The 114,654-nt window shown below is 71.7% G+C and carries 96 protein-coding genes, 1 tRNA gene and 2 pseudogenes (1 of these 99 running past the window's edge); 41 read left to right on the plus strand and 58 right to left on the minus strand.

The features are described from left to right. Positions 1-256: 256 nt before the first annotated feature. From ACIQM4_RS21130 to ACIQM4_RS21140, 3 genes are all read right to left on the minus strand, one after another. Positions 257-1,258 (minus strand): DUF3068 domain-containing protein, encoded by a 1,002-nt coding sequence (locus tag ACIQM4_RS21130; protein ID WP_401593642.1) that lies wholly within the window; start codon positions 1,256-1,258, stop codon positions 257-259. Between the two features lie 12 nt (positions 1,259-1,270). Further along, positions 1,271-1,408 carry an SPW_0924 family protein gene (locus ACIQM4_RS21135; RefSeq protein WP_401593644.1) on the minus strand — a complete coding sequence of 46 codons (138 nt, stop codon included), beginning with the start codon at positions 1,406-1,408 and terminating at the stop codon, positions 1,271-1,273. A gap of 188 nt (positions 1,409-1,596) precedes the next feature. Further along, a complete protein-coding gene (locus ACIQM4_RS21140) occupies positions 1,597-3,393 on the minus strand; it encodes a lytic murein transglycosylase (RefSeq protein ID WP_401593647.1) in 1,797 nt (598 codons plus the stop codon). Positions 3,394-3,612: 219 nt separating this feature from the next. On the opposite strand from ACIQM4_RS21140, the gene ACIQM4_RS21145 reads away from it, so the two are divergent. Continuing rightward, entirely contained in the window at positions 3,613-4,572 is a 960-nt protein-coding gene (locus tag ACIQM4_RS21145) for a DUF4184 family protein (RefSeq protein WP_401593649.1), read from the plus strand. Positions 4,573-4,623: 51 nt separating this feature from the next. On the opposite strand, the gene polA is transcribed toward ACIQM4_RS21145, so the two are convergent. Continuing rightward, positions 4,624-7,389, minus strand: a complete 2,766-nt coding sequence (polA, locus tag ACIQM4_RS21150) for a DNA polymerase I (RefSeq protein WP_401593651.1) — start codon at positions 7,387-7,389, stop codon at positions 4,624-4,626. A 146-nt stretch (positions 7,390-7,535) separates the two neighbouring features. Here polA and ACIQM4_RS21155 point away from each other — a divergent pair, with 146 nt between their 5' ends. Together ACIQM4_RS21155 and ACIQM4_RS21160 are read left to right on the plus strand one after the other, a co-directional pair. Further along, a complete protein-coding gene (locus ACIQM4_RS21155; RefSeq protein WP_401593653.1) occupies positions 7,536-9,815 on the plus strand; it encodes an FdhF/YdeP family oxidoreductase in 2,280 nt (759 codons plus the stop codon). Positions 9,816-9,879: 64 nt separating this feature from the next. Then, a complete protein-coding gene (locus ACIQM4_RS21160; RefSeq protein ID WP_401593656.1) occupies positions 9,880-10,353 on the plus strand; it encodes a PaaI family thioesterase in 474 nt (157 codons plus the stop codon). Here the strand turns inward: ACIQM4_RS21160 and ACIQM4_RS21165 are convergent. Beyond that, the gene (locus ACIQM4_RS21165) at positions 10,343-12,280 is read right to left on the minus strand and encodes a Xaa-Pro dipeptidyl-peptidase (protein WP_401593658.1); all 1,938 of its coding nucleotides are present in this window, start codon (positions 12,278-12,280) and stop codon (positions 10,343-10,345) included. The two genes, ACIQM4_RS21160 and ACIQM4_RS21165, sit on opposite strands and share 11 nt — an antisense overlap. Before the next feature lie 661 nt (positions 12,281-12,941). On the opposite strand from ACIQM4_RS21165, the gene ACIQM4_RS21170 reads away from it, so the two are divergent. The 5 genes from ACIQM4_RS21170 (at position 12,942) to ACIQM4_RS21190 (ending at position 18,824) form a co-directional block, all read left to right on the plus strand. Next, positions 12,942-14,159, plus strand: a complete 1,218-nt coding sequence (locus ACIQM4_RS21170) for a branched-chain amino acid ABC transporter substrate-binding protein (RefSeq protein WP_401594154.1) — start codon at positions 12,942-12,944, stop codon at positions 14,157-14,159. A gap of 99 nt (positions 14,160-14,258) precedes the next feature. Then, on the plus strand, positions 14,259-15,188 hold the full coding sequence (locus tag ACIQM4_RS21175) for a branched-chain amino acid ABC transporter permease (protein ID WP_401593661.1): 930 nt from the start codon (positions 14,259-14,261) through the stop codon (positions 15,186-15,188). Positions 15,189-15,193: 5 nt separating this feature from the next. After that, a complete protein-coding gene (locus ACIQM4_RS21180) occupies positions 15,194-17,026 on the plus strand; it encodes a branched-chain amino acid ABC transporter permease (protein WP_401594157.1) in 1,833 nt (610 codons plus the stop codon). Between the two features lie 5 nt (positions 17,027-17,031). After that, a complete protein-coding gene (locus ACIQM4_RS21185; RefSeq protein ID WP_401594160.1) occupies positions 17,032-18,111 on the plus strand; it encodes an ABC transporter ATP-binding protein in 1,080 nt (359 codons plus the stop codon). Continuing rightward, positions 18,108-18,824 carry an ABC transporter ATP-binding protein gene (locus ACIQM4_RS21190; RefSeq protein WP_401593663.1) on the plus strand — a complete coding sequence of 239 codons (717 nt, stop codon included), beginning with the start codon at positions 18,108-18,110 and terminating at the stop codon, positions 18,822-18,824. The genes ACIQM4_RS21185 and ACIQM4_RS21190 overlap by 4 nt, the downstream gene beginning before the upstream one ends. 88 nt (positions 18,825-18,912) lie before the next feature. On the opposite strand, the gene ACIQM4_RS21195 is transcribed toward ACIQM4_RS21190, so the two are convergent. Then, the gene (locus ACIQM4_RS21195; protein ID WP_401593666.1) at positions 18,913-19,572 is read right to left on the minus strand and encodes an ANTAR domain-containing response regulator; all 660 of its coding nucleotides are present in this window, start codon (positions 19,570-19,572) and stop codon (positions 18,913-18,915) included. An 85-nt stretch (positions 19,573-19,657) separates the two neighbouring features. On the opposite strand from ACIQM4_RS21195, the gene ACIQM4_RS21200 reads away from it, so the two are divergent. Next, positions 19,658-19,740: transfer RNA gene (locus tag ACIQM4_RS21200), tRNA-Leu, on the plus strand. Positions 19,741-19,827: 87 nt separating this feature from the next. Then, positions 19,828-20,446 (plus strand): annotated as a pseudogene (locus ACIQM4_RS21205) (helix-turn-helix domain-containing protein). A gap of 10 nt (positions 20,447-20,456) precedes the next feature. Here ACIQM4_RS21205 and pyk read toward each other — a convergent pair. Both pyk and ACIQM4_RS21215 read right to left on the minus strand, forming a co-directional pair. Then, a complete protein-coding gene (gene pyk / locus ACIQM4_RS21210) occupies positions 20,457-21,890 on the minus strand; it encodes a pyruvate kinase (protein ID WP_401593669.1) in 1,434 nt (477 codons plus the stop codon). Between the two features lie 133 nt (positions 21,891-22,023). Continuing rightward, complete coding sequence (locus ACIQM4_RS21215; protein WP_401593670.1) at positions 22,024-22,731, minus strand: SIMPL domain-containing protein; 708 nt, start codon at positions 22,729-22,731, stop codon at positions 22,024-22,026. A 180-nt stretch (positions 22,732-22,911) separates the two neighbouring features. Between ACIQM4_RS21215 and ACIQM4_RS21220 the strand changes: the two genes are divergently transcribed. Then, the gene (locus tag ACIQM4_RS21220) at positions 22,912-24,729 is read left to right on the plus strand and encodes a bifunctional metallophosphatase/5'-nucleotidase (protein ID WP_401593672.1); all 1,818 of its coding nucleotides are present in this window, start codon (positions 22,912-22,914) and stop codon (positions 24,727-24,729) included. A gap of 154 nt (positions 24,730-24,883) precedes the next feature. Here the strand turns inward: ACIQM4_RS21220 and ACIQM4_RS21225 are convergent, their stop codons facing one another. The 9 genes from ACIQM4_RS21225 to ACIQM4_RS21265 all read right to left on the minus strand — a co-directional run bounded on the left by ACIQM4_RS21225 (position 24,884) and on the right by ACIQM4_RS21265 (position 37,656). After that, positions 24,884-25,330, minus strand: coding sequence for a hypothetical protein (locus ACIQM4_RS21225; protein ID WP_401593675.1), 447 nt, complete (start codon positions 25,328-25,330; stop codon positions 24,884-24,886). 89 nt (positions 25,331-25,419) lie between these two features. Continuing rightward, on the minus strand, positions 25,420-27,390 hold the full coding sequence (locus ACIQM4_RS21230; RefSeq protein ID WP_401593677.1) for an alpha/beta hydrolase: 1,971 nt from the start codon (positions 27,388-27,390) through the stop codon (positions 25,420-25,422). Next, positions 27,332-27,727 (minus strand): hypothetical protein, encoded by a 396-nt coding sequence (locus ACIQM4_RS21235; protein WP_401593679.1) that lies wholly within the window; start codon positions 27,725-27,727, stop codon positions 27,332-27,334. The genes ACIQM4_RS21230 and ACIQM4_RS21235 overlap by 59 nt, the downstream gene beginning before the upstream one ends. Positions 27,728-27,972: 245 nt before the next feature. Further along, the gene (locus ACIQM4_RS21240; protein ID WP_401593681.1) at positions 27,973-29,397 is read right to left on the minus strand and encodes a lysine N(6)-hydroxylase/L-ornithine N(5)-oxygenase family protein; all 1,425 of its coding nucleotides are present in this window, start codon (positions 29,395-29,397) and stop codon (positions 27,973-27,975) included. 269 nt (positions 29,398-29,666) lie between these two features. Continuing rightward, positions 29,667-31,028, minus strand: coding sequence for a pyridoxal phosphate-dependent decarboxylase family protein (locus ACIQM4_RS21245; protein WP_401594162.1), 1,362 nt, complete (start codon positions 31,026-31,028; stop codon positions 29,667-29,669). Between the two features lie 1,205 nt (positions 31,029-32,233). Then, a complete protein-coding gene (gene pepN / locus ACIQM4_RS21250) occupies positions 32,234-34,954 on the minus strand; it encodes an aminopeptidase N (protein ID WP_401593682.1) in 2,721 nt (906 codons plus the stop codon). Between the two features lie 279 nt (positions 34,955-35,233). Next, positions 35,234-36,022, minus strand: a complete 789-nt coding sequence (locus ACIQM4_RS21255) for an N-acetylmuramoyl-L-alanine amidase (protein WP_401593684.1) — start codon at positions 36,020-36,022, stop codon at positions 35,234-35,236. A 366-nt stretch (positions 36,023-36,388) separates the two neighbouring features. After that, positions 36,389-36,757 carry a chorismate mutase gene (locus ACIQM4_RS21260; RefSeq protein ID WP_401593686.1) on the minus strand — a complete coding sequence of 123 codons (369 nt, stop codon included), beginning with the start codon at positions 36,755-36,757 and terminating at the stop codon, positions 36,389-36,391. Positions 36,758-36,777: 20 nt separating this feature from the next. Then, positions 36,778-37,656, minus strand: a complete 879-nt coding sequence (locus ACIQM4_RS21265) for a helix-turn-helix domain-containing protein (protein ID WP_401593688.1) — start codon at positions 37,654-37,656, stop codon at positions 36,778-36,780. Positions 37,657-37,794: 138 nt separating this feature from the next. Between ACIQM4_RS21265 and ACIQM4_RS21270 the strand changes: the two genes are divergently transcribed. Further along, entirely contained in the window at positions 37,795-39,546 is a 1,752-nt protein-coding gene (locus tag ACIQM4_RS21270) for a glycoside hydrolase family 35 protein (RefSeq protein WP_401593691.1), read from the plus strand. Between the two features lie 716 nt (positions 39,547-40,262). Here the strand turns inward: ACIQM4_RS21270 and ACIQM4_RS21275 are convergent. After that, positions 40,263-41,051 carry a S1 family peptidase gene (locus ACIQM4_RS21275; RefSeq protein WP_401593693.1) on the minus strand — a complete coding sequence of 263 codons (789 nt, stop codon included), beginning with the start codon at positions 41,049-41,051 and terminating at the stop codon, positions 40,263-40,265. Positions 41,052-41,255: 204 nt separating this feature from the next. On the opposite strand from ACIQM4_RS21275, the gene ACIQM4_RS21280 reads away from it, so the two are divergent. Beyond that, on the plus strand, positions 41,256-42,152 hold the full coding sequence (locus tag ACIQM4_RS21280; protein WP_401593695.1) for a hypothetical protein: 897 nt from the start codon (positions 41,256-41,258) through the stop codon (positions 42,150-42,152). Positions 42,153-42,256: 104 nt separating this feature from the next. After that, a complete protein-coding gene (locus tag ACIQM4_RS21285) occupies positions 42,257-43,771 on the plus strand; it encodes an ankyrin repeat domain-containing protein (RefSeq protein WP_401593698.1) in 1,515 nt (504 codons plus the stop codon). A gap of 45 nt (positions 43,772-43,816) precedes the next feature. Here the strand turns inward: ACIQM4_RS21285 and ACIQM4_RS21290 are convergent, their stop codons facing one another. After that, positions 43,817-44,257 (minus strand): ribonuclease domain-containing protein, encoded by a 441-nt coding sequence (locus ACIQM4_RS21290; protein WP_401593700.1) that lies wholly within the window; start codon positions 44,255-44,257, stop codon positions 43,817-43,819. Between the two features lie 203 nt (positions 44,258-44,460). On the opposite strand from ACIQM4_RS21290, the gene ACIQM4_RS21295 reads away from it, so the two are divergent. Beyond that, on the plus strand, positions 44,461-45,711 hold the full coding sequence (locus tag ACIQM4_RS21295) for an NAD(P)/FAD-dependent oxidoreductase (protein ID WP_401593703.1): 1,251 nt from the start codon (positions 44,461-44,463) through the stop codon (positions 45,709-45,711). A gap of 94 nt (positions 45,712-45,805) precedes the next feature. Here ACIQM4_RS21295 and ACIQM4_RS21300 read toward each other — a convergent pair whose 3' ends face one another. Both ACIQM4_RS21300 and ACIQM4_RS21305 read right to left on the minus strand, forming a co-directional pair. Beyond that, positions 45,806-46,726 carry an SDR family oxidoreductase gene (locus ACIQM4_RS21300; protein WP_401593706.1) on the minus strand — a complete coding sequence of 307 codons (921 nt, stop codon included), beginning with the start codon at positions 46,724-46,726 and terminating at the stop codon, positions 45,806-45,808. 1 nt (position 46,727) lies between these two features. Then, positions 46,728-47,606: an SDR family oxidoreductase gene (locus tag ACIQM4_RS21305; RefSeq protein ID WP_401593708.1), complete on the minus strand. Its 879-nt coding sequence runs from the start codon at positions 47,604-47,606 to the stop codon at positions 46,728-46,730. Positions 47,607-47,673: 67 nt separating this feature from the next. Here ACIQM4_RS21305 and ACIQM4_RS21310 point away from each other — a divergent pair, with 67 nt between their 5' ends. The 5 genes from ACIQM4_RS21310 to ACIQM4_RS21330 are packed head-to-tail and all read left to right on the plus strand — an operon-like array spanning position 47,674 to position 52,263. After that, the gene (locus ACIQM4_RS21310; protein ID WP_401593711.1) at positions 47,674-48,504 is read left to right on the plus strand and encodes an enoyl-CoA hydratase family protein; all 831 of its coding nucleotides are present in this window, start codon (positions 47,674-47,676) and stop codon (positions 48,502-48,504) included. Next, positions 48,501-49,409: a CoA transferase subunit A gene (locus tag ACIQM4_RS21315; protein ID WP_401593714.1), complete on the plus strand. Its 909-nt coding sequence runs from the start codon at positions 48,501-48,503 to the stop codon at positions 49,407-49,409. The genes ACIQM4_RS21310 and ACIQM4_RS21315 overlap by 4 nt, the downstream gene beginning before the upstream one ends. Then, positions 49,406-50,161 carry a CoA-transferase subunit beta gene (locus tag ACIQM4_RS21320; RefSeq protein WP_401593717.1) on the plus strand — a complete coding sequence of 252 codons (756 nt, stop codon included), beginning with the start codon at positions 49,406-49,408 and terminating at the stop codon, positions 50,159-50,161. The genes ACIQM4_RS21315 and ACIQM4_RS21320 overlap by 4 nt, the downstream gene beginning before the upstream one ends. Before the next feature lie 23 nt (positions 50,162-50,184). Continuing rightward, positions 50,185-51,252 carry an NAD(P)H-dependent flavin oxidoreductase gene (locus ACIQM4_RS21325; protein WP_401594165.1) on the plus strand — a complete coding sequence of 356 codons (1,068 nt, stop codon included), beginning with the start codon at positions 50,185-50,187 and terminating at the stop codon, positions 51,250-51,252. A 30-nt stretch (positions 51,253-51,282) separates the two neighbouring features. Continuing rightward, positions 51,283-52,263 carry a tyrosine-protein phosphatase gene (locus ACIQM4_RS21330; protein WP_401593719.1) on the plus strand — a complete coding sequence of 327 codons (981 nt, stop codon included), beginning with the start codon at positions 51,283-51,285 and terminating at the stop codon, positions 52,261-52,263. 26 nt (positions 52,264-52,289) lie between these two features. Here the strand turns inward: ACIQM4_RS21330 and ACIQM4_RS21335 are convergent, their stop codons facing one another. From ACIQM4_RS21335 to ACIQM4_RS21355, 5 genes are all read right to left on the minus strand, one after another. Then, complete coding sequence (locus ACIQM4_RS21335) at positions 52,290-53,996, minus strand: DEAD/DEAH box helicase (protein ID WP_401593721.1); 1,707 nt, start codon at positions 53,994-53,996, stop codon at positions 52,290-52,292. Positions 53,997-54,152: 156 nt separating this feature from the next. Beyond that, positions 54,153-54,356, minus strand: coding sequence for a cold-shock protein (locus ACIQM4_RS21340; RefSeq protein WP_003969786.1), 204 nt, complete (start codon positions 54,354-54,356; stop codon positions 54,153-54,155). A 242-nt stretch (positions 54,357-54,598) separates the two neighbouring features. Continuing rightward, positions 54,599-55,756, minus strand: coding sequence for an acetyl-CoA C-acetyltransferase (locus tag ACIQM4_RS21345; protein ID WP_401593724.1), 1,158 nt, complete (start codon positions 55,754-55,756; stop codon positions 54,599-54,601). A gap of 25 nt (positions 55,757-55,781) precedes the next feature. Further along, positions 55,782-56,396: a TetR/AcrR family transcriptional regulator gene (locus ACIQM4_RS21350; RefSeq protein WP_401593727.1), complete on the minus strand. Its 615-nt coding sequence runs from the start codon at positions 56,394-56,396 to the stop codon at positions 55,782-55,784. Between the two features lie 36 nt (positions 56,397-56,432). After that, on the minus strand, positions 56,433-57,218 hold the full coding sequence (locus tag ACIQM4_RS21355; RefSeq protein ID WP_401593730.1) for an SDR family oxidoreductase: 786 nt from the start codon (positions 57,216-57,218) through the stop codon (positions 56,433-56,435). 108 nt (positions 57,219-57,326) lie between these two features. Here ACIQM4_RS21355 and ACIQM4_RS21360 point away from each other — a divergent pair, with 108 nt between their 5' ends. From ACIQM4_RS21360 to ACIQM4_RS21385, 6 genes are all read left to right on the plus strand, one after another. After that, positions 57,327-58,250 (plus strand): enoyl-CoA hydratase, encoded by a 924-nt coding sequence (locus ACIQM4_RS21360; RefSeq protein WP_401593733.1) that lies wholly within the window; start codon positions 57,327-57,329, stop codon positions 58,248-58,250. Positions 58,251-58,254: 4 nt separating this feature from the next. After that, positions 58,255-59,400, plus strand: a complete 1,146-nt coding sequence (locus ACIQM4_RS21365) for an acyl-CoA dehydrogenase family protein (RefSeq protein ID WP_401593735.1) — start codon at positions 58,255-58,257, stop codon at positions 59,398-59,400. Then, entirely contained in the window at positions 59,400-60,341 is a 942-nt protein-coding gene (locus ACIQM4_RS21370) for an acyl-CoA dehydrogenase family protein (RefSeq protein WP_401593737.1), read from the plus strand. Before ACIQM4_RS21365 ends, ACIQM4_RS21370 begins: the two co-directional genes overlap by 1 nt. Before the next feature lie 255 nt (positions 60,342-60,596). Further along, entirely contained in the window at positions 60,597-61,289 is a 693-nt protein-coding gene (locus ACIQM4_RS21375; protein WP_401593740.1) for a phosphatase PAP2 family protein, read from the plus strand. Positions 61,290-61,377: 88 nt separating this feature from the next. Further along, complete coding sequence (locus ACIQM4_RS21380) at positions 61,378-61,755, plus strand: VOC family protein (protein WP_401593743.1); 378 nt, start codon at positions 61,378-61,380, stop codon at positions 61,753-61,755. 48 nt (positions 61,756-61,803) lie between these two features. Beyond that, positions 61,804-62,028: a hypothetical protein gene (locus ACIQM4_RS21385; protein WP_401593746.1), complete on the plus strand. Its 225-nt coding sequence runs from the start codon at positions 61,804-61,806 to the stop codon at positions 62,026-62,028. 144 nt (positions 62,029-62,172) lie between these two features. On the opposite strand, the gene ACIQM4_RS21390 is transcribed toward ACIQM4_RS21385, so the two are convergent. After that, the gene (locus ACIQM4_RS21390; protein ID WP_401593748.1) at positions 62,173-62,754 is read right to left on the minus strand and encodes a HutD family protein; all 582 of its coding nucleotides are present in this window, start codon (positions 62,752-62,754) and stop codon (positions 62,173-62,175) included. Between the two features lie 242 nt (positions 62,755-62,996). Here ACIQM4_RS21390 and ACIQM4_RS21395 point away from each other — a divergent pair, with 242 nt between their 5' ends. The 3 genes from ACIQM4_RS21395 to ACIQM4_RS21405 all read left to right on the plus strand — a co-directional run bounded on the left by ACIQM4_RS21395 (position 62,997) and on the right by ACIQM4_RS21405 (position 66,699). After that, positions 62,997-63,770: an SDR family NAD(P)-dependent oxidoreductase gene (locus ACIQM4_RS21395; RefSeq protein ID WP_401594168.1), complete on the plus strand. Its 774-nt coding sequence runs from the start codon at positions 62,997-62,999 to the stop codon at positions 63,768-63,770. Positions 63,771-63,804: 34 nt separating this feature from the next. Next, positions 63,805-65,424 (plus strand): MFS transporter, encoded by a 1,620-nt coding sequence (locus ACIQM4_RS21400; protein ID WP_401593751.1) that lies wholly within the window; start codon positions 63,805-63,807, stop codon positions 65,422-65,424. 84 nt (positions 65,425-65,508) lie between these two features. Then, the gene (locus ACIQM4_RS21405) at positions 65,509-66,699 is read left to right on the plus strand and encodes an SLC13 family permease (RefSeq protein ID WP_401594171.1); all 1,191 of its coding nucleotides are present in this window, start codon (positions 65,509-65,511) and stop codon (positions 66,697-66,699) included. Positions 66,700-66,933: 234 nt separating this feature from the next. Here the strand turns inward: ACIQM4_RS21405 and ACIQM4_RS21410 are convergent, their stop codons facing one another. The 3 genes from ACIQM4_RS21410 to ACIQM4_RS21420 form a co-directional block, all read right to left on the minus strand. Beyond that, positions 66,934-68,394 (minus strand): glutamate synthase subunit beta, encoded by a 1,461-nt coding sequence (locus tag ACIQM4_RS21410; RefSeq protein WP_401593753.1) that lies wholly within the window; start codon positions 68,392-68,394, stop codon positions 66,934-66,936. Further along, the gene (gene gltB / locus ACIQM4_RS21415) at positions 68,387-72,952 is read right to left on the minus strand and encodes a glutamate synthase large subunit (RefSeq protein WP_401593756.1); all 4,566 of its coding nucleotides are present in this window, start codon (positions 72,950-72,952) and stop codon (positions 68,387-68,389) included. The genes ACIQM4_RS21410 and gltB overlap by 8 nt, the downstream gene beginning before the upstream one ends. A 374-nt stretch (positions 72,953-73,326) precedes the next feature. Further along, positions 73,327-74,055 carry a VIT1/CCC1 transporter family protein gene (locus tag ACIQM4_RS21420; protein WP_401593758.1) on the minus strand — a complete coding sequence of 243 codons (729 nt, stop codon included), beginning with the start codon at positions 74,053-74,055 and terminating at the stop codon, positions 73,327-73,329. 397 nt (positions 74,056-74,452) lie between these two features. Here ACIQM4_RS21420 and ACIQM4_RS21425 point away from each other — a divergent pair, with 397 nt between their 5' ends. Next, the gene (locus tag ACIQM4_RS21425; RefSeq protein WP_401593761.1) at positions 74,453-75,349 is read left to right on the plus strand and encodes a ribokinase; all 897 of its coding nucleotides are present in this window, start codon (positions 74,453-74,455) and stop codon (positions 75,347-75,349) included. Between the two features lie 109 nt (positions 75,350-75,458). Here the strand turns inward: ACIQM4_RS21425 and lgt are convergent, their stop codons facing one another. From lgt to hisI, 11 genes and pseudogenes are all read right to left on the minus strand, one after another. After that, positions 75,459-76,448 carry a prolipoprotein diacylglyceryl transferase gene (gene lgt / locus ACIQM4_RS21430; protein WP_401593764.1) on the minus strand — a complete coding sequence of 330 codons (990 nt, stop codon included), beginning with the start codon at positions 76,446-76,448 and terminating at the stop codon, positions 75,459-75,461. Between the two features lie 174 nt (positions 76,449-76,622). Then, complete coding sequence (locus ACIQM4_RS21435) at positions 76,623-77,609, minus strand: DsbA family protein (protein WP_401593767.1); 987 nt, start codon at positions 77,607-77,609, stop codon at positions 76,623-76,625. 140 nt (positions 77,610-77,749) lie between these two features. Further along, positions 77,750-78,562 (minus strand): tryptophan synthase subunit alpha, encoded by an 813-nt coding sequence (trpA, locus tag ACIQM4_RS21440; RefSeq protein WP_401593769.1) that lies wholly within the window; start codon positions 78,560-78,562, stop codon positions 77,750-77,752. Next, complete coding sequence (gene trpB / locus ACIQM4_RS21445; RefSeq protein WP_401593772.1) at positions 78,559-79,842, minus strand: tryptophan synthase subunit beta; 1,284 nt, start codon at positions 79,840-79,842, stop codon at positions 78,559-78,561. The genes trpA and trpB overlap by 4 nt, the downstream gene beginning before the upstream one ends. Positions 79,843-79,917: 75 nt before the next feature. Then, the gene (gene trpM, locus ACIQM4_RS21450) at positions 79,918-80,061 is read right to left on the minus strand and encodes a tryptophan biosynthesis modulator TrpM (protein WP_373312432.1); all 144 of its coding nucleotides are present in this window, start codon (positions 80,059-80,061) and stop codon (positions 79,918-79,920) included. An 11-nt stretch (positions 80,062-80,072) separates the two neighbouring features. Continuing rightward, on the minus strand, positions 80,073-80,882 hold the full coding sequence (trpC, locus tag ACIQM4_RS21455) for an indole-3-glycerol phosphate synthase TrpC (protein WP_401593774.1): 810 nt from the start codon (positions 80,880-80,882) through the stop codon (positions 80,073-80,075). Between the two features lie 116 nt (positions 80,883-80,998). Then, on the minus strand, positions 80,999-81,454 hold the full coding sequence (locus ACIQM4_RS21460) for a DUF2752 domain-containing protein (protein ID WP_401593777.1): 456 nt from the start codon (positions 81,452-81,454) through the stop codon (positions 80,999-81,001). A 206-nt stretch (positions 81,455-81,660) separates the two neighbouring features. Next, positions 81,661-81,912, minus strand: coding sequence for an HGxxPAAW family protein (locus tag ACIQM4_RS21465; protein WP_401593779.1), 252 nt, complete (start codon positions 81,910-81,912; stop codon positions 81,661-81,663). Positions 81,913-82,123: 211 nt separating this feature from the next. Beyond that, a pseudogene (locus ACIQM4_RS21470) lies at positions 82,124-82,768 on the minus strand (TIGR02234 family membrane protein); the annotation flags it as partial. A gap of 25 nt (positions 82,769-82,793) precedes the next feature. Beyond that, on the minus strand, positions 82,794-84,278 hold the full coding sequence (locus ACIQM4_RS21475) for an anthranilate synthase component I (protein WP_401593782.1): 1,485 nt from the start codon (positions 84,276-84,278) through the stop codon (positions 82,794-82,796). 11 nt (positions 84,279-84,289) lie between these two features. After that, a complete protein-coding gene (gene hisI / locus ACIQM4_RS21480) occupies positions 84,290-84,670 on the minus strand; it encodes a phosphoribosyl-AMP cyclohydrolase (protein WP_401593784.1) in 381 nt (126 codons plus the stop codon). Positions 84,671-84,753: 83 nt separating this feature from the next. On the opposite strand from hisI, the gene ACIQM4_RS21485 reads away from it, so the two are divergent. Then, the gene (locus tag ACIQM4_RS21485; RefSeq protein ID WP_401593787.1) at positions 84,754-85,386 is read left to right on the plus strand and encodes a TIGR03085 family metal-binding protein; all 633 of its coding nucleotides are present in this window, start codon (positions 84,754-84,756) and stop codon (positions 85,384-85,386) included. A gap of 100 nt (positions 85,387-85,486) precedes the next feature. On the opposite strand, the gene ACIQM4_RS21490 is transcribed toward ACIQM4_RS21485, so the two are convergent. From ACIQM4_RS21490 to hisD, 9 genes are all read right to left on the minus strand, one after another. Then, positions 85,487-86,698, minus strand: coding sequence for a cytochrome P450 (locus ACIQM4_RS21490; RefSeq protein WP_401593790.1), 1,212 nt, complete (start codon positions 86,696-86,698; stop codon positions 85,487-85,489). Positions 86,699-86,791: 93 nt separating this feature from the next. After that, a complete protein-coding gene (gene hisF, locus ACIQM4_RS21495) occupies positions 86,792-87,553 on the minus strand; it encodes an imidazole glycerol phosphate synthase subunit HisF (RefSeq protein WP_401593793.1) in 762 nt (253 codons plus the stop codon). After that, a complete protein-coding gene (locus tag ACIQM4_RS21500) occupies positions 87,550-87,948 on the minus strand; it encodes a RidA family protein (RefSeq protein WP_401593796.1) in 399 nt (132 codons plus the stop codon). The genes hisF and ACIQM4_RS21500 overlap by 4 nt, the downstream gene beginning before the upstream one ends. Then, entirely contained in the window at positions 87,945-88,670 is a 726-nt protein-coding gene (gene priA, locus ACIQM4_RS21505; protein WP_401594174.1) for a bifunctional 1-(5-phosphoribosyl)-5-((5-phosphoribosylamino)methylideneamino)imidazole-4-carboxamide isomerase/phosphoribosylanthranilate isomerase PriA, read from the minus strand. The genes ACIQM4_RS21500 and priA overlap by 4 nt, the downstream gene beginning before the upstream one ends. Before the next feature lie 14 nt (positions 88,671-88,684). Beyond that, positions 88,685-89,326 (minus strand): imidazole glycerol phosphate synthase subunit HisH, encoded by a 642-nt coding sequence (gene hisH / locus ACIQM4_RS21510; protein ID WP_401593798.1) that lies wholly within the window; start codon positions 89,324-89,326, stop codon positions 88,685-88,687. Beyond that, on the minus strand, positions 89,323-89,490 hold the full coding sequence (locus ACIQM4_RS21515; RefSeq protein WP_401593801.1) for a hypothetical protein: 168 nt from the start codon (positions 89,488-89,490) through the stop codon (positions 89,323-89,325). Before ACIQM4_RS21515 ends, hisH begins: the two co-directional genes overlap by 4 nt. Before the next feature lie 4 nt (positions 89,491-89,494). Next, the gene (hisB, locus tag ACIQM4_RS21520; protein ID WP_401593804.1) at positions 89,495-90,088 is read right to left on the minus strand and encodes an imidazoleglycerol-phosphate dehydratase HisB; all 594 of its coding nucleotides are present in this window, start codon (positions 90,086-90,088) and stop codon (positions 89,495-89,497) included. After that, the gene (locus ACIQM4_RS21525; protein WP_401593807.1) at positions 90,085-91,191 is read right to left on the minus strand and encodes a histidinol-phosphate transaminase; all 1,107 of its coding nucleotides are present in this window, start codon (positions 91,189-91,191) and stop codon (positions 90,085-90,087) included. Before ACIQM4_RS21525 ends, hisB begins: the two co-directional genes overlap by 4 nt. Continuing rightward, positions 91,188-92,510, minus strand: coding sequence for a histidinol dehydrogenase (gene hisD, locus ACIQM4_RS21530; RefSeq protein WP_401593810.1), 1,323 nt, complete (start codon positions 92,508-92,510; stop codon positions 91,188-91,190). The genes ACIQM4_RS21525 and hisD overlap by 4 nt, the downstream gene beginning before the upstream one ends. A gap of 200 nt (positions 92,511-92,710) precedes the next feature. On the opposite strand from hisD, the gene ACIQM4_RS21535 reads away from it, so the two are divergent. The 4 genes from ACIQM4_RS21535 (at position 92,711) to ybaK (ending at position 97,179) form a co-directional block, all read left to right on the plus strand. Next, complete coding sequence (locus ACIQM4_RS21535; RefSeq protein WP_401594177.1) at positions 92,711-94,258, plus strand: oxidoreductase; 1,548 nt, start codon at positions 92,711-92,713, stop codon at positions 94,256-94,258. A gap of 526 nt (positions 94,259-94,784) precedes the next feature. Further along, entirely contained in the window at positions 94,785-95,882 is a 1,098-nt protein-coding gene (locus ACIQM4_RS21540; RefSeq protein WP_401593813.1) for a hypothetical protein, read from the plus strand. Positions 95,883-95,887: 5 nt separating this feature from the next. Next, a complete protein-coding gene (locus tag ACIQM4_RS21545; RefSeq protein WP_401593815.1) occupies positions 95,888-96,661 on the plus strand; it encodes an LON peptidase substrate-binding domain-containing protein in 774 nt (257 codons plus the stop codon). Positions 96,662-96,678: 17 nt separating this feature from the next. Next, positions 96,679-97,179 (plus strand): Cys-tRNA(Pro) deacylase, encoded by a 501-nt coding sequence (ybaK, locus tag ACIQM4_RS21550; RefSeq protein WP_401593817.1) that lies wholly within the window; start codon positions 96,679-96,681, stop codon positions 97,177-97,179. Between the two features lie 83 nt (positions 97,180-97,262). Here ybaK and ACIQM4_RS21555 read toward each other — a convergent pair whose 3' ends face one another. The 4 genes from ACIQM4_RS21555 to ACIQM4_RS21570 form a co-directional block, all read right to left on the minus strand. Further along, positions 97,263-98,153 carry an ABC transporter permease gene (locus tag ACIQM4_RS21555; protein WP_401593820.1) on the minus strand — a complete coding sequence of 297 codons (891 nt, stop codon included), beginning with the start codon at positions 98,151-98,153 and terminating at the stop codon, positions 97,263-97,265. A gap of 34 nt (positions 98,154-98,187) precedes the next feature. Continuing rightward, positions 98,188-99,018 (minus strand): ABC transporter permease, encoded by an 831-nt coding sequence (locus ACIQM4_RS21560; protein ID WP_401593823.1) that lies wholly within the window; start codon positions 99,016-99,018, stop codon positions 98,188-98,190. Next, positions 99,015-100,043: an ABC transporter ATP-binding protein gene (locus ACIQM4_RS21565; protein ID WP_401594180.1), complete on the minus strand. Its 1,029-nt coding sequence runs from the start codon at positions 100,041-100,043 to the stop codon at positions 99,015-99,017. Before ACIQM4_RS21565 ends, ACIQM4_RS21560 begins: the two co-directional genes overlap by 4 nt. 151 nt (positions 100,044-100,194) lie before the next feature. Beyond that, positions 100,195-101,502, minus strand: coding sequence for an NYN domain-containing protein (locus tag ACIQM4_RS21570; RefSeq protein WP_401593826.1), 1,308 nt, complete (start codon positions 101,500-101,502; stop codon positions 100,195-100,197). A gap of 304 nt (positions 101,503-101,806) precedes the next feature. Between ACIQM4_RS21570 and ACIQM4_RS21575 the strand changes: the two genes are divergently transcribed. Then, entirely contained in the window at positions 101,807-101,977 is a 171-nt protein-coding gene (locus ACIQM4_RS21575) for a hypothetical protein (RefSeq protein WP_401593829.1), read from the plus strand. Between the two features lie 147 nt (positions 101,978-102,124). Here ACIQM4_RS21575 and dnaE read toward each other — a convergent pair whose 3' ends face one another. Next, entirely contained in the window at positions 102,125-105,661 is a 3,537-nt protein-coding gene (dnaE, locus tag ACIQM4_RS21580; protein ID WP_401593832.1) for a DNA polymerase III subunit alpha, read from the minus strand. A gap of 179 nt (positions 105,662-105,840) precedes the next feature. Between dnaE and ACIQM4_RS21585 the strand changes: the two genes are divergently transcribed. The 4 genes from ACIQM4_RS21585 (at position 105,841) to ACIQM4_RS21600 (ending at position 110,784) form a co-directional block, all read left to right on the plus strand. Further along, positions 105,841-107,166, plus strand: a complete 1,326-nt coding sequence (locus tag ACIQM4_RS21585) for a DUF2252 domain-containing protein (RefSeq protein WP_401593835.1) — start codon at positions 105,841-105,843, stop codon at positions 107,164-107,166. A 44-nt stretch (positions 107,167-107,210) separates the two neighbouring features. Continuing rightward, the gene (locus tag ACIQM4_RS21590) at positions 107,211-107,909 is read left to right on the plus strand and encodes a hypothetical protein (RefSeq protein ID WP_401593838.1); all 699 of its coding nucleotides are present in this window, start codon (positions 107,211-107,213) and stop codon (positions 107,907-107,909) included. Positions 107,910-107,979: 70 nt separating this feature from the next. Continuing rightward, the gene (locus ACIQM4_RS21595) at positions 107,980-108,792 is read left to right on the plus strand and encodes a thioredoxin domain-containing protein (protein WP_401593841.1); all 813 of its coding nucleotides are present in this window, start codon (positions 107,980-107,982) and stop codon (positions 108,790-108,792) included. A 216-nt stretch (positions 108,793-109,008) separates the two neighbouring features. Beyond that, positions 109,009-110,784: a serine/threonine-protein kinase gene (locus ACIQM4_RS21600; protein ID WP_401593844.1), complete on the plus strand. Its 1,776-nt coding sequence runs from the start codon at positions 109,009-109,011 to the stop codon at positions 110,782-110,784. 4 nt (positions 110,785-110,788) lie between these two features. Here ACIQM4_RS21600 and ACIQM4_RS21605 read toward each other — a convergent pair whose 3' ends face one another. After that, complete coding sequence (locus ACIQM4_RS21605) at positions 110,789-111,358, minus strand: dienelactone hydrolase family protein (protein ID WP_401593847.1); 570 nt, start codon at positions 111,356-111,358, stop codon at positions 110,789-110,791. A 37-nt stretch (positions 111,359-111,395) separates the two neighbouring features. Here ACIQM4_RS21605 and ACIQM4_RS21610 point away from each other — a divergent pair, with 37 nt between their 5' ends. Beyond that, a complete protein-coding gene (locus tag ACIQM4_RS21610; RefSeq protein WP_401593849.1) occupies positions 111,396-112,577 on the plus strand; it encodes a mechanosensitive ion channel family protein in 1,182 nt (393 codons plus the stop codon). A 27-nt stretch (positions 112,578-112,604) separates the two neighbouring features. Here the strand turns inward: ACIQM4_RS21610 and ACIQM4_RS21615 are convergent, their stop codons facing one another. Beyond that, positions 112,605-114,191, minus strand: a complete 1,587-nt coding sequence (locus ACIQM4_RS21615) for a Na+/H+ antiporter (RefSeq protein WP_401594183.1) — start codon at positions 114,189-114,191, stop codon at positions 112,605-112,607. 310 nt (positions 114,192-114,501) lie between these two features. Then, positions 114,502-114,654, minus strand: partial view of a GNAT family N-acetyltransferase gene (locus ACIQM4_RS21620; RefSeq protein ID WP_401593852.1) — the end only. 318 nt of this gene lie beyond the right edge of the window; 153 of the gene's 471 nt are visible here — the last part of the coding sequence; the start codon falls outside the window, past its right edge; the stop codon is at positions 114,502-114,504.

Consider the following 114,654-nt stretch of genomic DNA (forward strand, 5'->3'; position numbering starts at 1 on the left):
CGGGCAGAGGCCCGGGAGCGGGCAGAGGCCCGGGAGCGGGCAGAGGCCCGGGAGCGGGCAGAGGCCCGGGAGCGGGCAGAGGCCCGGGAGCGGGCAGAGGCCCGGGAGCGGGCAGAGGCCCGGGAGCGGACCGCCCCCGACCCGCTCGGGGCCCGCGGGAGGGGCGGTGGCCGGGGTGGGGCCGCGACCCGGGACGGGCCGTAACCCCTCGCCCGCGCGTGGAGAAGGCGGTCCGTGGCCGGCGACCGGCGCGTGGCTAGGCGGTGGGGGTGGGGGCCGGTGAAGGAAGGTGTCGGTCTGTGCTCGGTGGGGCCGGTCGCCGCCCGCGGGCCTCCCACCAGAGCGCCAGTCCCAGCAGGGCCAGTCCCAGGGCCAGGAAGCCCCACGGGAGGTAAGACGTGAGCAGCAGCACCAGGGTGCGGTTGGACTTGACGAGGGCGACCGTCGAGTCGACGTAGTCGGGGCGCATCTTGACGTGCCCCGCGAACGCCGTGACCTTGTCCCGGCCGCCGAGCAGGCTGCCGCCCCGCATCTCCTCCTGGTGGATCTCCTCGCCGTTGACGGGGGCCCCGGTGACCGGGTCGACCCAGAACATCCGCTTCGTCGTGTACCACATGCTCGTGCCGGTCTGCTTCTCCAGCTTGGTGGAGTCGATGCCCGGCATCGGCATCTTCTTGGGGTAGGGCACCTTCGTCCACGGGACGGTCTGTTCGAAGTAGTAGACCTCCATGCCCCGGAACTCCCGCGTGCCCCGGTAGTGGATGGGGGCGGTGCTGCGGGCCCGCGCGTCGTAGTACTCGTAGTCGCGCTTCTCGGTCAGAAAGGGCCACTTGAACTCGATGCCGCGGCGCTGCACCGCGTCCCCGTCGACCATCTCGCCGGTGGCGTGCACGGGGTCCTGCGAGTGCGCGTCGAAGATGTAGCGCTCGGGGATGGTGGAGACCATCTTCCCGTCGGGGCCCGCGACGAAGGTCAGGGCGTCCCAGACGACGACGTCGCGGTCCGCGGTCGCCTCGATCTTCTCGGACTCCTCGACGTTTCCCTTGAGAGTCTGCACGATGGTCAGCTTCTCGACCTTCTTCGGCTGCATCGTGCCGTAGTCGACGAGGGTCGCCGGTTTCGCCTCCAGGACCACTTCCTGGTACTGGCTGGGCGGGATCTTGGCGAGGCGCGGGAAGGCGTACCAGCGCAGGAGCGGCGAGAGGGCGGTGAAGAACACCGCGAGGGCGAGCAGGACCAGGCCGGCTTTGCTTCGCATCGTCCTCCCCCGCTACTTCGTCGGGCCGGGGACGGTGGTCAGCAACGGCTTCGGCGAGGTCTCGCCGGCCGGGGCGCCGACCGCGGTGACGGCGAGGACCAGGGCGAACGCGGCGGCCAGTCCTACGGCGGCGGCGATGAGGGCACGCATGGCCCGCCTCCCTCCCGGTTAGGGTTTCTGACGTTCCGTCAGGAGCGTCGGGGAGGGGGCACCGTAGCAACGGGCGCGCAAGAGGGGAACAGGCCGGACCGGGCGTTCTGCGCGAACCGACGCAAGAGAGGGCCGGCGGCTGCCGGCCCTCTCCTGACTCCGGTCCGCTTCCCCGGCTACGGCTACCGCTACGGCTTGGGCGTACCCGTGCCCGACGGGGTTCCCGCAGGCGAGCTCGGGGTCGACGTCGGAGGGGTGGTCGTGGGCGGTGTCGTCGGAGGCGTCGTGGGCGGTGTCGTCGGCGCCGCGGTGACCGTCAGCCGGACGTTCAGCGTGACTCCGTCGGCGATGATCCTCAGCATGTACGTGCCCGCCGTGTCGCCCGCGTACAGCTTCGGCAGGGTCACCGTGCCGTCGGCGCCCGTCACGAGGCCGGCCACGGACCGCACGGCCTTGCCGTCCGCGGCCTTGAAGTACGGGCCCTTGGCGCTGGTGACCACGGCGGACACCTTGACGCCCGCGAGCGCCTTGCCGTCGTCGGAGGCCTTCACCTCGACCGCGGTGGCGAACGCTCCGCCGGACTCGGCCTTGAGCGCGACCGTGGAGGTGCGGGCGAGCTTGTCTGCCTTCGGCGCGGGGGCGGGCGCGGCCTTGACCGTCGCCCAGAACTCGGCCGCCTGCGCTCCCGCCACGGATGCGCGGACCACGAACGAGCCCGCCTGCCGGCCCGCCGCGAGTACCGGCGCGGTGGCGGTGCCGTCCTTGCCGGTGGTGACGGTGGTACGCAGCGCGTTACCCGGGAAGCGGGCACCGGTGGCGCCGATGACGGTGAAGTCGACCTTGGCACCCGCCACCGGCTTGCCCGCCGCGTTCAGCGCGCGCACGGCGGGGCGGGTGGCGAAGTTCTCCCCCGCGACCGCCGCCAGCTTCTGGCCACCGGTCGCCTGAAGCTTGACCGGGCCCGCCGGAGTGGTGGGCGGGGTGGTCGTGGGCGGCTTGGTGGTCGGCGGGGTGGTGGTGGGCGGCTTCGGCGGGGTGGTGGTTCCGCCGCCGGCCGGAGGCTTCGTGGCGCCCGGCGCGGGGGTCGGGGAGGTGGGAGCCGTCGGCGGCCTGGTGCCGTTGCTCACCGAGGAGCCGCGGTGGCTGTCGGGCCCGGGAGCCGTCGGCTGCACGCCGGTGCCGTCCGGGACCTCGTGGGTGCCGCGCTGGTAGTACTCGAACCAGGAAAGGACGGTCCGCACGTACTCCCGCGAGGGGTTGTAGCTGAGGATCGCCTTGTCGAGGTCCGCCGGGTCCGTCATGTCACGGGAGCCGGCGCACAGGTAGTGCCCCGTGGCGAGCGCCGCGTCGTAGATGTTGTTGGGGTCCTTGCGGCCGTCCCCGTTGCCGTCCTTGCCGTTGCGCGCCCAGGTGGACGGGATGAACTGCATCGGGCCGATCGCCCGGTCGTACGTCGCGTCCCCGTCGAACTGGCCCTTGTCGGTGTCCCGGATGTTCGCGAAGCCGATGCCGTTGAGGACGGGGCCCCGGATCGGCTTGGTGGTGTTGCCCTGGGCGTCGACCTGTCCGCCGCGCGCCTGCCCGGACTCCACCTTGCCTATGGCGGCCAGGAGTTGCCACGGCAGACGGCAGGACGGGTCGGCCGCCTCGACGGCCGCCTGCGCCTTCTTGTAGGCGTCCAGCACGGTCGCCGGGAGACCCGCCTCGGCCTGTCCGGCCGGGGAGGTGGAACCCCCGGCGCCCGGCATGCCGATGCTCGCCTCCGGCGCTCCGGGCGTGGTCAGCGGCGGGAGGTCCGTGTAGTACGGGGAGTTGCCGGTGGCGGCGCTCTCGGGCGCCGGCTTCGCGCCCGCCGTCTGCCCGTCGAACGGCGGGGTTCCCGCGACCCCGGGAGCCTGCGACGCGGACAGGGCGGCCACGGCTATCGCCGCGACCGCTGTGGTGGTCGCCCCCTTGCGCAAACGACGACCGAACTGTGCTGCCATGCGAGTGGTCCCTCCCCATCGGCGGCAGACGCGCTCCCCAGCGCGACGACCCACGTGACACTACGACAACTCTTGGCCCGGGAACACAGGCTTCTGAGCGTTTTTCACCAGTTCGACACCTTCGGATCTCCCGGCGGGCGCCCGGCGACCGTCCCGCATACTGGACGCCACTGATCAGAAGCGGTCGAGGCCCGGCAGGGGCCTTCCAGGAGGACACCGGTGCCGTTCACGCTCAGCCACGCCGCCGCCGTACTGCCCGGCATCCGCCGCGCGGGCACGGGCCGGGGCCCCTTCCTGGCGTCCGCGCTGGTCGCCGGGTCCTTCGCCCCCGACCTCACGTACTACGCGGCGTCCGTCGTCCCGGGCGGCATGGCGTTCGGCGACCTCACCCACTCCCTCGCGGGGATCGTCACCGTGGACGTCCTGTTCACCGCCGCGCTGGTGGGGCTGTGGCTGTTGGTGCGCGAACCGGTGACGGCGCTCCTGCCGCGTACCTGGCAGCCGCGGGTGTACGGACTGCTGCGCGGCGAGCGCTGGACCGCCGTGTCGCCGGCCCTGGCAGGGAAGTTCGTACTGTCGGCGGTGGCCGGGGCGCTCACCCATGTCGTCTGGGACCTCTTCACCCACCCCGGCCGGCTCGGCACCGAGCTGCTGCCGGTGCTCGGCCGGAGCTTCGGCGGGCTGCCCCTCTACACCTGGGCGCAGTACGGCACTTCGGCACTCGCTGCCGTCGGCGTCGGCTGGTTCCTGGTGACGGCCCTGCGGCAGCAGCAGGGCGACACCGAACTCACCGGCGTACCCCGGTTGGACACCCGGCGGCGGACCGCCGGACTCTGCGTGCTTCTCGGGTGCGCGGTGCTGGGCGCCGTCCTGCGGTGCCTGCGGTGGGCGGCCCACCAGAGCGTTCCGCTGCGCCCCATCGACTACGTGCCGACCGTCTGTTTCGGCGCCGGTGCGGGACTGCTCGTGGGACTGGTGCTGTACGCGGCACTGGCGCGCCGGTGGCGGGGCACACCGGCGACAGCGCCCGGAGCCGCGGCGCCGGACAGCGCGACACCCGCAGTCCCCGTACCGGACAACACAGCGGCCGGAGCCCCGGCGCCGGACACCCACGAGGCCGCCGACGTCCCCGCCCTCGACGACATGGCAAGGGCCCGCCCCCGTACCCGGTCGCACTGACCGCGTACGGGGGCGGGCCCCGGCGGAACACACTCCGCGGGTCCCGCGGGGTCAGTGCGCCGCCGACTCCCAGTCCGCGCCGACGCCCACCGACACGTCCAGCGGCGCCCGCAGTTCGACCGCCCCCGCCATCTCGCGGCGGACGATCTCCTCTGCCTGCTCCCGCTCGCCCTTCGCGATCTCCAGCACGATTTCGTCGTGCACCTGGAGCAGCATCCGAGAGGTGAGCCCGGCCTTCTCCAGGGCCGCGTCCACGTTCAGCATCGCGACCTTCACGATGTCGGCGGCGGTGCCCTGGATCGGGGCGTTGAGCGCCATCCGCTCGGCCATCTCGCGGCGCTGGCGGTTGTCGCTGTTGAGGTCGGGGAGGTAGCGGCGACGGCCCAGCATCGTCTCGGTGTAACCCGTGGCGCGGGCCTCCTCGACGGCGCGCTGGAGGTAGTCCTGCACCCCGCCGAACCGCTCGAAGAACGTGTTCATCAGGCCGCGCGCCTCACCCGCGTCGATGTTCAGCTGCTGGGAGAGGCCGAAGGCGGAGAGCCCGTACGCCAGGCCGTACGACATCGCCTTGATCTTGCGGCGCATCTCCGGGTCGACCGCGGAGCGCTCCACCGCGAACACCTGGGAGGCGACGGTGGTGTGCAGGTCCTCGCCGGTCCTGAACGCCTCGATGAGGCCCTCGTCCTCCGACAGGTGGGCCATCACCCGCAGCTCGATCTGGCTGTAGTCGGCCGTCATCAGGCATTCGTACCCCTCGCCGACGACGAAGCCGCGGCGGATCGCCCGGCCCTCGTCGGTACGCACCGGGATGTTCTGCAGATTGGGCTCGGTGGACGAGAGCCTGCCGGTCGCCGCCACCGTCTGGTTGAAGGTGGTGTGGATGCGGCCGTCACCGGCGATCGTCTTGATCAGGCCCTCGACGGTGACCCGCAGCTTGGCCTGCTCCCGGTGGCGCAGCATGATCACCGGCAGCTCGTGCTCGGTCTGCGCCGCCAGCCACGCCAGGGCGTCCGCGTCCGTGGTGTAACCGGTCTTGGTCTTCTTCGTCTTCGGCAGCGCCAGCTCACCGAAGAGGATCTCCTGGAGCTGCTTGGGCGAACCCAGGTTGAACTCGCGGCCCGCCGCGCCGTGCGCCTCCCCCACGGCGTGCTGCACCGCTGCCGCGAACTGCTGCTCCATGGCGGTCAGATGGTCCCGGTCGGCGGCGATGCCGTGCCGCTCCAGGCGGGCCAGCAGCAGCGAGGTGGGCAGCTCCACGTCGTGCAGCAGCTCGGCGGCGCCCACCTCCTTGAGCTTCCCGCCGAACGCCTCGCCCAGATCGAGGATCGCGCGCGCCTGCGTCATCAGCGCGTCGGCCTCGGCCCGGTCGTCCTCCTCGGAACCGAAGGCCAGCTGCCCGTCGGCGACCGCCGCCGGAGCCAGCTCACGGCCCAGGTACTCCACCGACAGGGCGTCCAGCGCGAACGACCGGCGGCCCGGCTTCACCAGGTAGGCGGCGAGCGCGGTGTCCATGGCGACCCCCGCGACCCGCCAGCCGTGCTCGGGGAAGACCCGCATGACGCCCTTGGCGTTGTGCAGCACCTTGGGCCGGTCCGCGTCGGCGATCCACGCGGCGAACGCCTGCTCGTCGCTCTCGGACAGCTCGGCCGGGTCGAACCAGGCGGCGGCCCCGTCCGCCGCGGCCAGCGCGACCTCCGCGACATTGCCCGTACCCAGCGCCCACGCGTCCACCGTGGCCATGCCCAGCGGCTGCGCCCCGTGCGTCTGGAGCCAGGGGGCCAGCTCGTCCGCACCGATCACCGTGCCGTCCAGCTCGATCCCGGCGGCCGGGGCGGGGCCCTGCTCCTCGGCGGCGCCCGGGTCCACGGCCAGCAGCCGCTCGCGCAGCGACGGGTTGCGGATCTCCAGCACGTCAAGGACGCCGGCCAGGGCCTGGCGGTCGTACGCGGCGCGCTCCAGGTCCGCCGGCTCCTTGGCCAGCTCCACGTCGCGCACCATCTCGGTGAGCTTGCGGTTCAGCTTCACCGAGTCCAGGTGGTCCCGGAAATTCTGCCCGGCCTTGCCCTTGACCTCATCCGCGCGCTCCACCAGCTCCGCGAACGAACCGAACTGGTTGATCCACTTCGCCGCGGTCTTCTCGCCGACGCCCGGAATGCCCGGCAGGTTGTCCGACGGGTCCCCGCGCAGCGCAGCGAAGTCCGGGTACTGCTGCGGCGTCAACCCGTACTTCTCCTCGACCTTCTCCGGGGTGAAGCGGGTCAGCTCGGAGACGCCCTTCGTCGGGTACAGCACCGTCACGTGCTCGGTGATCAACTGGAAGGAGTCCCGGTCGCCCGTGACGATCAGCACGTCGAAGCCGGCCGCCTCGGCCTGCGTCGCCAGCGTCGCGATCACGTCGTCCGCCTCGAACCCGTCGATCGCGAACCGCTCGACGTGCATCGCGTCGAGGACCTCGCCGATCAGCTCGACCTGGCCCTTGAACTCGTCGGGGGTCTTGGAGCGGTTCGCCTTGTACTCCGGGAACTCCTCGGAGCGCCACGTCTTGCGGGACACGTCGAACGCCACCGCGAAATGAGTCGGCGCCTCGTCACGCAGCGTGTTCGCCAGCATCGACGCGAAGCCGTAGACGGCATTCGTCGGCTGGCCGCTCGCGGTCGTGAAGTTCTCCGCGGGCAGCGCGAAGAACGCCCGGTACGCCAGGGAGTGCCCGTCCATGAGGAGCAGGCGGGGACGCCCGCCCGACACACCGGCGTTCTTGCCGCCCCCGGCGGCGGGGGAGCTCTTGTCTGCGGTCTTCTTCGCTGCTGTCTTTGCCACGCCCCCGATCCTAGGCGGCGCCACCGACAACCAGACCCGCCAGACGTGGTCACCCCTCCCTGGCGTACTCACTGTCAGTACTCCGTGACAGGATCGAAGACGTACCGAAGCAAGCCCAGAGGTTCGACCGCTCGAAGGGGAGCGCCATGGCAGCCAAGCCGCCCGCAGGGGACCCGGTCCAGGACGCACCGCAGGTCGCGGCCCCCCAGCACGCCGCCGCCGGCCTGCCCGCCATCGCCCACACGCTGCGCATCGCCCAGCAGCAGATGGGCACGGTCCGCACCGCCCGCACCCTCCTCAAGGTCAACCAGAAGGACGGCTTCGACTGCCCCGGCTGCGCCTGGCCCGAGGAGGACAAACGGCACACCGCCGAGTTCTGTGAGAACGGCGCGAAGGCCGTCGCCGAGGAAGCCACCGTGCGCCGCGTCACCCCCGCCTTCTTCGCCGCGCACCCGGTGTCCGACCTCACGCAGCGCAGCGGCTACTGGCTGGGCCAGCAGGGCCGTCTCACCGAACCGATGTTCCTCGACGAGGGCTCCGACCAGTACCGGCCGGTGACCTGGGAGCACGCCTTCGACCTCGTCGCCGCCGAACTGAAGGCGCTCGACTCCCCCGACGAGGCCGTCTTCTACACCTCGGGCCGCACCAGCAACGAAGCAGCCTTCCTGCTCCAGCTCCTCGCTCGCGAATTCGGTACGAACAACCTGCCCGACTGCTCCAACATGTGCCACGAGTCCTCCGGCTCCGCACTCACGGAGACCATCGGCATCGGCAAGGGCAGCGTCTCCCTCGAAGACCTCCACCAGGCCGACCTGATCATCGTCGCCGGGCAGAACCCCGGCACCAACCACCCCCGGATGCTCACCGCCCTGGAGAAGGCCAAGCACGCCGGCGCGCGGATCATCTCCGTGAACCCCCTGCCCGAAGCGGGCCTCGAACGGTTCAAGAACCCGCAGACCCCGCAGGGCATGCTCAAGGGCACCGCCCTCACCGACCTCTTCCTGCAGATCCGCCTCGGCGGCGACCAGGCCCTCTTCCGCCTCCTCAACAAGCTGATCCTGGAGACCGAAGGAGCGGTCGACGAACTCTTCGTCCGCGAACACACCCACGGCTACGAGGAATTCGCCACCGCCGCCAGGTCCGCCGACTGGGCGCAGACCCTGGCCGCCACCGGCCTGGAGCGCGCCGACATCGAACGCGCACTGCGCATGGTGCTCGCCTCCAAGCGGGTCATCGTCTGCTGGGCGATGGGCCTCACCCAGCACAAGCACTCCGTGCCGACCATCCGCGAAGTCGTCAACTTCCTCCTGCTGCGCGGCAACATCGGCCGCACCGGCGCCGGGGTCTGCCCCGTCCGCGGCCACTCCAACGTCCAGGGCGACCGCACCATGGGCATCTTCGAGCGCCCCTCCGGCGCCTTCCTCGACGCCCTCGACAAGGAATTCGGCATCACCTCGCCCCGCCACCACGGATACGACGTGGTCCGCGCCGTCCAGGCGCTGCGGGACGGCGACGCCAAGGTGTTCTTCGCGATGGGCGGCAACTTCGTCGCCGCCACCCCCGACACGCACGTCACCGAGGCCGCCATGCGCAAGGCCCGCCTCACCGTCCACGTGTCGACCAAGCTCAACCGCTCGCACGTCGTCACCGGTACCCGCGCCCTGATCCTGCCCACCCTCGGCCGCACCGACAAGGACGTGCAGCGGAGCGGCAAACAGTTCGTGACCGTCGAGGACTCCATGAGCATGGTGCACGCCTCCCGCGGCAACCTCCCGCCCGCGAGCCCGCACCTGCTGTCCGAACCCGCCATCGTCGCCCGCCTGGCACGCGCCGTCCTCGGCAAGGAATCGGCCACCCCCTGGGAGGAGTTCGAGGCGGACTACGCCACCATCCGCGACCGCATCTCCCGCGTCGTCCCCGGCTTCGAGGACTTCAACGCCCGCGTCGCCGCGCCCGGCGGCTTCACCCTCCCGCACGGCCCGCGCGACGAGCGCCGCTTCCCCACCGCCACCGGCAAGGCCAACTTCACCGCCGCCCCCGTCGAACACCCCGAACTCCCCGCCGGGCGGCTGCTGCTGCAGACCCTGCGCTCGCACGACCAGTACAACACCACCATCTACGGCCTCGACGACCGCTACCGCGGAATCAAGGACGGCCGCCGCGTCGTCCTGGTGAACCCGCAGGACGCCCAGGAGCTCGGCCTCGCCGACGGCTCGTACACCGACCTGGTCAGCGAGTGGAAGGACGGCGTCGAGCGCCGCGCCCCCGGCTTCCGCGTCGTCCACTACCCGACCGCACGGGGCTGCGCCGCCGCCTACTACCCCGAGACCAACGTCCTGGTGCCGCTCGACGCGACCGCGGACACCAGCAACACCCCCGCCAGCAAGTCCGTGGTCGTCCGTCTGGAACAATCACCGACCAACTGAGCGTTCGCTTAGCAGGCGCACGCCTGACGGACACGACGCACGAACATCGATCGGAGCCTGGCCCATGGGTGAGCAGTCCACCGGGAAGTTCCCGCAGCAGGTCATCGAGGATTACGCCGCGCTCGGCGTCGACCTGGAGGCGATGTTCTCCGCCGGGCACCTCGGCACCCGCATGGGCGTCCAGATCGTCGAGGCGTCCGCCGACCGCGTCGTCGGCACCATGCCCGTCGAGGGCAACACCCAGCCGTACGGACTGCTGCACGGCGGCGCCTCCGCGGTGCTCGCCGAGACCCTCGGCTCGGTCGGCGCCATGCTGCACGGCGGCAGCGCGAAGCTCGCCGTCGGCGTCGACCTCAACTGCACCCACCACCGGGGTGCCCGCAGCGGACTGGTGACCGGTGTCGCCACCCCCGTCCACCGCGGACGCTCCACCGCCACCTACGAGATCGTCATCACCGACGAGGCGGACAAGCGGGTCTGCACGGCCCGCCTGACCTGCATGCTCCGCGAGGTCGACGCCAAGGCGGTCAAGGGCTGACCGGCAGCGTCACACTGCTCACCCCGGCCCGGACCGACATCCTCGTCCCGGCCGGGTACCGCAGCGTGTAGTCGAAATCCGTCGACATCAGCACCACGCCCAGCCGGTGCCCCTTCTTGAAGACGTACTCCTGCGGCTGCATGTCCCACCTCAGCGCGTACTCCCGGCCCTCCACCACCCTGTCCTGCCGGGAGAAGGAGTTCCGGTTCCGCACGTCCAGCCACCCCCGCGACACGATCTTGAAGTCGGCGCTCTCCGTACGGTGGTTGCTGCGGTACGCGCACCCGGTGTCCCCCGGGACACCCTGCCCGTAGCAGACAGCGGGCCGCGAGGTGTCCGAGACCGTACCGGCCGTCGCCCTGGTGTCCTGCCCGTAGTCCACCAGCAGCGCCGTCACGTACGGCGAGGTCCCCCTCAGCGAGGCCAGCACCGACATCTTCGGCACCCCGTTGACCCGTAGGTCCTTCCCCAGCGCACCCGTCGTGTACGCCAGCCGGTTCGCACTCTGCGCATCCGGCGACGCCACCAGCTGCTCCGCGCGCACCGTGCGCCCCGCGTCGGTCAGCGCCTCCTTCACCGGCAGCCCCGGCCACGACGACAGCCGCCCGCCCGGGTTCAGCCGCAGGGTCTGCTCCCGCGTCCCGCGCGCCGGCCACTGCGACTGGCGCTTCCAGCTGAAGTCCGCCTGCTCCACGTCCACCCTCGGCTCGTCGAGCGCGCCGTTGCGCAGTCCGTACAGCCAGAAGTCGAACCACTGGTGCGTCTGGCGCAGCCACTCCTCCATTCGCAGCGGCATCGGATTGCTGTGCCCCGCCTGGTGCAGCCACATCTTGCGCGGCACACCGTGCTTCTCCAGCGCGTCCCACAGCTGGACCGACTGCTTGGTCTTCACGTTCCAGTCGTTGAAGCCGTGCACGACGAAGACCCCGGCCTTGATCCTCCCGACGTCCGGCAGGTAGTCCCGCTCCCGCCAGAACGGTCCGTGGTCCCCGCTCTCCCGGTCCTGCCGCGCGGTCAGCGCGTCGTGCACCGGGGCGCACACCTCGGGGCGGGTCCTGCTGTTGACACCCTTCGCGAGGACGTCGGTGTCCTCGCCCTGATAGCCGCCCGGCGCGACGACACCGCCACCGGCCCGGTAGTAGTCGTACCAGGAGGAGATCCCCGAGACCGGCACGATCGCCTTGAGGCCCTCGACCCTCGTCGAGGCCACCGCGGTGGGCAGCGTCCCGTTGTACGAGATGCCCATCATCGCCGAGTCACCCGTCGACCAGGTCGCCCCGACCGGCCTGCCCTGCGGGTCCCAGCCGCGGGCCCGCCCCGCCAGCCAGTCGACGGCCGCCTTCGCACCCAGGGTCTCGTTGCGCCCCCCGGACGTCGAACAGCCGGTCGCCGCGCCCGTACCGACGTTGTCGACCTCGGCGACCGCGTAACCGCGCGGCAGGTAGTAGTTGTCGTAGTACCCGCCGTACGTCACCGGGCCCGCGGCGGCGAGCGACGGCCGGCGCGGATCACCGGCGGGCCGCCTCCCGCCGAACGGCAGCCCGTCCCCGTCCACGTCGACGTCGTGGAACGGAACGTCGGGCCCGCCGCCCCAGTACGGGCTGGCCTCGATGATCGTGGCGACCTTCAGCCCGGCGTCGGTCTCCCTGGGCCGCAGGATCCGCATCCGGATCGTGTCCCGCTTCCCGTCGCGGTCGCTGTCCACCTCGGTCTCGACGTCGACCTGCTGCGAGACGGCGTCCGCACGCGAGAAGACGGGCTCCGTGCGGTTGTTGACGATCTTCAGTCCGGGGGGCGGGTCCTGCGCGGGCGGGTCCTGCGCGGACGCGGGGGCGGGCAGAGCCGTGAGGAGGGCGGCGGCGAGCGCCGCCACGCCCCACTTCCGTACCGCTCCGGTACGCGTACGCGCTGCGTTCGGACTCACCATCGTGCCTGCCTCCTGGGACGCGGGGATACGGGGATCTGGGGTACGGGGATTGGGACACGGGACACGGGGATGCGACGTTCACACGCTGAGCGCGCACACATTCCACCGCTCGGGCCCCGCAAGCACCAGAGGGCCTCCCGGAGCGGCGGGCGTGTCGCCCCGCCACCTGCCCGGAACCGCCCGGAACCGCCGGACAGTGACCGTATTCCGGGTTCCGCCGTCCGAATGGCGCGAAAATGTTACACAGCGTAACACCGGTGAAAAGTGGAAGCACCTCCTCCAACACCCCCCGGAACGCCGTGCGGACCTCCCCTTCACCAAGTGTCCGCATATCGGACTGTCAGCACCATGAACACCCCAAGCCCCTTAACTCAGCTGGGAATTCCCGGTATTCGAGATTCCACCGGCATACGGAAAGGCCCGAAAAGCCCCACCTGTTCCGCCCACCCCTGGCCATGGCATAACAAGAGCGTCACATCCTGCGCACGCCGCTCCCAGCCGCCTCCACCTGCGCCTAGAGTCACGGCCAGTCACCGCGCCGCCGGGCGCGTCGCAGCAGCACCGCACTCAGCAACGCCCAAGTACGGCCCGGCGATCGACACGGCACCTCACGTCGAGGAAGCCGCGCCAGGGAAAGGACCCCTTCGTGCGACACCGTTCTTTGCTCATACTCACCACAGTGCTCACCACCGGCGCACTGACCCTCACCGCCTGCGGCTCCCGGGACGACAAGGGCGGCAGCAGCAGCGGCGGAGAAAGCAAGACCACCGTCGTGATCGGCGTCGACGCCCCCCTGAGCGGCGACCTCTCCGCGCTCGGGCTCGGCATCCGCAACTCCGCCGACCTCGCGGTCAAGACCGCCAACAAGCAGAACCTGGTCCCCGGCGTCACCTTCAAGGCAGAGCCCCTGGACGACCAGGCACAGCCCTCCGTCGGCCTGCAGAACGCCACCAAGTTCATCAGCAACAAGGCCGTCGCAGGCGTCGTCGGCCCGCTGAACTCCAGCGTCTCGCAGTCGATGCAGAAGCCGCTCAACGACGCCAAGCTGACCCAGGTCTCCCCGGCCAACACCGGCACCGAACTGACCCAGGGCGACGGCTGGAAGACCGGCGAGAAGAAGCGGCCCTTCGCCTCCTTCTTCCGCACCGCCACCACCGACCAGGTCCAGGGCGCCTTCGCGGCGAAGTACCTCTACACCACCGCGAAGATCGACAAGGTCTATCTGATGGACGACCAGAAGACCTACGGCGCCGGTCTCGCCGCGTCCTTCAAGGACCAGTTCACCAAGCTCGGCGGCAAGATCGTCGGCACCGACCACATCAACCCCGAGGACCGCGACTTCAACGCGGTCGTCACCAAGGTCAAGACCTCCGGCGCCAAGGCCCTCTACTACGGCGGCGAGTACCCGGCGGCCGGCCCGCTGAGCCAGCAGCTCAAGGACAGCGGCACCAAGATCCCGCTGATGGGCGGCGACGGCATCTACAGCGCCGAGTTCCCCAAGCTCAACAAGAAGGCCGAGGGTGACCTCGCCACCTCCGTCGGCAAGCCGGTCGAGCAGCTCGAGTCCGCGAAGAAGTTCATCGCCGACTACAAGAACGGCGGCTACAAGGAGTCCTACGAGGCCTACGGCGGCGGCACCTACGACGCCACCTGGTCCATCATCGAGGCCGTCAAGCTCGCCGTCGCCGACAACGGCGGCAAGGTCCCCGACGACCTGCGCCCCAAGACCCTCGAAGCCATGGCGAAGGTCAAGTTCGAAGGCGTCACCGGCCCCGTCTCCTACGACGAGTTCGGCGACACCACCAACACCATGATGACCGCCTACCAGGTCGAGGGCAGCGCCTGGAAGCCGAAGTTCAGCGAGGCCTACAAGCCGTAACCCGGCACCCGCACCACGCGACACACCCCAGACCGCGCGGGCGCGCCAACAGCGCTCCCGCGCGGTGCCATATTCCGAACCACTGACGGAGGCCCTGCGGTGCACGAACTGCCGCAACAGCTGGCCAATGGACTCATCCTCGGCGCGATGTACGGTCTCATCGCGATCGGCTACACGATGGTCTACGGCATTGTCCAGCTCATCAACTTCGCCCACGGCGAGATATTCATGGTCGGCGGCTTCGGCGCCCTGACCGTCTACCTGATACTGCCCGCCGGGTTCTCCCTCGGCGCCGCAATCCCGCTCATGATCCTCGGCGGAATCGTCGTCTCCGTCGCCGTGGCAACGACCGCGGAACGCTTCGCGTACCGGCCCCTGCGAGGCGCACCACGGCTGGCACCCCTGATCACCGCGATCGGGCTCTCCATCGTCCTGCAGCAACTCGTCTGGCAGTTCTACCCCGACGCCAAGAAGGACCACCCCTTCCCGCGCTTCGAAGGCGAGTCCCTCGATTTCCTCGGCGCCCACATCCAGCCCAGCGACCTCTTCCTGATCATCGCGGCCCCCGTCTGCATGATCGTCCTCGGGATCTTCGTCAACAAGACCCGCACCGGCCGCGGCATGCAGGCCACCGCGCAGGACCCCGACACCGCCAAGCTCATGGGCATCAACACCGATCGCATCATCGTGACCGCCTTCGCGATCGGCGCCGCCTTCGCCGCCGTCGCCGCCGTCGGATACGGCCTCCACAACGGCCAGGTCGGCTTCCGCATGGGCTTCATCCTCGGCCTCAAGGCCTTCACCGCGGCCGTACTCGGCGGCATCGGCAACATCTACGGAGCCATGCTCGGCGGACTCGTCCTCGGCGTCGCCGAAGCACTCGCCACCGGCTACATGGCCGAGATCCCCGGCATGGAGCTCTTCGGCGGCGGCAGCTGGAAGGACGTGTGGGCCTTCAGCCTCCTTATCATCGTCCTCCTCGTCAGGCCCCAGGGCCTGCTCGGCGAGCGCGTCGCGGATCGGGCGTGACCACCATGACCAACACCACGCAGACCACCGGCACAGGCACCGGCACAGGCGCCGGCAGCAGCACCGCCGCGCCCAACGGCGCCCCGCTCGTCCCGCTGCCCACCGCCACCGCCCGCGCCCTCACCACCGCCGGCTCCGCCATCGCCCTCGCCGGCACCTTCCTCGCCTGGACCTGGAGCGAGGAATTCCCCGGCAACCTGACCGTCACCGGCTACCCCGGCGGCCTCCAGACCCTCACCCTCACCGTCGCCGTCCTCACCCTCCTGTTCGCCCTCTCCGGCTACGGGATCAAAGGACTGCGCTGGCTCACCCCGGGCGGCACCAACAGCCCCGTACGCCTCCTGGCACTCGCCGTACTGGGCACCACCGGCTTCACCATGGGCGCGATCTCCGTCGTACTGGGCGGCCTCGTCAACCTCGACCCCGGCGCCTGGGTCTCCGGCATCGGCGCACTCATCGCCACCGTCGGCGCCTTCGCACTCCCCCACGACACCCACGACCCGGAGCTCGACAACACCTTCACCGGCCGCCTGCGCCACAGCTTCAAGGCGCCCGCGCCCGCCGCCGCGAAGAAGCTCCCGGGCTGGGGCGAGATCCTCGTCATCACCGCCGTCTTCGCCGCGGGCCTCTTCGTCTTCGCCTACGGCATCGACATCGAGTACCCCGAACTCTTCATCGGGTTCCTCGTCGCCGTGGGGTTCGGCTTCGCCGGCATCAACAAGGCCGGTCTGTTCCGCCGCGTCAGCCAGGTCGCGGGCAAGCACCGCAAGGTCGCCATGCTCGCCGCCCTCGTCGCCGCGATCTGCTTCCCCTTCACCCAGACCAACGACCAGTACGCCCTCATCGGCGCCCAGGTCCTGATCTTCGCCACCGTCGCCCTCGGCCTCAACGTCGTCGTCGGCCTCGCCGGACTCCTCGACCTCGGATACGTCGCCTTCCTCGGCGTCGGCGCCTACACCGCCGCCCTGGTCTCCGGAACCGCCAGCTCCGCCTTCGACGTCGAGTTCCCCTTCTGGGCAGCCGCACTGGCCGGAGCAGCGGCCTCGCTCCTGTTCGGCGTCATCATCGGCGCACCGACCCTGCGGCTGCGCGGCGACTACCTCGCCATCGTCACCCTCGGCTTCGGTGAGATCTTCCGCATCACCGTCCAGAACCTCAACGGCACCACCGGCCCCGACGTCACCAACGGCGCCAACGGCATCACCAACATCCCCGACCTCTCGGTCTTCGGGTACGACCTCGGCACCCAGCACGACATCCTCGGCTTCAGCCTCACCAGGTCCTCCAACTACTTCCTGCTGATGCTGCTGTTCACCGTCATCGTCGTCCTCGTCTTCCGCCGCTCCGCCGAGTCCCGCATCGGACGCGCCTGGGTCGCCATCCGCGAGGACGAGACCGCCGCCACCGCCATGGGCATCAACGGCTTCCGCCTCAAGCTCCTGGCCTTCGCGCTCGGCGCCTGCCTCGCCGGCTTCGCCGGCTCCGTACAGGCCCACCTCGGCTACAACGTCACCCCCGAGCAGTACCAGTTCGCCGGATCCGTGGCACCCAACTCCGCCTTCCTGCTCGCCGCCGTCATCCTCGGCGGCATGGGCACCATCGCGGGACCCCTCATCGGCGCCGCACTCCTCTACCTCATCCCGGCCAAACTCGCCTTCATGGCGGACTACCAACTGGTCCTCTTCGGCCTCGCGCTCATTCTCCTGATGCGCTTCCGCCCCGAGGGCCTCGTCGCCGACCGGCGGAAAAAACTCGAATTCCACGAAACAGACGAACTGGACACACCGGACGACGCGTTGTCCGGCACGACCACCGGCGTCACCAAGGCGGGGGCGTGACCACCATGACGACAGCCACGGCCGGCACGGCCACCACCGTTCTCGACGCCAGCGGCGTCACCATGCGCTTCGGCGGCCTCACCGCCGTCCGCGACGTCAGCCTCCAGGTCAACACCGGCGAAATCGTCGGCCTCATCGGCCCCAACGGCGCCGGCAAGACCACCTTCTTCAACTGCCTCACCGGGCTGTACGTCCCCACCGAAGGCAAGGTCAGCTACAAAGGCACCGTCCTGCCGCCCAAACCCCACCTCGTCACCAAGGCCGGCATCGCACGCACCTTCCAGAACATCCGGCTCTTCGCCAACATGACCGTCCTGGAAAACGTCCTCGTCGGCCGCCACACCCGCACCAAGGAAGGCCTCTTCTCCGCCCTCCTGCGCGGCCCCGGCTTCAAGAAGGCCGAGAAGGCGTCCCACGAACGCGCCATGGAACTCCTGGAGTTCATCGGCCTCGCCCACAAGGCCGACCACCTCTCCCGCAACCTCCCCTACGGCGAACAGCGCAAGCTCGAAATAGCCCGCGCCCTCGCCAGCGAACCCGGCCTGCTCCTCCTCGACGAGCCCACCGCCGGCATGAATCCGCAGGAAACCCGCGCCGCCGAAGAACTCATCTTCGCCATCCGGGACCAGGGAATCGCCGTCCTCGTCATCGAGCACGACATGCGGTTCATCTTCAACCTCTGCGACCGCGTCGCCTGCCTCGTCCAGGGCGAGAAGCTCGTCGAAGGCACCCCCGACACCGTCCAGAGCGACGAACGCGTCGTCGCCGCCTACCTCGGCACACCCTTCGAAGGCGCCCCAGGGGCCGAGGAGGCCGCCGAGGTCGCCGCCGCGGAAGCACAGGCCGGAACACACACGGCCACACCCAAACCCGCCTCGGGCACGGGCACCAGCACGGGTACGGGCATGGGCGCGGGTGCCGACAACGACACGGGCACCAGCTCGGACACCGGCCGCACAGGCACCAGCTCGGACACCGGCCGCACAGGTACCGGCACAGGTACAGGTGCCGGTACCGGCACCGGCACCGGCACCGGCACCGAAAGCACCACCCGCACGGACCGCACCGAAGGAGACACCCAGTGACCGCCCTCCTGGAGGTCGAGGACCTCCGCGTCTCCTACGGCAAGATCGAGGCCGTCAAGGGCATCTCCTTCAGCGTCGAAGAAGGCCAGGTCGTCACCCTCATCGGCACCAACGGCGCCGGCAAGACCACCACCCTGCGCACCCTCTCCGGACTCCTCAAGCCGACCTCCGGAAAGATCCTCTTCGACGGACAACCCCTCGCCGGAGTCCCCGCACACAAGATCGTCGCCCTCGGCCTCGCCCACTCCCCCGAAGGCCGGCACATCTTCCCGCGCCTCACCATCACCGAAAACCTCCAGCTCGGCGCGTTCCTACGCTCCGACAAGGACGGCATCGCCACAGACATCCAGCGCGCCTACGACCTCTTCCCCATCCTCGGAGAACGCAGAAAACAAGCCGCAGGCACCCTCTCCGGCGGCGAACAGCAAATGCTCGCCATGGGCCGCGCCATGATGTCCCGCCCCAAACTGCTCATGCTCGACGAACCCTCCATGGGCCTCTCCCCGATCATGATGCAGAAGATCATGGAGACCATCGTCGAGCTGCGCTCCACCGGCACGACGATCCTCCTCGTCGAGCAGAACGCCCAGGCCGCGCTCTCGCTCGCCGACCAGGGCCACGTCATGGAGATCGGCAAGATCGTCCTCTCCGGAACGGGCCAGCACCTCCTCCACGACGAGTCCGTCCGCAAGGCGTACCTCGGCGAGGACTGACCGCGCCAGGTCGTACGAGAAAGCCGTACGAGAAAGAGGCCCGGCCCGCATGCACTGCGGACCGGGCCTCTTCTCGTACGCGTACGCGCTACTGCTCCTTCGCCGCCGCCTTCTTCTCCTCGGCGTCCTCGATGACCGCCTCCGCGACCTGCTGCATGGACAGCCGACGGTCCATCGACGTCTTCTGGATCCACCGGAACGCGGCCGGCTCGCTCAGCCCGTACTGCGTCTGCAGGATCGACTTCGCCCGGTCCACCAGCTTGCGCGTCTCCAGCCGCAGGGTGAGGTCGGCGACCTCGTTCTCCAGCGTCTTCAGCTCGGCGAAGCGCGAGACGGCCATCTCGATGGCCGGCACGACGTCACTCTTGCTGAACGGCTTCACCAGGTACGCCATGGCCCCGGCGTCCCGCGCCCGCTCGACGAGGTCACGCTGCGAGAACGCGGTCAGCATGAGTACGGGGGCGATGGACTCGGCGGCGATCTGCTCGGCGGCGGAGATGCCGTCCAGGACGGGCATCTTCACATCGAGGATCACGAGGTCCGGCTTGTGCTCCCGAGCCAGCTCCACGGCCTTCGCCCCGTCCCCGGCCTCGCCGACGACCGAGTAGCCCTCTTCCTCCAGCATCTCCTTGAGGTCGAGCCGGATGAGGGCTTCGTCCTCGGCGATGACGACACGGGTCGTCAGCGGCGGAACGTGCGACTTGTCGTCGTCGGCGACGGGCGGCTGGGGCGACTCGGGGGTGGTCACGGGGCTCCTTGATACGGGGCAGGGTGCTGGTAAGAGCGTACCTAGCTGCGATCGCCCACGGTGACCCGGTACACTTCCCGAGCGCGCCCGGTTGGAGGAACTGGTCATACTCGCGGTGCTCAAACCACCGTGCCTTCGGGCATGTGGGTTCGAATCCCACACCGGGCACTTGCTGTGCGGGAAGCGGATGTTCACGTTCTCGTGAACATCCGCTTTTTTCATGCGCCAGAGGCCCGAGCCGCCGAATGTGATCTCATGCACTTTCACGGCATCGCCGTACGCCAGAAGGCGCTCGACCTCCTGCGTGCGGGTACGAAGAACTCCGCAGTCGCCCAGACTCTCAACGTGCCACTCGGCACCGTCTCGTACTGGCTCCACATGGACCGCGACAAACGAGGCGAGCTGCCCGCACCGCGCGGCCGCGAGTGGCCGAGATGCGACGGGGTCGAGATACCGGCGGGTGCAGCGCAAAGGGTGCAGCGACATCAAGGTCTACCCGCACCACCTCCCCTGCTTGTTCCCGCAGGCCGGACGGGGTAGGAAGCACGAGCGGCCCATCGTCCTGGAAGAGTGGCAGCAGGACATGGTCGATGAGCAGCCCTGGCCATTCATCCGGGGGCTCATCCACTCCGACGGCTGCCGGAACATGAACTGGACAACCCGCCTCGTGGGCGGTGAGCGTAAGCGGTACGAGTATCCGCGGTACTGGTTCACCAACGTCTCGGACGACATCCGCAAGCTCTACACGGACACCCTCGACCAGCTGGGCGTGGAATGGAAAGACTGCACCCGCCACGGTCAGCCGTACAACATCTCCGTGGCCCGACGCGCGTCCGTAGCCCTCATGGACGCCCACGTCGGGCCCAAGTACTAGCCGCACACGCCTACTTCGGAGAATCGTCCTCGCCGATGTGGTGGATCCGCACCAGGTTCGTCGAGCCGGCGATTCCCGGTGGGGAGCCGGCCGTGATGACGACCACGTCGCCCTTCTGGCAGCGGCCGATCCGCAGGAGCTGTTCGTCGACCTGGGCGACCATCTCGTCCGTCGAGTCCACCTTGGGGCCGAGGAAGGTCTCCACGCCCCAGGTGAGGTTGAGCTGGGAGCGGGTGGCAGGTTCCGGGGTGAAGGCGAGGAGGGGGATCGGCGAGCGGTAGCGGGAGAGGCGCTTGACCGTGTCGCCGGATTGGGTGAAGGCGACGAGGAACTTCGCGCCGAGGAAGTCGCCCATCTCGGCGGCTGCGCGGGCGACCGCGCCGCCCTGGGTGCGGGGCTTGTTGCGGTCGGTGAGGGGCGGGAGGCCCTTGGCGAGGATGTCTTCCTCGGCTGCTTCGACGATGCGGCCCATGGTGCGGACCGTTTCGATGGGGTACTTGCCGACGCTGGTCTCACCGGAGAGCATCACCGCGTCCGTGCCGTCGATGACGGCGTTGGCGACGTCGGAGGCCTCGGCGCGGGTGGGACGGGAGTTCTCGATCATCGAGTCGAGCATCTGGGTGGCGACGATGACCGGCTTCGCGTTGCGCTTGGCGAGTTTGATGGCACGCTTCTGGACGATCGGGACCTGTTCGAGCGGCATTTCGACGCCGAGGTCGCCGCGGGCGACCATGATGCCGTCGAAGGCGGCGACGATGTCGTCGATGTTCTCGACCGCCTGGGGCTTCTCGACCTTGGCGATGACGGGCAGGCGCCGGTTCTCCTCGTCCATGATGCGGTGGACGTCTTCGATGTCGCGGCCGCTGCGGACGAAGGAGAGGGCGATGATGTCGGCGCCGGTGCGCAGGGCCCAGCGGAGGTCGTCGATGTCCTTCTCGGAGAGGGCGGGGACGGAGACGGCGACGCCGGGGAGGTTGAGGCCCTTGTGGTCGGAGACCATGCCGCCTTCGATGACGGTGGTGTGGACGCGGGGGCCTTCGACGGAGGTCACTTCGAGGGTGACTTTGCCGTCGTCGACGAGGATGCGTTCGCCGGTGGTGACGTCGGCGTTCAGTCCGTCGTAGGTGGTGCCGCAGGTGTGGCGGTCGCCTTCCATGGGTTCGACGGTGATGGTGAAGTCGTCGCCGCGTTCAAGGAGTACGGGGCCTTCGCGGAAGCGTCCGAGGCGGATCTTCGGACCTTGAAGGTCGGCGAGGATGCCGACGCTGCGGCCGGTTTCCTCGGCGGCCTTGCGTACGCGGTGGTAACGCTCCTCGTGTTCGGCGTAGGTGCCGTGGCTGAGGTTGAGGCGGGCGATGTCCATTCCGGCTTCGACCAGTGCCTTGATCTGGTCGTATGTGTCGGTGGCTGGGCCCAGGGTGCAGACGATCTTTGCTCGGCGCATACCTCCGAGCCTAGGCCTTACCGACGGGTAGGTAATTGGCGTTGCGTGACTACTCAACAACCTTTGCATGAAAGGTTATTGACAAGTGTTGAATTGTGCACGGGGGTGCTCTGATGAGCAATTCCGGGTGGGTTCAGAGTTGCGGCGGGGCCATCGTGAAGCGTGCGTTGACGTGTGCGTGGACGGTCTGGCGCTGGGGTTCGAGGTCGAGGGCAGGGGCGGCCTCGGCGACGACGCTGCGGGTCATCCCGCCGCCGTAGCCGACGGCGATGGGGTGGTCGTAGGAGGAGGTGTTCTCGCTGCCGTCGTCGGCCAGTTCGAGGAGGGCGACGAGGTGGGTACCAAGGGCTTCGGCGTATTCGCGGGCGCGGACGACGGCTTCGCGGACCGCCTGGGTGCGGGCCTGGCCGTAGACGGGTGAGGCGGGGCGCAGGGACCACCAGGGGCCGTCGACGCGGGTGAGTTCGAGGTCGGAGAGGCGGGAGGTGAGTTCGCCGAGGGCGGTGAAGTCGGTGAGTTCGGCGGTGAGGTTGACGCGGCCGTGGTAGGCGCGGATGTGTTCGGCGCGGCCTTTGCGGGTGAGTTCGGGGTTGATGGAGAAGGCGCCGGTTTCGAGTTTCTCGACGGCTTCGCCGTAGGTCTTGACTAGGTCGAGGACGGCGGTGTTGCGGCGGGTGAGGTCTTCGAGTGCGGTGCGGCGGTCGGTGCCGCGGGCGCTGACGGTGATGGAGATGCTGGCGATCTCGGGGTCGACCTCCAGCCGTGCTTCGCCGCGGACGGCGACGCGGGGTGCGTCGGGGGTGCCGTAGGGGGCGGCAGGTGTGTGGGGCTCTGTGGTCATGGGGGGGGCTCCCTCTGCTGGGTGACGGCTGTGGGTGTCGTGGTCACTGACCACTGTGGCATCCGGCTGTGACATCGGGGAGTCATCGGATCGAAACCTGTAGGGGGTGTCGTGGTGGGCGGGTCTGGGTCAGAATCTACGCGCGTTGTGCATGGGCAGCGCGTGGACGAAGGAGTTCAAATGCCGCTGGATCGACGGAAGTTTCTGGGGCAGGCCGCTGCGACGGGTGCCGGTGCGGTGCTGGTGGGCGGGGTCGCGGGGTCCGCGGAGGCCGCCGAGGACGGCCGCGGGGGCGGGCACGGTCACGGCCGGCCGCCGAAGCGGTACTCCTTCACGGTACTGGGGACCACCGATCTGCACGGGAACGCCCTGAACTGGGACTACTTCACGGATAAGGAGTTCGACGACAAGGACCACAACGACGTGGGCCTGGCGAAGATCTCGACACTGGTGACGGCGATCCGGGAGGAGAAGGGCCGCCGGAACACCCTGTTGATCGATGCGGGTGACACGATCCAGGGCACCCAGTTGTCGTACTACTACGCGAAGGTCGACCCGATCACCGCGAGGCGCGGTCCGGTGCATCCGATGGCGCAGGCGATGAACAAGATCGGTTATGACGCCGCGGCGCTGGGCAACCACGAGTTCAATTACGGGATCGAGGTTCTGCGGAAGTTCGAGGAGCAGTGTGATTTCCCGCTGCTCGGGGCGAACGCGCTGGACGCGAAGACGCTGCGGCCTGCCTTCCGCCCGTACAGCATGCACCGTCTGCGTACGCCGCACGGCCGTGATGTGCGGGTGGCGGTGCTGGGGCTGACGAATCCGGGCATCGCAATCTGGGACAAGCAGAACGTGCAAGGGAAGATGGTGTTCCCGGGTCTGGAGGAGCAGGCGGCGAAGTGGGTGCCGAAGCTGCGGTCGATGGGCGCGGACGTGGTGATCGTGTCGGCGCACTCGGGTTCGTCGGGGACTTCTTCGTACGGTGACCAGTTGCCGTACGTGGAGAACGCGGCGGGTCTGGTGGCTGAGCAGGTGCCGGGGATCGACGCGATCCTGGTCGGTCACGCGCACACGGAGATTCCGGAGTACTTCGTCGAGAACAAGGCGACCGGCAAGAAGGTCGTGCTGTCGGAGCCGTTGAAGTGGGGGCAGCGCCTGACCGTCTTCGACTTCGACCTGGTGTGGGAGAAGGGCCGCTGGAGCGTCGCGAAGGTGGGCGCGAAGGTGCTCAACTCCAACACGGTGGCGGAGGACCCGCGGATCACCGGGATGCTGGGCGACGAGCACAAGAAGGTCGTCGCGTACGTGAACCAGGTGATAGGTACGTCGACGGCGGCGATGACGACGGCGGAGGCGGCCTGGAAGGACGAGCCGCTGATCGACCTGATCAACCTGGTGCAGGTGGAGACGGTGAAGGCGGCTCTGGCGGGTGGCGAGTACGCGGCGCTGCCGGTGCTGTCGCAGGCGTCGTGCTTCTCGCGGACGGCTTCGGTGCCGGCCGGGGAGATCACCATCAAGGACGCGGCGGGCCTGTATCCGTTCGAGAACACCCTTGAGGCGCGGCTGCTGACCGGCGCGCAGATCAAGGAGTATCTGGAGTTCTCGGCGAAGTACTACGTGCAGACGGCGGCGGGCGGTCCGGTGGACACGTCAAAGCTGACGAACGCGGAGAACACCCCTGACTACAACTACGACGTGGTGTCGGGGCTGACGTACGAGATCGACATCGCGAAGCCGAAGGGGTCGCGGATCGTGAATCTGGCGTTCGGGGGGAAGCCGCTGGATGCGAAGGCGCAGTTCGTGTTCGCGGTCAACAACTACCGGGCGAGCGGCGGTGGCGCGTTCCCGCACATCGCGGGGGCGAAGCAGCTGTGGGCGAACTCGGAGGAGATCCGGAACACGATCATCTCGTGGGTGAAGGCGAAGGGGACGGTTGATCCGAAGGCGTTCGCTTCGGTGGAGTGGAAGCTGACGCGGGACGGGACGCCGGTGTTCTAGCGCGTATCCCGGTGTTCCCGTACGTCCCGGTGTTGTGGTGCGTGTGCAGGAGCTCCGGTACGTCCCGGTGCTCCGGTACGTGTGCCGGGAGGGGCGGCGGCCCGTGACCCCTGTTCGGGGTTACGGGCCGCCGCCCTCTCTGCTCTGTCGGGGTTCAGCTCGCGGACCAGAAGTCCGAGCGCACATTGGGGAGCGGCAGCGGAAACTCGTCGGAGTAGTCGGGGCCGACGGTCTTCGACCTGGGCGGCGCTACCTCGGAATGCTCGACGCAGGGGGTCGCCACCTCGAAGGACGCGTGACCTTGGAGGCCGACGAGAAGCCGGACACGGAAGCCGTCCTGGGTCTCGAAGTAGGTGGCCGGGATCTTGCTGTTGTTGGAGGACAGATGCCGGTATCCCTGGTCCTTCCAGTGGCGTTCCACGACGCCGAAGAAGCTGCCCCTGCGTTCGGGCGAGATGATGGTCATCACTTGCCTGCGTCGTGAGACGTCGCAGCTCCCCTCGGTGCTCTGCCCGTGCGTCCAGTTAACCGGCGGTTTGATCGCGGCGAAGGTCTCGTCGAGGATGGAGTCCGCGCGTTCTGCGGCTTGTTGCATGTTCATGGTGGGCTTTTCCTCCTTCGGCCCTTCGGAAGTGTCGCAGCTGGTGAGCAGCATTCCCGCGGCGATGGTGAGTATGGCTGCGGAGTGCCTCATCGCGGTTGCTGCCGGGTGATGGCGTCGCCGTGGCCCACCACGATACTGGCGATGTTGTCGGCCGATTTCTGGTCCTTGGTCGGGTCGAAGTAGTTCGAGTGCGCTTGCATGGGTTCCTCGGTGAGTGTGGGGCCGTCGTCCACCAGGAAGCGGTTGGCGCCGAAGTCCTTGTGGGCGGGGTCGGTGCCGAAGTAGATCTTGTTGGGGTCGGTCTGTGCGTCCTGGGCGGTGTATCCGGCGATGCCTCCGACGACGGCGCCTCCCGCTCCGCCGATCACCGCTCCTACCGGGCCGCCGATGCCGAGCCCGAGTACGGCTCCGGCGGAGCCGCCGCCGACGGCTCCGGCGCCCATTCCGCCCGCCTCGTTCTCGGTGGGGAGTTTGGTCACCAGGTCGTTCTCGGCCGCGCCGACGTAGACGTGTTCCTTGCCGACGCCCAGCTCGGACGCCGAGTCGGCTCCGGTGCCCGGACTGCCGACCAGGATGATGTCGTCCGCACCGGGGATTCCGCCGTTCTCCTGTGCGGCGAGACCGACGGTGAGTGAGCCGTAGGAGTGGCCGATGGCGGTGACATGGGGGGCGTTGCCTTCGTTCGTGGCGGATATTCCGGCCATGAACTCGTTGTACGCGGGGGCGCCGACCTCGGCGTTCTCCTTGGACATCACATCGAGGTTGCCCATGAGGTCCGCGGCGGGCAGCTGGGGTGCGTCGTAGCCGAGCCACACAATGGACGCCGGATTGTTGCTCTGGTCGATGTCCAGGGCACCGAGGGCGGTGTCCTGGGCGCGTTTGAGGGTTTCGCCCGCGAAGCTCGCGTCGAGTTTGGTGCCCAGGCCCGGGACGTACGCCGAGACGTTCTTTGCCGTGTCGGGGTTTCCGTAGGACAGGATGGCGCGGCCGTTGCCCTGGTCGCCGACGCCGAGGAGGTAGAGGGGCGGTTTGCTGGGTTCCTGCAATTTGGCGTCGATCGCCTGCAGTCCGGCCAGCATCGTCTTCGACGCTTCGTCGTCCTTCCCCTCCAGCTTTCCAATCAGGAGGGGGAGGTTGTCCCGGTTCGCCTGGTCGCGTACTGCGGAGGGGATGCCGTCCAGGTTGCCGATCACGTCCGGGTAGACGGTCAGCAGTTCTTCTCGCTGCTCCTGCGTCAGGTGGGTCCACCAGGCCTTGCGTTCTGCCGGGGAGGACTTGTCGTCGGGGATCTCTGCCCTGAGGTACTTGTGCGCCTCCTCGCGTACGGCGGCGGCGTCCTGGGCCGCGTCGGTCCAGGTGGCGTCGCTGACCTTGAGTCCCGGCTCGGCCTTGAGCTTGGCCAGGGTGCGGCTGAACCGGCCGTCGATGTCGTTCGCGTCACGCAGGGCTCGGGCTATGCGATCTGCTACGTCCTCGGCCTTGGCCTGGTTCGGGTTGGCGTTGAGGAGTCCTTGGGTGGGGGTGCTCAGCATTCCGTTCGGGCCGGGGCGGGGTTCCAGCAGGTAGGCGCGTCCGTTGGCCGAGCCGCCGGGGGCTTCTGGGCCGGGTGGCAGGCTGAGCCCGTTCTTGGGGGCTGCCGCGGGATAACTGACGGAGCCGTCCGGGTTCACCGTGAAGCCCAGGGTTCCGGCCTCTTCCAGGGCGTCCTTCAAGTTGCGCTGCGGGGTCCTGAGTTCGTAGGAGAGGCTGTTGAGGGTGGTGCGTATGAGGCCGCACTCGGTGTGTATGTAGGCGAAGTTCCGGTTGAGGTCCTTCAGCCGGACGATCGCTGCGTCGGCCGCCTTGCCCTCCTGGGTGGCCGCCAGCCCTGCGGTCATGTGGGTGTTCACCCGGTCCTGGGCCGCGTCGGCACGGTTGGCGGCCTTGCCCCAGCCGTCGGCCGCGCTGTCCAGTTCGGCGCACTCGAGGTCTCTCAGCTGCTGCCACGTCAGCACCGCGTCACCGGCCCTTGCCGTCGGTGGCGGGTGCCTGCACGCTGTCGACCTTGTTCCGTACATCTGTGTCGGCGCCGCCCTGTGTGCCTGATGCCTGGCGGAGCTTGGGCGCGAGTGACTGGCATTCGGCCCGTGCCGACTCCAGGCGCTCGTCCCAGGAGGTGAGTACGCCCTTCAGTACGGCGATGCTCGCGAGGCCGTCGGCGCCCTTGGCCACGCCGTTGTTTCCGGCGGAGAGTTCGGTCTTGGCCGAGCCCATGCTGGTGGCCAGTGACTGAGCGACGGTCGCCGCGTCGTTCCACGGCTTGTCCGAGTGCTTCAGCCGGTCACCGTCGGCCGCCTTGCCGCTGACTGGACCGCCGCGTCCCCCATTGCCGTCATCCACACCGGTGAGTTGCATGTGTGCATTCTGTGCACCGGCGGCTTCCGCCTTCAGATGCACCCATTCTTCCCATGCCACTGTTCGTTCCCTTCCCCGTGAACCGCGCAGGGCAAGCGCGTCGCCACAACCTAACAAGGCGCCTGGGCGAGCTCGCACGGTCCTCGGAGCATGTGGGGCCGTGGGACGGGAGCATCGCGGACATTCACAGACGTAACCAACTCCGCTTTGCTTCCCGCCGGGATGAGGGAGACCACGTTGCGCGCTCAGGCCTTCAGCTGTACGAGACTTTCGCGCTGGCTGGGGAGCAGGGGGCGGGTGGGGGTGTTCAGGCCGAAGGTGGTGAAGGCGGTGCGGGCGGGGAGGGGGTAGGTGTCGGTGCCGGTGACGGAGTTGAGGATGACGGCGCTGCGCCAGGCGGCGAGGCCGAGGTCGGGGGCGCCGACGCCGTGGGTGTGGCGTTCGGCGTTCTGGACGTAGACGGAGCCTTGGACGACGGGGTCGAGGACGAGGCGTTGTTGTTCGTCGACGCGTGGGCGCTGGGAGGAGTCGCGTTTCATGTACGGGTGGAGGGCGGCCAGGATGCGGTCGACGGGGCGTTCGCGGTAGCCGGTGGCGAGGACGACGGCGTCGGTGGTGAGGCGGGAGCGGGTGCCTTGCTGGGTGTGTTCGAGGTGGAGTTCGACCTTGGTGTTGGCGACGCGGCCTGCGGTGCGGACGTGGACGCCGGGGGTGATGGTGACGTCGGGCCAGCCGCCGTTGAGGGTGCGGCGGTAGAGCTCGTCGTGGATGGCGGTGATGGTGTCCGCGTCGATGCCTTTGTGCAGTTGCCACTGCCTGGGGAGGAGTTCGTCGCGTACGCCTTCGGGGAGGGCGTGGAAGTAGCGGGTGTAGTCGGGGGTGAAGTGTTCGAGCCCGAGCTTGGAGTACTCCATGGGGGCGATGGCTTCGGTGCGGGCGAGCCAGGTGAGTTTTTCGCGGCCGACGGGGCGGGCGCGCAGCAGGTCGAGGAAGACTTCGGCGCCGGACTGTCCTGAGCCGATGACTGTGACGTGTTCGGCGGTGCTGAGGTTTTCGCGGTGGGTGAGGTAGTCGGCCGAGTGGATGACGGGTACGGCGGGCGCTTCGGTGAGGGGTTTGAGGGGCTCGGGGATGTGGGGGGTGGTGCCGACGCCGAGGACGAGGTTGCGGGTGTAGGTGCGGCCGAGGGCTTCGGCTTCGCCGTCGGTGTCGAGTTGGGTGAAGTCGACCTCGAAGGCGGTGCGTTCGGGGTTCCAGCGGACGGCGTCGACCTGGTGGCTGAAGTGGAGTCCGGTGAGGTGGTCGCTGACCCACCGGCAGTAGGCGTCGTACTCGGCGCGCTGGATGTGGAAGCGCTCGGCGAAGTAGAAGGGGAAGAGGCGTTCGCAGTCGCGGAGGTGGTTGAGGAAGGTCCAGGGGCTGGAGGGGTCGGCGAGGGTGACGAGGTCGGCGAGGAAGGGGACTTGGAGGGTGGCGCCTTCGATGAGGAGGCCGGGGTGCCAGTGGAAGGCGGGGCGTTGTTCGTAGAACGCGGTCTTGAGGCCGCCGTGGACTCCGTCGGCGAGGGCGGCGAGGGAGAGGTTGAAGGGGCCGATGCCGATGCCGACGAGGTCGTGGGGCTGGTCGGGGGTGGGGGGCTGCGGGTCCTGGGGCGGCGGGGCGGCGGTCATCGGTGGTGGTGCCTTTCGGGGGTGGGCGGGGTGTGGGGCGTGGACCGCGGGGGCGGGTGGGGGTTGTGTGCTCCGGAGGGGCTTGGGCCCGGCGCCCTCAGCAGCCGGGCGGGTGGGGTCGCGGGGGGTGGGTGGGGGTTGTGCGCTCCGGTGGGGCCTGGTCCCGCGCCCTCAGCAGCCGGGCGGGTGGGGACGCGGGGGCGGGTGCGGGGGGTGGGTGCGGGGGTGGGTGCGGGTTGTGTGCTCCGGTGGGGCCTGGCCCTGCGCCCTCAGCACCCGGGCGGGTGGGGTGGATCTGAGGAGGCGGGCGCATGGACGTGCGCCAGCAGGGTTTCGAGGTCGTGCGGGGTCGTGTGGGGGTTGAGGAGCGTGGCCTTGAGCCAGAGGCGGCCGTCGGCGCGGGTGCGGCCGAGTACGGCGCGGCCTTCGTGCAGGAGACGGCGGCGGAGCGCTGCCACGTCCTCGTCGGTGGACGCGGTGGGACGGAAGAGGACGGTGCTGAGGGCGGGGCGGTCGTGGAGCTCCAGTGCGGGGTCCTTCTCGACGAGGTCGGCGAGGGTGTGGGCGGCGGCGAGGGTGCGGTCGACGAGGTCGGCGAGTCCGTCGCGCCCGAGGGCTTTGAAGGTGACGGCGATCTTGAGGATGTCGGGGCGCCGGGTGGTGCGCAGGGAGCGGCCCAGGAGGTCGGGGATTCCCGCGTCGGTGTCGTCGTCGGCGTTGAGGTAGTCGGCCTGGTGTGTCAGGCAGTCGAGGGCGCGGGTGTCGGGGACGGCGAGGAGACCGGCCGCGACGGGCTGCCAGCCGAGTTTGTGCAGGTCGAGGGTGAGGGTGTGGGCGCGGTCGATGCCGTGCAGGAGGTGGCGGTGGGTGGGGCTGAGGAGCAGCGGGCCACCGTAGGCCGCGTCGATGTGGAGGTCGGCGCCGTACCGGTCGCAGAGGTCGGCGATCTCGGGGATCGGGTCGAGCTGGCCGGTGTCGGTGGTGCCGGCGGTGGCGGCAACGAGGAGGGGTCGGTGGAGGCGGGTGAGGGCTTCGTCGAGTGCGGCGAGGTCGAGGGTGCCGGCGGGGGCGGGTACGACGACGGGGTCGGGCAGTCCGAGGAGCCAGGCGGCGCGGCTGAGGGAGTGGTGGGCGTTCGCGCCGACCACGAGTTGGACGGGCCCGTGGTGGGCGTGTTTCTCGCGGGCGAGGAGGAGGGCGAGTTGGTTGGACTCGGTGCCTCCGGTGGTGACGAGGGCGTCGGGGTGGGGGGTGTCGGGGTGGATCTCGGCGGCGAGGGTGCGGGTGAGGGCTTCTTCCAGGGCGGAGGCGGCAGGGGCCTGGTCCCAGGAGTCCATGGAGGGGTTGAGCGCGGAGGCGGCGAGGTCGGCCGCGACGGCGACGGCGAGGGGCGGGCAGTGGAGGTGGGCGGCGCAGTGGGGGTGCGCGGGGTCGGCGGCTCCGGCGGCGAGCGCGGTGACGAGTGCGCGCAGGGCGTCGTGCGGGCCGGCCCCGGTGTCGGGCAGCAGGGGCTGTACGGCGTGCCGGAGACGCTCGGCGGTGACTGCCGGCCCCCCGGCGGGGAGGGGCCCTCCGCGCGCGGCGGCCCCGCCCGCGAGCCCGTCCAGAACGGTCCCGAGCAGGCCCCGCATGGCTGCGGCCCCGGCTGCACCACCGGCGAGGGGTGGGAGGGGGCGGGTACTGGGGGGCGTTACGGGGGGCTTGTTGGGGGCTTCGCCGGAGGACTTGGCGGCGGACTTTCCGGAGGACTTGCCGGGGGTGGGGGCGGTGCTTGGGGTGGGGGCGGGCGCGGGTAAGGCGTCGTCCACCGTCGCCGTTGGGGAGCCCGAGCCCGCTTCGGGGGTGAGGTCCGCGCCCGGGGCCGCCGGGGAATGGGCACCGGGGCCGGTGCGGGTGCCGGGCTTCGGCGTGCTCATGCGGGGTCCTTCGGGCTGTGTGCTGAGGGCAGGCACACCAGCCTGTACGCGATCGGGTCGGGTGTCCGGAGAGGACAACGATCTCAACTCGAAAGTGGTACTGCCTTACGCGGAGGGGGGGTTGGGCTTTGCGGGACTGGTATATGGGGTGGTCGGGGTGGGGCGGGGGCCGGGGGCCGGAGGGCTGCGGTCGACGTGGGCCGGAGGACTGCGGTCGGCGGAGGCCGGGGGCCGGAGGACTGCGGTCGGCGGAGGCCGGGGGGCCGCGGTCGGCGGGGGCCGGGGGCCGTGGTCGGTACGCGGGGCTGGGGGGCCATGGCCAGTACGGGCCGGGAGGTCACGGCCGGCCCGGGGCCGCAAAGCCACGGCCCATGCCGGAAGGCTCAGGCCCGCACGAGGCCGGAGAGCCACGGCGGCTACAGGGCCAGGCTCCGCGGTCGGTGTCGGCCGGCTGGTGTCTTTGGGCTGCCGCGGCGCCAAGAGTCTCGGCGGGGCCACCCGCGCACCGGTGGGGCGGCCCCGTCGGACCTCCTGAGCAACGGATCGCGCACGGCACCAAGTCGCGCGTGGCAGCTTGCGCGCGCCCGCCGGCGGTGCCGGGTGTCATCGGACCGTAGGGAGGAGCGAGCGAGGCACGTCCAGCGGCGGGGGGCGCCGTCAAAGCACGCACAGCGCCACCCGCGCACGCGGCGGGACCACGCCCCCAACCGGCTCCCAACCGCGCACAACCCCATGCCGCACACAGCCGCGGAACCCCGCGCAGCAGCGCCGGGCGAACCACGCAGCGTCCCGAAGGGACGCGGGGAACCGCGCGACCAGCACCAGTCCTCCGCACGGTTCCCCGCACTCCGCTCCCCGCGCCCGGCTCGCCGACCCCCATCCCCCAGCCTTCGGCCCCCGACCCGGCCTGCCGCCGCGGCCTAGCCCTCGGTCGCCGCTCCCCCGCCCCGTACCTGCAACGCCCTGCGCAGGTCGTCCAGTTGGTCGACCAGCTTCCGGCGCAGGGCCGGCGTCAGGTCGGTGGTGCGGAGGTGGTCCTCGCCGAGGGTGAGGGCTTCGGGAGAGACCGCGTGTACGGGGAATGCGTAGCGTCCGGCCGCCTCGGCGATGGCCGGGCCGCGCCGGGCGGCCAGCGCTGTCGCCGCCGGGTAGTACTCGGCGACGTACTGCGTCAGCAGTTCGGCCTGTTCGGGCTGCCAGAAGCCCTGGGCGGTGGCGGCGAACAGATAGTTGGAGAGGTCGTCCGAGCCGAACATCCGCTCCCAGGCCGCGGTCTTCGCCTCCGCGCCGGGCAGTGCGGCACGGCACCGGGCCGCGCCCTCCTCGCCGGTGGCGCTGGGGTCCCGTTCGAGGGCCGCGGCGATCGCCGCCTCGTCGGTGGCGCCCAGTACCGCGAGCCTGCGCAGGATGCTCCAGCGGAGTTCGGGGTCCAGGAGGGGGCCACCGGGGACGCTGTCGGACTCGTACCAGTCCCGGATGCTGTCGGGCTGGGTGGCCGCGCCGATGAAGTGGCGCACGGCGGTGAGGCGCAGGCCCGGGTTGTTGCCGTCCTCGGTGCGGCGGATGAGGTCGCGGCAGAGGTCGGTGAGGGTGCTGAGGGCGGCCGGACGTTCGGCGGGGTTGAGGTAGCGGTCGGTGATCTGGCCTGCGGCGAAGGCGAGGACGCCCTGTACGACGGCGAGGTCGGTTTCGTACGGGAGGTGGGCGCGCGCGGCGTCCAGGTAGGCGGTGGGGGCGAGTTGGCCGTCGCGGACCATGTCGCGGGCGGCGTTCCACAGGACTGCGCGGGTGAGGGCGTCGGGCAGGCCGGAGAGTGCGCGCAGGGCGGTGTCCCAGGAGACGGGGTCGAGGCGGACCTTGGCGTAGGTCTGGTCGTCGTCGTTGAGGACGAGGAGGGCGGGGCGACGGCCGGGACGGGGTCGCGCGTGTACGGGTACTGCGGGTGCTGCAGGTCCTGCCGGTACTGCGGGTGCTGCAGGTCCTGCGGGTACTGCGGGTGCTGCAGGTCCTGCCGGTACTGCGGGTGCTGCAGGTCCTGCGGGTACTGCGGGCCCTGCGGATGCTGCGGGTCCTGCGGGGTGCGTGGCGTCGCTCTCCGGCGATGACCCCACCCCCTCCGCCGGTACGTCCAGTGCGAAGCGTTCGCGCAGGACGAGGCTGTTCGGGTCGAGCAGGTCCTGGTCGTACGCGCCGACCGTGATCCGGTGCGGGCGGGTGCCGGTGCGGGTGATGTCGAGGGTCCAGCCGGCGTCCGTGTCGGAGAGTGCCGGCGTGAGGGTGTCGACGCCCGTGGTGCGCAGCCAGGCCTCGGCCCACGCGTGGACGTCGCGGTCCGTCGCCGACGCGAGGTTGTCGATGAAGTCGGCCAGCGTGGCGTTGGCGAACCTGTGGCGGGCGAAGTGCGTGTTGATGCCGGCCAGGAAGTCCTTCTCGCCCATCCAGGCGACGAGTTGGCGCAGTGCGGAGGCGCCCTTCGCGTAGGAGATGCCGTCGAAGTTGAGGAGCGCGGACGCGGTGTCGGGGACGGCCGCCGGGTCGGGGGCGACGGGGTGGGTGGAGGGGCGCTGGTCGGCGTCGTAGCCCCAGCCCTTGCGGGCGACGGCGAAGTCGGTCCAGGTGTCGGTCCAGCCGGTCGCCTCGGCGAGGGTCTGGTAGGCCATGTACTCGGCGAAGGACTCGTTGAGCCAGATGTCGTCCCACCACTGGAGGGTGACGAGGTCGCCGAACCACATGTGGGCCATCTCGTGGACGACGGTGAGTGCGCGCGACTGCCGCTCGTTGTCCGTGACGGCGGAGCGGAAGATGTACTCGTCGCGGAAGGTGACGAGGCCGGGGTTCTCCATCGCGCCCGCGTTGAACTCCGGTACGAAGGCCTGGTCGTACGAGTCGAAGGGGTACGGCTCGTCGAACTTCTCGTGGAAGCGGTCGAAGCTCGCGCGGGTGACGGCGAGGAGTTCTCCGGCGTCGGCGTCAAGGTGGGGGGCGAGCGAGCGACGGCAGTGGAGGCCGAAGGGCAGGCCGCGGTGCTCGGTGGTGACGGAGTGCCAGGGGCCGGCGGCGACGGCGACGAAGTAGGTGGCGAGCAGGGGCGTGGGGGCGAACGTCCAGCGGCCCTCGCCTCGCTGGGTGGCGACGCTGTTGCCGAGGACCGTCCAGCTTTCGGGCGCGGTGACGGAGACCTCGAACACGGCCTTGAGGTCCGGCTGGTCGAAGGCGGCGAAGACGCGCTGTACGTCGTCGAGGAAGAGCTGGGTGTAGAGGTACGTTTCGCCGTCCGCGGGGTCGGTGAAGCGGTGCATGCCTTCGCCGGTGCGGGAGTAGTTCATGGCGGCGTCGACGCGGAGTTCGTGGGCGCCGGGGGCGAGGCCGGTGAGGGGCAGCCGGTTGCCGGTGAGGGCGGCGGGGTCGAGGGGCTGCCCGTCGAGGGTGGCGGAGCGCAAGGTGGCGGGCTTGAGCTCGACGAAGGTGTCGACGGTACCGGGGCCTTCGGCTGCGGGGCGCGCCGTGAAGTGGATGACGGTGCGGGAGTCGAAGACGTCGCCCGCGCCGGCGCCGCCGGTGAGGTCGAGATCGACCGTGTACCTCTGGACGTCGATGTGCCGGGCTCGGGTCTGCGCTTCGTCGCGCGTCAGTACGGGCATGGGGACATGCTGCCCGATGGGCTACGGACGCGGAGAGGAGGGGCACCGGGAGCTTCGGGGCGGGCGGGGCAGCCGGGAGCTTCGGGGCGGTCGCGGCACGGGGGCGGCGGCCCCTGCCTCGGAGGAACCGCCCCCGGCACTGGAACGACCCCCGACGCAGCGACCTACCGGCCGGGCCTCGGAGCCGCCGGAGCTCGGGGCCGCCAGACCTCGGGCCCCCATGCCGCCGGACCTCGGGCCACCCCTTCCCCCACCCTCCCGGTCAAGCTGCCCCCCGGGTCAGCCCAGTTCGAGGATCTGGCCCGCCTCGATGTGGTCCGGGTCCGTGAGGGCGTTCAGGCGGGCGAGGTCGGGGGCCGTCGTTCCGTGGGTGGCGGCGATCTCGGTGAGGGTGTCGCCCGGCTGGACCACGTAGCTGCGGGCGGGAGCGTCGCCGTCGGTGTCGAGCAGGCGGTTCGGCGGGCTCTTGAGGCGTGCCGCGACCCGTCGTCGGATGTCGTTCATCCCGATTCCCGGGCCGCGCGGGTCCACCTTGCCCGGCTGCCACTCGCTGTGGCCGATGACGCTGGTGTTGCCGGCCTTGCCCCAGCCGTGCGCCCGGATCAGCGCGGCGGACGCACGGACGATGGCGTCGACCTGCGCGGCCGGCCACGGGTCCTTGCCGTCGCCCAGGTTCTCGCACTCGAAGCCGTAGAAGCGGGCGTTGCCGTCGGTGTTGGCCTCGTTGTCGGCGGGCAGGTTGCGTTCGGCGATGACTGCTGCGAGGACGTCGTCGTCGCCCGATCCGGCGTGGTTGGCGCGGCCGTAACCCACCAGGTGGACCGTGCCGTCCTTCGCGATGACGCCGTGGCAGAGCGGGCCCGGGAGTCCGCTGTATCCGTCGCGGCAGATCCGGACGGTTGCCGCGGTGCCCTTGGTGACGGTGTGGTGGATCATCACCCCGTGCACCGGGCCCCAGCGGCCCACGTGATTGCGGTTGTGGGTGCGCCAGTTGCCGACTTCGACGACCTTCACGCCTTCGGCTCGCAGGGCGGCCAGGAAGCGGGCGGCGGACAGTGGTGTGGCCACGAGGGCCTCCAGTCATGGCGGAAGCCCCGGCCGGAGCAGTTCGGGGCTTGAGGGGGGACGAGGGCGCCGGTGGTGCGCCGGTGGTGCGTGGGGGGATCTCGTACTCCAGCTGCACGCTCAGGTGGTTGCCTGATACCCACGGGACGACGGCTGAACCGGCCGTCGGCCCCGGGTTACGTCCGCCCCTCGCGCCCCTCGGCCCCGGGTGTCGTCCGCCCCTCCCGACCCTCGGCCGCGGGCTGTGTCCGCCCCTCGGCCGCGAGCTATGTCCGCCCCTCGGCCCCGGGTATCGTCCGCCCCTCCGCCGCGAGCAATGTCCGCCCCTCGGCCCCGGCTTGCGACCGCCCCCGTCGTCCCCCGCCCGTCTCAGTCAGCAGCTGGCGTGTCCGCGATCTGTTCGTGGTGGCGGATGACCTCCGCGATGATGAAGGTGAGCAGTTTCTCCGCGAACGCCGGGTCCAGTTTGGCGCTCTCCGCGAGGGTGCGCAGCCTCTCGATCTGGCGGGCTTCGCGAGCCGGGTCCGCGGGCGGGAGCTGGTGTTCGGCCTTGAGGTGGCCCACCTGCATGGTGCATTTGAAGCGTTCGGCGAGCATGTGGACGACGGCCGCGTCGATGTTGTCGATGCTGTCGCGGAGCCGGCCGAGTTCGGCGCGTACGGCCGGGTCCACATCCGTGGAGGTGGCGGGGTCGAGCGGCGTGGCGGGGCCGTGGGGGCCCGTGGAGCTGGTGGTCATGGTCAGCGAGCTTACGACGCTCAGGTGGTGATCGTCGGCGGGTGTTCGGGATGCGGGATCTGGTTGCTCCAGCCGCCGGGAACGGTGCGTCCCTGCTGTTCGCGGAAGCGGACGGGGGCGGTGCCGACGCGGCGGGTGAAGAGGCGGGAGAAGTAGGCGGGGTCGTCGTAGCCGACCCGGCGGGCGACGGCGGCGACGGGCAGTTCGGTGGCCGCGAGGAGTTCCTTGGCCCGGCCGAGGCGGATGCCGAGGAGGTAGTCCTTGGGGCTGCAGCCGGCGCCCCGGCGGACCGCGGTGCGCAGTTCCGTGGGGGTCATGCCGTGCCGGGAGGCGTGCTCGGCCACCGACAGCGGCCGGAACGCGTCGCGGGCCAGTGCCTGGAGGACGGGGTCGCCGTCGGTGCCGAGGCCGGCGCGGGCCCGGCGCAGGGCGACGAGGAGCTCGTGGACGGCGGCGCCGGTCTCGACCTCCAGGAACGGGTTGCCGCGCCGGGCCGCGCGGGCGATGCGGCCGACGGCGGCGCGGGCGCCGACGGTGTCGGTGAGGGGGACGACCGGGCGTTCCGGTTCTATGTAGCCGAGTTCGGTGTACGTGGCGGTGGCGGGCCCGGTGAAGTCGACGAAGCTTTCGTCCCAGCCCGTTTCGGGGTCGGGTCCGTAGTGGTGGGGGACGCCGGGTGTCACCCACAGGAGCGCGGGCGCGGTGACGGTGGTGCGGCGGCCGTCGGCGCCCCGGTACCACCCGGAGCCGGAGCTGATGACGACGGCGACGTGGTGGTCGAGGGTGCGGGGGCCGACGGTGGGCAGTGCGCCGTGCTGGAGGCCGACTCCGAGGCAGACCAGACCCAGCTTGTGGTGGGTCGGGCTGGGGGTGAAGTAGCGCATCCAGGTGTGGTACATCCGTTTGCCTCGTCATCCGTTCGTCCCGCGCGGTCGTACCCAACCGTCCAACTTCCGTTGATCTTTGTCCATGGACCGTTCCGCCCGCCAGGGGGGAGGGTGGGCCACTGTTGACGTACCGAGGGATGGGCGGGGACCGTGGCTGATTTCACGGTGGGTGACCGGGACTTTCTGCTGGACGGGCGGCCGGTGCGGCTGCTGTCCGGTGCACTGCACTACTTCCGGGTGCACGAGGAGCAGTGGGGCCACCGGCTGTCGATGCTTCGGGCGATGGGTCTCAACTGTGTGGAGACGTACGTCCCGTGGAACCTGCACGAGCCCTCGCCGGGGCGGTTCCACGACGAGGAGGCCCTGGGCCGGTTCCTGGACGCCGTGCGGGAGGCCGGGTTGTGGGCGATCGTCCGCCCGGGTCCGTACATCTGTGCCGAGTGGGAGAACGGCGGTCTGCCGCACTGGTTGACCGGCCCGCTGGGCTCCCGGGTGCGCACCCGCGACGGGGCGTATCTGGGGCAGGTGGAGCGGTGGTTCCGCCGGCTGCTGCCGCAGGTCGTGCAGCGGCAGGTCACGCGGGGCGGGCCGGTGCTGATGGTGCAGGTGGAGAACGAGTACGGGAGTTACGGCAGCGACCAGGTCTATCTGCGGCGACTGGCGGGGTTCCTGCGCGAGGTGGGGGTGACCGTACCGCTGTTCACGTCGGACGGGCCGGAGGACCACATGCTGACGGGCGGGTCGGTGCCGGGAGTGCTGGCGACGGCGAACTTTGGTTCCGGTGCGAGGGCCGCCTTCGACGTGCTGCGGGCGCACCAGCCGTCGGGGCCGTTGATGTGCATGGAGTTCTGGTGCGGGTGGTTCGACCACTGGGGGGCCGAGAAGGTCGTACGGGAGGCCGGTGACGCGGCGCAGGCGCTGCGCGAGATCCTGGAGTGCGGGGGGTCGGTGAACCTGTACATGGCGCACGGGGGGACGAACTTCGCCGGCTGGGCCGGGGCGAACCGGGCCGGTGAGCTGCACGACGGCGTGCTTCAGCCGACGGTGACGTCCTACGACTACGACGCGCCCGTCGACGAGTACGGACGGCCGACGGAGAAGTTCTGGCGGTTCCGGGAGGTCCTTGAGCGGTACGCCGAGGGCCCGCTGCCCGAGGTGCCGCAGCCGCCTCCCTCGCTCGGCGTCCCCGCGGCGGTGGAGTTCACGGCGTGGGCGCCGCTGGGTGAGGTGATGGACGCGCTCGGCGGCAAGGAGACGGAGCGCGGTGTTCCGGCGTCGTTCGAGGAGCTGGGGGTGGGCCGGGGGCTGGTCCGCCACCGGGTGGACGTGCCGGGGCCGCGGCAGCCGTACCCGCTGGGGGTGCGCGGGCTGCGGGACCGGGCCGTGGTGTACGTCGACGGGGTGCGGGCGGGCGTGCTGACGGCCGAGGACGCGTATCTGCCGGAGCCGGTGGCCGGGCCCGCGGCGGTGGAGCTGTGGGTGGAGTCGCTGGGCCGGGTCAACTACGGGCCCCGGGTCGGCGAGCCGAAGGGGCTGACCGGGGGCGTCCTGCACGAGCGGCAGTACCTGCACGGGGTGCGGTCGCAGGGGCTGGCCCTGGAGGCGTTCGACGACGCGCCCGCGGTACGGAAGCTGGCGGTACGGGCGGCGGCAGGCGGCGCGGCCGGCTTGTACGTGGGCCGGTTCCCGGTCACCGGTGCGGGGGACGCGGGGCTGGAACTGCCCGGCTGGACCCGGGGGTTCGTGTGGGTGAACGGCTTCTGCCTGGGCCGCTACTGGCCGGCGGCGGGACCGCAGTCCTCGCTGTACGTGCCGGGCCCGGTGCTCCGGGAGGGTGACAACGAGGTGTGGGTGCTGGAGATGGAGACGAGCGCGGACGATCTGGCGGGGCGGGTGGGGTGACCGACGGGGGCGCGGGCCAGGCCGGCGTGGGTGCGGGCCAGGCCGGCGCGGGTGCGGGCCAGGCCGGCGCGGGTGCGGGCCAGGACCGGAGCGGGTGCGGGCCAGGACCGGCCAGCCGTGCGGCCGGGCCCGCCGACTCGGGACCGGCCCCGGCCGTGCGTGCGACCAGGCCCCCTCCGGCCCGGGGCCGGCCCCGGCCGTGGGTGCGGCCGGGGCCGCCCCGGTGAGGGGACGGGCCCGGCCGGACGCGGGCCGGGGCAGGCACGTTCGCGGATCGGGACCGGCACGTTCACAGATCGGGGCCGGCACGTTCACAGATCGGGGCCGGCACGTTCGCAGATCGGGACCGGCACGTTCGCAGATCGGGACCGGGGCCGGGCGCCCCGGCCCCGGCCTGACCTGCGGCCGAGCCCGGAGCCAGGCGTCCCGACCCGACCCTGACCCGGAGCCAGGGTGTCCCGACCCCGGCCTGTCCCGACCCCGACCTGTCCCGAGGCCGGGGCCCGGAACCGGGCGCCCCGGTCCCGACCGGACCTGAGGCCGGGGCCCGGAGCCGGGTGTCCCGACCCCCGGCCCCGGGCCCAGCCCCGCGGACCGGGTCCACCGGGACGCAAATCCCGGACCCACCGGGGCGCAAGGTCCGGAACCACCGGGACGCAAGGCCCCCGGACCCGCCGGGACACAAGGCCCCGGGCCCACCCGCTGGACGCCAGGCCCTAAAGTCCCGCCGCCGCCTGTGCGATCGCCGAGGCGAACGTGGAGACCTCGGTGTAGACGCCGGGGTAGTTCGGGCGGGCGCATCCGTTGCCCCAGCTCACGATGCCGACCTGGATCCACGCGCCCGCGTTGTCCTTGCGGAACATCGGGCCGCCCGAGTCACCCTGGCAGGTGTCCGTACCGCCCTGCGCGTACCCGGCGCAGATCTCCTCGCCGGGGATCAGATCGCTGTACGACGACTTGCACGACGCGTCGGAGACGAACGGCACCTGGGCCTTGAGGAGGTAACGCTGCTGGGCGCCGCCCTCGCGGTTCGCACCCCAGCCGGCGACGGTGAAGGTGCCGGAGTTGTAGGAGGTGTTGGTGGCGATCTTCAGGGTCGGCTGGTTGATCGGCTTGGCGAGCTTGATGAGTGCCCAGTCCTTGCCGCTGCCGTTGTAGCCCGGGGCCTGGAGGACCTTGGTGGACTTGACCTTGACCGCGCTCGCGCTCTGGAGGTCCACGACGCCGCCGGTGGCGGTGATGGAGGTGTTGTTGCCGGAGCCGCTCACGCAGTGGGCGGCGGTCAGGACGATGTCCTTGGCGTACAGGGCGCCGCCGCAGCCCATCGACAGTCGCACCATGAACGGGAACTCGCCCTGGGCGGCGCGCGTTCCTCCGACGACGGGCTGGGGGTCGGCGGGGGCGGGGGCGCTCGCGGAGGCACCGGCGGGTTGGATGCTGACCGCGGCGAGGGCGACGGCGCCTATGACGGCGCATCTCTTGAGGGCACGGAGTACGTTCTTCAACGGAGTGCCTTTCGTGGGGGGTGAAAAGGGAGCGCAGTTGAGCGAGGAGCACATACCGACGCAACGCAGACACAGGCCGGCAGAGAGCTGGCATGAGCCCGTCAACGTGCCGTTGGATTATGTGGAGCTGACCGGGCGTCCGACAAGGAGTCCTTTTCGGCCAGCCGACGAGGACCGCAGAATCTTCAGCACGGAGGGGCCCGGATGACCATCGGCAGCGAAGTGGAACACGGCTTCCCGCACCTGGCGACGGTGCGCTCGGCACTGACCGCGCTGTACCGGCGGATCGGCGAGGACGGGGTGCGGTCGTACGCGCACAGCGTCCTGCCCGTCGACGTGGGCTTCTCCGCCGACGAGGACCCGCACCTGGGCGCCCAGCGGGTGGCTCGCGCCCTCGTCTCCCACCTGCACCTGCCCGACGCCCGGATGATCGTGAGCTTCCGGGAGATGGAGCACGCGGCAGGCGTCGAACTGGCGGCGGGGCCGGAGTACTTCATCGAGCTGAACGAACGGTTCCGCGGCCATCGCACCGACATCGGCGCCGCGCTCGCGCACGAGATCACCCATGTCCTGCTGCACCGCCTCGACCTGTCCTTCCCCGGCACCCGCGACAACGAGATCCTCACCGACACGGTGACGACGTACCTCGGCGCGGGCTGGCTGCTGCTCGACGCGTTCCGGCAGGACGGGGCGTCCAGCCAGAAACTGGGCTACCTCACACCGGAGGAGTTCGGGTACGTGCTGGCCAAGCGGGCGCTCGCGTTCGACGAGGATCCTTCTCCCTGGTTCACGAGCGCCGAGGCCTACGCCGCGTACACGAAGGGCATGACGCAGGCGCGCCGGGACGCCCGGCAGCCGCCGCTCGCCGCGGCGGGCCGGCTCGCCGGACACCGGTACGCCAAGGACCGGCGGCAGGCACAGGAGCACGGCGGTACGGGCCGGCCCGGCCCCCTCGCGCCGTACGCCTTCGAGGGGGAACCGGGCGCGCTGCGCGTCTCGTTCCCGTGCCCGACGTGCCACCAGCGGCTGCGGGTGCCGGTGCGCGGCGAACTGCGGGCCCGCTGCGGCCTGTGCCGCACGGTGCTGGCCTGCGACACCTGAGCCTGCCCCCCCCGGGGGGGCCGCCTCGTGCGCCCCTCCCGCCCGTCCGGTCCGCGTAACACCTGAGCTGCGGCGATGGCCGGCGGGGCGCGTAGGGTCGAAGGATGGACGACAAGCCGACAGCGGGCCTGCGGGACCTGTTCGAGGCTGTGCACGGTGACGAGGACGACGCTGTTGTACGGCTGCTTCGGGCGGGCGCCCCGGCAGAGGCCACCGACGAGGACGGGACGACCGTGCTCTACCAGGCGGCGGCGCACGACCGCCCCGGCGCGGTGCGGCTGTTGCTCGCGGCGGGCGCGGATCCCGACCGGCCGGGCGGCCCGTCGGGCGGGGACCTGCCGCTGTGCGCGGCGGCGGTGGGCGGCCACACCGAGGTCGCGCGGGCCCTGCTGGCGGCGGGGGCGCGGCCGGACCTGCGCGAGGACCTCGGGTTCACGGCGCTGGCGTGGGCGGCGGGCCGCGGCCGGGCCGCGACGGCGGAGGTGCTGCTGGCGCACGGCGCCGATCCGGACCTGCCGGGTCCCGGCGGTGAGCCGCCGCTGGTGCTGGCGGCGCGGCGGGGTTCCCCGGCGACGGTGCGGGCACTGCTGCGGCACCGGGCGACGGCCCGGGAGGCGGCGCTGGAGGAGGCGCGCCGATGGCTGGAAAAGGATGTGGAGCCCGCGGTACGGGAGGGTCTGGAAAGGACCTACGGGGCGCGGGACGGCGACGAGTTCGTGGCCCGTGAGGTGACCGAGGAAGGTGGTACGACCGTGCTTGTCGAGCTGTTGCGGGACGGCCGGCCGGTGGCGCGGGAGGAGCAGCAGTCGGGCCACGCCGCGGTGGTCACCCGGCTGGAGTGCGTGCTCGGCGTCGGGACGCCTGCCGAGGTGCTGGCGCAGCGGGCGGTCCGGTCGGGGATGCCGGAGGGCAACGACTGGCGGGAGTCGGTGGCCGTGCTGTGGCAGCGCGCGGACGCGCACACGCTGCGGGCGGCCGGGGCGTGGTGTGCGGAGAGTTCACCGGACCTGCTCCAGACCTTCGCGGCGGACGTACTGGCTCGGGCGGCGCAGGCGGCGGACGCGGTGCCGCTGCTGCGGGGGCTGGCGCGGCGGGAGGGCCCCTCGGCCCTCACCCGGGCGGCGATACGGGCGTTGGGCCGCCACGCCGACGCGTCGGGGCTGCCGGAGGTCCTGCGGCACGCGGGGCACCGGGACGCGGGGATACGGGAGCGGGTGGCGGTGGCGCTGGGGCGGTTCGGCCCGTACGAGGAGGCCGGTTCGTCCGCCGTGTCGGCGTTGCTCACGCTCGCCGGGGACGACGAACTCCGGGTCCGGCGGGAGGCGATCACCGCGCTGGCACGGGCTGGCGGGAACACGGAACGGGTCCGGGACGCACTGGCGGAGCAGGTGGAGGAACGGGCGCCGGATCCCCTCTCCCCCACCGACCCCGCTTACGCCGAGGCCGCCCGCGCTCTCGCCGTGCGGGGGGACGCGCGGGCGGTGGACGCGTTGCTGCGGGTGCTGGTGGACGACCGTCCCGACGGGGCCGCGCGCCGGATCGCGCGGGACGCCGTCCGCCACGTACCGGACGAGAGGGCAAGGCTCCGGCTGGAGTGGACTCCCGCGCGCCTGCACTGACCCCGTCGGCCGGCCCACGGCCCGCGGGCGGTCGTACCCGGTCGGTCAGCAGCCGTGGTCGACCAGGTCGAACGACTCGTAGTGGTCGGCGGTGTAGTAGTCCTCCTGCGCCTCGTCACCCGTCACGATGCGCTTGGCGCCGCGGGTGGGCGAGCCGGGGGTGACGACGGTGTACTCGTGGTAGTAGCCGGTGCTCTGGCTCGGCAGGATGCCCTCGCGGTTCTGGAAGACCGTCCCGTCCTGCTCGTACGGGTAGGGGCCGCCCTTGTCGATGAGTTCCAGGGTGTCGTGGGCCTGGGAGGGCAGTGCGGAGTAGCAGATGTCACCGACCGCGGTGATGCCCGCGGGGGCGTGGGCCGCGACGCCGGCGGAGACCGGGGCTGCGAAGGCGACGGGGGCCGCAGCGGTGGCGGCGCCACCTGCGAAGAGGGTGGACGTGAGGGCGAGGGCACCGCCGATGACGGCGATTCGTGGGGGGATTCGCATGTGTTCATTGATGCGCGGGGAGCGGGCCGCGGTCAACGCCAACTCCCTCGTATTCCCCGGACGTTCACCTTCTCCGCATCAGTCACAGGTGACCTCCACGCGCAGGTCCGGGTCGGGGGGTCACGGCTTTCCCACCGGCGGGGAAAGGGAAGAAAGGAGGTACACAGACGGGCGGGACACCACCCGAAGGGAGCGTTCGGCGCATGAGCAAGCCTGAGAGCGCGGGACATGAGTACGACGTCGTCATCGGCGGGGCCGGCCTCGCCGGCAGCGCCGCCGCGATCCTGCTCGCTCGCCGCGGCGTCCGCGTCGCACTGCTGGAACGCCGCGCGGACGTCGCCGCGTACAAGGTCCTGTGCACCCACTCCCTCCAGGCCTGCGCCTATCCGGTGCTGGACGAACTCGGCCTCGTGCCCGCGCTGGAGAGAGCGGGCGCAGTGCGCAACCAGGCGCGCTGGTACACCCGTTGGGGGTGGATCGAACCGAGGGCGGCCACGGCGGGTCCCGGGCTGCCGTACGGGTACAACATCCGGCGCAGCATCCTCGATCCGCTGATCAGATCCAGTGCGGCGCAGACCCCGGGCGTCGACCTGCTCCTGGGCCACCAGGTGACCGGGCTGACGAAGGAGGGCGGGCGGGTCGTGGGGGTGCGCGCGACGACGCCCCACGGTGACGTGGAGATCCGGGCCCGGCTGGTGGTCGGCGCCGACGGCAAGGACTCGGTGGTGGCGAGGTGCGCGGGCCTGCGGACGCGACAGCACGAGAACGCGCGCTTCGGCTACCTCGCGTACTACCGCGGTCTTCCGCTGCGTGACGGGAGCAGCCACGCGTGGTTCCTGGAACCGGACATGGCGTACGCCCTTCCCAACGACGACGGGGTGACGGTCCTGGCGGTGCTCCCGGACAAGAAGCGGCTGCCCGCCTTCCGGGAGGACCTGGAGGGCAGCTTCCTCGCCTTCGTCCGCGCGCTGCCCGATGCGCCGCCCGTGGACTCGGCCGAGCGCATCACGAAGATCACCGGCATGGTCGACTACCCCCTGCACAGCAGGAGGCCGACGGCGCCGGGGGTCGCGCTCGTCGGGGACGCGGCACTCACCGGCGATCCGCTGTGGGGGGTGGGGTGCGGGTGGGCCCTGCAGTCCGCGCAGTGGCTGGCTCGGGCGGTCGCACGTGCGGCGGCCGACGGGGGCGATCTCGACCGGGCGCTCCTGACCTATGCGCGCGGCCACGGGCGCCGGCTGCGGGGCCACCAGCTCCTGGCGGCCGACTTCGCGACGTCCCGGCCGTTCAACGCCCTGGAGCGGCTGATGTTCTCGGCGGCGGCGCGCGACGCGTCGATGGCCCGGCACATGCACCTGTTCGCGTCCCGGCTGATAGGCCCGCTGCGGTTCCTGAGCCCGGTGGCGGTGGCGAAGGCCTCGGCCGTGAACGTCAGACACCGCCGCGGCAGGTGAACCCGGGAGGGGCCGGCCCGCGAACAGCTGCCGCGGCCGACGGGGCGCCTCCAGCCGCCCCCCCCCCCCCCCGCTCCCCCACTCCATTCCCCCTCTACTCCCCCGCCCCGTAGACCGCCCCCGGCGCCACCGCCTCGCCCAAGAGCTTTCGTGTCGCCTCGCCGGCTTCCTGCGGGGTCCAGCGGCCGGCCTTGTCGATCGTCGGTCCCGGGCGCCAGCCCTCCATCACCGTGATCCGGCCCGCCTCCGCCTCGAAGACCCGGCCGGTGACCCCGGCGGAGCCGTCCGAGCCGAGCCACACCACCAGCGGTGAGACGTTCTCGGGGGCCATGGCGTCGAAGGCCCCCGAGCCCTCTTCCGGCGCCGCCATCGTGTCCGCGAAGGTGGCTTCCGTCATACGGGTGCGGGCCGCCGGTGCGAGGGCGTTGACCTGGACGCCGTAGCGCCCCAGCTCCGCCGACGCGACCAGTGTCAGGCCCACGATGCCGGCCTTCGCGGCCGAGTAGTTGCCCTGCCCGACGCTGCCCAGCAGACCCGCCCCCGAACTGGTGTTGACGACCCGGGCACTCCGCCGCCGCCCAGCCTTCGCCTCCGCCCGCCACCACTGCGCCGCGTACTTCAACGGCAGGAAGTGGCCCGTCAGATGGACCCTTACGACCGCGTCCCAGTCGTCCTCCTCCATGTTGACCAGCATCCGGTCGCGCAGGAAGCCCGCGTTGTTGACCAGGGTGTCGATCGCGCCGAACTCCTCCACCGCCGTCGTGACCAGGGAGGCAGCCCCCTGTGCCGTCGCGATGTCGCCGCCGTGCGCGAGCGCTTCGCCGCCCGCCGCACGGATGGCAGCGACGACGTCGTGCGCAGGTCCTTGCGAGGCGCCCGCGCCGTCCGCGGCCACGCCGAGGTCGTTGACGACGACCTTCGCGCCCGCCGCGGCGAAGGCCAGCGCGTGGGCCCGGCCCAGCCCCCGCCCCGCGCCCGTCACGACCACCACTCGGCCTTCGGCGATTCCCGTCATCTCAGCTCTCCTTCGGCTTGTCCACGTGCGCGGTGTCCGGCGTTTTGTGCACGTGCGCGGTGTCCGCAATCTTGTGCACGTGCGCGGTGTCCGGAACCCTGTTCACCTGCGCGGTGTCCGGAACCCTGTTCACCTGCGCGGCGTCCAGAAAGGCGGGGCGTTCGCCACCGCCGTGCACCAGCAGCGACGCCCCGCTGATGTACGCCGCCTTCGGCGAGGCGAGGAAGACCGCCGCGTCCCCGATCTCCGACGGCTCCGCGAGCCGCCCCGCCGGAACGGTCCTGCCGACCGCGGCGAGACCCGCCTCGTCCCCGTAGTGCAGATGCGAGAGTTCGGTCCTGACCATCCCGAGGACCAGCGTGTTCACCCGTACCTCCGGCGCCCACTCCACCGCCATCGTCCGCGCGAGGTTCTCAAGTCCCGCCTTCGCCGCCCCGTAGGCGGCCGTGCCGGGGGAGGGCCGGGTGCCGCTCACGCTGCCGATCATCACGACCGAGCCGTGTGCCTCCTTCAGGTACGCGTACGCCGCCAGCGACGCCGTCATCGGCGCGAGGAGGTTCAGCTCGATCACTCTGGTGTGCCGGGCGGCGTCGCCGTTCCCCAGCAGCCGGTAGGGGGCGCCGCCCGCGTTGTTGACCAGTACGTCCAGGCGTCCGTACGTCTGCGCGACACCGGCGAAGAACTCCCCCACGGCCACCGGGTCCCGCAGGTCGACCGGTCTGAACTCGGCCTTGCCGTGCGCCACTTCGACCGGTTCGTCCGGCGGTCTGCGGGCACAGACCACCACCCGTGCCCCGGCCGCCAGGAAGGCCCGCGCGATGCCCGCGCCGACCCCCCGGGTGCCACCTGTGACGACGGCGACCCTCCCGTCCAGCTCCATTCGCTGCTACCTTCCTGACCCAGCACGCACCTAACAAATGTTTGGTGGAAAGGTAGCTGATCCGCTCATGGGTGTCTCCACCTCCCGGCCCGAAAAAGCCGTCGTCGTCGTCACCGCCGACTTCCCACCGGTCAACGCGCTGCCCGTACACGGCTGGTACGAGTTGGCCGACGCGGTGCGCGCCGCGGGCCGCGACCCGGACGTGCGCTGCGTCGTCCTCACCGCCCCGCCGGGCAGCCGCGGCTTCAACGCGGGCGTCGACATCAAGGAGATGCAGCGCGAGAGCGCGGCCGGCGGCGGCCACCAGGCCCTGCTCGGCGCCAACAGCGGCTGCGCGGAGGCCTTCGCCGCGGTGTACGAGTGCGAGGTCCCGGTCGTCGCGGCGGTCGAGGGCCACTGTCTCGGCGGCGGCATCGGCCTGGTCGGCAACGCGGACGCCGTCGTCGCCTCCGACGACGCCACCTTCGGCCTGCCCGAGCTGGACCGGGGTGCGCTCGGCGCCGCCACCCACCTGTCCCGGCTGGTCCCGCAGCACCTGATGCGCGCCCTGTACTACACCTCGCGCACCGTCAGCGCGCGGGAGCTGCACCACCACGGCTCGGTCTGGAAGGTCGTACCACGCGCCGAACTACGGGACGCGGCACTGGCGTTGGCGCACGAGATCGCACTCAAGGACGGCTCCCTGATCCGTCTCGCGAAGGCCGCCATCAACGGTATCGACCCCGTGGACGTACGCCGCAGCTACCGCTTCGAGCAGGGCTTCACCTTCGAGGCCAACCTCAGCGGCGCCGCGGACCGCATCCGCGCCGGCTTCGGCCGGAGCGCGGCGGACGGCGGCAACGGCGGCAGGAGCACGAGCAGCGAGAGCAACGAGGGCACCGAGGAGAGCACCGCATGACCGACAAGACGATGACCCCCGACGAGGTCGTCTCCCGCCTGCGCGACGGCATGACCCTCGGCATCGGCGGATGGGGTTCGCGCCGCAAGCCGATGGCCCTGGTGCGCGCGATCCTGCGCAGCGAGCTCACCGGGCTCACCGTCGTCTCGTACGGCGGGCCCGACGTCGGCCTGCTCGCCGCCGCGGGCAGGATCCGCAAGCTGGTCACGGCGTTCGCGACGCTCGACACCATCGCGCTCGAACCGCACTTCCGCACCGCCCGCCAGCAGGGCACCCTCGAACTGACCGAGGTCGACGAGGCCATGCTCATGTGGGGCCTGCACGCCGCCGCGAACCGGCTCCCGTTCCTGCCCGTCCGGGCCGGTCTCGGCTCCGACGTCATGCGCGTCAACCCCGGCCTGCGGACGGTCACCTCCCCGTACGAGGACGGCGAGAGCCTCGTCGCGATGCCCGCTCTGCGCCTGGACGCCGCCCTGGTCCACATGAACCGCGCGGACCGCCTGGGCAACGGCCAGTACCTGGGCCCCGACCCGTACTTCGACGACCTGTTCTGCGAGGCGGCTGACGAGGCGTACATGTCCTGCGAGCGCCTGGTGGACACCGCCGAACTCACCAAGGAGGCGGCCCCGCAGACACTCCTGGTCAAACGGTCGACCGTGACCGGCGTCGTGGAGACCCCCGGTGGTGCGCACTTCACCTCCTGCGCCCCCGACCACGAGCGCGACGAGGCCTTCCAGCAGGCGTACGCGAGTACTCCCTGGCCCGAGTTCGCCGCCCGTTTCCTCTCCGGCGACGACGAGGCGGCGTACCACGCCGCGGTCCGCAGCTGGCACGAGGAGCAGTCGAACCGCATCCGGCACGACGAGCAGTCGAACCGCATCCGGCACGAGGAGCAGCCGAAGTGAGCACGCACCCCCTGACCGACGTCACCCGCGCCGAGTACTGCGTCGTCGCCTGCGCCGAGGCCTGGCGCGGCGACGGCGAGATCCTGGCCGCGCCGATGGGCCTGATCCCCGGTATCGGGGCCCGCCTCGCCAAACGCACCTTCTCCCCCGACCTGCTGCTCACCGACGGCGAGGCGCTGATCGTGGGCCTGGACGGCACGCCCGAGGGCTGGCTGCCGTACCGGCAGCACCTCACGATGGTGACCGGCGGCAAGCGGCACGTGATGATGGGCGCCAGCCAGCTGGACCGGTTCGGCAACCAGAACATCTCCTGCATCGGCGACTGGCACCGGCCCGCCCGCCAGCTCCTCGGTGTGCGCGGCGCACCGGTCAACACCTTGAACAATCCGGTCAGTTACTGGGTGCCCAAGCACTCCACCCGGGTCTTCGTCGAGAAGGTCGACATGATCTGCGGGGTCGGTCACGACAGCGCGCGGGCGGCCGGGCCCGCCGCGACGCGCTACCACCGGCTGCCGCGGGTGGTCAGCGACCTGGGCGTCTTCGACTTCGGGACGCCGGACCGTTCGATGCGCCTGGTGTCCCTGCACCCGGGCGTGAGCGTCGACGAGGTCCGTGAGGCCACGGGCTTCGCGCTCGCCGTCGCGGAAGGCGACGTTCCGTACACCCGGGCGCCGGACGCCGAGGAACTCCGGCTGATCCGTGAGGTCGTCGACCCGGCGAACACCCGCGACCGGGAGGTGCGGCCCGTATGACGTCGGAGCAGCCGGTACCCCGGATGGAGACCGCGCTCACCCGCCTCGTCGGGGTCCGCCACCCCGTCGTGCAGACCGGCATGGGGTGGGTGGCGGGCCCCCGGCTCGTCTCGGCGACGGCGAACGCGGGCGCGCTCGGCATCCTCGCCTCCGCGACGATGACCGTCGAGCAGCTGCGTCTTGCCGTGCGCGAGGTCAGGTCCCGCACGGACGCGCCCTTCGGCGTGAACCTGCGGGCGGACGCGGGGGACGCCCGCGAACGGGTGCGGATCATCATCGACGAGGGCGTGCGGGTGGCTTCGTTCGCCCTCGCCCCGTCCCGCGAGCTGATCGCCGAGCTGAAGGACGCGGGGGTCGTGGTCATCCCGTCCGTGGGCGCCCGCCGGCACGCCGAGAAGGTCGCCGCGTGGGGGGCGGACGCGGTCGTCGTGCAGGGCGGCGAGGGCGGCGGGCACACCGGGGACGTCGCCACCACCGTGCTGCTGCCGCAGGTGGTGGACGCGGTCGACATCCCCGTGGTCGCCGCGGGCGGCTTCCACGACGGCCGCGGCCTGGTCGCCGCACTGTCCTACGGGGCGGCGGGCGTCGCCATGGGCACCCGCTTCCTGCTGACCTCGGACTCGACGGTGCCGGACGCGGTGAAGGCCAGGTACCTGGCGGCGACGGTCAAGGACGTCACCGTCACCACAGCGGTGGACGGCCTGCCGCACCGGATGCTCCGTTCGGACCTCGTCGACGCCCTCGAACGCTCCGGGCGTACGAGGGCGCTGGCGCACGCGGTCGCGCGGGCGGCGTCCTTCCGGAAGCTCTCCGGGCTGACCTGGTCCCAGCTGGTCCGCGACGGGATCGCCATGAGACACGGCAAGAGCCTGTCCTGGAGCCAGGTGCTGCTGGCGGCGAACACCCCCGTGCTGCTGAAGGCCGCGATGGTCGACGGCCGCACCGACCTCGGCGTGATGGCGTCGGGACAGGTCTCGGGTGTGATCGACGACCTGCCGAGCTGCGCCGAGCTGGTGGCACGTGTCATGGCCGAGGCGGAAACCACCCTCGCCCGGCTGCGGACCCTCCCCGCCCTGCCGACACCAGGGTGATCTCCCTTTCCCCGAACAGGAGTTGACCTGATGAGCCGCAACCGAGTCCGCCTGGCCACCGGGGCGGTCGTGTCCGCCCTCCTCCTCGGCGCACCACCCGCCTCCGCTCTCGCCGAGGTTCCCGCGCCGGGCACCGTCCAGGTGCGGCACGACCGGCAGGCCGGGCCCGTCGGCCACCACGTCGGCGCCCCGCGCCTGATTCCGCTGGAGGGGGCGGTCAACTTCCGCGACGTCGGCGGCTACCGCACCTACGGCGGCGGCGCGGTCCGCCACGGCCTCGTCTACCGCGCGGACGGCCTCGGCAGGCTCACCGACCCGGACCTGCTGACCCTCAAGGGCCTGCGGCTGGGCAAGGTGATCGACTACCGGGTGCCCGTGGAGGTGCAGTACGACGGCCGGGACCGGCTCCCGCCAGGTCTGGCGGTGACGGAGCGGCCCGTCAACGACAGTGGTCTGTACGGGCAGATGATGGCGGCGATCGCCACCGCGGACCCGGTGCGCCAGGAGGCGGCGCTCGGCGGCGGCAAGGGAGCCGCACTGATGAGGTCGGTCTACCGGACCCTGATCAGCGACCCCGCGAACACCGCGCAGTTCGCCGCCACGTTCCGCGACATCGCCCGCGGCAGCTCCCGCTCGGCGGTCCTGTTCCACTGCACGTCGGGCAAGGACCGTTCTGGCTGGACGAGTTACGTGCTGCTGCGCGCCCTCGGCGTGCCGGAGCGCACGGCCCGCGCCGACTACCTGGCGTCGAACACCATCAGGGCCGCCGCCGACGCGAAGGTCCGCGAGGGGCTGAGGCAGGCCGGCCTGATGCAGCACCCGGAGCTGCTGATCCCGCTCCAGGAGGTCCGTGACGACTACCTCGACACGGCCCTCGCGGAGGTGACGGCGCGCTACGGCAGCCTGCACTCGTACCTGAAAAGAGGGCTGGGCCTGGACCTCCGCACCCTGGCGAAGCTCCAGACCCAGCTGGTCGGCCGACCGGGGCCGGCCTCTCACGTCACACCCTGAGGCAGCGGTGCGAAGTCCCCGTGTGCTCAGGCAGCGGTGCGCCGGCCGCCCTGGCCGCCGCCCTGCCGCCGCTGCGACTGGCCGCCCTGGCCCGCGCCGGCGCGGGACTGGCCGCCACCGGTACGCGCCTGGCCGCCGCCCGTACGGGACTGGCCGCCCTGGCCACCGCCGGCCCGCGCCGGACGGGACGGACGGCCGCCGGCCGCCGCGCCGCCTGCCGCTGCGCCGGCGGCTCCCGCACCTGCGCCGCCACCGCGGCGGCCACGGGTCCTGCTGCGCCCGTCGCCGGCCGGACGGCCCGCGCCGCCGGCACCGGCCGGGCGGCGCTTCGCGGGCTGCTGCTGCACCGGCTGCGGCACCTCGACGACCACGGCGACACCGGACGGCTCGCGGGCGCCCGTGATGGACGCCAGCTCCTCGTCGGTGGACTTCACCCGGGCGGTGCGCGGCGCGATGCCCGCGTCGCTCATCAGCCGGGTCATCTCACGCTTCTCCTCGGGGAGCACGAGCGTGACGACGGATCCGGACTCACCCGCGCGGGCGGTACGGCCGCCGCGGTGCAGGTAGTCCTTGTGGTCGGTCGGCGGGTCCACGTTCACGACGAGGTCGAGGTCGTCGATGTGGATGCCGCGGGCCGCCACGTTGGTCGCCACGAGCGCGGTGACCTTGCCGGTCTTGAACTGCTCCAGGGTGCGGTTGCGCTGCGGCTGGGAACGGCCGCCGTGCAGCGCGGCCGCGTACACCCCGGCGGCCAGCAGCCGCTTGGCGAAGCGGTCGGCGGCACGCTTGGTGTCCACGAACATGATCACGCGGCCCTCACGGGCGGCGATCCGGGCCGCGACGGCCTTCTTCTCGGTCTCGTCCATGACGTAGAGCACGTGGTGCTCCATCGTCGTGACGGCGCCGGCGGACGGGTCCACCGAGTGCACGACCGGGTCGGTCAGGAACATCTTCACGAGCTTGTCGATGTTCTTGTCCAGCGTCGCGGAGAACAGCATCCGCTGACCGTCCGGCTCGACCTGCTTGAGCAGCGCGACGACCTGCGGCATGAAGCCCATGTCGGCCATCTGGTCGGCCTCGTCGAGGACGGTGATGGCGACCTGGTCCAGACGCGCGTCACGCCGCTCGATGAGGTCCTTGAGGCGGCCGGGGGTGGCGACGAGCACTTCCGCGCCCCGGCGCAGCGCGTTGGCCTGCTTGGTGAGCGACATGCCGCCGACGACCGTGGTCAACCGCAGGTTGACGGCGGTGGCGTACGGCGTCAGCGCGTCCGTGACCTGCTGGGCGAGCTCACGCGTCGGTACGAGGACGAGCGCGAGCGGCGCGTGCGGCTCGGCGCGTCGTCCCGCGGTGCGGGCGAGCAGCGCCAGGCCGAAGGCCAGCGTCTTGCCGGATCCCGTGCGTCCGCGGCCCAGGATGTCCCGGCCTGCGAGCGAGTTCGGCAGCGTCGCGCCCTGGATCGGGAACGGCTCCGTCACCCCCTGCGAGGCGAGGGTCTTGAGGAGTGCGGCAGGCATGTCCAGCGCTTCGAAAGCCTCGACCGACGGCAGCGCGGGGGTGAGGGACTCCGGCAGTGCGAATTCACCCTGGGGCGGCGTGGACCGGCGGGCAGGGCCCTTTCCGGAATTCTTCGTCGAAGCCTTGCCGCGGCCCCTGGCAGGAGCAGCACTCGACGGTCGGTTGCGCGCCGGACGGCCGGTGCGCTCGGTGGAGGATCGTTCGAAACGGGTCATGCAGTAATTGCCTTCTTCCTGGGGACAGCCTGGTTGCCGTGGCGGAACCGGCCTCGGCGCGGCCCGCGCGCTCCGGCGGGCCCTGCGAACACAACAACAAGCCGGGACCCGCACCTTCACGGTGCGGGCCCCGGCTAGAGGTTCGCGTCCGGGCGATTAGGCCGGGACGATGTTCTCCGCCTGCGGGCCCTTCTGGCCCTGCGTGACGTCGAAGGAAACCTTCTGGCCCTCCTGGAGCTCGCGGAAGCCCGAGGTGGCGATGTTGGAGTAGTGGGCGAAGACGTCGGCGCCGCCGCCGTCCTGCTCAATGAAGCCGAAGCCCTTTTCCGAGTTGAACCACTTCACGGTGCCAGTAGCCATTTTGTATCTCCTAAAACAGGGGCAGAGCCGGAAATCCGCACTTTACGAATTCCTCGTCGCCGCAATGACCCCATCCGGAGAGCCGGAAACCGGCAATGACCGGAAAAACAAATGTGCACCTGTCGAAGTGTTCTCGTCAGGCGCACATAAAGTTCATGGGTACCAAAACTGCAACTCCACTACCGTAGCACGCCCCCGCGGCGGGCGCGCGGTGGAACGTGCCAAGTCAGACGCCTCATGATCTACAGCCGCTCGATGATCGTCACGTTGGCCTGGCCGCCGCCCTCGCACATGGTCTGCAGCCCGTAGCGGCCGCCGGTGCGCTCCAGCTCGTGCAGCAGCGTCGTCATCAGCCGGACCCCGGTGGCGCCCAGCGGGTGGCCGAGTGCGATGGCGCCGCCGTTGACGTTGACCCGCCCGGGATCGGCGCCGGTCTCCTTGAGCCAGGCGAGGACGACCGGGGCGAACGCCTCGTTGATCTCCACCAGGTCGATGTCCTGGATCGACATCCCGGTCCTCTTCACCGCGTACGCGGTGGCGGGGACGGGGGCGGAGAGCATCCGGATCGGGTCCTCGCCCCGCGCGGAGAGGTGGTGGACGCGGGCGCGCGGGGTGAGGCCGTGCTCCCGGACCGCCCGTTCGGAGGCGATCAGCATCGCCGCCGCGCCGTCGGAGACCTGTGAGGAGCACGCCGCCGTGATCGTGCCGCCCGCCACCACCGGCTTCAGTCCGGCCATCTTCTCCAGCGAGGTGTCGCGGCGCGGCCCCTCGTCCACGGTGACGTCCTCGTAGGGGACCGTCTCCGCTGCGAAGCGGCCCTCGTCGATCGCCCGCAGCGCCCGCCGGTGCGAGCGCAGGGCGAACTCCTCCATGTCGCGCCGCGAGATCCCCCACTTCTCGGCGATCAGCTGCGCGCCGTGGAACTGGTTGACCGGTGCGTCGCCGTACCGCGCGCGCCAGCCCCTGGAGCCGTGGAAGGGGCCCTCGGTGAGGCCGAGGGGTTCCGCCGCCTGCCGGGAGGCGAAGGCGATCGGGATCTGGGTCATGTTCTGGACGCCGCCCGCGACGACCAGGTCCTGGGTGCCGGAGAGCACCGCCTGCGCGGCGAAGTGGACCGCCTGTTGCGAGGAGCCGCACTGGCGGTCGACGGTCACGCCCGGCACCTCCTCCGGGAGGCCGGCCGCCAGCCAGGCCGTCCGCGCGATGTCGCCCGCCTGCGGTCCGACGGTGTCCAGGCAGCCGAGTACGACGTCCTCGACGGCGGCCGGGTCGATGCCCGAGCGCTCCACGAGGGCCTTCAGGACGTGGGCGCCCAGGTCGGCGGGGTGGACGGCGCCGAGGCCGCCCCCGCGCCGGCCGACGGGGGTGCGTACCGCTTCGACGATGTAGGCCTCGGCCATGGTGGCTGCTCCGTTTCGGTGGGGTTCACTCGGTGCGTACGGCGATCCCGTCCAGCACCATCGACAGGTACTGGCGGGCGATCTCCTCGGGGCTGTGCCGTCCGCCGGGCCGGTACCAGGACGCAGCCACCCACACCGTGTCGCGCACGAAGCGGTAGGTGAGGCGGATGTCGAGCTCGTCCCGGAAGGCGCCTTCGGCGACCCCGCGCTCCAGCGTGCCGAGCCAGGCCTTCTCGAACTTGGCCTGCGAGTCGGCGAGGTAGTGGAAGCGGGGCTGGGCGGACAGGTGCCCGGACTCCTTCTGGTAGATGGCGACGGCGGCGCGGTGCCGGTCGATCTCCCGGAAGGACTCGGTGACGAGGGCCTCGATGGTCTCCCTGGGCCCCAGCGGGGCGGCCAGCACGGTGTCGTACCCCTCCCAGAGCTCGGTCAGGAAGGTGGAGAGGATCTCGTCGAGCATCGATTCCTTGGAATCGAAGTGGTAGTAGAGGCTGCCGGCGAGCATTCCCGCCGCGTCGGCGATCTTGCGGACGGTGGTGGCGTTGTAGCCCTGCGCGGCGAACACCTCGGCCGCGGTGTCGAGGAGTTCGCGACGACGCCGGGGGGAGGCGGTCACCTGGGGCTTCTTCTTGGTAGGCACGGGCCCATTCTCGGTCCGCGCCCGGCCCCCGGGTGCTCAGGCATGCTGGCTGCTGACCGCCACCGTCTCCCCGGTCATGTACGAGGAGTAGCCGCTGGCCAGGAAGACGATGACGTTGGCGACCTCCCACGGCTCGGCGTACCGGCCGAAGGCCTCGCGCTCGGTCAGCTCCGCGAGGAGTTCGGGGGTGGTGACCTTCACCAGGTGCGGGTGCATGGCCAGGCTGGGGGCCACCGCGTTGACGCGTACGCCGAACCCGGCCGCCTCGATCGCCGCGCACCGGGTGAGCGCCATCACGCCCGCCTTCGCGGCGGCGTAGTGGGCCTGTCCCGCCTGCGCGCGCCAGCCGACGACGGAGGCGTTGTTGACGACGACGCCTCCCGTGCCGGCCTCCTTCATGGCGCGCAGCGCGGCCCTGGTGCAGCGGAAGGTGCCGCCCAGGGTGACGTCCAGGACCTTGGACCACTGCGCGTCGGTCATGTCGACGAGGTCGGCCGTACCGCCTAGCCCGGCGTTGTTGACGACCAGGTCGAGGCCGCCGTGGGCCTCGGCGGCCTCAGCGAAGAGGGCCTGGACCTGGCCCTCGTCGGTGACGTCGCACACCAGGGAGGTGACGCGGTCGGCCCCGAACTCCTCGGCGAGCGCCTGCTGCGTCTCCTTCAGCCGTCGGGCGTGCGCGTCGCCGATGACGATCCGCGCCCCTTCCTCCAGGAAGCGGCGCGCGGTGGCGCCGCCGATTCCCGCGCCTGCCGCGGCGGTGATGACGGCGCTGCGCCCGTCCAGCAGCCCGTGCCCCTTCACGTACGCCGGAGCGTCACTCACGCCCGTACCTCCTCGGGAAGCCCGAGCAGTCGCCCGCGTGCACTGCTCGACGCTGTCATGGCCGTACGTTAACCTACCAAACACTTGTTAGGGAAGGATGGTTCCACCATGTCAGCCGAGACCCCCGGCCCGTCCGACACCTCCCGCACGTCCGCCGCGGCGCCGGCGCCCGAGGCGGGCGGCCCCGAACCGGTGCTGTACGAGCGCCGGGGGCCCGTCGCCCACGTCACGCTCAACCGGCCCCGCTACCGCAACGCCCAGAACTCCGCGATGACCTACGCCCTGGACGACGCCTTCTACCGCGCGGCCGAGGACGACGAGGTCAAGGTGGTGGTGCTGGCGGGCGCGGGCGAGCACTTCTGTGCCGGGCACGACATCGGCACTCCCGGGCGCGACGCCCACCTGCCCTTCGAGCGGCGGGCGGGCCTGTGGTGGGACCACTCGGACAAGGCGGGGGCGGAGAGCAGGTTCGCCCGCGAGTCCGAGGTGTACCTGGGGATGTGCAGGCGCTGGCGCGAGCTGCCGAAGCCTGTGGTGGCGTCCGTGCACGGGGCCTGTGTGGCGGGCGGGCTGATGCTCGCGTGGATCTGCGACCTGATCGTGGCGTCCGACGACGCCTTCTTCGCCGATCCGGTGGTACGGATGGGGATCCCGGGCGTCGAGTACTTCGCGCACCCGTGGGTGATGCCGCCGCGCGTCGCCAAGGAGTTCCTGTTCACCGGCGACCGCATGGGCGCCCTCCGGGCCTACGAGGTGGGGATGGTCAACCGGGTGGTGCCCCGCGCCGAACTGGCCTCGCACACGGCCGCTCTGGCACTGCGCATCGCCGAGATGCCCCGGCTCGGACTCGCCCTCACCAAGCGCGCCGTGAACCAGGCCGAGGACCTCCAGGGCCTGCACACCGGCATGGACTCCGTCTTCGGCCTGCACCACCTCGCGCACGCGCACAACGCGGAGACGGCGAAGGACTCGCTGGGCGGGATGGACGTGGCGGCGATGAAGAACGCCGCCGGGCAGAAGTCGGCGGGCTGACCCCGTGGACCTCGACCTCAGCGCCGGCCAGGAAGCCTTCAGGGCGAAGGCACGGGCCTGGCTGGCGGACCACGTCCCCGCCGAACCGCTGCCGTCCCTCGAAACCGAGGAGGGCTTCGCCGCGCACCGCGCGTGGGAGGCCGAGCTGGCGGCGGACCGCTGGTCGGTGGTGTCGTGGCCGGCCGAGTACGGCGGCCGGGACGCGGACATCTTCCGGTGGCTGATCTTCGAGGAGGAGTACTTCGCGGCGGGTGCGCCCGGCCGGGTCTCGCAGAACGGCATCAACCTCCTCGCCCCGACCCTCCTCGACCACGGGACCGCGGAACAGCGGGCGCGCGTCCTGCCCGCCATGGCGACCGGGCAGACCGTCTGGGCGCAGGCCTGGTCCGAGCCGGAGGCCGGGTCCGACCTGGCGTCCTTGAGGTCGACCGCGGTACGGACCCGGGGCGGCTGGCTGCTCTCCGGACAGAAGACCTGGTCCTCGCGGGCCGCCTTCGCCGACCGGGCCTTCGGCATCTTCCGCAGCGACCCGCACGCGGACAGGCCGCACCGCGGACTGACGTATCTGATGTTCGACCTGCGTGCACCCGGTGTCACCGTCCGCCCCGTCGGGCGCCTGGACGGCAAGCCCGCCTTCGCGGAGCTCTTCCTCGACGAGGTCTTCGTGCCCGACCGGGACGTCATCGGCGAGGCCGGCCAGGGCTGGCGGATCGCCATGTCGACCACCGGCAACGAGCGCGGGCTGATGCTCCGCTCCCCCGGCCGCTTCCTGGCCGCCGCCGACCGGCTGGCCGCGCACTGGCGCGCGCACGCGGACCCCGCGGACACGGCGGTCCGCGACCGGGTCGCGGACGCGCTGATCGGTGCGCGCGCCTACCAGCTGTTCACCTGGGGGTGCGCCTCGCGGTTCGCCGCCGGGGAGAGCGTCGGCGCCGGGTCCAGCCTGAACAAGGTCTTCTGGTCCGAGTACGACATCGCCCTGCACGAGACCGCCCTCGACCTCCTGGGCCCCGACGGTGAACTGGCGGACACCGACTGGGCGCAGGGGTACCTCTTCTCCCTCGCAGGACCCATCTACGCCGGTACGAACGAGATCCAGCGCGACATCATCGCCGAGCGCCTGCTCGGCCTCCCGAAGGGCCGCCGCTGATGCGCTTCCTGCACAGCCGTGAACAGCAGGACTTCGCCCGTTCGCTCGACGCGATGCTGTCCGCCGCCGGCACCCCCGAGGTCGTACGGGCGTGGGAGGCGGGCGACCACGGGCCGGGACGGGCCCTGTGGGCGAGGGTCGCCGACGCGGGCGTCCTCGCCCTCGCCGTCCCGGAACCGTACGAGGGGATGGGCGTGCTGCCGGTGGAACTCGCGCTGGCCTTCCACCAGTTGGGCCGCCATGCCGTTCCCGGGCCGTACGTCGAGACGGCCGCGGCCGCGGTGCTGCTGGCCGGTTCACCGCTCGCGAAGGAGTGGCTGCCGAGGATCGCGGCGGGTGAGGCGCTGGTGACGCTGGCGGAGGACGGCGGGTACGCGCTGGACGCGGACGCCGCCGACGCCGTGTTCGTCCTGCGACCGGAGGTCGCCCTCGCCCCGCCGGGCGGTGGGCCGCACCGGTCGGCGGACCCGGCGCGGCGGCTGTACCGGCCGGCGGCGGGCGAGCCGGTCGCCGTCCCGCCCGAAGCGGCCGTCGCCGCCCGGCACTTCGCGCGCTTCCTGACCGCCGCGCAGGTGCTGGGCGTCGGTGACACGCTGCTGTCGCGGACGGTGTCGTACGTGGCCGGGCGCACCCAGTTCGGCACGCCGATCGGGGCGTTCCAGGCGGTGAAGCACCGGCTGGCGGACACCATGGTCGGGCTCGAGTTCGCCCGGCCGCTGCTGTACGGGGCGGCGCTGAGCTCGGCGCCCGCCGACATCGCGGCGGCGAAGGTGGCCACGGGTGAGGCCGCGTACGCGGCGGCCCGCGCGGCGCTCCAGTTGCACGGTGCGATCGGCTACACCCAGGAACTGGACCTCTCGCTGTGGCTGCGCAAGGCGAGACCGCTGCGGGACGCCTGGGGAACACCGGCGCAGTGCCGGGCGCGGGTGCTGGAGGGGTAGCCGGGCGGACGGCGGCGGGGCAGGTCGGAGAGGCCTTCCGAGGCGAACGCCTCCGGCGGTTCAAAAACGCTTCCCGAAGCGAACGTCTCCGACCCCTTGCCACACCTGGTGACACGTGTCAGCATCCCGCATAACAGCGGCTGCGCCACGCCGCCCGCAGCGCCCCTCCCGCACCGTCGCCACCCGCTGCCCTGCCCGCGTTCCCATTCCCGCCCGCTCCCGCCCGCTCCCGCTCCTGTCCCCGGAGGCTTCCTCATGTCCGCTCCCGCTCCGGCCCGCCGTGGCCGACCCCGGGCCCTGCTGTCCGCGGCGGCGCTCCTGCTGCTGCTTCCCGTACTGCTGGGCGTGGTGGTGCGCGGAAACGTGACACGACCGCCCTTCCAGGGGCTCGACGACACCTGGCTGCGCTGGATGGGCGGCCCGCACGAGGGCCTGCCGCAGGCGGTCGCCACCGCGCTGAACTGGTTCGGCGGGCCGTACGGCGCACTGGTTCAGCTCGCGGCGGTGCTGCTGCTCCTCGCGGTCCGCCGCTGGCGCTCCGCGCTCTTCCTCCTCACGGCGGTGCTCGGCGGTCAGCTCGCGGTCCAGGCCCTGAAGCACATCGTGGACCGCCCGCGCCCGGTGAACCCGCTGGTCACGGTCGACCACGGCTCCTTCCCCTCCGGGCACGTCGCGACGGCGGCGATGGCGGTCGTCGTGATCGGCGCGCTGTTCCTCCCGGGGGCGGCCCGCCGCCGGTGGTGGCCGGTCGGGGTGCTGCTGGTGCTCGCCATGATGTGGAGCCGTACCTGGCTGCACGCGCACTGGCTCTCCGACACGGCGGCAGGCGCACTGGCGGGCGCGGGCGCGACGCTGCTGGTCACCTGGGCGTTCGCCCCGCTGCTCGCCAAGGAACGCGGCCGCAAGGCCGTCCCGGAACCGGCCGCCCCCGCGACGGTTGCCGCCTGACCCGGCCCACGCGGCCATACCCGTCGACTCCCCCGCCCCCTGGGGCCGTCCCGCGGCACCGGCATCCCCGCACCCCTATCCTCGACGCATGATCGCCAGACTTCAGTGCACCGTGCTCGACTGTCCCGACCCGCTGCGGCTGGCGCGTTTCTACGCGGAGCTGACGGGCGGGGCGGTCAACCGTCACGACCCGCAGTGGGCCCTGGACGAGGACTGGGCGACCGTCCACACCCCGGACGGCCAGGTCCTCGCCTTCCAGCGCGCCACGGACTTCCGGCCACCGCGGTGGCCGGACCCGGCGCGACCGCAGCAGTTCCACCTGGACCTTGCGGTCACGGACCTGGCCGCCGCCCACGAGGAGGTGACGGCGCTCGGCGCGCAGGTGCTGGACCATGTCGACTCCGGCCGCGCCTTCAACGTCTACGCCGATCCCGCGGGCCACCCGTTCTGTCTGGTCGGGCACTGATCCGAGGTCGCACCGTGACTCCTGCGCCTGACGCGCGTTGGACACGGTATGAAAAAGCGAAGCATGGCTGCCGTCGCCTCTCTCGCCGCCGGTTTTGTCGCCGCGCTGGTCTCCCCCACCCCCGGTGCGCACGCCGCAGAGCCTGCGGACCAGCTCGGCTCGCTGCCCGTCTCGGGCGAGCTGCTCGACGAGGTGACGGAATCCGCGACCGACACCGTCGCGCAGACCGCCACCGGTGCCTCCCCGCAGGGACCGGCCGCGGCCGGACGGTAGTCAGGCCCCAGGGCCCCGTCAGGTCCGCCACCGCGCCCCGCACCCGGAACCAGGGTGCGGGGCGCAGTCGTGCCCGGACTCCTTCAGGGGCGCCGCACACCGTCCGCACTCCCTCAGCCGCGCCGCACCACCGTCCGCACTCCCTCAGCCGCGCCGTACCACCGTGATGACGGCGGCGCGGCCGACGGCGTGCAGGGTGCCCGGGGCGCCGTCGCACAGCACCGCGTCACGGGGGCCGAGGGTGAGCCCCGCGTCGGGCAGGGTCACGGGTGCGTCCAGTGCCACGACGACCGTGCTTCCGTGCGCCGCCGCCTCCAGGCCGGCCCGGCCCCGTACGACCTCGACGTGCGCGGTGGTGCCGGTGTCCCTGCGGTACATGACGTTGAGGTTGGTCACCGGACCGCCGAGGAGGCGGCACGCGGTGGGCACGTCGCCGGGGAAGTGCTGGGGGACGTAGCAGCTGTCCACCCGGCGGCCACCGGTGCCGGGCGCGGTGGTCTCCGCACCCAGGCTGAGGGCCATTCCCGCGCCGTCGACCATCGTCAGGATGCGGTCGACGCCGGAAAACTCGGAGAACGGGCCGTCCGCGGCCACCTCGGCGAGACTGATCCGCCAGACGAAGTCGGCTGACGAGGCGCCCGCCGGGAAGCCGGTGATCTCCCGGGTGATGCCGCCGCCGTTCTTCCAGGGGACGGCTTCGCGGTCGGCAGCGCGCAGCACCCTCATCGGAGCACCCCTCGCGCCCGGTCGTTCGGCATGGTCGAACTCGCTTTCCGTGCATACGTGGCCGGGCTGACGAGGCTATGCGATGTCGACGGCGGCGGCGGCGGCGGCGGCAGTCAGACGGTCGCCCTGGCCCCGGTCACACGCTCGCCCTGGCCCCGGTCACATCCCTTCCGCCGCCGGAGCGTGACTGCTAGAAGTATTCCTGTTAGTCACAGCAGCGGCGCACCGGAGGACGGGTGAGCATCGCACTGGACGGAAAAGTGGTCGTCGTCACCGGGGCGGGACGTGGCCAGGGTGCGGCGCAGGCCCGTCTGTTCGCGGCGGCCGGGGCGCGGGTGGTCGTCACCGACATCCGGGAGGACGAGGGCCGCGAGGTCGCCGGATCGCTGGGCGGCCAAGGGCTGTTCGTACGGCACGACGTGTCGGACGCGGCCGGCTGGGCGGCGGTGGCGCGTGCCGCGTCGGCGGCCTTCGGCCGGATCGACGCCCTGGTCAACAACGCGGCCCTGTGGCGGACCGCATCCGTCGAGGACGAGACGGCGGAGAACTTCGAGGCGCTGATCCGGGTGAACCTCCTCGGTCCGTTCCTCGGTATCCAGGCGGTGCTGCCCGCGCTGAAGGAGGCCGGCGCCGGTTCGATCGTGAACATCTCGTCGACCGCGGGCCTGGTCGGCATCCGCGGCCACGCGGCGTACAGCTCCACGAAGTTCGCCCTGCGCGGGCTGACCCGTTCCTCGGCCCTGGACCTCGCTCCGTACCGGATCAGGGTCAACTCCGTCCATCCGGGCGCGATCGACACCCCGATGATCGCCGCCACCTCCGGCCGGGACTGGTCACATCTGCCGCTGGGGCGGGTCGGCCGTCCGGAGGAGGTCGGCGAGCTGGTCCAGTTCCTGGTGTCGGACGCGTCGTCGTACGTCACGGGCACGGAGTTCACCGTGGACGGCGGCGCGACGGCCGGTCAGGGCGGCCCTGCCCCCGCGCGTTCCACGAGGGGTGACGAGGCAGGGGGTTGACCTCAAGTCCGCTTCAGGTCGCAGTGTTCGGGTCATGAAGCCGATACGTGTCTCCCGCTCCGCCTCGACCCTCCTCATCGTCCTGCTCGGATACCTCACCCTCCCCATGTCGATGTCGGGCACGACCATCGCGCTCCCGGAGATCGGCCGCGACCTCGACGCGTCCGGGCCTTCCTTGCAGTGGGTGGTCACCGGCTACTTCCTCACCGCGTCCGCCGTGATGCTCGTCGCGGGTTCCCTCGGCGACCTGTTCGGGCGGCGGAAGGTGTACGCGGCGGGCGCCGCCCTCTACACGGTTGGCACCTTCGTCGCCTCCACCGCCCACGACATCCTGCTGCTGGACGTGGCCCGCACCCTGGCCGGCGTCGGCGCCGCCGGGGTGATGGCGGGCGGCGGCGCGATCCTGGCCGCCACCTTCGAGGGCGCCGCCAGGACGAAGGTGTTCGCCGCGGTCGGCACGGTCGCCGGTGTGGGCATCGCGGTCGGCCCGTCGCTGTCCGGACTGCTGGTCGGCTCGTTCGGCTGGCGCACGGCCTTCCTGGTGTTCGGCGTCGCGGGGGTGGTGATCCTCGCCGCCACGCTCCTCATGCGGGAGTCGAGGGCGGCGCAGCGGCCGAAGGTGGACAGGCCAGGCGCTCTCACGTTCATCGCGGGACTCGCGCTGACCATGTTCGCGATCACCCAGGGCGGCGCCGTCCGCTGGGCCGGCCTCGCCGCCGGGCTGGCCCTCCTCGCGCTGTTCGTCCGCGTCGAGCGGCGCAGCAGCCATCCGATGCTGGACCTGGCGCTGGTACGCGACCGGCGGTTCATGGGCTGGATCGTGGGCGGCACCGCCATCGCGATCGGCTCGTCCGGCGTCATGATCTACTTCCCGACCTACCTCCAGGGTGTGAACGGCCTCTCGGCGAACTCGGCCGGTCTGGTCATGCTGTTGATGACGGCCCCGGTGTTCGTCGTCCCGCAGCTGGGCGCCCGGCTGGTCAACCGGGGTGTCCGGCCGCACCACCTGCTGGTCACCGCCCTCGTGCTGTCCGCGGCCGGCAACGCGCTCCTGGTCCTGCTCCTGCACCCGGGCGTCGGGGCGGCGCGGCTGGCGGCGCCGCTCGCCCTGATCGGCGTCGCGAACGGGCTCGCCATGGGGCTGGTCGACGGGCAGGCGATGAGCATGGTCGACCGGTCCCGGATCGGCATGGCCTCCGGTCTCCTCAACACGGTCAGGGCCGGCTCCAACTCCCTGATGCTGGCGGTCTTCGGCGCGGCTCTGACCGGGTTGCTCGGTGTCCGGCTCGGCGACGGGAAGCTGGCGGCGGACGTGGCGGCGGGCAGGCTCGAAGGGGCCGGGCAGGCCGTGCTGGCGACCGAGTTCAGCCAGGTGTGGAAGATCGCTCTGGCGGCGGTGGCCCTCGTCATGACGGCGGCGGCGCTCCTCGTACGGCAGATGCTCCGACCCGTACCGGTGCCCAACCCCGAAGGCGCGCGGCACACCGCGCCCGAACCCGTACCCGAAGCCGCGCGGCACACCGGGCCCGTACCCGTACCCGTACCCGTACCCGAAGCCGGGCATCGCGCCGAGCACGAACCCGTACCCCAGGCCGGGCGTCCCACCGAGCCTGGACAGCTCGCCGAGTCGGCGGCGGCGACCGGGGACAGGTGAGGGCGGGCGAGGTGGCTGGGGCAGGTGGGGTGGCTGGGGAATCAGCCACCCCACCTGTCCCTTTAGGCTGTCCGGGTGCCACTTTTGCGCCGTGCAGGACGCCTTCACCCCCTCGACAAGTTCGCCTTCGCGCTGCTCGCGCTCGGGCTGCTCGCCGTCGCGACCGGGCTGCTGCCGACCGGTCCCGCGGGGGACGTCATGGTGCGGACGGGGCCGCTGCTCGCCTTTCTGGCGACGGTGATCGTGCTCGGTGAGCTGACCGGCAGGGCGGGGGTCCTCGACGTCGTGGCCTCGTGGGTGGCGCGGACCGCCCGGGGGAACTACCCGGCCCTGTTCGCACTGTGCGTCGTCTTCGCGTCCGTCACCACCATCGCCCTGAACCTGGACACCACGGCCGTGCTCCTGACCCCCGTGATGCTCGCGCTCGCCGCCCGGGTGGGCATCGCGCCGCTGCCGATGGCGATGACGACGGTGTGGCTCGCGAACACCGCCAGCCTCCTGCTCCCCGCCAGCAACCTCACCAACCTCCTGGCCGCCGACCGCATCGGCCTCACTCCGGCCGGACTCGCCGCCACCCTGTGGGCCCCTCAGCTCGCCGCGATCGCCGTGACGACGGTCTGTCTGTGGGTCTTCTACTGGCGGCTCGGCAGGCGCGGCGCCCTCCGCTACACCCCGCCCGACGCGCCGACCGTGGCCGACCCGGTGCTGTTCCGGGTGAGCGCGGTGGCGTGCGCCGGGTTCCTGCTCGCCATCCTGGTCGCGGACGTCCCGCTGTGGGCGGCGTCCGGCACCGCCGCGTTGGTCGTCGTGGTGGCGTTCGCGGTGCGCCGACGGGAGGAGTTGAGGTGGTCGCTGGTCCCGTGGCGGCTGCTGGTGCTCGTCCCCGGGATGTTCCTGGTGGTGGAGAGCGCGAACAGCAACGGTCTGCACACGTTGCTGGCCTCCGCGCTCGGCTCCGGCGAAGGGCTGCCCGCGCTGCTGCGCACCGCCGGGGTCGGGGCGGGCGTATCCAACGTGCTCAACAACCTGCCCGCGTACCTGACCGGTGAGGCGGCCGTCCCCGAGGGCAACCCCCGCCAGCTCCTCGCGCTCCTCATCGGCGTCAACGTCGGGCCGCTGGTCACCCCGTGGGCGTCCCTGGCGACCCTGCTGTGGTTCGAACGCTGCCGCAGGTACGGCACCCCGGTCGGGCTCGGGCGTTTCCTGGGCACGGGCCTGGTGCTCGCGGTGACGGCCACCGTCGCCGCGACGCTCGCGCTCGCCGCAACCACCTGACCGAGGGGCCGGCGGCGGTGCGGGCCGACCCAGGAACGCGCCGCGGCGCCCGCCCCTTGTCCGGTCGGGGACGAGGTGGGGCAGGCGCCGCGTAAGTTCCGTACGACGCTGTACGGGACATCTTGGGGGTCGTTCTCAGGATCGGAGCAACGGCTCGGAACATCGGCTCAGAACAACACAGAAGCCACCGTACGCCAGGGCGCCCCGCACGCGTACGGGCGGGGCACCTCCGGCTCAGACGGTCAGCGCGCGGTCGGTCGGCCGCACCGGGGCCGGCAGCGCGCTGACCCCCGTCAGGTACCGGTCCACGCCCCGGGCCGCCGAGCGGCCCTCGGCGATGGCCCACACGATGAGCGACTGGCCGCGGCCGGCGTCACCGGCGACGAAGACGCCGTCGACGTTGGTCGCGTAGTCGGCGTCCCGGGCGATGTTCCCGCGCTCGTCCAGGTCCAGGCCGAACTGCTGGACCAGGCCGTTCGCCTGGTCCGTGCCGGTGAAGCCCATCGCGAGGGTCACCAGCTGGGCCGGGATGACGCGCTCGGTGCCGGTCTTCTGGTTCAGCTTGCCGTCCTTGAACTCCACCTCGATGAGGTGCAGTTCCTGGACGTTGCCGTCCTCGTCGCCCTCGAAGTGGGTGGTGGAGACGGAGTAGACCCGCTCGCCGCCCTCCTCGTGCGCGGAGGTGACCTTGTAGAGCATGGGGAAGGTCGGCCAGGGCTGGCCCGGGTTCCGCTCCTCGCCCGGCCTGGGCATGATCTCCAGCTGGGTGACGGAGGCGGCGCCCTGGCGGTGGGCGGTGCCCACGCAGTCGGCGCCGGTGTCGCCGCCGCCGATGACCACGACGTGCTTGCCCTCGGCGGTGATCGGGGCGACGGTCAGGTCGCCCTCCTGCACCTTGTTGGCGAGCGGCAGGTACTCCATGGCGAAGTGGATGCCGTTCAGGTCGCGGCCGGGCACCGGCAGGTCGCGGGAGACGGTCGCACCGGCCGCCACGACCACCGCGTCGTAGCGGCGGCGCAGCTTGGCCGCGTCGATGTCGCGCCCGATCTCCACCTCGGTGCGGAACTTGGTGCCCTCGGCGCGCATCTGCTCTATGCGCCGGTTGATGTGCGACTTCTCCATCTTGAACTCGGGGATGCCGTAGCGCAGCAGTCCGCCGATGCGGTCGGCGCGCTCGTACACGGCGACCGTGTGGCCGGCCCTGGTGAGCTGCTGGGCGGCGGCCAGGCCGGCCGGGCCCGAGCCGATGACCGCGACGGTCTTGCCGGACAGGCGCTCCGGCGGCTGCGGGGTGACGTCGCCGCTGTCCCACGCCTTGTCGATGATGGTGACTTCGACGTTCTTGATGGTGACGGCGGGCTGGTTGATGCCCAGCACGCACGCCGACTCGCAGGGCGCGGGGCACAGCCGCCCGGTGAACTCCGGGAAGTTGTTGGTGGCGTGCAGCCGCTCGGAAGCGGCCTGCCAGTCCTCGCGGTAGGCGTAGTCGTTCCACTCGGGGATCAGGTTCCCGAGCGGACAGCCGTTGTGGCAGAACGGGATGCCGCAGTCCATGCAGCGGCCGGCCTGCTTGCTGATGATCGGGAGGAGGGACTTGGGAACGTAGACCTCGTTCCAGTCCTTCACACGGTCCTCGACCGGGCGGGTCTGCGCGACTTCGCGCCCGGTGGTCAGAAAGCCCTTGGGGTCAGCCATTGGTCGCCGCCTCCATCATCTTCTCGGTGGTCTCCTGCTCGGAGAGACCGGCGAGCTCAGCGGCGTCCTTGGCGGCGAGCACTGCCTTGTACGTGGACGGGATGATCTTGCTGAAGCGGGCGGCGGCGGCGGGCCAGTCGGCCAGCAGCTTCGCCGCGACGGTCGATCCGGTCTCCTCCTGGTGGCGGCGCACGACGTCGTGCAGCCACTGCTGGTCGGAGGTGGACAGCGGCTCGATCGCCGCCAGGTTGCCGGCGTTGACGCATGTCCGGTCGAGGTCGATGACGTACGCGACGCCGCCGGACATGCCGGCCGCGAAGTTGCGGCCCGTCTCGCCGAGCACGACGGCGTGGCCGCCGGTCATGTACTCGCAGCCGTGGTCGCCCACGCCCTCCGAGACGACGGTGGCACCGGAGTTACGGACGCAGAAGCGTTCGCCGGTACGTCCGCGCAGGTACAGCTCGCCGCCGGTGGCGCCGTAGCCGATGGTGTTGCCGGCGATCGTCGAGTACTCGGCGAGGTGGTCGGCGCCCCGGTCGGGGCGGACGATGACGCGACCGCCGGAGAGGCCCTTGCCGACGTAGTCGTTGGCGTCGCCCTCCAGCCGCAGGGTCACGCCGCTGGGCACGAAGGCGCCGAAGGACTGGCCCGCGGAGCCGGTGAAGGTGATGTCGATGGTGTCGTCGGGCAGGCCTGCGCCGCCGAACTTCTTCGTCACCTCGTGGCCGAGCATCGTGCCGACGGTGCGGTTGATGTTGCGGATGGCGATCTGCGCGCGGACCGGCTGGGCGGCCTCCGCGGTGTCCGCGTTGAGCGCGTCGGCGGCCAGCTTGATCAGCTGGTTGTCGAGCGCCTTCTCCAGGGCGTGGTCCTGCACCGTGATCTGGTGGCGGACCGCGCCCTCGGGCAGCTCGGGCACGTGGAAGAGCGGCGCCAGGTCGAGGCCCTGGGCCTTCCAGTGCCGTACCGCCTGCTCGGTGTTGAGGAGCTCGGCGTGGCCGACCGCCTCCTCCAGGGTGCGGAAGCCCAGCTCGGCCAGGATCTCCCGGACCTCCTCCGCGATGAACTGGAAGAAGTTGACGATGTACTCGGCCTTGCCGGAGAACCGCTCGCGCAGCACCGGGTTCTGGGTGGCGATGCCGACCGGGCAGGTGTCCAGGTGGCAGACGCGCATCATGACGCAGCCCGAGACGACGAGCGGCGCGGTGGCGAAACCGAACTCCTCGGCGCCGAGCAGCGCCGCGATGACGACGTCGCGGCCGGTCTTGAGCTGGCCGTCGGTCTGCACCACGATCCGGTCCCGCAGGCCGTTGAGCAGCAGGGTCTGCTGGGTCTCGGCGAGGCCGAGCTCCCAGGGACCGCCCGCGTGCTTCAGCGAGGTGAGCGGGGAGGCGCCCGTTCCGCCGTCGTGTCCGGAGATCAGGACGACGTCGGCGTGCGCCTTGGAGACACCGGCGGCGACCGTGCCCACGCCGACCTCGGAGACCAGCTTCACGTGGATGCGGGCCGCCGGGTTGGCGTTCTTGAGGTCGTGGATCAGCTGGGCGAGGTCCTCGATGGAGTAGATGTCGTGGTGCGGCGGCGGGGAGATGAGGCCCACGCCCGGCGTCGAGTGACGCGTCCTGGCGACCCACGGGTACACCTTGTGGCCGGGCAGCTGGCCGCCCTCGCCGGGCTTCGCGCCCTGCGCCATCTTGATCTGGATGTCGTCGGCGTTGACCAGGTACTCGCTGGTCACACCGAAGCGGCCGGATGCGACCTGCTTGATGGAGGAGCGGCGCGCCGGGTCGTACAGGCGTTCCGCGTCCTCGCCGCCCTCACCGGTGTTGGACTTGCCGCCCAGCTGGTTCATGGCGACGGCGAGGGTCTCGTGCGCCTCCTGCGAGATGGAGCCGTACGACATGGCGCCGGTGGAGAAGCGCTTGACGATCTCGGAAGCGGGCTCGACCTCGTCGAGGGAGATCGGCTCGCGGCCGCTCTGGAAGCCGAAGAGGCCGCGCAGCGTCATGAGGCGCTCGGACTGCTCGTTCACCCGGTCGGTGTACTTCTTGAAGATGTCGTAGCGGCGGTCGCGGGTGGCGTGCTGGAGGCGGAAGACCGTCTCCGGGTCGAACAGGTGCGGTTCGCCCTCGCGGCGCCACTGGTACTCGCCGCCGATCTCCAGCCTGCGGTGCGAGGCGGCGATGCCGGAGGCCGGGTAGGCCTTGGCGTGCCGGGCGGCGACCTCCTGGGCGACGACGTCGAGACCGGCGCCGCCGATCTTGGTGGCGGTGCCGTTGAAGTACTTGGTGACGAAGGCCTCGTCGAGCCCGACGGCCTCGAAGACCTGGGCGCCCCGGTAGGAGGCGACGGTGGAGATGCCCATCTTGGACATCACCTTCAGCACGCCCTTGCCCAGTGCGTAGATCAGGTTGCGGATGGCCTGTTCGGCGTCGTCCGTCTCCATGAAGGTGCCCGCGCGGACCAGGTCCTCGACGGACTCCATCGCGAGGTACGGGTTGACGGCCGCGGCGCCGTAGCCGATGAGCAGCGCGACGTGGTGCACCTCGCGGACGTCACCGGCCTCGACGAGCAGGCCCACCTGGGTGCGCTGCTTGGTACGGATGAGGTGGTGGTGCACGGCTGAGGTGAGCAGCAGCGAGGGCATCGGCGCGTGCTCGGCGTCGGAGTGCCGGTCGGAGAGCACGATCAGCCGCGCGCCCGCCTCTATGGCGGCGTCGACCTCGCCGCAGATCTCCTCGATCCGGTCGGCCAGTGCCTCACCGCCGCCGGAGACCCGGTAGAGACCGGAGAGCGTCGCGGCCTTCATGCCGGGCATGTCGCCGTCGGCGTTGATGTGGATGAGCTTGGCCAGCTCGTCGTTGTCGATCACGGGGAAGGGCAGGGTGACGCTGCGACACGACGCGGCGGTCGGCTCCAGGAGGTTGCCGGCCGGGCCGAGCGAGGAGCGCAGCGAGGTGACGAGCTCCTCACGGATCGCGTCCAGCGGCGGGTTGGTGACCTGCGCGAACAGCTGGGTGAAGTAGTCGAAGAGCAGCCGGGGCCGCTCGGAGAGCGCCGCGATCGGCGAGTCCGTACCCATGGAGCCGAGCGGCTCGCCGCCGGTCCGTGCCATCGGCGCCAGGATGATCCGCAGCTCCTCCTCGGTGTAGCCGAAGGTCTGCTGGCGGCGGGTGACGGAGGCGTGGGTGTGCACGATGTGCTCGCGCTCGGGGAGGTCGGAGAGCTCGATCTCGCCGGTCTCCAGCCACTGCTGGTACGGGTTCTCGGCGGCCAGCGTGGCCTTGATCTCCTCGTCCTCGACGATGCGCCGCTCGGCGGTGTCGACCAGGAACATCCGCCCCGGCTGGAGGCGGCCCTTGCGGACCACCTTCGCGGGGTCGATGTCCAGGACGCCGACCTCGGAGGAGAGGACGACGAGACCGTCGTCGGTGACCCAGTAGCGTCCCGGGCGCAGACCGTTGCGGTCCAGTACGGCGCCCACCTGCGTGCCGTCGGTGAAGGTGACGCAGGCCGGGCCGTCCCAGGGTTCCATCTGGGTGGCGTGGTACTGGTAGAACGCGCGGCGGGCCGGGTCCATGGAGTCGTGGTTCTCCCACGCCTCGGGGACCATCATCAGCACCGAGTGCGGCAGCGAGCGTCCGCCCAGGTGCAGCAGTTCGAGCACCTCGTCGAAGGACGCCGAGTCGGAGGCGTCCGGCGTGCAGACGGGGAAGATCCGGTCCAGCTTCTCCGCGCCGAAGAGCTCGCTGGCGAGCTGCGATTCGCGCGCCTTCATCCAGTTCCGGTTGCCCTTGACCGTGTTGATCTCGCCGTTGTGCGCGACGAAGCGGTACGGGTGGGCCAGCGGCCAGGACGGGAAGGTGTTGGTGGAGAACCGGGAGTGCACCAGCGCGACGGCCGTGGCCAGGCGCCGGTCGGAGAGGTCGGGGAAGAACGGCTCCAGCTGCCCGGTGGTGAGCATTCCCTTGTAGACGAGGGTGCGCGCGGAGAGCGACGGGAAGTAGACACCGGCCTCACGCTCGGCGCGCTTGCGCAGGACGAATCCCTTGCGGTCGAGGGCGATCCCGGTGTTCTCGCCGTCCGACACGAAGAGCTGCCGGAAGGTCGGCATGGTGGCGCGCGCGCCGTTGCCCAGCAGGGCGGGGGTGACGGGGACCTCACGCCAGCCGAGGACGGTGAGACCTTCCTCGCCGGCGATCGTCTCGATCTGCGAGACGGCCTCGGCGGCGGCGTCGTCCGCGGCGGGCAGGAAGGCGATGCCGACCGCGTAGCCGCCGGCGGCGGGCAGGTCGAAGTCGGTGACCTCGCGGAGGAACACGTCCGGGACCTGGAGCAGGATGCCGGCGCCGTCGCCGGAATCGGGCTCGGAACCGGTGGCACCGCGGTGTTCGAGGTTCCGCAGCACCGTCAGCGCCTGCTCGACCAGCTCATGGGAGGCCACACCGGTAAGGGTGGCGACAAAGCCGACGCCGCATGCGTCGTGCTCGTTGCGGGGGTCGTAGAGCCCCTGCTGGGCGGGGCGACCGTCCATGGGCGACCAGGCGTGGGTACGCATCGGCACTCCCGTCGTCGTCGTGGCATATGCAGATACCGAGGGACGACACTGGCCCTCCGCGAAATTTCGTGCAGGTTACATGATGGCTGGCTTCTCGCGAAGCGGATAACGCATTCCACCATGCGGACACCGCGCATCGGCGGTGAATGTGGTGCAGAGGTGGGCAGACCGCCACCTGCAGGACCGTAGCGAAGCAGGCATCGTTGCCTACGGCGCTTACGGCTCATGCCCGGTGGTCAACTGGACGAAACCGATGAGTAACGGCTACTTATGCGCCACCTTGCATATAGCCATATTCTACGGGGCGCATCCTGGATCCGCGCCGGGGCGTACGTCACACTCCGGCGTCGGTCGGAGGAGGTCGGGCCCGGCGGCTAGAGCGCCGCCCCGAACAGGGCGCCGAGGCCGTACGTCACCGCCGCCGCGGCCCCGCCGAGCACGAGCTGGCGCAGCCCGCTGTACCACCAGGAGCGCGCGGTCACCCGGGCGACGACGGCCCCGCAGGCGAACAGCCCGACGAGGGCCAGCAGCACCGCGGGCAGCAGCGAGGCCGCCCCCAGCAGGTACGGCAGCACGGGCAGCAGCGCCCCGAGCGCGAACGCCCCGAACGACGAGACGGCGGCCACCAGCGGCGAGGGCAGGTCGTCCGGGTCGATCCCCAGCTCCTCGCGGGCGTGGATCTCCAGTGCCTGCTCGGGGTCGCGCGACAGCTGTTCGGCCACCTGCCGCGCGAGGTGGGGCTCCACCCCGCGGGTCACGTAGAGCGCCGCCAGCTCCTCCATCTCGTCCTGCGGGTGCTTCTTCAACTCCCGCCGCTCGACGTCGAGTTCGGCCTCGACCAGCTCTCGCTGCGAGGCCACGGAGGTGTACTCGCCCGCCGCCATCGAGAAGGCCCCTGCGGCGAGTCCGGCCAGCCCGGTGATCACGATGGTCTGCTGCGAGAGAGCACCGCCCGCGACGCCCGTCATCAGTGCCAGGTTGGACACCAGTCCGTCCATCGCCCCGAAGACGGCGGGGCGCAGCCAACCGCCGTTGACGTCGCGGTGGGTGTGGTTGTCGCGGTGCGCCTCGTGCAGCGTCGCTTCGGTCTCGATGATGGCCATGCCGGTCTTCCCCGTGCCCCTCTGTGCTTCCTGCGGCCGGGGGACGCCCCGACGCGTTCGAAAGTACGCACGATTCGAAACTCGCGCCAGCAAGGAAGGCCGTACTTACCTGGTACGAAGGGGAGTTGACCTACCTTTCCAAGGTAAGCCTTTCCTCACTCCGGCTGAGCGGGCTCCCGCAACAGCGGCGCCCGGCGCCCTCCAGCACGCTCACCGGCGCTCGACCGGGTGACACGTGGGGCGTGGCCCGGCCGCCGCGGGCCCGGGGTGTGGCAGAGATTTCCGCGGGGGCCGGGCCACCGCCGCGCGCCCGGCACACCGCCGTCGGCCTCCCGCACCTCATCCGGGACGGCCCGCGACCCCCTCCGCCGAGCTCCACCCACCGAGAGGTCCGCAGATGACCAAGCCACCCGCCCTCGCCGTACTCGGCAGCACCAACATGGACCTCGTCGCGTACGTCGCCAAGGCCCCGGCCCCCGGCGAGACCGTCACCGGCCTCTCGTGCCGCACCGTGCCGGGCGGCAAGGGCGCCAACCAGGCCGTCGCCGCGGCGCGCGCGGGCGGCGAGGTGACGATGATCGGCGCGGTCGGCACCGACGACTTCGGCGCACGGCTGCGCGACGCCCTCGCGCGCTCCGGCATCGACACCGGCTCGCTGCGCACCGCCGACGGCCCCTCCGGCACCGCCCACATCGTCGTGGACGGCGACGGCGGCAACTCCATCGTCGTCATCCCAGGCGCCAACGACACCGTCACCGCGCTGGCCCTCGGCGACGAAGCCGTCATCGGTTGTGCGTACGCCCTGCTCGTCCAGCTCGAACTCCCGATGTCCGTCGTCACGGCGGGGGCGACGGCCGCCCGCGGCCACGGCGTCATGACGATCCTGACGCCGGCCCCCGCGGTCCCGATGCCGCCCGAACTGCTCGCCGTGACCGACCTGCTGGTGCCCAACGAACACGAGGCCGCGGCCCTCACCGGGCTCCACGACCCGCTGCTGGCCGCCCGCGCCCTGCTCGACGACGTGCCGGCGGTGCTGGTCACGCTGGGCGCGGCGGGCAGTACGTACGTCAGCCGCGAGACACCCGAGCCGGTCTTCGTACCCGCCCACCCGGCGGAGCCCGTCGACACCACCGCAGCCGGGGACACCTTCGTCGGCGCGCTCGCGGTGGCGCTCGGCGAGGGCAGACCCATGCCGGAGGCGATGCGCTGGGCGTCGGGCGCGGCGGCCCTGTCGGTGGGACGCCACGGCGCCTCGACCTCGATGCCCTACCGCCAGGAGATCGACGCCCTGTGACCTCACCGGGGGCCCGCGGCCCCCGGTACGTACGACAGGGCCGCCGGAACCGGTACGGTCCCGACGGCCCTGCCCCGCGTTGCGTTACGTTGCGCTGCCTTGCGCTGCGTCAGATCTTCTTCGCCGAACCGGCGCCGTCCTGCACGTCCTGCACGTCCTGCGTCCGGTCCTTGTCGAGGTCGGTGGTCGCGCCCTTGCCCGCCGTGCCGCCCGGCGCCTTCGCACCGGCCTCCTCGTCGCCGTCGGCCGCGTCCGCCGCCTCAGCCGCCTCCGACTCCGCCTCCGCGCCCTCGCGGTCCGGCTCCACGGTCTGCTCGCGGCCGGGGCGCAACCGCTGGGACAGCACGAAGTAGACCGCCGCCAGGACGAAGACGATGATCGCCGTCCACACGTTGAGGCGCAGCCCCAGGATGTGGTGGGCGTCGTCGATGCGCATGTACTCGATCCAGCCGCGGCCGGCGCAGTACAGCGCGACGTACAGGGCGAAGACCCTGCCGTGGCCGAGCTTGAAGCGCCGGTCGGCCCAGACGATGACGGCCGCGACACCGAGGCACCAGAGCGACTCGTAGAGGAACGTCGGGTGGTAGAACCCCGCCTCGTCGCCCTTGGTGATCTCCAGCGCCCAGGGGAGGTCGGTCTTCCGCCCGTACAGCTCCTGGTTGAACCAGTTGCCCCAGCGCCCGATGGCCTGCGCGATGACGAGCGCGGGCGCCATGGCGTCGGCCCAGGCCGGCAGCGGGATGCCGCGGCGCCGGCAACCGATCCAGGCGCCGACCGCGCCGAGGGCGACGGCCCCCCAGATACCGAGGCCGCCCTCCCAGATCTTGAAGGCGTTGACCCAGTTCTTGCCTTCGGAGAAGTAGAGCTGGTAGTCGGTGATGACGTGGTAGAGCCGTCCGCCGACGAGGCCGAACGGCACCGCCCAGACGGCGATGTCGGCGACCGTTCCCGGCTTACCACCGCGGGCGATCCAGCGCTTGTTGCCGTACCAGACGGCTACGAAGACGCCGATGATGATGCAGAGGGCGTAGCCGCGCAGCGGGATGGGTCCGAGGTGGATCTCACCGGCCGCCGGGCTGGGAATGTAGGCAAGGTTCATGGCGGGGTCGACGCTACCCTGCCGCACCACACCGATGACAACCCGACCGACAACGTCTGCATAACAAGCCCCCTTCCGCACCCCAGCCCCCTTGGGCACCGGGGCCGCCCCCGGGGGCGGAACGGGTGGGCAAGGGGGCGGCCCCCACGCGGAGCGCCCCCACCCCCGACCGCCCTACTCCCGCGCCCCCACCGCACCCGCCGTCCCCGCAGCTCCCGGCGCACCCGCCACACCTGCCCCGCCGGCCGGCGACGGCGAAACGGAAGCCGCCCCAGATCCAGGCGCGGACGCAGACGCCGCCCCAGGCCCAGGCGCGGATGCGGACGCAGACGCAGACGCAGACGCAGAAGCCGGCACCCTCCCCACCCGCTTCCCCCTGTTCGCCACGTCCACCCACTTCACCAGATTCGCCGGCGTGATCTGCTCGCTCCCCTTCTGCGGGAAGATCGACTCGCCGTTCAGCAGGACCGTCGGCGTCGCCTTGTACTTCGAGTTGCTGAAGTCCTCCTGCACCTTGGTCACCCAGCCCGCGTGCGCCCCGTCGTCGACGCACGCGTCGAAGGTGGACCCGCGCAGCCCCGGCACCTTCTGGGCCAGCTCCAGCAGACGGCTCTTCTGCCCGAAGGCGTCGTCCGCCTCCTGCGGCTGGTTGCGGAAGAGCACGTCGTGGTACCCGTGGAACTTCCCCGCGTCCTGCGCGCAACCCAGCGCGTTCGCCGCGTACTTCGAGCCGGTGCCCTGCATCGCGTTGTCGATGAACGACACCAGGTGGTACTCGGCGCGGATCTTGCCCTCGCGCTCCAGCTTGTTGACTGTGTCGCGCATGGTGTTCTCGAACATGCCGCAGGCGGGGCAGCGCAGGTCCTCGTAGACGGTGAGGACCGACGGTGCGTCCGTCATGCCCACCGGAATCGCGACGTTCCCCTTCCCCACGGTGCCTGCCGGGTCCTTGACCGGGCCGTTGCCGGACGCCTTGTCACCCTTTCCCCCACCGCTGTTCGCGGCGACCACGCCGGCGACGGCGGCGAGGCCGAGCACACCGACCACCGCCGCGCCGACGATCAGCACACGGCGCCGTTTGTCGCGCGACTTCTGTGCTTCGCGCTCCTGGATGAGCCGCTCGCGGGCGGTTCGCTTGCCTTCAGAGTTCTTCTCGCTCACACCCGCAGCAACGAATCGGGGCGGCACCAATGTGCCGCCCCGATCCCAATCCACCCAAATGGACTACGGAACCATAAAGTTACGCGTCCGAACGAAGGTTCTCAGCCCGCCGCACGGCCGGCCCGAACGCCCGCTGCTGCTCAGTCCCGCCGTACGCCCGCGGCGAGGTCCGCCGCCAACTCCCGTACGGCGCGCAGCCCGGCCGCCTCGTCCTCGGCGTCCAGCATCCGCTTGACGAACGCGGAACCGACGATGACGCCGTCCGCGAAGACCGCAACTTCCTTGGCCTGTGCGGCGTTCGAGACTCCGAGTCCCACGCAGACCGGCAGCTCGGTCGTCGCCTTCGTCCGCCGCACGAGGTCCGCCGCCTGCTCGCCCACGGACTCCCGGGTCCCGGTGACGCCCATCAGCGAGGCCGCGTAGACGAAGCCTGAGCCCGCGGCCGTGATGGTGGCGAGCCGTTCGTCCTTGCTGCTCGGCGCGACCACGAACACCGTGGCCAGGCCGTGCTTCTCTGCGTGCTCGCGCCACAGCGCGGACTCCTGGACCGGCAGGTCGGGCAGGATGCAGCCCGCGCCGCCCGCGGCTGCCAGCTCGGCGGTGAACCGCTCGACGCCGTACCGGTCGATGGGGTTCCAGTACGTCATGACCAGCACCGGTGCACCGGTCGCGGCGTGTGCCTCGCGCACCGTACGCATCACATCGGCGATCTTCACACCGCCGCGCAGCGCGATGTCGTCCGCGGTCTGGATGACCGGGCCGTCCAACACCGGGTCGCTGTGCGGCAGTCCGACCTCGACGACGTCCGCGCCGCCCGCGACGACGGCCTTGACGGCCTCGATGCCGCCGTCCACGGTCGGGAACCCGGCCGGCAGATAGGCGATCAGCGCGGCCCGGTCCTCGGCCTTCGCGGCGGCCAGGGTGTCGCTCAACAGCTGTACGTTGCCGCTCACTTGGCGTCCTCCGAGATCTCCGCGACCGCGCTCGCGTCCGCCGCGACGGCGGCGTCCGTGTCGTACAGCCCGAAGTAACGGGCCGCCGTGTCCATGTCCTTGTCGCCGCGCCCGGACAGGTTGACCAGGATCAGCCCGTCCTTGCCCAGTTCCCTGCCGAGGTCCAGCGCCCCGGCGAGCGCGTGCGCGCTCTCGATCGCCGGGATGATCCCCTCCGTGCGCGACAGCAGGCGCAGGGCCTGCATGGCGGCGTCGTCGGTAACCGCCCGGTACTCGCCGCGGCCGATGTCCTTGAGGTACGAGTGCTCCGGGCCGATGCCCGGGTAGTCGAGCCCGGCGGAGATCGAGTAGGGCTCGGTGATCTGGCCCTCCTCGTCCTGGAGGACGTAGCTGCGCGAGCCGTGCAGGATGCCGGGCTCGCCGGCGCTCAGCGTGGCCGCGTGCTCGCCGGTCTCGATGCCGTGCCCCGCGGGCTCGCAGCCCACCAGGCGGACGTCCGCGTCCGGGATGAAGGCGTGGAAGAGACCGATCGCGTTGGAGCCGCCGCCGACACAGGCCACGGCCGCGTCCGGGAGCCGCCCGGTGCGCTCCAGGATCTGCCGGCGCGCCTCGACGCCGATCACGCGGTGGAAGTCGCGGACCATGGCCGGGAAGGGGTGCGGGCCCGCGACCGTACCGAAGAGGTAGTGGGTGCGGTCCACGTTGGCGACCCAGTCGCGGAACGCCTCGTTGATGGCGTCCTTGAGCGTGCGGCTGCCGGACCTCACCGCGACGACCTCGGCGCCCAGCATCCGCATCCGGGCGACGTTGAGCGCCTGGCGCTCGGTGTCGATCTCGCCCATGTAGATGGTGCAGTCGAGGCCGAAGAGCGCGCAGGCGGTCGCGGTGGCGACGCCGTGCTGGCCCGCGCCCGTCTCGGCGATGACCCGGGTCTTGCCCATCCGCTTGGTGAGCAGCGCCTGGCCCAGCACATTGTTGATCTTGTGTGAGCCGGTGTGGTTGAGGTCCTCGCGCTTGAGGAAGATCCGTGCGCCGCCGGCGTGTCCGGCGAAGCGCGGCACCTCGGTGAGGGAGCTGGGGCGGCCGGTGTAGTGGACCATCAGATCGTCGAGCTCGGCGGCGAAGGCGGGGTCCGACTTGGCCTTGTCGTACTCGACGGCGACCTCGTCCACTGCGGCGACCAGCGCCTCGGGGATGAACTTGCCGCCGAAGTCACCGAAATAGCCCTCGGTGGTGGGGACCTGACCCTGGGGGTCGGGGAAGAAGAACTCGCTGGGCATGCGGAAACTCCTCGTACGAAATGAAGTGTTTCGAGCGTTGTGGGATGTCACTGTGCCCATGCCGAAGCAGGGCTTTCAGCGACGACGCCATCGCATGCCGTTGATCTGTCCGGGCTCGGAACCGATGTGGTACCGCACCCGTCGGCCCCTCACCCGTCGCGCGGGCGCGCGGCAGCCACGAGGGCGGCAGCCGCGGGCGAGACGGGCGTGAGGGGTCATGGCGGGTTCCGTCAGCCCCGTCCGTGGCGCAGTGCCGGGTGCGCGCCCGCGGCGACCAGGTCCGAGACCGCGGACTTCGGGTCGCGGCCGGTCACCAGGGACTCGCCGACCAGGACCGCGTCGGCGCCGGCGTTGGCGTACGCGATCAGGTCGTGCGGGCCGCGCACGCCGGACTCGGCGATCTTGACGATGTGGTCCGGGATCTCCGGCGCGACGCGCTCGAAGACACCGCGGTCGACCTTGAGGGTCTTGAGGTCACGGGCGTTCACACCGATGATCTTCGCTCCGGCGGCGACCGCGCGGTCCACCTCGTCCTCGTCGTGCACCTCGACCAGCGGGGTCAGACCGATGGACTCGGCGCGCTCGATGAGGGAGACCAGCGCGTCCTGCTCCAGGGCGGCGACGATCAGCAGCACCAGGTCGGCGCCGTACGCACGGGCCTCCCAGAGCTGGTAAGCGGTGACGATGAAGTCCTTGCGCAGCACCGGGATGTCGACCTTGGCGCGGACGGCCTCCAAGTCGGCCAGCGAACCGCCGAAGCGGCGCTCCTCGGTGAGCACGGAGATGACGGCGGCGCCACCCGCCTCATAGTCGGCGGCCAGGGCCGCCGGGTCGGCGATGGCCGCGAGCGCACCCTTGGAGGGGCTGGAGCGCTTGACCTCGCAGATGACCTTGACGCTGTCACCGCGCAGGGCAGCGACACCGTCCTTCGCGGCGGGCGCGTTGGCAGCCCGCTCCTTGAGCTCCTCCAGGCTGACACGTGCCTGCCGCTCCGCGAGGTCGGCGCGGACGCCTTCGATGATCTCGTCGAGCACACTCACGCGAGCTGCCCCCTTCCGGGACGGTGGTGGAGGGCCAGGTTCGGCCACAAGCGATGGTATCCGCACCGGACCGAAGGATCCGCATCCGGTTGACCACTGTCCCACTACCTGGGCAGTCAGGGCGCGAGTACGGAACCGAACGGGAGATTGCGGACCACGCTGAAGACCGCGAACAACCCGCCCAGGACCCACCACCAGCCCGCGCTCAGGGCGAACCCCATGGGCCTCCCCCGCGCCGCCCGTGTGAGCCACACCACCATCAGCACGGCGAAGGCGGCGTACCCGAGCACCGCCATCGCGTTGGAGCCGAGCGCGGTCAGCAGGTCGCCGTGCGCGACCGCGTACGCGCTGCGCAGTCCGCCGCAGCCGGGGCACAGGAGCCCCGTGGTGGTCAGGAGCGGGCAGAGGGGGTAGTGGCCCGGCTGATTGGGGTCGACCGAGCCGACGTACGCGAAGGCGGCCAGCACCCCGGTGAGGGTGCCCAGAGGCACGGCCAGACGGCGCACGAGCGACCGCTGCGGCGCGGGGGGCGGGGCGGCGTACCGCGCGGGGGCTGGTGAGGAGGCTTCCACCCGCCGATTGTCGCCGCCCGCGGCCCGGTGCGCACGCTCCCCGCGCGGGAAGCCGCAGCGAGGCCCTCCGGCCGCGGCGACACCAGGGGCACGGCGGCACGCGAACAGGGAGCCTCGCGGCCGCCACCGCATACGAAAAGGCGCAGTCCGAGCGGGACTGCGCCTCGCGCCTCGCGGGGGCGCGGCGCCATGTGGGAGGGGCGGTGCTACTGGAGCTGGGCGCGTCCTGCCGCGACCCGGGCCTCGGTGAGGGCGGGCGCCTCCTTGGGCATTCCCATGCCCGCCATGCGCATGCCCAGGCCGACGAGGCCGCCGATCAGCGAGATGGCGATGCCGATCCAGAAGCCGACGGAGTTGGCCATCACCATGTACGCACTGGAGATGCAGATACCGATGAAGGCGATCACGACGCCGGTCCAGGCGGCCGGGGTGTGTCCGTGGTGTCCGCGGCTGGCCATGAGGTGCTCCTAGGTGACTTTGTGCTCTTCAGCTTCCGAGATGCTGCTGCCCATTGTTCCCCACCGCGCCACCGCGCGTGACTTCGGGTCACCCTTCGCGCGTCGGCGACCGGACAAGATCGCCGGGCGCGGCGGCCGTGGGCGCGGCGGCCCGACCGGCGGTGGCGGTGGCGGCCGGCTCGTCCCCGGCGGGCGCGGTGACCGGTCCTGCGGTCGGGTCCTCGCCGCGGTCCAGGGCCTTCCACAGTTCCTCGGGGCGTTCGGGGTCCACCGCCGCGCGGGCCTGCGCGCGGGTACGGGGCCCGCCCTCGCGCTCGTACCGGCCGCCCATGCCGGGCCAGCTGCCGCCGAAGCGCAGCGCGAGGAGGCCCGCGACCAGGATCAGCAGGGCGCCCGAAGCGGTGACGTAGGGCCAGACCGTTCGGGTGAGTCCGGTGACCGTGGCGGCGACGTCGCCGGAGAGCTTCGCGGCCTGCTCGTCGAGGGCGGAGTGGTCGCCCGCCCCGAGCAGCGAGGCCGCGACCGCTCCCGCGCCGCTCAGCGCGAGCAGCGCGGAGACCAGGACGCGGCCCGCCCTGCGGACGGCGAAGACGGCGACCAGGGCGGCGAGGGCGACGATCGCCAGGGCGGCGGGGACGCCGGTGATGGCCTGCCCGTCCGCGTCGAGGGTCTTGGTGCCGATGCCCGCGACGGTGGCCACGCCCGACGTCCAGACCTGCCCGCAGGCGATCAGGACGACGGTGGAGCCGACGGCGCCGCACAGCAGGGCGGTGGCCAGGCTGCGCCTGCCACCGCTGCCTGCCGCGGTCGGGGCGGGCTCGGCTGGGGACTGGGGTGTGGGGGGTACGGCGCTCACACCCCCAGTGTCCCTCACGGCTTCCTCAGCGTCCGAGCCGGTTGGCGGTGTGCACGGCGCGCAGCACGGCGGCGGCCTTGTTGCGGCACTCGGTGTCCTCCGCCACGGGGTCGGAGTCGGCGACGACACCCGCTCCGGCCTGCACGTACGCCGTGCCGTCCCGGAGCAGCGCGGTGCGGATGGCGATGGCGGTGTCGGAGTCGCCCGCGAAGTCCAGATAGCCGACGCAGCCGCCGTAGAGGCCGCGCCTGGACGGCTCCAGCTCCTCGATGATCTGCATGGCGCGCGGCTTGGGCGCCCCGGAGAGGGTGCCGGCGGGGAAGCAGGCGGTCAGGACGTCGAAGGCGGTGCGGCCCTCGGCGACCTGCCCGGTGACCGTCGACACGATGTGCATGACGTGCGAGTAGCGCTCCACGGACATGAAGTCGACGACCTCGACGGATCCGGGCGCGCAGACCCGGCCGAGGTCGTTGCGGCCCAGGTCGACGAGCATCAGGTGCTCGGCCCGCTCCTTGGGGTCGGCCATCAGCTCGTCGGCGAGCTGCTGGTCCTCCTGCGGGGTGGCGCCGCGGTGCCTGGTGCCGGCGATCGGGTGCACCATGGCGCGGCCGTCCTCGACCTTCACGAGGGCCTCGGGGCTGGAGCCCACCACGTCGAACCCGTCGAACCGGAAGAGGTACATGTACGGGGACGGGTTGGTGGCCCGCAGCACCCGGTAGACGTCCAGCGCGCTCGCCTCGCACGGGGTCTCGAAGCGCTGGGACGGGACGACCTGGAAGGCCTCCCCCGCCCTGATGCGCTCCTTGATGTCCTCGACCGCGCCCTGGTACGCCTGACCGCCCCACTTCTCGGTGTAGAGCGGCACCTCGGAGGGCGGCAGCACGGCGGGTGCGGTCGGCACGGCGCGGGAGAGGTCCGCCTCCATCGCGTCGAGCCGGGCGACGGCGTCCGCGTACGCCTCGTCCACACCCGTTTCGAGGTCGTTGTGGTTGATCGCGTTGGCGATCAGCAGGACCGTGCCGTACCGGTGGTCGAGGACCGCGAGGTCCGAGGTCAGCAGCATGGTCAGCTCGGGCAGCCGGAGGTCGTCGGCGCCCCGGTCGCCGATCTTCTCCAGCCGGCGCACGATGTCGTAACCCAGGTAGCCGACCATGCCGCCGGTGAAGGGCGGCAGGTCCCCGGCCAGGTCACGGGGGGTGTGCAGGGTCTCGACCGTGGCCCGCAGCGCGTCCAGCGGGTCACCTTGCGTCGGAACGCCCACGGGGGGCGTGCCGATCCAGTGGGCAAGCCCGTCGCGGGCGGTGAGGGTGGCGGCGCTGCGGACACCGACGAAGGAGTAGCGGGACCAGGAGCGGCCGTTCTCCGCGGACTCCAGGAGGAAGGTGCCCGGTCGTTCGGCGGCGAGCTTGCGGTAGAGCCCCACGGGGGTGTCGCCGTCGGCGAGGAGCCGGCGGCTGACGGGGATGACGCGGCGGTCGGCCGCCAGCTTGCGGAAGGTCTCCAGATCCATGGCCGCAGACCCTACTTGGCGTCGGTGACGGGAAGCACGTCGGCGTCGAAGCAGGTCCGCTCGCCGGTGTGGCAGGCGGCCCCGGTCTGGTCGACCTGGACCAGGAGGGTGTCGCCGTCGCAGTCCAGCGCCACGCCCTTCACCTGCTGCACGTGCCCCGAGGTGTCCCCCTTGACCCAGTACTCGCCGCGGCTGCGCGACCAGTAGGTGCAGCGTCCGGTGGTGAGGGTCCGGTGCAGGGCCTCGTCGTCCATCCAGCCGAGCATGAGCACCTCACCGGTGTCGTACTGCTGGGCGATCGCGGGGACCAGCCCGTCCGGGGTGCGCTTGAGGCGGGCGGCGACCGCGGGGTCGAGGGAGCTCTGGGGTACTGGGGGTACGGGCGTACTCATGGTGCAATTGTGCCGCTTCCGGTGCGGTCCCCGGCCGCCCGTCCACTGTGCGGACGACCCCGGGTCGCCGTACGCTGGCCGACATGTCGACCCATGCCAAGCGTGAACGGCTCCTTCTCGCCGATCTGTTGGAGGCCGCGGGCCCCGATGCCCCGACCCTGTGCGAGGGCTGGAACGCCCGGGACCTCGCGGCCCATGTCGTGGTGCGTGAGCGCCGCTCGGACGCCGCCGCGGGGCTCCTGGTGCCCGCCCTGCGCAACAGGCTGGAGCGGGTCAGCTCCGAGTTCGCCGCCAAGCCGTACGAGGAACTGGTCCAGCTCATCCGCACCGGCCCGCCACGGCGCTCGCCGTACGCGCTGAAGCAGGTGGACGAGGCGGCGAACACGGTGGAGTTCTACATCCACGCGGAGGACGTGCGCCGCGCCCAGCCGCAGTGGACCCAGCGTGAGCTCGACCCGGTGTTCGCGGACGCGCTGTGGGGGCGGCTGGAGAAGATGGCCCGCGTGCTCGGCCGCAAGTCCCCGGTGGGCCTCGTGCTGCGCCGCCCGGACGGGCAGACGGCGGTGGCGCACCGGGGGGCGCCGGTGGTGACCGTCATCGGCGAGCCGGGCGAGCTGCTGCTGTTCGTCTTCGGCCGGCAGGAGTCGGCGAGGGTGGAGCTGGAGGGCGACAAGGAGACGGTGGCCCGCCTGTACGAGGCGAAGCTGGGGCTGTAGCGGCCGGCGGCCGTCCGGTGCGGGGCTCTCCCGGTACGGGGGCGGTCCCCGCACCGGCGGTCCCGGAGCCTCGCGGTGCCGAGGCCCGGTGCCCGCAGCGCTACCAGCGCACGGGCAGCTTGCGCACTCCCCTGATCAGCAGGCCCGGGATCCACGGCCCGGCGTCAGGCGATCCGTCCGCGGCCAGGTCGGGGAAGCGCTCCAGCAGTGTGCGGAGCGCGACCCGGCCCTCCAGCCGGGCCAGCGGGGCGCCCAGGCAGTAGTGCAACCCGTGCCCGAAGGCGATGTGGCCACGGGCGTCGCGCCGGATGTCGAAGCGGCCCGGCTCCTCGAAGCGGGCGCCGTCGCGGTCCGCGTCGGCCATCACGATCACCACCGACGAGCCCGCCGGAATGTGCTCGCCGCCGAAGTCGACGTCCTCGCGGGCGATGCGCGGGGTGGAGCCCTCGACCGGACCGTCGAAGCGCAGGATCTCCTCCACCGCCCCTTCGATCAGCCCCGGCAGGTCGCCGCGGAGCAGGGCCAGCTGATCGGGGTGGTGGAAGAGCGCGCGCAGCCCGTTGCCGATCAGGTTCACCGTCGTCTCGTGCCCGGCGACGATCAGCAGGAAGGCCATGGAGAGGAGTTCGTCCGCGCTGAGCCGGTCGCCCTCCTCGTCGGCCGTGTGGATCAGTGCGCTGAGCAGGTCGTCGCCCGGGGCCTTGCGCTTGTCCTGGATGAGCTCGGTGAGGTACGGCATGGCGGCGCCGTACGCGGCGGCCTCCGCCTCCGGGCCGGTGGGTGCCACCACCTCGTTGGACCAGCCGCGGAAGGAGTCCCGGTCCAGGTCGGGCACGCCGAGCAGGTCGCAGATGACCGTCATCGGCAGCGGGAAGGCCAGCGCGTCGATCACGTCGGCGGCGCGGGCGCCGCCGGCCTCCATCGCGTCGATCAGCGCGTCGGTGACCTGCTGCACCCGCGGCGTCAGCGCCTCGATTCGGCGTGGCGTGAATTCACGGGCCACCAGTCGGCGCAGCCGGGTGTGGTCCGGCGGGTCGCTCAGCAGGACGTGGGCATTGCCGGGGCCGTGCGCGTAGGCGGGCAGCTGCGGGGCGAGGTGTCCGTGGGTGCGCCAGTCGCGGCTGAACCGGGGGTCGACGTAGGCCGCCCGGCACTCCTCGTGGCCGACGACGATCCACAGGTCCTCGCCCTCGGGGGTCACCACCCGGTGCACCGGCCCCCGTTCGCGGAGCGCGGCATAGACGGGGTAGGGATCGGCGACGAAGTCCTTGCTGATTCCCAGGAGTTCGACGGCGGGCCTGGACGGTGACATGGGCGTTCCCCCTCGTTCGGACGCTTCGAGGGGGAACGCTAGCCGTTGTCGATCTTCAACTACAGGGCTTTTTGCGACACTTGTACGGAAGGGTCACTTCCGGCGGACCGGGTGACCCGCCTCCTGGAGGGCCGACTTGACCTCGCCGATCCGCAGGTCGCCGAAGTGGAAGACGGAGGCCGCGAGGACGGCGTCCGCGCCCGCGTCGACCGCGGGGGCGAAGTGCTCCAGCCTGCCCGCGCCGCCGCTGGCGATGACCGGCACCGTGACGTGCGCGCGTACGGCGGCGAGCATCTCGGTGTCGTAGCCGTCCTTGGTGCCGTCGGCGTCCATCGAGTTGAGCAGGATCTCGCCCGCGCCCAGCTCGGCGGCCCGGTGCGCCCATTCGACGGCGTCGACGCCCGCGGAGCGCCGGCCGCCGTGCGTGGTGACCTCGAAGGAGCCCTCGGCGGTGCGGCGTGCGTCGACCGACAGGACCAGCACCTGACGGCCGAAGCGCTCCGCGATCTCGCGGATGAGGTCGGGGCGGGCGATGGCGGCCGTGTTGACGCCCACCTTGTCGGCCCCGGCGCGCAGCAGCTTGTCCACGTCGTCCGCGGTGCGGACGCCGCCGCCCACGGTGAGCGGGATGAAGACCTGCTCGGCGGTGCGGCGCACCACGTCGTAGGTCGTCTCGCGGTCGCCCGACGAGGCGGTGATGTCGAGGAAGGTCAGCTCGTCGGCGCCCTCGGCGTCGTACAGCTTGGCCATTTCGACGGGGTCGCCCGCGTCCCGCAGGTTCTGGAAGTTGACGCCCTTGACGACCCGGCCCTTGTCGACGTCCAGGCAGGGGATGACCCGTACGGCGAGGCTCATGCCCGGCCTCCCCGGTACGCCTCCACCTCGACCTCGACGACCAGCGAGGGGTCGACGAAGCCTGAGACGATCAGCATGGTCGCGGCCGGGCGGATCGCGTCGAAGAGTTCCTTGTGGGCGCGGCCCACCTCGTCGACGTCCCTGGCGTGCGTGAGGTACATCCGGGTGCGGACGATGTCGGAGCGGGTCAGGCCGAGTTCCCGCAGGGCCTCCTCCGCGACGCCGAACGCGGTCATCGCCTGCTCGTAGGGGGTGCCCGCGTCGATGACGCCGTCCACCACCGAGGTGCAGCCGGACACCAGCACCGTGCCGTTGGGGAGCTCCACGGCGCGCGAGTAACCGAACTGCTCCTCCCAGGGGGCACCGGTCGCCACGCGTCGCACGGAGTCACTCATCGGGAGACCGCCTCCAGCGCCTCTTCGAGGGTGAACGCCTTCGCGTACAGCGCCTTGCCGACGATCGCGCCCTCGACGCCCTCGGGCACCAGGGAGGCGATGGCCCGCAGGTCGTCCAGCGAGGAGACGCCGCCGGAGGCCACCACGGGCTTGTCGGTGGCCGCGCAGACGTTCTTGAGGAGCTCCAGGTTGGGGCCCTGGAGGGTGCCGTCCTTGGCGATGTCGGTGACCACGTACCGGGCGCAGCCCTCGGCGTCGAGGCGGGCCAGGGTCTCGTACAGGTCACCGCCGTCGCGGGTCCAGCCGCGGCCGCGCAGCGTGGTGCCGCGCACGTCGAGACCGACCGCGATCTTGTCGCCGTGACTCGCGATGACCTTGGCGACCCACTCGGGGGTCTCCAGGGCCGCGGTGCCGAGGTTGACCCGCCGGCAACCGGTGGCCAGGGCGGCCTCCAGGGAGGCGTCGTCGCGGATGCCGCCGGAGAGTTCGACCTTGATGTCCATGGCGGCGGCGACCTCGGCGATCAGCTTCCGGTTGTCGCCGGTGCCGAACGCGGCGTCCAGGTCGACCAGGTGCAGCCATTCGGCGCCCGACTTCTGCCAGGCGAGGGCCGCCTCCAGCGGGGAGCCGTAGGAGGTCTCGGAGCCGGACTCGCCGTGCACGAGGCGGACGGCCTGGCCGTCCCGTACGTCCACGGCGGGAAGCAGTTCGAGCTTGGGCAGCGGGGTCTGGGACATCACAGGGTTCCGATCCAGTTGGTCAGCAGCTGGGCTCCGGCGTCGCCGGACTTCTCGGGGTGGAACTGGGTCGCCCACAGCGCCTGGTTCTCGACGGCCGCCACGAAGGGCTCGCCGTGCGTGGCCCAGCTCACGCGCGGGGCGCGGATGTGGGGGTTGGTGACTTCGAGCGTCCAGTCGTGGACCGCGTACGAGTGCACGAAGTAGTAGCGCTCGTCGGCGTCCAGGCCCGCGAACAGCTCGGAGCCCGCGGCCGCGTCGACGGTGTTCCAGCCCATGTGCGGAACGACGTCGGCCTTCAGCGGTCCGACCTCGCCGGGCCACTCGTCGAGGCCGGCGGTCTCCTCGCCGTGCTCGATGCCGCGCTCGAAGAGGATCTGCATCCCGACGCAGATGCCCAGCACCGGCCGGCCGCCGGAGAGCCGGCGGCCCACGATCCAGTCGCCGCGCGCCTCGCGCAGCCCCTTCATGCAGGCGGCGAACGCGCCCACGCCGGGCACCAGCAGCCCGTCGGCGGCCATCGCCTTGTCGTAGTCGCGGGTGATCTCGACGTCCGCGCCGACCCGGGCCAGCGCCCGCTCCGCGGAGCGGATGTTGCCGAAGCCGTAGTCGAAGACGACAACTTTCTTCACGTCGCTCATTCCCAGAGTCCCTGAATACGCATGACGCCGGCGACGATGCACATCACCGCGGCGATACCGAGCAGCACGATGACGCCCTTGGGCATCTTCTGCTTGGAGAACGAGATGACGCCGCCGAGCAGGAACAGCCCGACGACGATGAGGATGGTGTTGAGACCGTTCATGGGGTTACAGGGCGCCCTTGGTCGACGGGAGGATGCCGGCCGCGCGCGGGTCGCGTTCGGCGGCGTAGCGCAGGGCCCGCGCCAGCGCCTTGAACTGGCACTCCACGATGTGGTGGGCGTTGCGCCCGTACGGCACGTGGATGTGCAGGGCGACCTGCGCCTGCGCGACGAAGGACTCGAAGATGTGCCGGGTCATCGTCGTGTCGTACGCGCCGATCATCGGCGCCATGTTCTCCGGCTCGGTGTGCACGAGGTACGGACGTCCCGAGAGGTCGACGGTGACCTGGGCGAGGGACTCGTCGAGGGGGACGGTGCAGTTGCCGAAGCGGTAGATGCCGACCTTGTCGCCCAGCGCCTGCTTGAAGGCGGCGCCCAGTGCCAGAGCGGTGTCCTCGATGGTGTGGTGGGTGTCGATGTGCAGGTCGCCCTCGGTCTTGACCGTGAGGTCGAAGAGGCCGTGCCGGCCGAGCTGGTCGAGCATGTGGTCGTAGAAGCCCACGCCCGTCGCGACGTCGACCTTTCCGGTGCCGTCGAGGTCGATCTCGACGACGACGGAGGTCTCCTTGGTGGTCCGTTCGACCCGTCCTACGCGGCTCATGCGTCTCGCTCCTTCTTCAGGTCGCGTACCGCTTCCAGGAACGCGTCGTTCTCTTCGGGGGTGCCCGCGGTGACCCGCAGCCAGCCGGGCACGCCGTTGTCCCGCACCAGGACGCCCCGGTCGAGGATCTGCTGCCACACGGCGTGCGCGTCGTCGAACCGGCCGAACTGCACGAAGTTGGCGTCCGACTCGGTGACCTCGTAACCGAGCGCCCGCAGTTCGGTGACAAGGCGGTCGCGCTCGGCCTTCAGCTGTTCGACGTACCCGAGCAGCGTATCGGTGTGCTCCAGCGCGGCGAGCGCGGTGGCCTGGGTGACGGATGACAGGTGGTACGGCAGGCGCACCAGCTGCACGGCGTCGACCACGGCCGGGTCCGCGGCGAGGTATCCCAGGCGCAGTCCCGCCGCGCCGAAGGCCTTGGACATGGTGCGGGAGAGCACCAGGTTGGGGCGGCCCTCGATCAGCGGGAGCAGCGAGGGCCGGTGGCTGAACTCGCCGTACGCCTCGTCGATGACGACGAGCGACGGCTTGGCCGCCTGGGCCGCCTCGTACAGCGCGAGGACCGTCTCGGCCTCGACGGCGGTGCCGGTGGGGTTGTTGGGGGAGGTGATGAAGACGACGTCGGGCCGGTGCTCCGCGACGGCCTGCACGGCTGCCTCGACGTCGATGGTGAAGTCGTCGTGGCGCGGTCCTGAGATCCAGCCCGTGCCGGTGCCGCGCGAGATGAGCGCGTGCATCGAGTACGAGGGCTCGAAGCCGATAGCGGTGCGGCCGGGGCCGCCGAAGGTCTGGAGGAGCTGCTGGAGGATCTCGTTGGAGCCGTTGGCGGCCCAGAGGTTCTCGACCGTCACCGGGTGCCCGGCGGTCTTCGTCAGGTACCCGGCCAGTTCCGTGCGGAGCTCGGTCGCGTCCCTGTCGGGGTAGCGGTTGAGGGTGCGGGCGGCCTCGCGGACGCGCTCGGCGATCCGCTCGACGAGCGCCTCGGGCAGCGGGTACGGGTTCTCGTTGGTGTTCAGCCGCACCGGTACGTCGAGCTGGGGAGCCCCGTACGGGCTCTTGCCGCGCAGCTCCTCGCGGATGGGGAGGTCGTCGATGCGCGTCATGCCTTCGGGACCTTCCACTCGAACCTCGCCTTGATCGCCGCCCCGTGCGCGGGCAGGTCCTCGGCCTCCGCGAGCGTCACCACGTGGTGGGCGACGTCCGCGAGTGCCTGGCGGGTGTAGTCCACGACGTGGATGCCGCGCAGGAAGGACTGCACCGAGAGTCCGGAGGAGTGGCACGCGCAGCCACCTGTCGGCAGGACGTGGTTGGAGCCCGCGCAGTAGTCGCCGAGGGAGACCGGTGCGTACGCGCCGACGAAGATCGCGCCCGCGTTGCGGACCCGGTCGGCGACGGCCGCGGCGTCGGCGGTCTGGATCTCCAGGTGCTCGGCGCCGTACGCGTCGACGACCTTGAGGCCGTCCGCCAGGGACTCCACGAGGACGAGCGCGGACTGTCGCCCGGCGAGCGCGGGGGTGATCCGGTCCGCCCGGTGCTTGCTGGCCCCGACCTGCGGGGCGAGTTCCCGCTCGACGGCGTCGGCGAGCGCGGCCGAGTCCGTCACCAGGACGGCCGCGGCCAGCGGGTCGTGCTCGGCCTGGGAGATCAGGTCGGCGGCGACGTGCACCGGGTCGGCGGTGTCGTCGGCGAGCACGGCGATCTCCGTGGGGCCCGCCTCGGTGTCGATGCCGATCCGGCCGGTGAAGTACCGCTTGGCGGCGGCGACCCAGATGTTGCCGGGGCCCGTCACCATGTTGGCGGGCGGGCAGGACTCGGTGCCGTACGCGAACATCGCGACGGCCTGGGCGCCTCCCACCGCGTACACCTCGTCGACGCCGAGCAGCGCGCACGCGGCGAGGATCGTCGGGTGCGGCAGCCCGCCGAAGCCGGCCTGCGGCGGGGAGGCCAGCGCGATCGAGCCGACGCCTGCCTCCTGGGCCGGGACCACGTTCATGATCACGGAGGAGGGGTAGACCGAGAGGCCGCCCGGCGCGTACAGCCCGACCCGGTCGACCGGCACCCACTTCTCGGTGACCGTGCCGCCGGGGACGACCTCGGTGGTGTGCGTGCTGCGGCGCTGCGCGCGGTGCACCAGCCTGGCCCGCCGGATCGACTCCTCCAGGGCGGCCCTGACGTCGGGGTCGAGCTTCTCCAGCGCGTCGGCGAGCGCCGCCGCGGGGACCCGGACCTGCTGGAGCTCGACGCCGTCGAACCGCTTCGCGTACTCGATCAGCGCCGCGTCGCCGCGATGATGCACGTCCTCGCAGATCGGCCGCACCTTCTCCAGGGCGGCGGTCACGTCGAAGTCGGCTCGGGGCAGCAGGTCGCGCAGAGCAGCGCCCTCGGGGAGGGCGCCACCGCGCAGATCGATTCGTGAGATCACGGGACCAATTCTCGCAGACCGCTTCCGGCCACCGGTCCCCCGTATCACCGACTGATACAGGCCACGGTGGTCCCGCCCGTCACCGGTGACCACTAGCGTTCGGATCCTCACGCACAGGATCGAAGGGGAGGGCGGCGCGAGTGACCGAGGCGCGGCAGGATCCGGAGGCGCCCGACTGGCTCAGCGCGGCGGAGCTGGGCATGTGGCAGGCCTTCCGCAACGGCAGCACCTACGACCTGACGGGAAACGACCCCCTGGTCGACGATCCGATGACCGGCACCCCCTGGGGTCCTGGGCGCAGTGTCCGCGCGAGGGTGGTGGCGCTGCTGCTGCTCAGCGGCCCGCAGGCACGGCCGGGCCGGGTGGCGGCGCTCAAGCTGCGCGGTGTGCAGATCACCGGCGTGCTCGACCTGTCCGGCGGGACGGTCGCCCCGTACGTCGAGATGAACGGCTGCCGCTTCGACAGCGAGGTACTGCTGCCCGAGTGCCGGTTCACCACGCTGCGCCTGGTCAGCTGCTCGATCCCGCGGCTGGAGGCGGCCCGGCTGCACACCGAGGGCGACCTGCACCTGCCGCGCTGCCGGATCGCCGGCGGGATGCGCCTCACCGACGCCCAGATCGGCACCGACCTCCTGATCAACCAGATCGTGGTGCACCGGGACCGGCGCGGCCTGGCCATCGCGGCCGACGGCCTCTCGGTCGCGCAGGACCTCCAGGCCGAGCTGATCGAGACGCACGGCGAGATCCGGCTGCGCGGCGCGAAGGTCGGGGTGTCGCTGAGCCTGCGCGGCAGCCGGCTCAGCAATCCCTACGGGCGCCGCGCGCTGAACGCCCCGCAGCTGACGGTCGAGCGGTCCATGTATCTGACCCCGGCGGGGCTCACCTCGCAGTCGTACGGCAACGCGACGCCGCCGTACGGGCTCGGGCCCGGCCTGGGCAGCACGCCGGCCAGAGGGGTGCGGATGCAGCGTTTCGAGTGCCAGGGCGGGCTGCGGCTGGACGACGGGCGCTTCGGTGACGCGATCGACCTGCAGGACGCGCGCTTCACGATGGAGAGCGACCAGGAACTCTCGCTGCGCCGCATCCAGACCCCCGAACTGCGCTTCCTGGGCGAACGCCCCGAGCGCGGCAAGGTGGTGCTCTCCGGTGCGCGGATCGTCACCCTGGTCGACAAGTCGACGAGCTGGCCGGGCCCCGGCGGCCTGTCGATGGGCGGGTTCGTGTACGAGAACCTGGTTCCGCTCGGCCACTTCCCGCTCGCCAGACGGCTGGAGTGGGTGACGGCGGCCACCCCCGAGTACGCGCCGGAACCCTATGAACGCCTGGCCGCCGTCAAACGCAACGGCGGGGAGGACTCGGAGGCCCGCGAGGTGCTGCTGGCCAAGCAGCGCAGGCGGCGCGAGACCCTGCCGCCCGCGGCGAGGTTGTGGGGCGTGGTCCAGGACTGGACGGTGGCGTACGGCTACCGGCCGGGGCGGGCGGCGCTGTGGATGGCGGTGCTGTGGGCGGCGGGAACGCTGGCCTTCGGCCGTTACGACCCGGAACCCATCAAGGCGGACGAGCACCCGCAGTGGAGCGCCCCGCTGTTCGCCCTCGACCTGCTGGTCCCGGTGATCAACCTCGGCCAGGACGGCTACTGGCGACTGGAGGGCGGCTGGCAGTGGGCCTCGGCCTGCCTGATCCTGCTGGGCTGGGTCCTGGCCACCACGGTGGCTGCGGGAGCGTCCCGGCTGCTGCGACGGGGGTGAGTGGCGCTGGGGCGCGGGCGGGCGGTGGTCGGGGCGTGCGGGGGTGGTGGGGCGGGCCTGCTGGCGAGACGGGCCCCGCCGGTGAAGGGGCCCCGCCGGTGAAGGGGCCCCGCCGGTGAAGGGGCCCCGCTAGTGAGGCAGGTTGCGTCGGTGCAGCAGGTCGCGCCGGTGAAGGGGCGCCGCCGGTGAAGGGGCCCCGCCGGTGCGGCAGGTCGCGTTGGTGAGGCAGGTCGCGTCGGTGCAGCAGTCCGCAGGGGAGGCAGGTCGCGTCGGCACCCCCGGCCCCGCAGGGCATGTTCACCGCGCCCGCCCGTCCGGCGCACACCGGCGCCGGCGCCCCCAACCCCGCAGGGCATGTTCACCGCGCCCGCCCGTCCGGCGCACACCCCCTCCCCCACCCGTCGCCGAACGGGTTCGCTTTCTTTGCCCTCCCTTGACCTTTGGCAGTACAACCTTCCCGCCGCCACCAAAGCTTCACAGCCCGCCCCTGGCACGCCGCTCACCTGCGGATTTCAATGGTTGAACCATGTCATTCCTTCGCGTGCTGCTGAGCTCCGCCCGCCGGTCCCGCCGCTCGCCCGAGCTCCGCTCAGGACAGCCGACGGACGACGAGCTGCTGCTCGACGCCCCGGACGAGCGGATCGCCCCGGCGCTCGTGGCCGCCGCCCAAGGCGCGTACGCACCGGCTGCGGCGCTCCTCGCCACGACCCGTGAGCGCGCCGAGTGGGAGGACCGTGACCGGTACACGCTGCGGCTGGCCGCGTTCGCCCACCACCGCCAGGACTGGCTCACGGACTGGCTGCTGGCCGCTCCCGGCGACCCTGACGCCCTGCTCGTCAAGGCGGAGCTGGAGGTGCGCAGGGCGCTGGATTCACCGTCCCCCGCCGACCGGCTGCGCCAGGCCGGGCCGCTGATCGACGCGGCCGCCGCGGGCGCGCCCTGCGACCCGGTGCCCTGGCGGATCGCACTGGACCACGCCCGTGGGACCCGCGCCGCGCACGACACCTTCGAGGCGCTGTGGGAGCAGGCGGTACGGCGCTCCTCGCACCACTACGGCTGCCATGTGGCGGCCCTGCAGTACCTGGCCGCGCAGGGTTCCACGCACCGCGAGTGCTTCGACTTCGCGGAGCAGGCCGCCGAGGACGCGCTGCCCGGCTCGCTGATCCAGGCCCTGCCGGTGCGCGCGGCGTTCGCGCTGCTGGCCGGGGCGCCCGCGGGGGACGCCGGGCCCGGTGGTTCCGGGCCCGCGCCGGCCACGCAGCTGACCGCCAGGATCGACCGGGCGGCCGACCTGGCGATCGCGCTGTCCGCGGAGTACGAGGCTGGTGACCCGTGGGCGTCCGAGGTGCGCAACCTGCTCGCGTACGTGCTGGTCAGCAGGGAGCGATGGGCCGACGCGCTGGAGCAGTTCCGGCTGGTCGGCCCGTACGCGACCTCCTTCCCGTGGGCGTGGCCCACCCCGGACACACCGGCCGAGGATCCGCTCGGCCGCTTCCTCGAATCGCGGCAGGCGGCCCGGTCCCGGGCGGGCTCAGCGGCGGCCCCGGAGGCGGGCCGTACGAGGCCGGAGGGGGCCCGTAGGTGGACTCCAGGCCGGAGCAGGTCCGACGGCCATTACGCTTGACCGCTGTGACCACCGTTCGACTGCCGCTCTTTCCGCTGAACTCGGTACTGTTCCCGGGCCTCGTGCTGCCGCTGAACGTGTTCGAGGAGCGTTATCGCGCCATGATGCGCGACCTGCTCAAGTCGACCCCCGGGGCCGGCGCCGACGACGAGGACGACGAGGAGGAGCCCCGCCGCTTCGCCGTCGTCGCGATCCGCGACGGCCGCGAGACCGCCCGTACCGCCACCGGCATGCCCGACGACCCGACGGCCATGGCCGAGCAGGGCCCCGCGGCCGGCTTCGGCGCGGACCCCGTCCAGGCGTTCCACCGGGTGGGCTGCATCGCCGACGCGGCGACGATCCGCGAGCGCGAGGACGGCAGCTTCGAGGTCCTGGCGACCGGTACGACGCGGGTGAAGCTGCTCTCGGTGGATGCGAGCGGCCCGTACCTGGTGGCCGAGCTGGAGGAGCTGGAGGAGGACCCGGGCGACGAGGCGGGCGCCCTCGCCGAGGGCGTCCTGCGCGCCTTCCGTGCGTACCAGAAGCGTCTCGCCGGTGCCCGCGAGGCGACCCTCACCACGGCCGCCGACCTGCCCGACGAGCCGTCGGTGGTCTCGTACCTGGTCGCGGCGGCGACGATGCTCGACACGCCGACCCGCCAGCGCCTCCTGCAGGCCCCTGACACCGCGACCCGGCTCCGCGAGGAGCTGACCATCCTGCGCACCGAGACGGCCATCGTCCGCCATCTCCCCTCCATCCCCGCCGAAGCCCTCACCCGCACCCCGACCTGCCCCAACTGAGCCCAGGGACCGTTACGTTGGCGAAGAAGAAGCGTGCCGAACCGGCGGGCGGCACCCCGGCGACGGTGGCCCTGACGGCGGCGGGCACGCCGTACACCCTGCACTCCTACGCGCACGATCCGGCGACGGCGTCGTACGGCGAGGAGGCGGCGCAGGCGCTCGGTGTCACCCCGGACCGGGTGTTCAAGACGCTGGTCGCGGACGTCGACGGCACGCTCACCGTGGCCGTGGTGCCGGTCGCGGGCTCCCTCGACCTGAAGGCGCTCGCCGCGGCGGTCGGCGGCAAGCGCGCGACGATGGCCGATCCCGCGGCGGCGGAACGCACGACGGGTTACGTACGGGGCGGCATCTCGCCGCTCGGCCAGCGCAAGAAGCTCCGTACGGTCCTGGACGCGTCAGCCGCCGCGCACGAGACGGTCTGCGTCTCGGCGGGCCGCCGCGGCCTGGAGGTCGAACTCTCGCCGGCGGACCTGGCGGCACTCACCGCGGCGGTACTCGCCCCGATCGGCCGCGCGTAGGACCCGACGGGCGCTTCCAAGGACGCGGGGACCGTGCGATCGGCCTCAGCACACTCGCTCGGTGCGCATCCCCGGCCCCACCCCTAACCTCGCTGAGCGTCGGGACCAGGACCGTGGCCGTGACCGGCACCAGGGCCGGGACCAGCGCCGGGCCCAGGACCGGCACCAGGGCCGGACCCAGGGCCCGCACCGCAGTCATGCCCAGGACCGGAACCAGGGCCCGTACTGAAGCCCCGCCCAGGCCCAGGCCCAACCCCGGACCCGCCGTCGGACGCGGTCGCGGTCGCGGCCGCGGGGCCCGTGCCGTGCTCGCCCCCCGGCCCCTCCCCCGGCGCCCCGTAATACGCTCCCCACTCGAACTCCGGCTCCGGGTCCCGCACGCCCCACACCGCCGTGAGCCCCAGATGCACCAGGACCGCCACGAACGGCCACGCCAGCAGCGCCCCCCTGGCCTCCAGCTCCAGCGGGGCGTCGAAGACGACGCCCACCCCCACCGCCTTCGCGTGGGCGACCACGTCCGCCGCCGGCCCGAACCAGCCGCCGGCCATCCAGCCCAGCCACGCGCCCATCAACGGGCCCACCGCCAGGGCGATCACCAGCGGGATCCCGCCGCGGCGCCGGTGGAACCAGAAGGCGAGGGCCGCGCTGACGAGCCCGAAACCGAGCGACAGCAGGACGAACGTTCCGTCGGCCCCCGCCGCCTCCTCGCCCTCGGTGTCCTTGAGGAAGACCGCCTTGTCGGTCGAGACGAGCGGCACCTTCGGCGCCAGCCAGACCCACAGCAGCCCCAGCAGCAGCCCGGCCACCGCCGTGACCACCAGGACGACCACCGCGCGCCGGATGTCCGTCGCGAGATCGGGGTCCTCCCCCGCCACCGGGTCGGCGGACGGGCCGGGCCCGTCGCCGTACGCCGGGGGCGTCTGCCAGGGATCGTGGGGCGAGGGCTGGTGAGGCGGTGTCAGAGGAGCGGTCACCCTGACATCGTGCCAGGCCCCGCCGGGCCCCGCCTCACCGGACCGCCGCCCGCCGGTAAGCCCACGTGGCCACCGCGAGCGAGACGACGCCCACGGCGGCGCAGACGGCCAGGTCGAGCCCGACCGCCGCCCAGTCCGGGTGCGGCGCGAAGGTCCTGGCGAAGGCCTCCACGCCGTAGGTCGACGGCAGCAGGTCCCTCGCGTACGAGATGACCGCCGGCATCCGTTCGGCCGGCAGCACTCCGAGCAGGAGCGCGGCCGACATGCCCAACTGGCCGAGCAGTGTGGCGAGTTCGGGGCGCGGGGCGAGCAGCCCGAGCGCCGCCCCGAGGCCGGCCAGAGCCGCGCCCGCCAGCGGGATCACCGCCACCAGCACCCATACGTTACCCATCGGCAGCCCGAACAGCGCACAGCCGACGCCCGCCGTGACGAGCGTGCCCGGCACGGTGAAGGAGGCGTACGCGGCGGCCGTGCCCAGCACCACCGACGCGGGCGGCACCGGCAGGGTCGCGTAGTGGTCGAGCCCGCCGCCGGCCCGCAGCTGTCCGAAGTACTGGGCGAGCAGGTTCAGTGCGACGAACGCGACGACCAGCACGCTCGATCCGGCGACCACCGCCCGTGCCTCGCCGCCGCCGTCGACCACGCCCCGCATCAGGATCATGATCCCGACGGACTGGAAGGTGGCGACGAACAAAAGCGGGATGCGCGCCACCCGGGCCCGCGAGAGCTGGGCCCGGTACACGGCGGCCAGCGACGGCAGCAGGCGCGCGCAGGGCGCGAGCTCGGCCGCCGCCTCCGCGGGCGCCGCCCGGGTGACCGCGGCCGGCGCGGCGCTCCCCACTGCCTCGATCGAACCAGCGCTCACGCCTTGACCAGCCCTTCCGTACGCCCGCCGCCGAGCGCGAGGTACACGTCCTCCAGGCTCGGGGTGGCCAGCGTGAAGTCGTCGAGGGCGGCGAAGGCCGCACCTCCGGTGACCGCGGCGACCGCGGCCCGCGCCTCGTCCGGTGCCAGGCGCAGCACCCAGCGGCGCCCGGACACCTGTACCCGTCGTTCCCCGGTCCCGCCGGCGTCGGCGTCTGCGGCTCCCCGGGGGCCGCCCAGCTCACGCAGCGCGGCCACCTCGGGCACATCGAGCGGTGCCCTCTCCCGCCACACCAGTTCCAGCCGTACCTCGTCGGCGACCTGCGCCTTGAGCCCGGCCGGGGTGTCGCAGGCGATGACGCGGCCGCGCTCCAGGACGGCTACCCGGTCCAGGACGGTCTCCGCCTCGATGACGTTGTGGGTGACCAACAGGACGGTGGCGCCGCGCTCGGCCCGCCGGCGGTCGACCGCCGCCCAGACCGCGCGCCGCGCGACCGGGTCCATGCCGGTGGTGGGCTCGTCGAGTACCAGCACCGGCCGCTCCCCGACCAGTACCGTCGCGAAGCACGCCAGCCTGCGCTGGCCGCCGGACAGCTTCTTCAGGGGCTTCCCGGCGAGCGGCGTCAGCGCGAGCTCGTCGAGTACGTCGTCCCGCTCGGCCCTCGCCTGCCGCACGGTCAGTCCGCGCAGCCTGGCGGTCGTCTCCACGGCGAGCGACACGGTCAGCTCGTCGAGGGCGCTGCTCTCCTGACCGAGGTAGGCGAGCAGCCTGGCGGCCCGCTCCGGGTGGCGCACCAGATCGTGGCCCAGTACGTCGACGCTGCCCGCGTCGGGCCGCATCAGGCCGGTCAGCTGCCGTACGAGAGTGGTCTTGCCGGCGCCGTTGGGGCCGAGGAGCCCGAAGATCTCGCCGCGCCTGACGGTGAGGGAGACGCCGTCGCTGGCCCTGACCTCGGGCACCGCGGGCGCCCCGCGCCGGCCGCGGGCGGCGGGGTACACCTTGACCAGCCCATCGACCGCGCACACGACGGCGGCCGACCGGTCGTGCCGGGGCCGGGTACCGCCCGCTGTGGTCGCTTTGCCCGTACTCACGAGGGACGAGCCTACGTGGTCCCGGGGCCCACGAGGGCGCCGGGGCCCTCCGCCCGCCGGCCCGGCCGGAGCCATTCGGAGCGGCTCAGTCCGCGACCGTCACGTGTTCCGCCGCCGCCTGGACGTCGATCTCGCGCCAGAAGCCCGCCCGGATCGCGTACCTGTCGTGCTCGTCGATCTGGTCGTCCTTGTGCGCGAGGAGGCCGAACCTCGCCGCGTACCGCAGCAGTTCGCCGTCGATGCGGTGCGGGATGCGCGGGTACATCGTGGACAGCTTCTGGGTGTGGCCGGGTTCGGGCAGCCGTTCCATCCAGCGGCGGGCGAAGACCTGGCCCACCTCGAAGGGGTCGCCGCCGACCGTGGTGATGTCCTCCTCGCGGTCGGCCCACCGCTGTTCGGCGCTGGTGAGCTGGGCGAGGGTGGGCAGCGAGGCGGTCTCCGGCGGTTCGCCGAGGGCGCCGCCGCCCGGCCGCTCCACCCAGCCCTTGTCGGAGGACCAGCGCAGGGTCGCACTGCCGGCCGGGGGGTGCGGGGCGTGCGGCGGGTGCGGGGCGGGCTGGGTGCCGGGGCCGCGCAGTCCGGCCAGGTCCTTCGGGGTGGGGACGCCCTTGGCGACGGCTCCGGCGGGGGCCGGGGCGCCGCCCAGGGTGGGGTGCTCGGGGGTGGCGGCGCCGTCGTGGACGGTCTCGGAATGCTGGGCCTCGGCCCTCGCCTGCGCCTCGACGCGGGCCTGCGCCTCCGCCTGGGCGGCCAGCGCGGACTCCGGCAGCGGGGCGGACAGGATGGCGGCGATCTCCGGGCGCGGCGCAGGCGGCGGGGCGCACACGCCGCCGTACTCCTTGGCCCGTACTGCCCTGGTGATCCACACCCGGTCCAGCACCCGGCGCTCGTCGGCCTCCGCCACCAGGTCCTCGGACTGGTTGTAGTCGCCGTCGGCCGCCTGCACCGCCCACAGGTGGACGGCCACGCCGTGCTCCTTGGCCGACATCAGACCCGGTAGCAGATCACCGTCGCCCGTGACCAGCACGATGTCGGAGCAGGCGCGATTTCTGGCCAGCTCGGTGAGTTCCGCGTGCATGGCCGCGTCGACGCCCTTCTGCGCCCAGCGGCCGTCGCTGCGGGTCAGTGCTCCCAGGCGCACCGTCACCCGGGGCATCACGCGCAGCCGACGGTGTTCCGGCTGGGGCACCCGGTCTGGGGCCCCGTCGAACCAGTAGATCCGCAGCAGCGGTTGCTGCGTGTCGGCCTCGGCCCGTTCGCGCAGACCCTGGATGAGAGCGGCATGGTCGACGGTGATGCGCGAGCGGGCCGGCTCCCCGGCCAGCAGACTCGCGGCGGCGCCCAGCAGATAGCCGGCGTCCACCAGGACGACGCAACGGTCCACGCGTTCCACCCTCTTTCAGGAACCTCGGAAATTGTTCGGAACTGAGTTCTTTCGAAAAACGCGGAAGAACTCGAAAACAAAGGGCAAGGGTCGAGAGGCATACGGGTTTCCATCGAGTCTGCCCGACCTCGCGGGGCTTAACGGCCGGAACTCGATCATCGGCGTGGCGAGGGGCGAAGTTCGCGCGGAAGTTGTGCCGGATTACTCCTGATGGCGTCCGATTACACACCGCAATGATCCAAAATGCGAGCTATGTCCTGGCGTGTGAGTCTGGTCCCGGCCCTGGCACCTAGACCTTTCAGGAGGCAATCCCATGGCCAAGAACAAGAACAGCGGCCGTAAGCAGCCCTCGCAGCAGGACCGGGCTTCGCAGCAGGCGGAGAAGACCAGCTCCTTCGACGCCGAGTCCCAGGTGCAGTCCCCCGCGCAGGGCAGCCCGGCCGACGTGGCCCGCAAGCACCAGCGCCGGTTCGGCCACAACTGATCACCGCTGAGTACACATGAGTAAGGCGCGCTCCCCGTGCACAGGGAGCGCGCCTTCTCGCATATCGCAGGGTGATCCGCATCCCGAGGAGAGCGGGAAACCGCGCGGCGCGGCCGAGGGGAAATGCGCGATCGGCCGCGGGCGGCGTCAACCGGCCAAACAGCTCGGTCCCAAAAGCACCTTCAGATCACCGAAGAGGGCGGGGTCGGCGGTCACCCGGTGCCGGTCGAGCCGCAGCACCGTCGTCCTGCGTGCGCCGAGCAGTCTGATCCGCACCTCGGTGTTCCCCCGGTGGTGGGTGAGGATCTCCCCGAGCTTGCTGATCATCGGCGGGGTCACCTTGACGGTGGGGATGGTGAGCACGACGGGGGCGTCCGTGCCGGCCTGCGAGAGGTCGGGCACCTGGAGCTCCATCGCCACCAGCCGCGGCACGTCCTCGCGCTTGTCGAGCCGGCCCTTGACGAAGACCACCGTGTCCTCGACGAGCTGGGTGGACACCAGTTGGTACGTGGCGGGGAAGAACATGCACTCGATGGAGCCCGCGAGGTCCTCGACGGTCGCGATCGCCCACGCGTTGCCCTGCTTGGTCATCTTGCGCTGGAGGGACGAGATGATGCCGCCGACGGTGACGACCGCGCCGTCCGCGTGCTCGCCGCCGGTGAGCTGGGCGATGGCGGCGTCCGCCTTGTCGGACAGCACGTGCTCCAGGCCGAAGAGCGGGTGGTCGGAGACGTAGAGCCCGAGCATCTCGCGCTCCTGCGCCAGCAGGTACGACTTCTCCCACTCGACGTCGGAGAACTCCACGTCGAGCCCGAAGCCGGGCTCGCTGCTGTCCTCCTCGCCGCCGCCGAAGAGGTCGAACTGGCCCTCGGCCTCCTTGCGCTTGACCTGCACCACGTTGTCGATCATCGGCTCGTGGTGGGCGACGAGGCCCTTGCGGGTGTGCCCCAGCTCGTCGAAGGCGCCGGCCTTGATGAGGGACTCGACGGTGCGCTTGTTGCACACGACGGCCTCGACCTTGTCCAGGAAGTCGGGGAAGGAGGAGTACTTCCCCTTCGCCTTGCGCATCCGGATGATCGAGTCGACGACGTTCTGACCGACGTTGCGCACGGCGGTGAGGCCGAAGAGGATCACGTCGTCGCCCTGGGCGGCGAAGTTGGACTCCGACTCGTTGACGTTCGGCGGGAGGACCTTGATGCCCATCCGCCGGCACTCGTTGAGGTAGACGGCCGACTTGTCCTTGTCGTCCTTCACCGAGGTGAGCAGGGCCGCCATGTACTCGGCGGGGTAGTTCGCCTTGAGGTAGGCGGTCCAGTACGTGACCAGGCCGTACGCCGAGGAGTGCGCCTTGTTGAAGGCGTATCCGGCGAAGGGGACCAGGACGTCCCAGAGCGCCTGGATGGCCTGGTCGCTGAAGCCGTTCTTCTTCGCGCCCTCCTGGAAGAGGACGAAGTTCTTCGCGAGCTCCTCGGGCTTCTTCTTGCCCATCACGCGGCGCAGGATGTCGGCCTCGCCCAGCGAGTACCCGGCGACGATCTGCGCGGCCTTCTGCACCTGCTCCTGGTACACGATCAGGCCGTAGGTGAGGCCCAGCGTCTCCTTCAGGGGCTCTTCGAGCTCCTTGTGGATCGGGGTGATCTCCTGGCGGCCGTTCTTGCGCTCGGCGTAGTTGGTGTGCGAGTTCATGCCCATCGGGCCCGGCCGGTAGAGGGCCGAGACGGCGGAGATGTCCTCGAAGTTGTCGGGCTGCATCTGGCGCAGCAGCGAGCGCATCGGGCCGCCGTCGAACTGGAAGACGCCGAGCGTGTCACCGCGGCAGAGCAGTTCGAAGGTCTTCGGGTCGTCCAGCGGCAGGGCGAGCATCTCCAGGTCGATGCCCTTGTTGGCCCGCACCATCTTGACGGCGTCGTCCATGATGGTGAGGTTTCTGAGGCCCAGGAAGTCCATCTTGAGCAGGCCGAGCGACTCGCACTGCGGGTAGTCCCACTGCGTGATGGTCACGCCGTCGGTGTGCCGAACCCAGATCGGCGCGTGGTCGACGATCGGCTCGCTGGACATGATGACGCCCGCCGCGTGCACGCCCATCTGCCGGACCAGGCCCTCCACGCCCTTCGCGGTGTCGATGACCTTGCGGACGTCCGGCTCGTTCTCGTACATCCCCCGGATCTCGCCCGCCTCGCTGTAGCGCGGATGCGTCGGGTCGGTGATGCCGGAGAGGTCGATGCCCTTGCCCAGGACGTCGGCGGGCATCGCCTTGGTGAGCCGGTCGCCCATCGCGTACGGATAGCCGAGCACGCGGGCCGAGTCCTTGATGGCGTTCTTCGCCTTGATCTTTCCGTAGGTGCCGATCATGGCGACCTTGTCGGCGCCGTACTTCTCAGTCACGTACCGGATCACCTCGACGCGCCTGCGCTCGTCGAAGTCGATGTCGACGTCGGGCATCGAGACGCGCTCGGGGTTGAGGAACCGCTCGAAGATCAGCCCGTGGGTGATCGGGTCGAGGTCGGTGATGCCCATCGCGTACGCCACGATCGAGCCGGCCGCCGAACCTCGCCCGGGGCCCACCGCGATGCCCTGGTTCTTCGCCCACATGATGAAGTCGGCGACCACCAGGAAGTACCCCGGGAAGCCCATCGAGATGATGATGTCCATCTCGTACTCGGCCTGCTTCTGCCGGTCGTCGGGGACGCCGCCCGGGTAGCGGCGCTCCATGCCCGCCCTGACCTCCTCGCGGAACCAGGTGACCTCGGTGAAGCCCTCGGGGATGTCGAACTTCGGCATCAGGTCGCGCTTCTCGAACATGCCGGTGGTGTCGATCTGCTCCGCCACCAGGAGGGTGTTGGCGCAGCCCTCCTGCCAGGCGTCCGAGGAGTCGATCCCGTACATCTCCTCGGTCGACTTCAGGTAGTAGCCGGTGCCGTCGAAGCGGAAGCGGTCGGGGTCGGAGAGGTTCTTGCCGGTCTGGATGCAGAGCAGGGCGTCGTGCGCGGTCGCCTCGTGCGCGTAGGTGTAGTGCGAGTCGTTGGTGACCAGCGGCGGGATGCCTAGCTTCCTGCCGATCTCCAGCAGCCCGTCGCGGACCCGGCGCTCGATCTCGATGCCGTGGTCCATCAGCTCCAGGAAGTACTTCCCCTCGCCGAAGATGTCCTTGTAGTCGGAGGCCGCCTGCACGGCCTCGTCGAACTGGCCGAGCCGCAGCCTGGTCTGCACCTCGCCGGAGGGGCACCCGGTGGAGGCGATCAGGCCGTCCGACCACTTGGCGATGGTCTCCTTGTCCATCCGCGGCCACTTCGTCAGCCAGCCCTCGGCGTACGCGTCGGAGGACAGCCGGAAGAGGTTGTGCAGCCCGGTGCTGTTCGCCGCCCAGATGGTCTTGTGGGTGTAGCCGCCGGAGCCCGAGACGTCGTCGCGCTTCTGGTGCGGCTGGCCCCACTTGACCTTCCGCTTGTTGCGCCGGGACTCCGGGGCGACGTACGCCTCGATGCCGATGATGGGCGTGACGCCCGACTTCTGCGCCGTGTGGAAGAAGTCGTACGCCCCGTGCAGGTTGCCGTGGTCGGACATCGCGATGTGCGACATCCCCATCTGGTTCGCCGCCTCGAACATGTCCTTCAGCCGCGCGGCACCGTCCAGCAGCGAGTACTGGGTATGTACGTGCAGGTGCGTAAAGGGCGGCTTGGGCACGGCTGGGGCCTCCGGTGCGACGGTCGTGACGGAAGGGTCGGACGAGGACGGAAGTCTACTTCGGGCGACTGACAGTCCCCCGGGGCACTCGGGGGTACGGTCGTGCGTTGGACAGGTCAGCAGACCTGCCCCACTTGTCCCGTACGCGCTTGTACGTCATGCACCAGGAGGCTCCGGCGATGTCGGTTCCGCAGACAGATGCCGCCCAGCGCGGCGAGCACATCCTCGCCGTGTTCGACACCGCTTTCGGGCAGCTGCTGGCCGCCGATCCGGCCGCCTTCCGGGTCAAGTTCCGCAAGATGGCGGCGTCCCCCTTCGCCTTCTACCGGGGCACCGCCTGTCTGTTCTACGCCGACCAGGGCCGCGAGCAGAACGGCGGCCCCTACCTGGACGAGCGGACCTCCCGGGTATGGATCCACGGCGACCTGCACGCGGAGAACTTCGGCACCTACATGGACGCCGAAGGCCGCCTGATCTTCAACGTCAACGACTTCGACGAGGCGTACGTCGGCCCCTTCACCTGGGACCTCAAGCGCTTCGCCGCCTCGATCGCCCTCATCGGCTACCAGAAGGCGCTCGGCGACGAGCAGATCGGCGACCTGGTGCGGGTGTACGCGGCGGCCTACCGCGAGCGCGTCCACCAGCTCGCCACCGGCGCCAAGAACGACGAGGTGCCGCCCTTCACGCTGGACACCGCGGACGGCCCGCTGCTCGGCGCGCTGCGGGTGGCCCGCTCGCTGACCAGGTTCGGACTGCTGGACTCGATGACGGAGATCCGCGACTTCGAACGTCGTTTCGCCTCCGACGGCGGGGCGGTCGACCTCGACGCCGCCACCCGGTACAAGGTCCTCGCCGCCTTCGACGGCTATCTGGAGACGCTTCCCGAGTCGTCGCTGACCCGCCCCGACTCCTACCGGGTGAAGGACGTCGTCGGGCGGCGCGGCATCGGCATCGGCTCGGCCGGGCTGCCCTCGTACAACATCCTCCTGGAGGGCAACAGCGACGCCCTGGAGAACGACGTGATCATCTACATGAAGCAGGGCCAGACCCCGGCCGTCTCCCGGCACATCACCGACGCCGCCGTCCGCGACTACTTCCAGCACGAGGGCCACCGCACGGTCATCTCGCAGCGCGCCCTCCAGGTGAACGCCGACCCGTGGCTGGGCTGGACCGAGCTGGACGGCCAGGGGCAGCTGGTCGCCGAGGTGTCGCCGTACGCGGTGGACATCGACTGGTCGGACATCGACGAGCCCGACGAGATCGCCGCCGTCGTCGCGGACCTCGGCCGGGCCACGGCCACCATGCACTCGGCGGCCGACGACGAGAGCGGCCACTCCCTGGTGCCGTTCTCCACCGAGCGGGCCATCGACGCGGCGATCGCCGCCGACGAGGACAGCTTCGGCGAGCTGCTGGTCGACTTCGCGCACAGCTACGGCGCGCGGGCGCGGGCCGACCACCAGATCTTCGTGGACCTGTTCCGCAACGGTCGCATCACAGGTCTTTAGCCCTTAGAAGCTCCTTACGGACGGCCGTGGCACACTCACTGGCGATGGGTATATCCAGGACTCCGCTTCGCACCCTGCGGGCAGCACTCTTCACGGCACTCGTCGTGACGCTGTCCGTGGGTTCGCACGTGCTGCTGTCCGGAGTTCCGCTGCCGCCGGTCACGGTCGCCGCGCTCGGCGCCGCCGTGTTCGCCCTGGCGTACGCGCTCGCGGGGCGCGAACGCGGCTTCGGCCCGATCGCCGCCCTGCTCGTACCGCTGGAACTGGCGGCGGACACCCTCTTCACCACCGGACAGCACGTCTGTTACGGGCCTTCCGGCGGCCCCGTCGCCGGTGCGCTGCGCTCCTTCGGGCTCGACGTGCTCTGCGGCGGGACGCCGGTCGGCGCCCCCTTCGTGCACGCCGGGGCCAAGGAGCGCCTCTCCGTCCTGCTCGCCTCGCCCGACCCCGCGCTGCCGTGGCTGCTGCTCGGGGCGCACGTCTCGGTCGGGCTGCTGGCCGCGCTGTGGCTGCGGCGCGGCGAGGCGGCCCTGGCCGGCCTGTTCCGTACGGCCGCGGTGTCCGCCTTCCGGCCGCTGCTGCTCGCGGTCGCGTCCGTGGCGGGTGCCTTCACCGCCCCGGTACGGCGCGCCGGGCGCTCCGCGCGCTGCCGGGACGCGGCCGAGGCGCTGCGCAACCGGCTGCTCGTGCACTGCGTGGGCCGGCGCGGGCCGCCCGCCGCCGGGTTCGTCCTCGCCGTCTGACCCCGGGGCCCGCCCCTGGGCGCGGTCGGCCCCACCCGGCAGTCCAGTACCCACGGAGTAGGAAAAGATCATGAGCGCACGCAACAACCAGGCGAACAAGCAGGCGGCCCGCGAGCGGCTGAAGGCGGAGCGCGAGCGGCAGGCCAAAAAGGACAGGACGAAGCGGCAGATCATCGTCGCCGGATCGGTCGTGGCGGTCCTCGCGATAGCCGGCGGTGTCGGTTACTTCGTCGTCCAGGCCAACAAGCCGGAGGCGTGGGAGGCCGCCGAGTCCGCCACGGTGACCAAGCCGGCCAACGCCACGGGCGAGAACGGCACCACGGTCGTCGTCGGCAAGGCGTCCGCGAAGAAGACCCTCGAAATGTACGAGGACCCGCGCTGCCCGAGCTGCGCCGGCTTCGAGCAGGCGAACGGCGAGCAGATCAAGAAGGACGTCGACGCCGGCAAGTACAAGGTGCAGTACATCGGCGCCACGTTCATCGACAACATGGCGGGCGGCGAGGGCTCCAAGAACGCGACCAGCGCGCTGGGCGCCGCGCTCAACGTGAGCCCCGAGGCGTTCCTGGAGTACAAGGGCAAGCTCTACTCGCAGGCCAACCACCCCGAGGAGAGCGTCGACAAGTTCGCCGACGACAACTACCTGATCAAGGTCGCCGACCAGGTCCCGGCGCTCAAGGGCAACAAGAAGTTCCAGGACGCGGTCAAGGCCGGCACCTACGACGCGTGGGCGCTGAAGATGTCGGCCAAGTTCGACGCCAGCGGCATCAAGGGCACCCCGAGCCTGAAGATGGACGGCAAGGCGGTCGTCAAGGAGGGCACCGAGAGCGCCCCCGTCGCACCGGCCGACTTCAAGGCCGCGCTGGACAAGGCACTGGCGGCCTGACGGGGGGGGGCGGCCCGGGTGTTGCGGGCCTGACGGCGGACGGGCCCGGGTGCCGTGGGCCTGACGGCGGCCCGCCCGGCCCGGGTGCCGTGGGCCTGACGACGGCCCGCCCGGCCCTCGCGCCCAGCCCCGCCCGCCCGCCCGCCTGACAAGTGACCGGACGCGTTCGGAAACTCGGCGGGTGGAGCGGGTGCCCCAGCGCCTACGCTGAACCTCATGCACGGGGGCGGCCACAGCGGTGGCGGACAGGGCGGGGACGGGCAGGGCGGCGGGCCGGGCAGCCGGAGCCGGATCGTCGACGGGCGCTTCGAGTTGCTCGAACTGCTCGGCAGCGGCGGTATGGGCTCCGTGTGGCGGGCCCGCGACCTCGCCCTGCACCGCGACGTCGCCCTCAAGGAGGTGCGCCCGCCGGACCCCGCCCTGGCCGCAGCCGACCCCACCGCCTCGCGCAACCTGCGGATGCGCGTACTGCGCGAGGCACGGGCCCTGGCCAGGATCAACCACCCGAACGTGGTGACGATCCACCACATCGTGGACGGTGAACACCCCGCCGGGACGCGACCGGCCGATGGACAGACGGCCGATGGACAGACGGCCGACGGGCAGGCGGCCGGTGCCCACCCCTGGCTGGTGATGGAGCTGCTCCCGGGCCACAGCCTCCAGGAGCGGCTGGACGCGGGCCCGCTCGACTGCCGCGAGGCCGCCCGCATCGGGCGCGGCGTCCTCGCCGGGCTGCGTGCCGCGCACGCTGCGGGAATCCACCACCGGGACGTCAAACCGGCCAACATCATGCTGCGCCCCGACGGGACCGCGGTCCTCACCGACTTCGGCATCGCCGCACTCGTGGACGCCTCCCCGTTGACCATGACGGGCGAGTTCATCGGTTCGCCCGAGTACATCGCCCCCGAACGGATCCGGGGCGTCGCCGACTCCCCGGCCGCCGACCTCTGGTCGCTGGGCATGCTGCTGTACGTGTCCGTGGAGGGGCTCAGTCCGATGCGGCGGGGCAGCACCCTGGCGACCCTGGCGGCGGTGCTGGACGATCCGGTCCCGCCGCCGAGGCTGGCCGGGCCGCTCGGTCCCGTACTGGCCGCGCTGCTGGTCCGCGACCCGGCGGCACGCCCGGACGGGGCCCGGCTCGACACCCTCCTGGCGGCGGCCGAACAGGGCCGGTGGCCGGCCGGCTCCCCGGACCCCACGGTGCTGGACGCGCCGCTGCCCCCGCCCGCACCGGCGCCCGGACCCGCGGCTGCGCACGCGACTCCGTACCCGACCCCGTATGCGCCGACGGTGGGGGCGCCACTGCCCCACCAGGGGCCCGCCCGGGGCGCCGGGCCGGACTCCGCCCGGGTACGGCGCCGGGCTCTCGCCGTCGCGGGCGCGGTCGTGGCGCTGGCCCTCGTCGGCGCCGGCACGTACCTGCTGGCCAGGGAGAACCCGGCAGACCCGGGCGCCACCGTCGCCAACTCCGGCGCGCCGGGCGGCTCCGGCACGCCCGGCGGCTCCCGCGCCCCGCACTCCTCGGCGCCGGCCGACCGGCCGCCGGAGTCCTCCGCACCCGCCCGTACGTCGGGGACGCCGGGCCGCGGCCCGTCCCCGAGCGCCCCCACGGGCCCCGGGTCCCGGCAGCCGTCCTCGCCCGCCGCCCCACCGGCCGGCCCGGCCGGCACCTGGGTGGCGCAGCTGCACTCCGAGCCGGTCTCCTCGGGACGGAGCGCGCTGGACAGCAGGCTGCGGGCGGTCCGGGCCCAGGTCCCCCAGGCGCTGGTGCTGCGCAGCAGCGACTACGCGTCGCTGCGGCCGGGCTACTGGGTGATCTACGCACCCGGCCCCTACCGGAGCGGCCAAGCGGCCCTCGCGAACTGCGCCCTGAGCGGCCGGCTGACCGCGAACCAGTGCGTCGGCCGCTGGATCAGCCACGACGCCGCGGACCGGGTGTACCTGTGCAGCCCGCCCGCGAGCAGCCCGAAGGGCCGCTGCACCCGCCCGTGAGCCGTCAGAGCGTGGCCAGGAAACCGACCGCGACCTTCCAGGTCTGCTCGGCCGCCCTGTGGTCGTAGTCCGGCAGCTCGGGGTCCGTGTACAGGTGTCCCGCGCCCGGGTAGCGGTAGATCTCCACGTCGGCGCCGGCCCGCTGCATCTGGAGGTACCAGGTGTTCAGCCAGTCGCCCGACTCGAACGGGTCGGGGTCGGCCACGTGCAGCTGTACGGGCAGCTCGTCGACCGACGCGTCCTCGGCGAGGTCCGATGTGCCGTGCACGAGCAGCAGGCCCCTGGCCTTCTCGTCACCGAGGGCGAGGTTCTGCGCGACGGCCCCGCCCCAGGAGAAACCGGCGTACACCAGGCCCTTGTCGGAGTGCGGGGCCGCGGCCACCACTGCCCGCCGCAGCAGCTCCTCGCGGCCGATCCGCTCCAGGACGGCCTGGCCCTCCTCGACGGTGTCCACCGTTTGACCCTCGAAGAGGTCGGGCACGTGCACCTGGTGCCCGGAGGCACGCAGCCGTTCCGCGGCCGCGTGCACGGCCGGGCGCAGACCGTAGACGGAGTGGAAAAGAATGATGTCCATTCCGCAATCCTGCCAGCTGTGCCGGAGTCACGAAGTCATGGAGAACGTACTGCGCCCGTTGATCGTCCTGGGCGGCTCGGTCGTCCTCACGCTGTTTCTCGGCTGGGTCGTCGACATCGTCCTGCGGCGGGCGGACGCCCGCCACCACGAGACCCCGCTGTGGGGGCTGCTGCGCCGCTGCCGGCCACCTCTGATGGTGGTCCTGCTCACCGCACTGCTCCGCGGGGCGTACGACCAGACCCAGCTCAAGCTCGTCGAGGACCACGAGCAGGGCATCGGGCAGGTCCTGTCCCTCGTCCTGATCGCCGCGACGGCCTGGCTGATCGTGCGGGTCGCCTCCACCGTCGTGGAGTCGACGTACGCGCGCTACGCGTCCCAGCAGTCGCGCAACGCAGCCCGCGTACGCCGGGTACGCACCCAGGTCACGCTCATCATGCGGATCGTGACTGCGGTCGTCGGTGTGGTCGCGGTGGCGGCCATGCTCATGACCTTCCCGAACATGCAGGCCATCGGGAAGTCGATGCTGGCCTCGGCGGGAATCATCGGAATCGTCGCCGGTGTCGCCGCCCAGTCGACGCTCGGCAACCTCTTCGCGGGCTTCCAGATCGCGTTCGGCGACATGGTGCGGATCGGTGACACGGTGGTCGTGGACGGCGAGTGGGGCGTGGTCGAGGAGGTCACCCTGACCTTCCTGGCCGTACGGACCTGGGACGAGCGCCGCATCACGATGCCGGTGTCGTACTTCACCAGCAAGCCGTTCGAGAACTGGTCGCGCGGCGGCGCGCAGATGACCGGCACGGTCTTCCTCCAGCTCGACCACAGCGCGCCGGTCCCCCTGATGCGCGAGCACCTCCGGGAGATCCTCGCCAACACGCCCTCCTGGGACGGCCGCGACTGGAGTCTGGCCGTCACCGACACCACCCCGAACACCGTCGAGGTGCGGATAGTGGTCACCGCGAAGGACGCGGACGACATCTGGACGGTACGGTGCACGGTCCGCGAGCAGATGGTCGCCTGGCTGTTCGAGAAGCACCCGTACTCCCTCCCCAAGGTCGCCACGTCCGACGCGGCGCTGCCCCCGGGCGGCCGGTGGGGCGAGCGGCGTCACTCCGACGGCCGTTCGCCGCGTGCCGCCGAGATCCTCACCAACAACTCGGACCTGCGCACCTCGGACGACGCCCCCGCGCCCGGCGCCGAGCCCCGCACCGGCCGCGGCTGACCTCACCGCCGGACGGGCCCGGCTCCGCTACCTCAGACTGCGTACGTCCAGCTGGTGCAGCACCCGGTCCACGACCTCCGGGTCCACCCCCGGCTCGTTGCGGGCGGCGAGCACCTCGTGGCGGGCGGCCGACAGCATCTCGCGCTGGATGCGGGTCACCGCCTTCACCCGGCCGGCCCGGGTCGCGTAGGCCTCGCGGCGTTCGTCGTCGACGATGTCGGGGCTGATCCGTACCCCGATGTCGAAGGCGGCGCGCACCAGCCGCTCGGCGAGGTCGTCGGGCATCTCCTCGACCTCCTCGATCTCCTTGAGCCGCCGCCGCGCCGCCTTCGCGGCCCGCAGGGCGAGAGTGTGCTCCAGGTCGCGTTCGACGTCGGTGTCCGCCCGTACCCCGAGCTTGCGCACCAGCCAGGGCAGCGTGAGCCCCTGGAAGACCAGCGTGGTCATGATCACGCAGAACGCGATGAACAGGATCTCGTCGCGGGCCGGGAAGGGCTCCCCCGACTCCGTCTTGAGCGGGATGGCCAGCACCAGCGCCACGGATGCCACGCCGCGCATTCCGGCCCACCACATGACGACGGTCTCGCGCCAGGTCGTCGGGATGTCCTCGTTGATGTCGCGCCGCTTGTGCAGCCGCTTCGCCAGCCAGGTCGCGGGCAGCAGCCACAGCAGCCGTACGCCGACCACCACGACCACCACGAGCCCGCCCCAGCGCAGCATCTCGCCGAACCGGCCGTCCGCGAGCCCGAAGACGGAATGCAGTTCCAGCCCGATCAGCCCGAAGGCGACACCCGTGACCAGGGTGTCGACGATCTGCCAGAAGGTCTGCCCGGCGAGGCGTCCCTGCACGTCGTCGGCGTCGACGGCGTGCGAGGCGAGATAGAGCGCCGACGTCAGCACCGCCAGCACGCCGGAGCCCATGAACTCCTCCGCCATCACGTAACTGACGAACGGCACGAGCAGCGTCAGACCGATCTGGAGCGTGGCGTCGCCGAGGAAGCCCATCAGTTTGTTGCTGAGCCAGCCGAGCCCGGCGCCGACCAGGACCGCGACCACGGCGGACAGCACCAGTTCGCCCATCGCGCCGGGCCAGGAGAAGGTGCCGCTGACGGCCGCGCCGATGGCCACGTGGTACAGCACGATCGCGGTGACGTCGTTGAAGAGGCCCTCGCCCTCCAGGATCGACACCAGCCGCCTGGGCAGTCCGAGCGAACCCGCCACCGCGGTGGCGGCGACCGGGTCCGGCGGGGCGACGAGGGCCCCGAGCGCGACGGCGGCGGCGATCGGCAGTCCGGGCACGACGGCGTTGGCGACGGCGGCGACCGCGGCCGTGGTCACGAAGACGAGCGCCACGGCCAGCAGCAGGATCGGCCGGAAGTTGGCGGTGAACTGCCGCCAGGAGGTGCGCTGCACGGCCGCGTACAGCAGCGGCGGCAGGATCAGCGGAAGGATGTACTCCGGCGGGATGTCCGGGTTCGGTACGAACGGGATGAGCGCCAGCACCACCCCGGCCAGCGTCATCAGGACCGGCGCGGGCAGCCCCAGCCGCTCACCGAGCGGCACGGAGACCACCGCCCCGAGCAACAGCACGAACAGCAGCGCCAATTGATCCACGGGGGTGCCCTCCGGGCGGCTCGACACGATGATTCAAACGATGATCAAGGCCTCAAGCGTGCCACGAAGCGCCGCAAAACGTCGCAGAAGGGTCCACGGGCGGCCGTACGGACCGCACCCGGCGCCACCCGACCGGCCCCGGAGGACCAGGCCGGCCACCGCCGCGCCGCCCACCGGAGACCCGCCGGAGGCCCGGCCGTGTCCACCGGAGGCCCGGCCGTGTCCACCGGAGGCCCGGCGGTGTCCCCCGGAGGCCCGGCCGTGTCCGTTGGAGGCCCGGCCAGTGACCCGGCCGTGTCCGCGTGGTGGTTCAGATCTCCCGGCGCATCGAGCGGTGGTCGATGTCCGCGTCCAGGAAGACCGGCCCGTACGCCACGTACCCCAGCCGCTCGTAGAAGCCCAGCGCGTGCGTCTGCGCGTGCAGGTCGATCGAGGTCAGGCCACGCTCACGTGCCGCGTCCTC

Source organism: Streptomyces sp. NPDC091272 (assembly GCF_044757485.1).
In the GTDB taxonomy this organism is placed as follows: domain Bacteria; phylum Actinomycetota; class Actinomycetes; order Streptomycetales; family Streptomycetaceae; genus Streptomyces.

Coding starts and splice junctions, on each gene's coding strand:
- ACIQM4_RS21285 (WP_401593698.1), top strand. CDS start 42,257: ATGGACGACAAGCCGACAGCGGGCCTGCGGGACCTGTTCGAGGCTGTG.
- ACIQM4_RS21375 (WP_401593740.1), top strand. CDS start 60,597: ATGTCCGCTCCCGCTCCGGCCCGCCGTGGCCGACCCCGGGCCCTGCTG.
- ACIQM4_RS21325 (WP_401594165.1), top strand. CDS start 50,185: ATGGAGACCGCGCTCACCCGCCTCGTCGGGGTCCGCCACCCCGTCGTG.
- ACIQM4_RS21280 (WP_401593695.1), top strand. CDS start 41,256: ATGACCATCGGCAGCGAAGTGGAACACGGCTTCCCGCACCTGGCGACG.
- ACIQM4_RS21330 (WP_401593719.1), top strand. CDS start 51,283: ATGAGCCGCAACCGAGTCCGCCTGGCCACCGGGGCGGTCGTGTCCGCC.
- lgt (WP_401593764.1), bottom strand. CDS start 76,448: ATGAACCTTGCCTACATTCCCAGCCCGGCGGCCGGTGAGATCCACCTC.
- pepN (WP_401593682.1), bottom strand. CDS start 34,954: ATGCCCGTACTGACGCGCGACGAAGCGCAGACCCGAGCCCGGCACATC.
- trpM (WP_373312432.1), bottom strand. CDS start 80,061: ATGACCCCTCACGCCCGTCTCGCCCGCGGCTGCCGCCCTCGTGGCTGC.
- ACIQM4_RS21310 (WP_401593711.1), top strand. CDS start 47,674: ATGGGTGTCTCCACCTCCCGGCCCGAAAAAGCCGTCGTCGTCGTCACC.
- ACIQM4_RS21575 (WP_401593829.1), top strand. CDS start 101,807: ATGGCCAAGAACAAGAACAGCGGCCGTAAGCAGCCCTCGCAGCAGGAC.
- ACIQM4_RS21160 (WP_401593656.1), top strand. CDS start 9,880: ATGGGTGAGCAGTCCACCGGGAAGTTCCCGCAGCAGGTCATCGAGGAT.
- hisH (WP_401593798.1), bottom strand. CDS start 89,326: ATGAGCGACGTGAAGAAAGTTGTCGTCTTCGACTACGGCTTCGGCAAC.
- ACIQM4_RS21300 (WP_401593706.1), bottom strand. CDS start 46,726: ATGACGGGAATCGCCGAAGGCCGAGTGGTGGTCGTGACGGGCGCGGGG.
- ACIQM4_RS21315 (WP_401593714.1), top strand. CDS start 48,501: ATGACCGACAAGACGATGACCCCCGACGAGGTCGTCTCCCGCCTGCGC.
- ACIQM4_RS21515 (WP_401593801.1), bottom strand. CDS start 89,490: ATGAACGGTCTCAACACCATCCTCATCGTCGTCGGGCTGTTCCTGCTC.
- ACIQM4_RS21135 (WP_401593644.1), bottom strand. CDS start 1,408: ATGCGTGCCCTCATCGCCGCCGCCGTAGGACTGGCCGCCGCGTTCGCC.
- ACIQM4_RS21260 (WP_401593686.1), bottom strand. CDS start 36,757: ATGACCACCAGCTCCACGGGCCCCCACGGCCCCGCCACGCCGCTCGAC.
- ACIQM4_RS21305 (WP_401593708.1), bottom strand. CDS start 47,606: ATGGAGCTGGACGGGAGGGTCGCCGTCGTCACAGGTGGCACCCGGGGG.
- ACIQM4_RS21340 (WP_003969786.1), bottom strand. CDS start 54,356: ATGGCTACTGGCACCGTGAAGTGGTTCAACTCGGAAAAGGGCTTCGGC.
- ACIQM4_RS21465 (WP_401593779.1), bottom strand. CDS start 81,912: ATGGCCAGCCGCGGACACCACGGACACACCCCGGCCGCCTGGACCGGC.
- ACIQM4_RS21385 (WP_401593746.1), top strand. CDS start 61,804: ATGAAAAAGCGAAGCATGGCTGCCGTCGCCTCTCTCGCCGCCGGTTTT.
- ACIQM4_RS21240 (WP_401593681.1), bottom strand. CDS start 29,397: ATGACCGCCGCCCCGCCGCCCCAGGACCCGCAGCCCCCCACCCCCGAC.
- ACIQM4_RS21290 (WP_401593700.1), bottom strand. CDS start 44,257: ATGCGAATCCCCCCACGAATCGCCGTCATCGGCGGTGCCCTCGCCCTC.
- ACIQM4_RS21165 (WP_401593658.1), bottom strand. CDS start 12,280: ATGGTGAGTCCGAACGCAGCGCGTACGCGTACCGGAGCGGTACGGAAG.
- ACIQM4_RS21245 (WP_401594162.1), bottom strand. CDS start 31,028: ATGCGGGGCCTGCTCGGGACCGTTCTGGACGGGCTCGCGGGCGGGGCC.
- ACIQM4_RS21215 (WP_401593670.1), bottom strand. CDS start 22,731: ATGACCACAGAGCCCCACACACCTGCCGCCCCCTACGGCACCCCCGAC.
- ACIQM4_RS21155 (WP_401593653.1), top strand. CDS start 7,536: ATGGCAGCCAAGCCGCCCGCAGGGGACCCGGTCCAGGACGCACCGCAG.
- ACIQM4_RS21230 (WP_401593677.1), bottom strand. CDS start 27,390: ATGTACGGAACAAGGTCGACAGCGTGCAGGCACCCGCCACCGACGGCA.
- ACIQM4_RS21225 (WP_401593675.1), bottom strand. CDS start 25,330: ATGAACATGCAACAAGCCGCAGAACGCGCGGACTCCATCCTCGACGAG.
- pyk (WP_401593669.1), bottom strand. CDS start 21,890: ATGCGCCGAGCAAAGATCGTCTGCACCCTGGGCCCAGCCACCGACACA.
- ACIQM4_RS21360 (WP_401593733.1), top strand. CDS start 57,327: ATGTCAGCCGAGACCCCCGGCCCGTCCGACACCTCCCGCACGTCCGCC.
- ACIQM4_RS21475 (WP_401593782.1), bottom strand. CDS start 84,278: ATGGATCTGGAGACCTTCCGCAAGCTGGCGGCCGACCGCCGCGTCATC.
- ACIQM4_RS21220 (WP_401593672.1), top strand. CDS start 22,912: ATGCCGCTGGATCGACGGAAGTTTCTGGGGCAGGCCGCTGCGACGGGT.
- hisB (WP_401593804.1), bottom strand. CDS start 90,088: ATGAGCCGCGTAGGACGGGTCGAACGGACCACCAAGGAGACCTCCGTC.
- ACIQM4_RS21390 (WP_401593748.1), bottom strand. CDS start 62,754: ATGAGGGTGCTGCGCGCTGCCGACCGCGAAGCCGTCCCCTGGAAGAAC.
- ACIQM4_RS21335 (WP_401593721.1), bottom strand. CDS start 53,996: ATGACCCGTTTCGAACGATCCTCCACCGAGCGCACCGGCCGTCCGGCG.
- ACIQM4_RS21585 (WP_401593835.1), top strand. CDS start 105,841: ATGTCGGTTCCGCAGACAGATGCCGCCCAGCGCGGCGAGCACATCCTC.
- trpB (WP_401593772.1), bottom strand. CDS start 79,842: ATGCCCAGCGAGTTCTTCTTCCCCGACCCCCAGGGTCAGGTCCCCACC.
- ACIQM4_RS21525 (WP_401593807.1), bottom strand. CDS start 91,191: ATGACGCGCATCGACGACCTCCCCATCCGCGAGGAGCTGCGCGGCAAG.
- ACIQM4_RS21535 (WP_401594177.1), top strand. CDS start 92,711: ATGTGGCAGGCCTTCCGCAACGGCAGCACCTACGACCTGACGGGAAAC.
- ACIQM4_RS21265 (WP_401593688.1), bottom strand. CDS start 37,656: ATGTACCACACCTGGATGCGCTACTTCACCCCCAGCCCGACCCACCAC.
- ACIQM4_RS21185 (WP_401594160.1), top strand. CDS start 17,032: ATGACGACAGCCACGGCCGGCACGGCCACCACCGTTCTCGACGCCAGC.
- ACIQM4_RS21380 (WP_401593743.1), top strand. CDS start 61,378: ATGATCGCCAGACTTCAGTGCACCGTGCTCGACTGTCCCGACCCGCTG.
- ACIQM4_RS21400 (WP_401593751.1), top strand. CDS start 63,805: ATGAAGCCGATACGTGTCTCCCGCTCCGCCTCGACCCTCCTCATCGTC.
- ACIQM4_RS21345 (WP_401593724.1), bottom strand. CDS start 55,756: ATGGCCGAGGCCTACATCGTCGAAGCGGTACGCACCCCCGTCGGCCGG.
- ACIQM4_RS21420 (WP_401593758.1), bottom strand. CDS start 74,055: ATGGCCATCATCGAGACCGAAGCGACGCTGCACGAGGCGCACCGCGAC.
- ACIQM4_RS21425 (WP_401593761.1), top strand. CDS start 74,453: ATGACCAAGCCACCCGCCCTCGCCGTACTCGGCAGCACCAACATGGAC.
- ACIQM4_RS21600 (WP_401593844.1), top strand. CDS start 109,009: ATGCACGGGGGCGGCCACAGCGGTGGCGGACAGGGCGGGGACGGGCAG.
- ACIQM4_RS21590 (WP_401593838.1), top strand. CDS start 107,211: ATGGGTATATCCAGGACTCCGCTTCGCACCCTGCGGGCAGCACTCTTC.
- ACIQM4_RS21235 (WP_401593679.1), bottom strand. CDS start 27,727: ATGCAACTCACCGGTGTGGATGACGGCAATGGGGGACGCGGCGGTCCA.
- ACIQM4_RS21140 (WP_401593647.1), bottom strand. CDS start 3,393: ATGGCAGCACAGTTCGGTCGTCGTTTGCGCAAGGGGGCGACCACCACA.
- ACIQM4_RS21610 (WP_401593849.1), top strand. CDS start 111,396: ATGGAGAACGTACTGCGCCCGTTGATCGTCCTGGGCGGCTCGGTCGTC.
- ACIQM4_RS21595 (WP_401593841.1), top strand. CDS start 107,980: ATGAGCGCACGCAACAACCAGGCGAACAAGCAGGCGGCCCGCGAGCGG.
- ACIQM4_RS21130 (WP_401593642.1), bottom strand. CDS start 1,258: ATGCGAAGCAAAGCCGGCCTGGTCCTGCTCGCCCTCGCGGTGTTCTTC.
- ACIQM4_RS21485 (WP_401593787.1), top strand. CDS start 84,754: ATGTCGACCCATGCCAAGCGTGAACGGCTCCTTCTCGCCGATCTGTTG.
- ACIQM4_RS21500 (WP_401593796.1), bottom strand. CDS start 87,948: ATGAGTGACTCCGTGCGACGCGTGGCGACCGGTGCCCCCTGGGAGGAG.
- ACIQM4_RS21540 (WP_401593813.1), top strand. CDS start 94,785: ATGTCATTCCTTCGCGTGCTGCTGAGCTCCGCCCGCCGGTCCCGCCGC.
- hisF (WP_401593793.1), bottom strand. CDS start 87,553: ATGAGCCTCGCCGTACGGGTCATCCCCTGCCTGGACGTCGACAAGGGC.
- ACIQM4_RS21490 (WP_401593790.1), bottom strand. CDS start 86,698: ATGTCACCGTCCAGGCCCGCCGTCGAACTCCTGGGAATCAGCAAGGAC.
- ACIQM4_RS21295 (WP_401593703.1), top strand. CDS start 44,461: ATGAGCAAGCCTGAGAGCGCGGGACATGAGTACGACGTCGTCATCGGC.
- ACIQM4_RS21605 (WP_401593847.1), bottom strand. CDS start 111,358: ATGGACATCATTCTTTTCCACTCCGTCTACGGTCTGCGCCCGGCCGTG.
- hisI (WP_401593784.1), bottom strand. CDS start 84,670: ATGAGTACGCCCGTACCCCCAGTACCCCAGAGCTCCCTCGACCCCGCG.
- gltB (WP_401593756.1), bottom strand. CDS start 72,952: ATGCGTACCCACGCCTGGTCGCCCATGGACGGTCGCCCCGCCCAGCAG.
- ACIQM4_RS21180 (WP_401594157.1), top strand. CDS start 15,194: ATGACCAACACCACGCAGACCACCGGCACAGGCACCGGCACAGGCGCC.
- ACIQM4_RS21410 (WP_401593753.1), bottom strand. CDS start 68,394: ATGGCTGACCCCAAGGGCTTTCTGACCACCGGGCGCGAAGTCGCGCAG.
- ACIQM4_RS21370 (WP_401593737.1), top strand. CDS start 59,400: ATGCGCTTCCTGCACAGCCGTGAACAGCAGGACTTCGCCCGTTCGCTC.